Here is a 115,343-nt window from a genome sequence, read left to right on the forward strand (position 1 = left end):
GCGCTACTCTCATTGAAATGTTTAAGAATTTCGCCTTTGAAGACGATGAAATTTCATATCTCTCGTCTATTGAAGCGCCTGGCGGAGGAAAACTTTTCTGTAAAGAATTTCTTGATTACCTAAAAAATATGAGAATGAGCCTTGATATGTATGCACCAAAAGAGGGTTCTCTTGTTTTTCCATATGAGCCAATTGTGCGTGTTGAAGGTCCAATTCTCCAATGCCAAATTGTAGAAACTGCGCTTCTTAACTGCATTAATTTTCAAACACTGGCTGCGACAAAAGCCACTAGAATCACTGCTGCCGCAGATGGTCGTGACGTTGCTGAATTCGGACTGAGACGTGCGCAGGGGACAGGCTCAATGTGGGGTGCTCGCGCATCATATGTGGGAGGTTTTTCTTCAACGTCTAATGTTTTGGCAGGGAAAGAATATGACATTCCTGTCTCAGGAACGCATGCTCATTCTTGGGTTATGTCTTTTGATAGCGAACTTGAATCATTTAGAGAGTATGCGCGTTTATTCCCTACGAACTCGACTTTGCTAATTGACACCTATTCTGTTGACGAGGGTGCGAAAAACGCAATTATTGTTGCCAAAGAAATGGAAGCTCGTGGTGAGAAAATGGCTGCTGTGCGCATTGACTCTGGCGACTTAACATGGGAAAGTCGGCGAGTTCGCAAAATGCTTGATGAAGCAGGTCTTGATTATGTAGGAATTGTTCTTTCTAACGATTTGGATGAATATAAAATTGAGTCAATTTTGCATGAGGGCGCTTGCGTAAACGCTTTTGGCGTTGGAACGAAGTATGCGTGCTGCTATGATCAACCAACTCTCGGTGGAGTCTATAAGCTTAATGCTCTTGAAGAGAACGGCCAGTGGGTTCCAAAGATGAAAATCAGTGAGTCGCCAGAGAAAACAACATTTCCTGGGATTCTTAACATCAAGAGGTTTATTGATGATAACGGTCAGCTTGCAGGGGATATGGTTTATGACGAAAATGAAACATCGCTTGATTGCACGATAGTTGATCCTCTGAATAGAATTAAAAACAAAAAGCTTTGTGGCCTTAAAGGTGCGACGTTGCTTAAACCTATCATGATAAACGGCGAGCAAGTTGATTTTTGGACGATTCATGAAGCTCGCGATTTCGCCAAAAAATCGTTTGATAATCTTGATTATTCGAGGAAGAGAAACATTTATCCTCACATTTATCCAGTTGGTCTTGAGCTGAATTTATCAAGTGCTCGCGATAAGATGATTTCCGAAGCTTTGCATTATTCAAAATAGATTAAGGATGTGAATTTTGATTCGCATAATGTGCGACTCTGTTGCAACTTCTGATTATTCGGAGTTGCACGATTTAAAAGTTGACATTGTCTCTCTTTCGGTTCATTATGATGGGGTCGATTGCCTTGATGTGAACATGGACTTTGACGATTTCAATGAGCATCTAGCTGAGAGAGCTCTAAATTTGCCAACTTCAAGCCAACCTTCGATTGCAAGCTTCGAGAATTATTTTGAGGACGCTGCAAAAAAAGGCGATTTAGTTGTTGGAATTTTTATGTCGAGTGTTCTTTCTTCAACCATTGAGGGTGCCATCATGGCCGCTAACTCTGTGAAGAAAAGATTCGCCAATTTTGAGTGCCGCTTGATCGATTCTTTTGCAGCTTGCGGGCCTCAGATGTGTGCAATTCTAGACGCAGTTGAGATCCGCAATGAAGGAGGCTCAATTGATGAAATTGCAGAAGCCGCAAAGCGTGCAACGTTGCGCTCAAGGATAATGTTTACCCCCGATGACCTTCGCTTTTTAGTTCTGGGAGGAAGGCTTAATGCTGTCACAGCCAAGGTTGCTTCAAGGCTTAAAATTTTTCCAATAATAACAACAGTTGATGGTCGCGCCGATGCATTGGTTAAAGTTAGGACAAAGCAGAAGGCAGACGACAAGATGCTTGACGTCTTTACTAGAGATGTTCGCGAGCATGGATTAAAGCATGTTGTGATTCATTATGCAGGGAAGAAAACGGATGAGCTAAAAGCATTTTCAGATCGAGTCAATCAGCTGGTTGGGATAAAAGTTAAAGAGGTGTCGGTGTCTCCTGTGATTTCGGTTCATGCTGGCCCAGCAATTGGAATTGCCTATCAATGTGAAGAAGAGATTGCAGGTCGTTTCACTAAGCCAAATCCGCAAATTATCTATGCAATTTAAATAGTTTAAGACAGCAACCCCTCTTAATTATCAGACATAAGATGCCGTTGTTTTTTTGGCATTTTTTTATTTTTTTATAAGCAGCTACTATCAAGTAGTACCTTCTATCAAGTAGTGCCAGGCATAAGTCGCATCAACACAATGGTGCCAGCCATAATGGTGCCAATCAGAAATTTTTCGCGCACAATGGTGCCAGCCATAAATTTTTAACTGGTGTCATTTTTAACTGGTGCCAGCCATAAGTTTTTACCACCTATAAAACTGTGCCAACCATTACTGAGAGTTCGTTTTTGACCATTTATTGGTGCCAACCATAGGACACTTCTGCACAGAGGTGCCAACCTTAAATGACTGCAAATAGCTTCAGACCGTGTGCAATGTTGTCGAGCACAATGGTGTCAGCCATATTTATACCTTCTATACAGTCGTGCCAGCCATAAATGAGAGTTTTTGACTGTTAACTGGTGCCAACCATAGGTAGCTACAGGTTGTGAGCAATGGTGCCAGGCATAAAATTCAAGTGGTGCCAACCATAAATTTAAGGGCTGGCGCGAGAAGCTATGCTGGAAAATGTGTGAGAAAATTTAAATGCGTCATGTTTGATAGGAGATTATTTATGAGAAAGTGCAATTTGATTATTGATACTGCGTGCGACCTTCCACAGGAATATATTAAGGCTGATGGCGTGACCCTTTTGCGTTTGTCTTATGCAATTGAGGGCGTATCTTTTGAGGATGACATGTTTTGTGAGCAAACTCCTCATGACTTTTACGAAAAAATTCGCAAGGGAAAAACACCGACAACTTCTCAAGTTTCCTTCGAGTCGTTCATTAACATATTCAAGAAGGCTGTGGAGTCTGGCGTTCCGACTGTTTATTTGGGATTTACCTCTGCACTTTCTGGAACTTTCAATACAGCGAGTTTGGTGCGAGATCAAATTGTCGAGCAGAACCCGGGCGTGGAGCTCTATGTTGTTGACACGAAGTTGCCTTCAATCGCCGAGGGCCTCTTTGTCATTGAAGCAATCAATCAAATGAATGCAGGGCTCACTGCAACTGAAATGGTTAAATGGGCGAATGAGGCAAAGTATTTTATAGATGCCCAGTTCATGGTAGACGATTTGGAATCGCTAAAGCGTGGTGGGAGGATTCCTGCTTCTGTTGCAATAGCAGGTTCAAAGCTAGACGTCAAGCCAATTCTAACTATAAATTCAGATGGTGGCTTAAAACTTGTTGGAGTAGCACGAGGGCGGAAAAAGGGAGTGCGCCAGCTCGCCGATTATTTCGAGAAACGCATTCCAGATTTAACTAGTGCTGGAGCAGTTGTGATTGGCGATGCCGATTGTCCTAAGGAATCAGACAAGCTTCGAGATTTGTTGTTGAAGCAGAACAATTCCCTGCTTATTGTGCAAACTAATGTTGGCCCTGTGATTGGCTCGCACGTCGGGCCAGGCATGATTGCAGTTGCTTTTTGGGGAAGAGACAGACGCGAAAGCATGTCTATTACCGACAGGATTGCAAAAAAAGTTAAATCTGAGAATTAGTAAACCTTTTTTGTTACTGGCTGATTTGTAATGTGGCTTAAGTACTTCCGAGTGATAACGGTAGCTGCGTTTTAGTGTTGTTTTCTTCATTTAAAACAAGTCAAATTGGAGGTTTGAGATGGAGCAATATAAAAAAGATTTTATAGAATTTATGGTCAATTCAAACGCGCTGAAGTTCGGTGAGTTTACGCTTAAAAGCGGTCGTAAATCGCCGTATTTTATGAATGCTGGTGCATACACGACTGGAAGGCAGCTAAAACAGCTAGGAGAGTTTTATGCTCATGCGATAAATGACACTTTCGGTCTAGACTTTGATGTTGTCTTTGGCCCTGCATATAAAGGTATTCCGCTGTCGGTTGTCACAGCAATTGCAATTCATGAACTCTATGGCAAAGAGGTTAGATACTGCTCCAATAGAAAAGAGGTTAAAGATCACGGTGACACAGGCATTTTGCTTGGTTCGAATTTGAAAGATGGCGATCGAGTTCTCATTGTTGAGGACGTCACAACTTCCGGTAAATCTATCGAGGAGACATATCCAATCGTTAAAGCCGCTGCTGATGTTGACGTTATTGGCCTCGAGGTTTCGCTCAATCGTTGTGAGGTCGGAAAAGATACGACGGAAACGGCACTCACCCAGGTTTCTTCTTTATACAGCATGAAAACTTCGGCAATTGTAACTATCCATGAGGTTGCACAATATTTGCATAATCGCGAAATTAATGGTGAAGTCCTAATCGATGACGCGACATCTGCACGCATGCAGTCCTATTTAGAAGAATACGGCGCCAAATAGGTTGCTTGTTGAACTTTCGCGATTAACTATTATGGAGAGAGAAGAAGGAGCATTAAGTGCTTGTGGTAAAGACGACAGTTGTTTAGTCTTTTATGGAAGTGAATCATGTTCCTGCCATTATTTTAATGTGTTTCGATAGTCTGAGCTTATTGCAGTTAAAGCGCTGTTTTAGCGGTTTACTTCATCTCTTTTGAGATTTCTGCTCAGATATCAGTCGACTTTTTGTGAGTATTTATTTTTTTAAAATTTACGCGAAAAAATGACTGAAATGTTCTAAAATTTTAATTCCTGTGTGTTTCGCAGGTTGGTGGATGCCAGCGTGGCTCAACGGTAGAGCAACTGATTTGTAATCAGTGGGTTGCGGGTTCGATTCCTGTCGCTGGCTCCAGACTTTCCCCAGTTCAAAGAATACTTTTTAGTTACCACATGGTAAAAATGAGATTTTTAGAAGTGCTAAAAAGTGCTTAATAATTAAGACTTCCATAATTTTTGTACTCTTTGTTTGCTTTTCGTTGATTGTTGAAGGTAAAACTGTTCAGTTGTGCGAGTGGTAGTGTGTCCTTAAATTACTCCCATGAGTGTTGTGCGCGCATTTTGACGTTTTCGAAAAGTGTGCAAGGCCACTTTTTGGGTTGCTAATACCCAGTAATACCTTGTTAGTTCGGTGTGTTCTCTCTTCTTCCTTTTAATAGCTTGCTTTTTCACTCCAGACTTGCGGTGGAACAATGGTGCAGGAACAACGATGCCAGGAACAACGGTGCCAACCATAAGTTTTGATTTTTTGATTGAGACGCGCTTTGTTTTCATAGATCCCAGACATTCAGAAGAGCTTAGAAGCACTTTTATTGAGTTTTCATGCATTTTTGGAATACTTTTATTTGATGTTTGTTCGCTGGTGTCAGCCTTGATTGTTGGTAGAGCATTGGTGCCAACCCTGGTTGAAACAGGATGCTTTTTTCACTTAATCGGGCGAGCCAATTGACACTGGTGTCAACCATAATCGATAACTGTTCACGAGTGTCTGTTCACGAGTGCCAGCCATATTTGGAATTAGAAGAGCTTAGAAGCACTTTTATTGAGTTTTCATGCATTTTTAAAATACTTTTATTTAATGTTTGTTCGCTGGTGTCAGCCATGATTGTTGGTAGAGCATTGGTGCCAACCCTGGTTGAAACATGATGCTTTTTTCACTTAATCGGCCGAGCCAATAGACACTGGTGTCAACCATAATCGATAACTGTTCACGAGTGTCTGTTCACGAGTGCCAGCCATATTTGGAATTTGATGCTCTTTTCATTGAGCTGGCGGAAAGATTGACAATGGTGCCAGCCATGATTGTTAATGATGCAAGTGTGCCAGCGCAATGGTGCCAACCATAAATTTCTGTCGAAAGATTATTCAAAATCTTTCGTTTATAGAAAGTTTTTAACTTAAATCAAATTTTTGCTTGAATTTTTCTGCATTTGTTCAAAAAATAAGTTTTCCTATTAATAGACCTTTTTACTTAAGAGTGCTTCCCGTGATGACCCCTAGCAGAAAGGTTAACCCCCCTAAAAGCCCTTGAGTATTAAGGAGATGTCGAAAGGGTGAACTAAGGAGGATAGATGAATAGTTACAACACCACAAGAAAAAGTGTTTTTTCGCTTCTGCTCGCGGCGTTTGCATGCTTGCTTGTAGTCTTTACTCTGTCTGGTTGTCAGCAGACTGCGCCTGAAGAGAGTACTTCTGAAGAAAATGCTAGCATGGCAGGAAAACCACTTGCTAATCCAACTCCGCCAGCTGAGTATTCAAAGGCTGTTTGGAAAGTCGATTATGTTAATGAAGAAATAACTGACGACTTTGTTCATGATAATTGGAGAACATCTAAAGATGAGTTCCCTGAGGAAAAGGTCGCACGACTTGGGGAGCTTGGTCTCAACACCGAGGTGAGCCGCGCTGGAATGGATACTCTGCAGACAATTGGTGGTGCTGACTTTACAAGCAACCAGTTCGATTGGATTCTTGAGCAGGTCGAAGGCATGGGTGTGACGCCTGATAAATTGACAGTTCTTGACTTGCGCGGAGAGAGCCATGGTTTGATTAACGGCGACGTGTTTATGTATTGGATTTCTAACAATTACGTTAATGAAAGCACTCCTACTGAGGAAGTGACAAAGATTGAAGAAGACCTTCTTGATGGTTTGAAGAAAGAGGGAACTCTTGAATTCTTCCAGACTGTTAATTGGGGTGCAGCAACTGATTTGCCAAAACTTAAGTATGAGAACCCCACCATTATGACAGAGCAGGAGCTTGTCGAGAGCAAGGGTGTGAAATATGTTCGTTTTGCTGACACAAATCATTTCCGCCCTGATGATCACGAAGTTGACTTGTTTGTTGATTTCATGGCTGGAGTTGCCGATGACGAGTGGCTGTTTATGCATTGCTATGCAGGTGAAGGCCGCACGACTAACTTCATGGTGATGACTGACATTTACAAGAACTACAAGGTAGCGAGCTTTGATGATATTGCTGCTCGCCAGGGACTCATCGGCCCTGTTGATGTTCGTACAGAAATCATCGAAACTGGCAAAACCCACTATAAGATGAAGGCTTCGACTGAGCGTCGCATATTCTTGCAGCAGTTCTACAACTATGCAAAAGACACTAATTTCAAGGGAAAAACCTGGACTGAGTGGTGTTCTGAAAAAGATTTGACTTTGCAGTACATCCCACCAGCAAAATAACCCCCCTCAAGGGCTGCCGTTTTTTTGGTAGCGCGGGTGCGGATTGAAAATCCGCATCCGCATTTTTTTGCTCTTTTTTGTCGAGATTGTAAGGATAACTATGCTTGCAAATGGTGCCAGCCATAAATTATTGGGATCAAAGATATCTGTTCAATGGCGTTCGTTTAACGGTGCCAGCCATAATTCTTTCAATTCAGCTGTTCTTTTTCTTCTTGCGCAATTAAACAATCAAGGAAGACTCAGTGATAAGTGCTCTAAATAGTGCCTGCCGTAATAGGTGCCAGCCATAATTCTTTCAATTTAGCTGTTTTTTCTTCTTGCGCAATTAAACAATCAAGGCAGACTCAGTGATAAGTGATGTAAATAGTGCCTGCCGTAATTGGTGCCAGCCATACATTGGTGCCAGCCATAAATTATTGGGAGAAACGGCGCCTGTTCAATGGTGCCAGCCATAATTTAACAGCAAATTAAAAGTGTTAAATTTGTGCCTTCTAGTCTCCTTTTTTGATATGGCTCTTGCTAAAGACTCTTCGCGCTATATACACATTTGCCACCTAAATATGTCGCAAGAACTTTGTTTGATTGAATTTTCTCAGCCTTGATAGTTAAAAGATCATTTTGAAGGACAACGAAATCCGCAAATTTCCCTGGTTCTAGGCTACCTAGGTTTCTTTCATTTGCTGCGGCGATTGCACTTCCTAATGTGTAATATTGCAAAGCTTTTGCAATTGAGATGTTTTGCTCAGGGTGCCAACCCTTTTCTGGGAGATGTGTTGAGGGGTCCTTCCTTGTGACTGCTGTGTAGAGAATGTCCATTGGTGACACTTTCGTAATCGGGGAATCGCTTCCGAACGCTTGAGTGATGCCCTCTTTTTCAAAAGTTTTGAAAGGCCACATTAGTTTGCACCGCATTTCACCAAGATCCCTCTCAGGACCGCCTGGATCTAGTGTTATGTGGCAAGGTTGAGAAGAGACTACGACCTCACATTCCTTCAAACGAGAAATGTCTTCTTCAAGGATGTTTTCTACATGCTCTAGTGTGTTTTTGCCTGTTTCTGGCGGACCATATTTCTCTATTGCTTCTTCGAATATGTCAAGAGCAAAGTGGATTGCGCAATCTCCAATCGTGTGAATCCGTACTCCCTGTTTGTCTGATGCCGCAGAAAGAACGAGGTCGCGCATTTCTTTGTGGGGAATAGTAAGCTCGCCGCAATCCTCTTTGAAACGTGCGTTAGTGTAGGGCTCAGTTAAGTATGCAGTGTGTTCTGAAGACACCCCATCAAAAAACTGTTTAAATCCAGGCGCATATAAGAAATCGCATTCTTTGATTTTTTTTTGCAATTGTGCCAACCTTGATTTATTCTTGAGCAGCGTTGGGAACATGTGAACGCGAAGGCACATTTTATCTTCTCTGTTTAGTCTCTCGAAAATGTCGTCACGGACGAAGTCGCTTCCTTCATGCGGCATTAGTGACATGTCGCACACGGATGTGATTCCGAGTGAGGACATCCTTTTCATTTCATTCTCGTAGGCCTCAGCGATTCTTTCTTCCCCTAACCATTCAAGGCAGAATGGAAGGAGTTTCATTGCTTTCTTTTCATGGAATATGCCGGTTTGGAGCTCTTTTTTAGTCGGTTGAACATTTATGGCTGGCACCGTTTTGCACAGAGAAAAATTATCGTTGGCACCGTTATGCGACCTTGAGATTGTCTTTATCTCTTTATGGCTGGCACCGTTTTGCAAGAGGCCTAGTTGATTCATGGCGCACGTATTTAGCCACAATGTGTGTCCGTCTCCTGAATACATTACGCAAGGTCTGTCTGGAAAAGCTTTGTCAATAGAATCTTTCGATGGGTATTTAGCAGGAGTCCATCTGTAATAACGCCACCCTTGAGTGACAACCCAGGCATCAGGTGGAAGATTTTTTGCAAATTCCTTAGTTTTTTCTACAAGGTCAGCCTCCGACTTCCCCAAACAACGAAGCATGTATGGCGAATTTCCAATTGCTGTGTGGAAGAAATGTAGATGCGCGTCGTGGAAGCCTGGGCACAAAAAACTATCGCCAAAGTCAACTGTTCCATTTTTTGATGAGAATTGTGTGCAAACAATCTCAGGTTTATCGACGGCTAGTATTCGCGCGTTCCTAACGGCAATTGCCAGATCTTGCGGCTTCAATGGTTTTTTAGAAGTAAAGACTTTTTTAGATCGGAAGATGAAATCACAATTCTGCATGTGGTGCTCCTTTCGGTCTGCTTCTACATTAAACCAAAACATATATACTTTTAGTTGGCGTTTGATTTTTAAAGGAAAACCAAATGGCAAGCAGACGAATCCTTAACTATGGTGGTGGGACTCGTTGCGGGAAAATGTCCGCCTTATCCTATCGTGCTCTTTTTAAACATTGGCATTCCTTGTCAGTTTTAGAAATCATCCCCAACATTTATGTCAATTCGTCCTTCTTTGATTTTTGTTTTGGCAAAGTATTGACTTTGTTCAATGGTGCCAGCCATAAAGTTCGTCGCGTGTTCAATGGTGCCAGCCATGATTTTCGACGCATGTTCAATGGTGCCATCCATAAAATTCGACGCATGTTCAACCGCAGCAGACACATGATAAGTGGTGCCAACCATAAAAATCAATGCATGTTCAATGGTGCCAGCCATAAATATACGCATCCGTTCCTTTTTCCGCTTTCGCTTTTTGGAGGTAGTTTATGAAGCTAGCAATCGCAACTCAACGGAAAGGCAAATCGGCTCTCACTGGAGAAGTTCTTAGTGAGGCGATGCCCTGGATCAAAGAAATCACAGGAAAAACTGTCGTAATAAAATATGGCGGTGCTGCCCTTGTCGACAGCGAACTCAGAAGATCTGTTCTTTCCGACATTCTCATGCTCAAAATGCTTGGTGTTAAACCAGTGATTGTTCACGGTGGTGGCAGTGCAATGAATGATCAACTTCGAAAGAGGAATTTTCCTGTTGAGTTTATTGATGGGCAACGCGTTACGCATGAGGAGAGCCTTGATTTTGTTCGCGAGGTGATGACAGGAGAGATTAATCAGCAACTCGTTTGGGAGATGAATCAACACGGAAACATTGCAGTTGGCATTAGCGGAATTGACGGTGGTGTTATCGTGGCTGAGCCTGGCGACCCGCGCCTTAAAAAAACTGGGAGAATTACTCGGATCAACGAGGGTCTCATTTCTGGCTTAGTTGAGGATAACTACATCCCTGTAGTTGCAGCGATTGCTATTGGCGAGGACAATGGTGTTTTTAATGTAAATGCGAGCTTGGCGGCTGGGCACATTGCCTCGGCAATTGGTGCTCACAAACTGGTGTTTATTTCCGATGTGGATGGTCTTTACAAGAATAAGGATAACTCCGACAGTCGCATTGCGAACATGAACAAGCAAGAGGCAATTAATTTGCTTGCTGATAAATGCAATACGACTGGTGGCTCTATTCCAAAGTTGCAGAGTTGCATTCATGCTCTTGACAAGGGGGTTTATTCAGTTCACGTTTTAAATGGGAAGATTCCGCACGTAATGCTTGTTGAGTTTTTAACAGACGAGGGAATTGGGACATCCATTTCAAATTTAGGAGACCCAGAAACTGGAGGCAGAGCGCTAGTTAATGACTTTGCGTCCCGTTTAATTGAGAACCGTTGCAGATAGGCGGATTGCAAGCGTTCACGAGCATTACCCCTAGCACAACTGAACAATTAGCTCAATTGAACAAAGGTGCCAACCCTGCATAGACGGGTGCCAACCATAACTTATAGACGGGTGCCAACCATAACTTGCACGAGCGACATGCGGTGCCAGCCATTATGCCTTCGCTTTTATAGAGGAGAATTCAGTTTCGTTTGTGCTTCCGAATTAGGTTGTTGCCAAATGAAATCGCTCGGGAGTGTTGCAATTTCTTAATTGAGCACAACTACCGAAAAAAATTTATTTCTTCTGTAATACGACTATATGCAATATTTATACGCGTTTAGAAAATGATGCGATGAGATCTAATCGAAATTTATTAAATAGCGAGGAAAAATTTAGACTTTCTAGGGTAATATATTTATCAGGTGGTGGATTTTAATATTCATTTTTACGCGGAGGGTCACAATGCCTCGAGTGAATGTAAAATCCGAAGTAAGGCCACTGTCGCAGGTCATCTTGCACAGGCCTGGAAACGAACTCTTAAACCTAACCCCAAACACATTAGAAGAATTGTTGTTTGACGACATTCCTTTTTTGCGAGTCGCGCAAGAGGAACACGATGCGTTTGCAAAAGCACTCGAAGACAACGGTGTCGAGGTGCTCTATCTCGAGAAACTGGTAGCAGATGTCTTTGACGAGAATCCGGATTTGCGCTCAAATTTTTTGGAGACGTGGGTTTTAGAAGCTGGAGTTCATTCCGATTATTACAAAAATGCAATCTTTGAATACATGAATTCAGAGTTCAAGGACACCCTTGAGTTTGTGTTAAAAACTATGGAAGGTGTCAATATCGATGAGCTTGACGTCGATTTGTCGCATTCTTTGAGAGCTTACGTTATTGAGAAGTCGACGTTGATTGTTCCACCGATGCCAAATCTTTACTTTACGCGCGACAATTTTGCGATGATTGGAAATGGCGTTTCAATTAATCACATGTATTCAGCCACCCGCAATCGCGAAACTATTTATGGTGACTACATTTTCTCGCATCATCCAACCTACAAGGACGTTCCTCGTTACTACGACAGGAAATATCCTTTCAGCATCGAGGGCGGCGACATTTTAAACATTAGTGAAACCTGTCTTGCTGTCGGCATTTCACAGAGGACCGAGGCTGACGGAATTCAGTTGCTTGCTGAAAATATTTTCGCGTCAGATTCGCCAATAGATACGATTCTTGCTTTTGAAATCCCAAACAATCGATCGATGATGCATCTCGACACTGTCTTTACTCAGATTGACTATGACAAATTTGTAGTTCATCCTGGCATTTTGGCACCTTTGACAGTTTATGAATTATCTAAGAAGGGTAAAGGTATTCGTGTCACTGAAGAGACAATGTCGCTAAAAAAGATTCTGAAAAAGCACGTTGGTTGCAAAGTTGAGCTCATCAAGTGTGGAGGTGGCAACAGAATTGTCGCCGAGCGAGAGCAGTGGAACGACGGTTCAAACACACTCTGTATTTCCCCTGGAAAAGTTGTTGTTTACGAACGAAACGATGTTACAAACGCGATTTTGGAGGAAAAGGGAATTGAAGTAGTGCAGATTCCATCCGCGGAGCTTTCTCGTGGCAGAGGAGGTCCTCGTTGCATGTCGATGCCGGCATGGCGTGAAGATTAGCCTCCATTATTTTATGGTTGGCACCATTGCACAAAAGTCAGAAATTTAAGGTTGGCACTTTTGTGCGATGGGTTAGTGGGCAGCTCTTGCGGGGGAAGGCACCTTTCCACTCATGGTTGGTACCTTTTACACGGCACCGCTAAAGAACTGTTACACGTTATGGTTGGCACCATTTTGAGTGCCACATGATTTTGGAAATCAGGCCAGTTGCATGCAGGTCTTAATGGTTTTAGTTGTTGATATTAGAGAAAGGATTTATGTATGCCAGTATCACTAAGCGGACGTCATTTTTTGAAGTTACTCGACTTTACTACTGACGAAATCAATTATTTACTCGATTTATCTCGCGAGCTAAAGAATTTGAAGCTAACCGGCACGCCTCATCGTTATCTTGAAGGAAAAAATATTGTTCTTCTTTTTCAGAAGACTTCTACCAGAACACGTTGCTCATTTGAGGTAGGCGCAATGGATTTGGGAATGGGCGTGACCTATCTCGATCCAGGTTCATCTCAAATGGGTAAAAAGGAATCGATTGAAGACACTGCACGCGTTCTTGGTCGTTTTTATGACGGCATTGAATTCAGAGGTTTTGCTCAAACCGATGTAGAAGAACTTGCCGAGAATGCAGGTGTTCCAGTTTGGAATGGTCTCACAACAGAGTGGCACCCAACACAAATGCTTGCAGACATCATGACTATGCAGGAAGCATTTAACTATGACATCAAAGGCAAGACACTTGTGTTCATGGGCGATGCTGCTAATAACGTTGCCCGTTCATTGATGGTGATTTGTTCTAAGCTTGGTCTAAATTTTGTAGCATGTTGCCCAGAGGCAAATGCACCAGGACAAGATGTGATTGATGCCTGCACTCCGATTGCTGAGGAAAATGGATGCACAATCACTGTCACCTCTGATGTAGAGAAGGCTGTCACTGGTGCTCACTGCATTTACACCGACGTTTGGGTCTCAATGGGTGAGCCAGATGAAGTTTGGGAGACCCGCATCAAAGACCTTGAGCCTTTCCGCGTAACGAAAGAGGTTATGGAAATGGCCGACAAAGACGCAATTTTCTTGCATTGCTTGCCATCGTTCCACGACACAAACACAACAATTGGTGCTGACATTGCTGAGAAATTTGGCGTAACTGAAATGGAAGTAACTGACGAAGTGTTCGAATCTCCTCAGTCAAAAGTGTTTGAGGAGGCGGAAAATCGCATGCACACCATCAAAGCTGTGATGTATGCAACTTTGAAATAGCCTAAAGGGGGAGCTGCGTTATGGCTTACGAAAAGCAAACAAACTGTAAAACAGTAGTAATCGCCCTTGGCGGGAATGCGCTTGGAAACACCCCGGCTGAACAGCTTGAGCTAGTGAAAAACACAGCGACGCACATTGTGGACATGGTTGCTGATGATGTCGATATCGTCGTTTCTCACGGCAATGGCCCACAAGTCGGAATGATCAACAACGCATTTGCCTATGCAAGCGCCAACGATGGCAAAACTCCTGAGATTCCTTTTCCTGAGTGCGGAGCAATGAGCCAGGGCTACATTGGTTATCACTTGTCGCAAGCAATCTTAAATGAATTGCGCGAGAGAGACATCAAACGCTCTTCTGCTTGTGTGGTCACACAAACGCTTGTTGATAAAGAAGATCCTGCATTCAACGATCCTACAAAACCTGTTGGCGCTTTCATGACAGAAGAAGACGCAAAAGCGAAAGCGGAAGAGACTGGTCTCACTTTTAAGGAAGACGCAGGACGCGGATGGAGACAGGTTGTCGCTAGCCCTGTCCCCATTAGGATTGTCGAGCTTGATGCAGTGAAAGACCTGGTAGACGATGGTTACATTGTTGTTGCTGGTGGCGGCGGCGGTGTCCCAGTCATTGAACAGGATGGTGGTTATCACGGGGTTCCTGCTGTTATCGACAAAGATCGCTCAAGTGCTTGCATGGCGGCAGAGTTTAAAGCTGACATGCTGGTGATTCTTACTGCTGTTGAGAAGGTCTGCATTAATTTTGGAACACCGGAGCAAGAAGAAATTTCTGAAATGACAATTTCTGAAGCTCGTGAGTTTATAAAGCAGGGGCATTTTGCACCTGGAAGCATGTTGCCAAAAGTGGAAGCATGTATTGACTACCTAGAGAAATTCGAGGGTGGTCGCGCTCTCATCACTTCGCTTGAGTGCGCTGCGGCCGGAATCAAAGGGGAGACCGGCACGGTTATTACGGTGTAGCTTTTTTGCCAGTTTAAGCGCGCGAACTGGCAGAAATCTATAGACTTTGCAAAATTTATAAATTTTTTGAAAGGAGGAAACATGGCAAAAATCGTCAATTCCTGGAACGATTGGGACCCTCTGAAACGAGTCATTGTTGGCCGTTGTGACAACTCTGTTATTCCGCCAGAGGAGCCAGCAACTTCAGAGAAAGTGCCAATCGACTCTGCCATGAGAGGCATGTGGGGTCTTCGCCCACTTGACACAGTAGAAAGAGGTAATGAGTGCCTCGAGAACCTGGTAAAGATTTTGGAGGATCGCGGCGTTATCGTTGATCGTCCAACTCCTTTGCAATGGAACCAGGCAATCGGTACTCCTGACTTCCGCAACGACTCAATGTTTACCTGCATGCCTCCTCGTGACATTTTGTTGACAGTTGGCAACGAGATTATCGCTTCTGCAAACTCATTTAGATGCCGCTATTTTGAGTATCTCGCCTATTGGCCACTCATGAAGCAGTATTTTGATGAGGACCCAGAGTTCCTATGGTCTCAAGCACCTCGCCCTCGTTTGACCGACAAGTCCTATAAGCACAATTATTATGATGAGAAGATTACTCTTGAAGAGCGTCTTGAAAGAACGGCTGCAAAGGACTTTGTCACAACTGAAATCGAGCCAATGTGGGACGCAGCTGACGTCATGAGAATGGGTAAGGACTTTTTCATTCAGCATGGTTTGACAACCAATCGCGCTGCTATGGACTGGTTCCAGAGATATTATCCAGACATCCGCATCCATGCGGTTAACTTCCCTGGAGACCCATATCCAATTCACATCGACGCTACGTTTGTTCCACTTCGTCCAGGTCTCATTATTAATAACCCTGTGCGTCCGCTTCCAGAAGAGCAGCGTGCAATCTTTGAGGCCAACGACTGGCAAATTGTCGACGCAGCACAGCCAGCACACACCGAGCCACCACCACTGTGCTACTCGAGTGTATGGCTGTCAATGAACTGCCTCGTTCTTGATCCTAAGACTGTAATTGTTGAGGCATCTGAAGTGCATCAGCTTGAGCAGATGGACAAGCTTGGCATGAATGTAATTCCTTGCGATCTTCGCGACGCATATCCATTCGGTGGAGGCCTGCACTGCAGCACTGCTGACGTTTATCGTGAGGGTGGTTGTGAGGATTACTTCCCTAACAGAGTCAAAGATTCTACTTTGGTTCGACCTGAGATGTGGGACTAGATCCCGCTTGATTTGTGGGGTGTGCACCTTTTGAACCGTGGGGACAGCCATAGCGTTGTAACCTGCATAAGGGGACAGCCATAGTGTTGTAACCTGCATCGTCGTGAGTAGCGTTGCGTGTTGTTATAGGACGCTGGTGGTCAACGGTGCAATGGTGTGGCAGTGCCAACCATGTACTCGTGACTGCAAAGCATTCGTATATGGGGACAGGCATGTCTCTATAATGATATTTTTGCAGGCAGTTGGTGGACGACGGAAGGACTGTAACTGCTTGTCGGAGTTGTGCCAACCATGGATTTCAGTAGGGTAAAACTGGCCTTACGAGGCTGGTACGGCGGGCTTTCGCTGACTCATGAGAGCCCGCCAGCTTCGAACTTTGAAAGGGCATTATTGTTTGTGGAATTGCAAATGGTGCCAACCATAAAGTTTGAAGCCGTGAGCTTTATTCTTGTTAAGCTCACTTGTAAAGTGTGCAACTTAAATTAACCAGGGAGGTTTTATAATGAGCGAGCACATTGTTATTACCGAAGAACAAAAACAGACGATGCTCAAGAAAGTTGTTGTTTCTTCGTTTTTAGGTAACTTCATTGAATGGTTTGACTACGCGAGCTATTCTTACTTTGCTGTTACTATCGGACTTGTATTTTTCCCGGAAGGCGATCCGATAGTAACAACAATGTCCGCTTTCGCCGTTTTTGCGCTCTCCTATTTGGTCCGCCCGATTGGCGGTCTGTTCTGGGGAAACATGGGCGATAAAAAGGGTCGACGGTGGACACTTTCAATTTCGATTCTTGTAATGACCACGGCAACGTTCTTGATTGGCTGCTTGCCAGGGTATGCAATGATTGGTTTGGCGGCTCCATTTTTGTTGCTTCTGTGCCGTATGACTCAGTCATTCTCCGCTTCTGGTGAATATGCAGGCGCTTCAACGTTTATTGCTGAGTATGCACCTGTAAAGAAACGCGGTCTTTATGTTTCTGCTGTTCCGGCATCAACCGCAACTGGCCTTCTTGTTGGTTCGTTTTTTGCAACCACCATGTTTGCAATTTGCGGTGGCGCTGACGCCCCGTTTGTTACTGAGTGGGGATGGAGATTCCCATTCTTGATTGCTCTTCCACTTGGTTGGATTACTAACTACATCCGAACCCACCTAGCTGACTCTCCAGTTTATGAACAAATGATGGAAGAAGCCGAAGCTGGTGGAAAAGAGGTTGGATCTAAGACTCCAGTTCGCGATGTTATTCGTAAATATCCAAGAACCACGATTATCTGCTTTGGATCTGCAATTTTGAACGCTATTGGTTTTTATGCAGTGCTTACGTTTATGCCTGCATATCTCGAATCTGTTCTCGAGTATGACGCAGCTTCAGCTGGCACAATTACAACGATTGTTCTGTTTGCCTACATCGCGTTCATTTTCATCTCCGGATGGTTGTCTGACCACTTCGGCAGAAAGAAGATGTTGTTGATTGCTGCGATAGGCTTTGTTGTTTGCACGATTCCTTGCTACATGCTGTTGGCAACGCTCGAGTTCTATGTCATTCTTGCAGCTGAGTTGTTCATGGCTCTTTTGCTCTGCATTAATGACGGTACACTGGCGAGTTATTTGTCAGAGCAGTTCCCAACGGAGGTTCGCTTCACTGGTTTTGCGTTTACGTTTAACCTTGCGAATGGTCTGTTTGGTGGCTCTTGCTCAGCCATTTGCTTGTGGCTCGTAAGCATTACGGGTAATCAATTGGCTCCTGGTTTCTACTTCGTCTCAATTGCTGTACTTGCTCTCATTGCGATTATTTTCTCTCGCGAGCAGTCGGGTACAGAGCTTTCGGAAGTCAAGATCAAGAACTAGGTTTATCTTGAGCGTCATCATGCAACGGTGCCAGCCATAACTGCCGACGAGGTTTGTATCGTTGCTTAACATAGGTGCCAGCCATAGATGAAACCCCTCCATTGTGCATCGTGTTTGCTGGTGCCAGCCATAAAGAAAAGGCGAGTTATGCTCGCCTTTTCTCTTTTTATCTAGTTAAAAGGTGCCAGCCATAAAATTAACAGCTAAAGCGCCAATCAGCAGAATAAAATCATTCACTGTTGCTTCATCATTTTGTTCATTTTTTATTCAGTTATCAGGCATTTTATATTCAGTTTTCATTCAGTTTTCATTAAGTTTTCATGCATGCTTTCTTTCTTATTTTTTTGGAATGTTCAAACTAACCTTTAATTCAATGAAAAACCCTTTGGGGAATCCCCAGCAATTGAGAATCCCCAACAATTGAAAGGAAGTAATTATGGGAAGAAAACCAAGAGTTGAATCGAGCATTCTCGTTCATAACATTGGACTTAAGGGGCATAACAGCCAGGTTGTGTTTTACGATGACGAGGACCGGCTAAAATTCATTGAATGTCTTAAGGAAAGCTGCTCGCGCTTTCATGTTTTGCTGCTTGGCTATGTTTTGATGAACAATCATGTTCATGCTTTTGTTTATGCTCCAATTGGGAACTGTGCAAGTGTGTTTGAGTCGGTGGGAGCCACGTTTGTCCGCTGGTTTAATCGCAAATATGGCAGGTCGGGCACCATCTGGAACGGACGTTTCTGCTCCAAGCCAATAAATTGCCGTCAACAATTGATAGATACTGCGGCGTAGATTTTCAATAATCCAGTTAAGGCTAAAGTTGTGCATGATGCTCGCGATTATCGCTGGTCAAGTTTTCGTGAACTAGATGATCCAAAGATCAACCCCGAGGCCTACAACTTTTTGGACTCTGTAGTGTCTGTCGAGTTTCTTAAAAAATACACTTGCGAACGAGCAAAAATGGATGTCGAACCTGAAATTTTTAAACAATGCGAGACTATTCCTAAAGATCCTGTTTCTGAGCTTCATTTAATTGAGATTGTGACAAGGTTCGTAAAAAAGCATAATGTTGGGAGGATTCCTTCTCTTCCAGAGAATTTGCTTAGGGCCCTTGTGAAAAAACTTCTCAGTCTTGGTTCTAATGTCACTCAAATTTCCCGAATTACGGGTATTAATCGGAGGCGCGTTGTTATTCTGAGTTCCTAACCTCCAGTTCATTCCCCGATATTCCCGCATTGTGTGACGACAAAGACTATGGTGACAGCCATGCAGATGGAATTACCGTGCAGATGAGACACCACATGGATGGGGGCAGCCATTCGGATGAAATAGACATGCAGAAGTGACAGCCATTCGGAGGGAACAACCTTTCAGTTGTGACAACCCATGCAGACGGCATAGTGCAAATTGGGTTTTTGTTGACGCTTGTTTGGCGATTCTAGTTTTGTTGTTTGACACTCGTTGCTATAATCTCAGCGGCATTGATAAGGTGGCGAATTGACTTACACTATGGTGTCCACACTGTGGTGCCAACCCTTGTTTGGTGAGTTTTGTTGTTTGGTTTTGGTTTTGTTGTTTGCACTCGTCGCTATGATCTCTGTGGCATTGATCAGGTAGCGAAGTTAGTTACACCATGGTGTCCACACTGTGGTGCCAACCCTTATTTGGTGAGTTTTGTTGTTTGCACTCGTTGCTATGATCTCTGCGGCAATGATAAGGTGGCGAATTGACTTACAATATGGTGTCCGCACTGTGGTGCCAACCCTAATGAAAATTGTCGATGGAAATGCACTACAATATGTTGAATGAATCAGCACAAAAAATATCGCGAACTTCCAGAAATTCCTTCGGGGAAAGCGAGTGGGACGATTACTCCTGGTTGCGCGGTTATTGAAGGGGGCGCTTTGCGAGGTGTCTACTCGCAGGGTGTTCTTGATGCGCTCATGGAAAATGACATAAATATGCAGACAGTCGTTGGTGTGTCTGCTGGTGCTTTGGCTGGAATGTGTTACGTCGCTGGGGACATCGGGCGTGGAATTCGTATAAATCTCAATTATCGGAAAGATCCACGCTATGTTGGGTTTGTCCCTTTGGTGACTGATTCCGGGATTTTTGGCATAGATTTCATTCTGAATGAAACCCCTAAAGAGTACACGTTTGATTACGAGCGATTTTTTTCTCCAGAGCGCCGATTTGCGGCCGTTGCTACTGATTGCGAAACCGGTGAGCCTGTTGTTTTTGAGCGCGGAAGATGCTCAAACATTTTTCAAGCAGTACGTGCGTCGGCATCAATGCCATTTATATCTAAGCCTGTCACCATTGACGGGAAGCCCTATCTCGACGGAGGATGTTCGAGAAGTAACCCTTGGGAGTGGGCTTTGAACGAAGGTTTTGAGAAGATTTTGTTGATTCGGAACCGTCCATTGGGTTTCAGATGTCCAGACAAATTGAATCACATGGCGCATTTTTATGACAAAAAATTTCCCAATCTAGCCAGCGTGTTAGAGCGTGACAACCTTGAGTATTCTCGCGAAAGCAAGGATGGAGAGCAAGCAGCAAAAGATGGCAAGGTGTTTCTCCTTTGCCCTGGCACCAATGAAACTGTGGGGCGCTTAGAGAAAGATACCGAGCGTTTAAAGCTCTTTTATTGGTTGGGTTACTACGAAACACTAGAAAAAATTGATGACATTAAAAAATATCTAGAGGTCTAGAAAGGTAGTTTTAATGAATGATTTGAAGTGGAGAATTTTGAGTGCAATCAATTTCGTAGCTTTTTTGGCGGCGTTTCTTTTTGCCTTGCGTATGGGCGGTTGCACTGGCGAAGTCGAGCTCGCATCAGGTGCTACAGCGCCGATGAAATGCCACTGGACATTTGTCGCGGTTACTCTCGTCTCTTTGATTGGCATTACTTTGGTCGTTTGCTCAACATACATTAATGAGCGCATGGCGCGCATGTGTTGCATGGTGGGCCTGTTTGTCACCATTTTCGTAATATGTGTTCTCATGACCTCGTTCGGCATTGGCGTTTGCTCTAGCGCGATGCATTGCCACAACACAAGGCTGGCTGTTCTAATTTGCATGGGGGTTTCGCTTGTAGTTTCGATAATTTCGTTCGTTAAGGCAAATAAATTCAACGAACTTGAAGTCCCAAAGCAAACGGTCTAGATCGAAACTTGACTATTCAAGAAACAATTTCAAGATTAATGAGAGGAGAAGCTGTTTCCCAGAGGGAGATAGCTTCTTTGCTTATGGTTGACCCTTTTTCTAGTGATGCTGAGAAAATCAATAAATATGCCTTTGACGTTGGCTATTGCGCTGCTAAGGGGAAAATGCATGTGTTTGGACAAATTGGTGTTGACAATAGTGTTTGTCCTGTGAATTGCAAGTATTGTGCTTTTGCTCTAGATAATTTTAGGCTCCAGGGCGAATTTTCTGAAAGGTTAAAGTTAAGGATTGCAGAGCATAACAAGTGTTCGAAACTGTCGTCAGAAGAGTTTATCTATCATTTGCATTCATTTAATGAAGCAAAGGTTGATGCTGTTAGTCTCATGGGAACGGCTGCGCTTCCTTTCAATGAGTTTCTTGATTTTGTGGTGACTGCAAGAAATATCTTAAATCCTGAAATAGGAGTTATTGTTAATTACCGCGACATGACCCTTGATGACCTCTCGAGATTAAAAGTAGCTGGTGCAACTTGTGTATACCACTCACTTCGAATTCGTGAGGGAGAGATTACGGGTGCCAACCCTAATTTACGGCGCCAAACTATTAAGAACGTAAAATTGATTAGATTCGACTTAATGAATGGCGTTGAGCCCGTGTGGGAGCCTTTTGATGAGGCCCTTGCTATGGATATAGCCGACAGAATCCTTGAGGTGGCAAGTAATAATCCTTGGGCGACTGGTGTTTGTGGATTGTGTGAGGTTGATGGCATTAATTTTGAGGGTAAAACTCCTTCGGTTGAGAGGGTGCAGCTTGTAGCTTCAATTTTGCGATTGGTTTGCGGTTTAAAGGTTCCAATTGGTTGTGTCGGAGGCGTAGCTTGGGTTGATGCTGGACAAGACCCTAGAGAGCGTGGGTATTCTGATTCTAGGGAGCACATCATTCGAGAAACCGAAAAAGCGAGAGCCGCAATGTCCTCTAAGGGCTGGCACCTGTATTAGCTCACTTGTGGTTTAGAAGACAGTCGCTGAATACAAAAGTCGCTTTGACTTCACAGTTCTTTTAATATGGCTGGCACCATTGTGCTGACCCCATTGCATAAATTATGGCATGCATAAGTTATGGCTGGCACCAGTGTGTTAGTGTGTTAGAGCCGCAAAGTCCTCTAAGGGCTGGCACCTGTATTAGCTCACACTGCCTATATGTGGATAATCTCGTCAGCGAGTTTTGCAACCGATTCATCATGTGTTGCATACAGCAGAGCAGCGGTGCCAGCCTTAACTGGCTCAAAAAGTGACTCAATCACCGTCTGCTTATTTTTTTCATCGAGATCGTTTGTTGGCTCGTCTGCAATGATGAGTTCTGGGTTTAAGAAAAGGGCTCTTGCACAGGCAATCCTTCTTTTCTGACCGATTGATAGTTGGTTTGGAAAGTAATATTTTCTCTCATACAGTCCAAATCTTTCAAGCAATGCATCTGCTTGTTTTGAGATCTCTTCTTTGTTCAGTCTTGATTCTGCTTTGTTAAAAAAAGCGGGTAGGCAAACGTTGTCGTTTGCACGAAGTGTTCCACAGAGCTGTGTGTGTTGAAAAAGGAAGCCTATAGTCTCGCTGCGCAACTTGCTCTTTTGGTCGTCGTTTAGAGCAGTTGTTTCAACTCCATTTATATACACATTTCCTGCCGTGGGAGCGAGCAAGAGCCCTGCTATTGAAAGGAGTGTCGACTTACCTTTCCCCGACGGGGCCATAACGCAGAGACTCTTCCCCTTTTCGAGTTCAAATGAAATGTCGTTAAGTATTTGCTCTGAATATTCTTTTGATATGTTTTCTAATTTAAGAACTGGTTCAGCCATTTTTACTCTTTCTGCTCTATCTGCTTTGTTCTCATTATGAAATGGTGCCAACCATGGGTTGACTGCTTTTTATTACAGTGCCAACTCTTGTTTTTGTTTTTTTAACTCCTAGAAAAGGTGACAACCCTTTTCTTTATTCAGAATTTCTTACTTTCTATCCAACACATAGGTGCCAACCATAATGTTCAACCATAATGTTCAATCTGCTTTAAAGCTTTTGTTTCTTTATTCCTCAATTTGTCCTGTAGGTTTTGCTTGCTTTTTGTACGTTAAAACCATTAGTCACGCGGTGCCAACCATAATATTAGGCGCTAAGCCAATTACCCGCATTCCGTGAAGACATCGCCTTTAACCTATGTCAACCTGATTCATTGCTGATGCGGGGTCGATGTTTGAAGACTGCCTTAGTGGCGGAATTATAGCAAGTAAAGTCACAATGAAGAAAACCAAAACTATAACAAGAATCCCAATTGTCATTTGTGCAGGATCTAGCGGGGAGAATGGGAAAGCAGTGTTTTTCTGCATGGTTTGCAGCATGGCGTAATAGATTGTAAACCCAAGTGCGCCGCCGATAATTGCTCCAACACCAGTTAGGAAAAAAGCTTCCCCGCAAATGAGAGATGCAAGGTTCGATTTTGTTGCACCGAGCGCTCTGAACAGAGCCAGCTCACTTCTTCTGTCCCAAACAAGAGTTGAAAATCTTGCTACGAGCTGAAGCACAGATGCGAAGATTAGCGCAATCGCACAACCAAGCATGACGGCAAATATTACATCGAAGCTTTTTTGTGTCTTTTCAAGTACGGAAGATTGCACTAATGTAACGTAGTTGCCAGGCGCATATCTTTTGATTTTGCCTGCAATTGAAGACGCCTTCTGGGGGTCGGTTTTCACAAGAATCGCACTGCAGAGCGTGTCAGGATCGCCGTATTTTTCCCACAAATGATTGAATTCCTGTGTTTCTTTCGACATTTCACGAACAGCTTTTCTGTTCATGATAATTGAGCTGTCCAGATAGGTTCCTGTGGGCGCAAGCGTAGACTTTACTACCACATCATGACCAAGAATGAGGCCCTTTCCGCGTTTGTAGCCTGAAACATTTGCTCCAACTATCACTTCATCATCGGCTAAGTCACCGCTAAATTGAGTTTCGCAAAAAGGCTTAATAACCCAGTCAGTTGTCGCATCGTATCCAATGATTTTTGTTGCCTCGTCAGGCGAACAGCATGCTTGCCCGAGTGTTTGTCCATAAAATTGCGTTGTTACTGCATCGACGCCATCAACTTGGCGAATTTGATCAGCAATCGACTCGTCGATGTATGCACTGACAGGTGCACCTGTGAAAAGGATGTCTGTGTCTTCGAGCTGGTCCTCCGCGTCGCTGGGGACGCATAAAATTTGAGCACCTGAGCGCTCCTCGCTAAGTTCAATGCCCTGGTAAACTCCTCCTCCGAGGAGCAAAAGTGCTACGAATGCGGCTACGCTAACAGCAATGGTGGCGCAAAGAGCGATGCTCTGAACTTTCCTTTGTTTTACGCTTTGTATTACTAACCTGAACATTAAATAAATCTTTCTCTATTGATTTAAAAATGAAATAAAACAGAAGGGCTGATGCCTTTTTAAATGTTTCTACCATTTTGCAGAAGATGAGCAGTTCCCAAATTATAGCTTTAGGAAACTTTTTTGCATCGCAAACCTTCATAAATAACGATTGAGCAGTGGTGCCAACCATATTTGAAACAGCGTTCTTGTTTAAAAGGTGCCTGCCATAATTCTTCTTTGCTTGAAGTCCTCATATTGCAACTGTAGCAATGGTGCAAGCATAACAATGGTGCCAACCCTATATGTGCAGAGTGGCTTTCCGCAAATTTGTTCAATGTGATTTTCAATCGATGAAAAAATATCAACGGTGCCAACCATATTTGACACAGTGTTCTAACAGTGTTCTAAGGCGCTTCTTTAAAAGGTATCAAAAGGTGCCAGCCATAAATATATCCGTTCTTGAAGTCCTCATGCTGCAAGTGTAGCAATGGTGCAAGCATAACAATGGTGCCAACCATGTATCCATGCCTACTTTTGAATGCAGTTGTAAAAAAGTGACTTCTTAATTGAATACAACTTTGGATTTCTATTGCACGCTAAATAATTTCGAGCGTCACCGATATGGTTGTTTTGTTTCTAATTCGATCACCTCAAGCTTAATGATCTCGCAGTTTTTTTCTTAATCTTGGGTGGCTGCCACAATTCTAGGAGCCATATCAATGGTGCCAACCATATATGAAACAGTGTTCTAACAGTGTTTTTAGTTGCTTCTTTAAAAGGTATCAAAAGGTGCCAGCCATAATTTTTTTGTTTGAAGTATGCTTATCGCAAGCGTAGCAATGGTGCCAACCATGAATAAAACTGCACTCGCAAGCAACGTAACGAAAGTGTGACAACGGTGCCAGCCATGTGCTCAGTCGGAACGCTTTTCTCTTTTTAGCTAAAACCACATGCAAAGCTACAAAAAAAGAATTATGCGCCGAAGTATTGATAGCCCTTTTCTACAAGTTTTGCGACGTAATCTTTGTACTCTTGAGTATCGGTTCCATTTGTTGGAGCATCGGTCATAACGTCGGTACCATAGTAAAGAATATCCCAGTTCTTTGTTGCGCTTTTTTCAAACATTTCTTTGTCGCCATTGCACCATGTGTAACTCTTGAGCAGGCGTTCGTGGATGTTCTCCGAAGTGTCCTTGATTCCATAAGCTTCGAGGATAGTGCTTGATTCTGCGACATATCCGCTGTCTTGAATGATTTTCGCAGCTTCTGCAGGATTGTTTTTGATGAAGTCGGCTGCTTTTTGCATTGCCTCGCAAACTTTTTTGCAGGTGTCAGGGCTTTCGTCCACGATGTGCTGAGTTGCCGCGAGGAAGCAGCAAGTGTAGTCTTTGTATGCGGGCTCTGTTGCGTTGTTGAAGAATTTTACAAAACCTGCCAGCTCTCCAATTTCGCCATACGGATCGAACCAGGTTAATCCATCAATTTCCCCATTCTGAAGCGCTTTAAATGCCATTGCGGCACCACCGTCGCTGTATGCGGTCCACTCTGTTTTTGAATAATCGATGCCGTCTTGTTTCATTAGAGCCTGGATAAATAGCTGAGCCATGTCGCCCTCGGAGAACATTCCAATTTTTTTGCCCTCGAGATCTTTGTAACTCTTGATGGCAGATTCTTTGCTTGCCACGCCTTGGATGCATCCTGTGTGGACATTGTCGATGAGCTTAATTTTGAGCCCTTGATAAATTCCAGGTAAGAAATTTGGTGTAGCCTCAAAGAAGTCAATTTCGTTGTTAGCAATCAGCTCATTTGTGCCGCTTGTGATTTTGAAAACGTTGGCATCTATGCCGCATTCTTTGTAGTAACCGTTTGCTTCGGCAATCATTATTTCTGCTTCACAAGTTCCGCCCCAGTAGCCAATTTTTGCAGGAAGAAGACCTGCTGTTTCTTTGGCATCTTCCTTCTTTTCATTTGAGCCAGAAGAACAGCCCACGAGTCCAGTTGTTGCAAAAGCAAGACCAGCTGCTCCGCTAACTTTCAGAAAATCTCTTCTCGATAATTCCATTTTTCCTCCTTAAGACTTTAGTTAGCTTATGTTAACATACCACGCGATTTAAGCCAGGTTTAGCGAGGTTTGGCATCGTTTGAACTTGCAGTTTCATCTATGGCTGGCCCCGTATACGCAAACGCGATTTTATGCCTGTCACCGTTTTGTATCTGCACTTTTATTTATGGCTGGCACCATTTAAACTCGGGACTTTGTAGTGTTTAACTGCAATTACATCTATTCCTGGCACCGTTTGAACCTGCAGTTTCATCTATGGCTGGCCCCTTATATGCAAGTGCGATTTTATGGCCGGCACCGTTCGAGCCCGGAGTTTTATTTATGCCTGGCACCATTTAAACTCGGGATTTTGTAGTGTGTGACTGCAATTACATCTATGCCTGGCACCGTTTGTACTTGCAGCTTCATCTATGGCTGGCACCGTTTACGCAAGCGCGATTTTATGCCTGTCACCGTTTTGTATCTGCACTTTTATTTATGGCTGGCACCATTGTCCCTGTGGATTTCATGCCCTGTTAAGCTACTGCTTTCCGCGTTTTCATTTATGGCTGGCACTGTTTACACAAATGCGATTTTATGCCTGGCACCATTTTGAACATGCATTTTTATTTATGGCTGGCACCATTGTTACAGTTGTAATTCCTTCGGAAACAGGCTCAAAATGCGCTTTCGGTGCTCGATAAACTCTTCGCTCGTGCGATTTCGTGGATGCTCGAGATCTATGCGAACTTCGCCTACATTTCGGCCGGGACGTTCTGTCATTACGACAACACGATCGCACAAAAATACTGCTTCTTCTAAATCGTGGGTTACCAGAATTAAAGTCGATTTAGTTCGGTGATGAATATTAAGAAGTTCTTTTTGTATTGTCATTCTGGTGAAGGCATCAAGTGCAGATAGCGGTTCATCAAGCAAAACTAGTTCTGGTTCCTGAATGAAAGTTCTTGCGAATGAAGTGCGAGCAGCCATTCCGCCCGACACCTGATGTGGGTACGATTTTTCAAATCCAGCTAGGCCCATTAAGTCTATGTATTCCTGAACCTTGTGTTTGTTCTCTTTGAAAACACCACGAGCTTTTAGTCCAAAAGCGATGTTGTCATAAATGTTTAACCAATCAAAAAGAGTCGCACTTTGAAAAATAAAACCGCGATTGTAATTTGGCCCTTCTATTGGCTCTCCGTTGTAGGTAAGCTCGCCCGAAGTCGGCTTGTCAAGCCCTGCGACAAGCCTTAAAAATGTAGATTTTCCGCACCCTGAGAAACCAACAATCCCAACGATTTCAGGTTCGTGAGTCTCAAAATTAAAATCTCGCAGAGCGCAAACGTCCTCACGATTCTCATTTTTAAAAATTTGAATGATGTTTCTTGCAATCAAATCAACTGCCATAATCTACCACCTAACAAGTCCCGTTTGCCATTTGAGTGCTTTTTTACGCACCCAGAAAAGAAGTTGGATGAGCAGAAAGAAAACAATGATAAAAATGCCAGTTGTTGAAAAGACTCGACCATAGTCGCTCCACGATTTCGACCAGGTTAGATACCATCCAAGCCCTTCTTTTACTCCGAGCATTTCTGCTACGACCAGGGCGCCAAAACTCGAGGAAAGACCCATAAAAAGGCCATCAAAAATGGCCGGCATCGCATTTGGGAGCGCAACATGAAAAAGAATATATCTCTCGCTTGCGCCCATCACTCGTGCTGCTTCGACTAGTTTTACGTTTGTGGAGCGAATTGCCGATGAGAGCATCAAAGTGAGAGGAAACCAAACCGAAAGAGCAATTAAAAAGAGGCCCGCAGCATGATTTGTTGGCATGATAACAACAGCGATTGGTAACCATGCCGCCGAAGGAACTGGCCCAATTAGTTTGAGAATTGGAGATATCCAATAGTTGCAAATGCGAGACCAACCCATTAGGATTCCGCTGATAAAACCAGTGATTGCGCCGATTGCAAACCCCGTCAATAAAAGATTCATCGATGCAAAAAAGCTAGGGATTACTTTGTCGGGGTAGAGGGTAAAACAGCTTAGTGTTTTGTCGGGGCTTGGTATGAACGGCAATTCTAAAATTCCTGTCTTTAGTGTCATTACATCTATAATTTCTAATGCCAGAAATGCGACAAATAATATTCCCGAAAGATACACGAGCTTCTTTCGCAAATAGGGAACAAACGAAGCGACACCCACAAGAATTGCATAAAGCGCAAGACAGCCCACCAAAAATCCAAAGTATGTTTGAGGAACGTAGTTTTCAGGATAGACATTTGGCAAAATCATGTGACAGCCCATTGCAAGGAGCATTGCTGAGATTGGCATAAGCATGAGCAACAACTCTTTAAAGGTTGTAATTCTGCCAGTTGGCTCTTTTAAAAATTGCATAAAAAGTGTCCTGTTCTTGGGAATTTTGAATTGAAGCGTGCAGTATTTAGTAAGCAGAAACTAAGTATAATTAGCAATATTACACTTAATGCTGTAATCTGCAAAAAATATCTGCAAAATAATCAATTAGAGAACATGGTGGGAGTATGTACATAAAACCGACTGATACGGAAAAAATGCGCGTTATTGAAATCGTGGAAAAAGGATTAACTGGCGAAGGTCTTGCGGAGGACGAAATCTTAGATTTGTATAAGATTAATCCTGAGAGCCCACTTGCTGCCTATGTTTGCTGGGCAGGCCGTCAATTGCAAATGGAGCTCTGTAATGGAAAAGCGGAAGTTCATGCTCAGATTGGGCTCAATTCAACAACGTGCCCTCACAACTGCTTGTTTTGTTCCTTTGCGGCTTGCAACACAGTGCGCGAGAAGGGCAAATATGAAATGCCTGTTGAGGACGTGATTGAAAGTGCGAAAATCCTCTGTGACGCAGGTGCCAACCTTATGCTTTTGTTGGCAACCGGCACCTATCCGATGGGGAAGGCATATGAAATGGTCGCTGCAGTTCGCGAGGTGATTGATGACGACATGCCGCTTCTCGTAAATTTCGATGACATGACGAAGGAAAACGTTCGTGAGCTTCACAAAGCTGGGGCAAATGGCGCCTATCATGCGATTCGCATGCGTGAGGGGGTTGATACTAATTTGAGCATCGATTCTCGATGGGAGACGATTCACAATCTTGTCGACGAGGGTATGAGCATATCGACTTGTGTTGAGCCTATTGGTCCCGAAAACACTCCAGAGGAGTTGACGGAGGCTACGCTTCGCTGCATGAGCTATCCAAACAACTCGGCTGGATGCGGTAGAAGAATTACTGTGCCTGGCACTTTGCTCGCTGACAGAGGTGAACTTTCCGACTTTGCAAATGCGAAAAATGTGGCCATTTATCGTTTGGCCGCGGGGAGAAAACCAATGCTTAATTGTGCTGCGTCTACTGCCGTGAGCGCGGCTGCTGGTGCCAACCTTGCTTGGGCAGAAATGGGCTCAAACCCTCGCGACACCGTAAAAAAGACAGAAGATGGGGGACGAGGAGTTAGCGTTGCCACCTATCAGCGTGTTCTTCGTGCTGCTGGATATGAGATTTTGGATGGTTATTCGAAGGGATGGATGCTGTAATGGGAAAGACTTCTTGTTGCTGTGCAGGAACAAGCCGAGACGAGGTGCAAAAAGAGTATGCAGAAGTCGCCAAGCGTGTGGTGACCGGAGAGACTTTAGGTTGCGCTGAAACTAATCACGTAGGAGCAAGCGATGAGCGCTGCATCTATGATGACGAACTGACAGAGGCTGTCCCTGAAAAGTCATTATGCTGTTGTCGAGGCTGTGCTAACCCATTCAATCGTGCAGAACTAACTCCCGGAATGAAGATTCTAGATCTTGGTTCTGGTGGCGGCACAGACGCTTTTATTGCTGCTAAAAAAGTTGGAGAAACTGGTTTTGTTTATGGCCTTGACATGACTCAGGAAATGATTGATCTTGCAAATGAGAGCAAGTCAGAAGCTGGGGTTGAAAATGTCGAATTTGTAAAAGGATTTTTGGAGGAACTTCCTTTTGAAGATGAGACTTTTGATTATGTTCTGTCAAACTGCGTAATTAATTTGTGCACTGACAAGACTCAAGTTATCAGAGAAGCATTTCGCGTATTGAAGCCTGGTGGCAAGATGGTGGCGACTGATTTTGTTATCGAAAATACGAGCATGACTTCATCAGAATTACTTGGAGTCGGAGCGGTTCTTGGGGCCACATCTGGAGTCCTTCGTAAGGATGATTACGAAAACACGCTCTCTGAAATTGGGTTTAAAACAATAGACATTGAGGAGTTTGAAGTCTATTCATCATGCTCTCTAAAAGGTACTGCAAAGGATAAAGGTCTCGAAGAAAATCTTGCAGGATTTTCAGATGACGACATTAATAACGTCTTTGCAAGCTGTTATGTAAAAGCTAGTAAATAAACCATCTGAGTGTTAGGACTTGAATCGGCAAGAAGTCTTTGTTTGTAACAAGACTCCAAGAAGACTTCGTTCAAGAATATGTTTTAAGGGAAGAACGCGGTTACTCTGTAGCTGCGTTCTTTTTTGACTTTCAGCTTTCAATTGGCTTTCAATTATGGCTGGTTTTCGTTTATGGCTGGCACCATTTGCACTCTGAGGATTTGCTGTGTGTTTGTGCAGTTTCATTTATGGCTGGCACTCTTTTCATATGCTTTTGCATTTAAGGCTGGCACCAGTAATTTACAAGATTTTCAATGTTTGGAACTCTTCCCAGTTGGGACTCTTTGGGACTCTTTCCAGTTTCATTTAAGGCTGGCACTCTTTTCACATGCTTTTGCATTTATGGCTGGCACCATTGTGACATAGTTTCATTTATGGCTGGCACTCTTTTCACATGCTTTTGCATTTATGGCTGGCATCATTTGCACTCTGGGGTTTTGCTGTGTGTTTGTGCAGTTTCATTTATGGCAGACACTCTTTTCACATGCTTTTGCATTTATGGCTGGCACCATTGTGACATGAGCAGTATACTTGCGAGTGGTAGCGAAGTTTGTTGCTTTGATTTTTTGACTTTAACTGGAAGGAATTGTTTTGCTGGTAACTAACATTTCACACGCAGAGGGTAATGACTATTTAAGCTCCCGTTTTAGGAAGGCCTATGATTTTCTTTCTCGCGGTGACCTTTTGTCTCTGCCGGTCGGACGTGTTGATATTGATGGAGACGAAGTTTTTGCAAACGTGCAGGAATATGAAACAGTGCCTTCGTCTGAAAAGCACTTTGAAGCTCATCGGAGATACTACGATGTTCAATTTGTAGTTTGCGGAGAAGAGCTAATGCAATATGCTCCACTTGAGAATGCGGTCGAGGTACAGAGTTTTGATGCAAAAAATGACTTTGGTCTTTATGAAGCGTCTGGTGCTGTTACAGATGTTGCCATGCATTCCGGAGATCTTTCTGTGTTAGCTCCTGAAGATGCTCATAAGCCGGGCTGTTCTTTAGGTGAAACACCGTCGAAGGTCCGAAAGATTGTCGTAAAGGTTAAAGCCTAATTACTTAAGTCGATAGTTTATTCCCTGGTGTTGAACAAATTTTTGTGACTTGAGTTTATGCCTGGCACCAGTTTAATTTATGTCTGGCACCAGTGTACAAGGCGGCATCTCCTTGGTTTACATTTATGCCTGGCACCTTTGTAAATGCGACACCTTTGTAAATGGGACCTTTTAATGTTGGGTCTATTTATGCCTGGCACCTTTGTAAATGCGACACCTTTGTAAATGGGACCTTTTAATGTTGTGTCTATTTATGCCTGGCACCTGTGTTCACAACATATCTAACTTATGGTTGGCACTGTTGTGCATGTATCGTTGCGATGCTTCTCTGTCTACAGTGCAAGACCCTGGGCGTTCGTGTATAATTTCCCTACGTTCCTATGGGGCCGATATGGTTTCGACATGGCAAGTTATCGCATGAGGAGCAGGCCGTGTTCTCCTAAACACGCTAATAATGGGTAAAGTCAAATTAATTGGCAAAGCTAAAACTTCTAGCGCAGGATTCGCTCCTGTCGCTATGGCTGCTTAATTTAGTGCAGCCTCGCCTCTCTCGATATCCCCGCTTCGAGATGAAGGTGTCATTTTCAGGGGTGCCTTCTAATTGAGATTTTCGACTGCTTGACTAGAAGAAAGATAAAGTTCGAATCGAATGCGACGTTTGTGCAATTGACCGAAGCATTTTAAAGCCTGACGAATTGTACTAAGCTTGTAGAGCCTAATGCGAGGTTTGGTGTGGATCGGGGTTCGATTCCCCGCGGCTCCACCACTTCTACGTTTCCTCATCTATCATTGTTGATAACGCTGCAATCGGATTTGAATAGCATCTTTGCTCTACAAAATTTCGAGCAATGCAGATGCACTGTGCCACAGCTTTTCGCACTAATAATTTAAAGGAGTTTTGTTTTCACTCTCATTCCCTAATCAGCCTATTGTTCAAATTTCAATGAAGCCATAAAGGAATCTTCGTCGAATGCACATGGGTGCCAATGCACATGGGTGCCAACCATATAGTTTCGATTGTTTCTCATTCGTGCATGCTCATTGGTGCCATCCCTGTTTGCATGCACAGGTGCAACCATAAAAGTTAAGTTGAAACTGTTGCACATCGGAGCCAACCCTGTTTGCATGTGCAGGTGCCAACCATAAAAGTTAAGTTGAAACTGTTGTACATGGGGTGCCAACCCTGTTTAATTACCCAGGCGCAAACGTAAAAGATTCGATTGTTTCTCATTCGTGCATGCTCATGGGTGCCAACTATAAAGTTTCGATTGTTTCTCATTCATGCATGCTCAGTGGTGCCAACCATAAGGTTTCGATCTTTGCTCATTCGTGCATGCTCATTGGTGCCAACCCAGTTTGCATGGAGTAATGCAGATGCACTGTGCCACAGCTTTTCGCACTAATAATTTAAAGGAGTTTTGTTTTCACTCTCATTCCCTAATCAGCCTATTGTTCAAATTTCAATGAAACCATAAAGGAATCTTCGTCGAATGCACATGGGTGCCAACCATAAAGTTTCGATGTTTGCTCATTCGTGCATGCTCATTGGTGCCAACCCTGTTTCAAATTGTTTCTCAGGCAGTGTCCTCGCTGTTTTCTTTTAAGAACGAAATTACCTCTTCCGCTCGTCAGATTTAACATTTGTAACATTTTGGAATTTATGTTTTGTGATTACAGAACACACATTCAAAAACAAGTCCTTATGCTGGTCTTATGGGTGAACATCTGTTCAATTATTGCCATTTAAGAAATGCTTTTAGCTGTTTCTTTCAGTTCACGCTTCCCGAAACGCAATTGTAAACATGTTTTTTGCCTGCATTTCATTTGTAGACTTTACATACCCTGATTAAATTTTAGAAAAGAAAGGAGGGGTTAGTCATGAAAGGCTATGCAATGCTAAAGATTGGCGAGTCGGGCTGGATTGAGAAAGAAAAACCAGAGTGCGGCCCACTTGATGCAATCTGCAAACCGTTGGCCGTCGCGATTTGCACGTCCGACATTCACACACTTTGGGAGGGTGCAATTGGCGAGCGCCACAACATGATTCTTGGACATGAGTGTTCTGCTGAAGTTGTGGAAGTAGGTGAGTTGGTCAAGGATTTCAAACCGGGCGATCGCGTTCTGGTCCCAGCCATCACGCCTGACTGGAATTCTCTCGAAGCTCAGGCAGGCTATTCTATGCATTCTGGTGGTATGCTTGCAGGTTGGAAGTTCTCGAACTTCAAAGACGGAGTGTTCTCTGAGTTCTTCCACGTAAACGACGCCGATGGCAACTTGGCACACCTGCCTGAAGAAATTGAACCAGCAGACGCCTGCATTCTGTCAGACATGGTGCCAACCGGTTTCCATGCAGTTGAGCTTGCTGACGTTCAATTTGGAGACGAAGTGCTTGTTATTGGCATTGGTCCAGTTGGATTGATGGCAGTTGCGGGTGCTGCACTTCGCGGTGCTTCCAGAATCATTGCTGTTGGAACTCGTCCAGTTTGCGTAGAGGCTGCAAAAGGCTATGGTGCCTCTGAGTTTATTTCCTACAAAGACGGGCCAATTCACGAGCAGGTGCTCGAACGCACTGGTGGGAAAGGTGTTGATCGCGTTTGCATCGCTGGTGGCAATGTTGACACATTCGCGGAGGCAGTTAAGTGTCTCAAACCTGGCGGAAAGATTGGCAATGTGAATTATCTCGGCAAAGGTGACTTCGTCCAAATTCCTCGTGTTGAGTGGGGCGTTGGAATGGGCCACAAAGATGTTCGTGGCGGTCTCATGCCTGGTGGGCGCTTGCGCATGGAAAAGCTTGCGCGTCTCGTTTCGAGCGGAAAACTGGACCTCCATCCAGAGGTCACGCATGTGTTCCATGGTTGGGATCACGTCGAGGAAGCACTTTTCCTCATGAGAGACAAGCCATCTGACCTCATTAAACCTGTGGTTGTCATCGACTAACAAATTTAAAAGCAATTGCCCGGGCAGTCATTGAGCGAAAAGTTTGTCCGGGCAAGCTCTCTCGTTTGTTTAAAGATTGAGCATCTAATTTATAGCAGATTAGATTTGCTTTGTAGGTCGTTGCGCTTCGCCAACAGTTAACTTATTTTGTCTATTAAAGCGGAAATCTAGGAATTGAGGTGACGATGGAAGTTTTAATCGTGTCTGGCTTTCTTGGTGCGGGGAAAACTACATTTATAAAGGAGCTAGCGCGGAAGTCGGGCCGTGATTTCGTCGTTTATGAAAATGAGTATGGTCAAGCCGACATCGATGCCAAGGAATTATCTCAAGTTGATGAACTCACTGTTTGGGAAAGCACCGAAAACTGCATTTGTTGCTCGGGTAGGCAGGATTTCGCCTCCTCTGTCCTCACGATTTCAAACACTTTTGACCCTGATTATCTTGTGGTTGAGCCGACTGGTGTGGCTAAACTCTCAAGCGTTGTGGAAAATGTAAATCTCGTCTGTTATGAACATATTTCTCTTTTAGAACCGCTGACAATAATTGATGGGGGAGCATGGAAGTCCTCTCGAGACAAGTTTCCGGAAATCTTTCTCGATCAAGTTGTCTCCTCCAACACACTTGTTGTTTCAAAGACTGATCAACTCATTTCAGAAGAGCTTACCCTTCTTATTGAATGGCTAAATAATCAGAATCCCAGCGCTAATATCGTTGCTGACTCCTGGTGCAACATCGACCCTGCCTGGTTTCTTTCTCTATTACACAATGGTTCCAGCCATAAAAGTGACTCTTGCACAATGGTGCCAGGCATAAATGAACTAGCCACAAATGAATCATCAACAAGTGAATCAACCATAAAAGAAGCAAGCTGCGAAAGTGACTATCACGCTGGAAACTCTTTCATTTCAGACAGAGGAAAGAAGTCGTTGCGCAACGGTGCCAGCCATAATCATTTTCAACATTCTCACAGTCACTCGCATCATAGCCAGCACCATCATAATCACAATGACGATTCAGGTTTTACAAGCATTTCGATTAAAAATGCGTCTTTACCGACAGAGAATCACTTGCTTTGGTTTCTTGATGCTCTTGTGGCAGGAACTTTTGGTGAGATTGTCCGCGCCAAAGGATTTTTGCCATGCGGAGGTCAGCTGCTTCGGTTCGATGTGGTTGATCGCGCCTGGCAAGTCAGCGGCGCCGAAGCCTATAAAGACGAAGAGCCAACTTGTGTCTTTATTGGCACAAACTTTAAGGCTTCCTGGCTTAACGAAGTTTTTCTGCAATCTGCTCACTGGTGCCAGCCATAAATTCGAGAACAACGGTGCAGAGAACAATGGTGTCAGTCATAGCGTGAACAGGTGCCAGCCATAAATTCGTGTAAATTCGTGGAAAACGGTGCCAACCCTGTAATAAAACGGTGTCAGCCATAGCGTGAACAGGTGCCAGCCATAAATTCGTGAGTCATAGCGTGAATAACGGTGCCAACCCTGTAATAAAACGGTGCCAGCCATGAAGCAAATTGGAATCTATTGCTGACTTTTATGCATTAAAGAGCGTGTTGTTTCAAGCTAGAAGCGAAGTTAGTCATTAGAAGCAAGCTTGTAATTAAACTTAATTTAATTGCTAAAACCAAACTCAGTTATTAAGCCGAGTTTGGTTATTTGAAGAGAATTTAGTTAGTTGTTCTCGTGCTAGACGCGAATGTTGATATTGCAGTGTTAAACGCGAATTTGACCGCAGCCGTGGATTATGTATTTCCACGTGGTCAACTCACGCAGGCCAAAAGGGCCGCGGGCGTGCATCTTTTGTGTCGCGATTCCCATTTCACAACCCATGCCAAATTCCCCGCCGTCGGTAAAGCGTGTTGATGCATTCACATAGACTGCAGCGCTGTCCACGTTTTTGACGAAATAATCGGCTGCTGCATCGTCTGATGTGACAATAGCATCGCTATGATGAGTCGAATGTTTAGCAATGTGTTTTACTGCTGCTTTGACATCATTAACTACTGCAATCGCCATTATGTAGTCAAGAAATTCAGTGTCGAAGTCTTGTTCTGAACACACATTTTCACCAAGAATTTTGGCGGAAGTGTCATCACATCGCAGTTCTACTTTGTGGGGAGCATCTTCTCCGCAAAGCCTTTGTTTTATTAAAGGCAAAAACTTTTCTGCAATGTTTTTGTTAACGAGCAAAACCTCCATCGCATTGCAGACTGAAGGTCGGCTTGTCTTCGCGTTTTCTACAATGTTTAGCGCCATTTCCTGATCTGCGCTCTCATCAACATAGACGTGACAAATCCCTGTGCCTGTTTCAATGCAGGGCACTTTCGCATTCTCAATAACAGCATTAATTAGCCCTGCTCCACCTCGTGGCACAAGCAAATCCACATATCCTCGCGCCTCCATGAGTTCGGTTGCGCTAGCACGAGTTGTGTCTTCGATGAGATTAATTGCGCTTTGATTTATTCCTAAATCTTTGAGCACGCCTTTTGCGACATCGACTATGGCTTTAGATGTCTCGAATGCTTCTTTCCCACCGCGTAAAATGCAGACATTTCCCGACTTTAGAGCAAGAGCAAGAGCGTCAGATGTTACATTTGGCCTGCTTTCGTAAATGATTGCAACAACACCAAGTGGAACAGTCACTTTTTCAATCAGAAGCCCACTTTTGGGCTTTATGGTGTCGAGAACAATTCCGCACGGGTCATCGAGTTTGGAGACCTCGACGATGCCGTCACGCATCCCCTCTATTCTGTCATGATTTAGCGTCAAGCGATCAATCATTGAGTCGCTGATTACGCCGCGGGAAGCCTCCACATCTCTTGCATTTGCAGAAAGGATTGTCGCTTCGTTTTTTAAAAGCGCTTCGGCAATCTTTAAAAGCGCTTCATTCTTTTTTGCAGAAGAAAGATTGGAAACTTCTGCAACAGCGTTTTTTGCGTTCTCGAGAATTTCGTGTGTGGAAATCATGTTTAAACCTCCAATGGGAGCTCGTTGTTAGGTCTCAGCTTGAAAACCGCGCACGAATTAATGTGCAAGTTTATTTTGCTAAAAACCTTGTTCCTTTTGTGTGTCCTTCAACTGTGCAGTAAAGGTTGTCTGGGTCGTGACCATTTGTGATCACCATCTCGGTTCCAGCTTCTGTTGCTATCTTTGCAGCTTTAATTTTTGTGTACATTCCGCCAGTTCCAAACTTCGTTCCCGCTCCGCCAGCAATCTTTTCAATCTCTGGTGTAATTTCTTCTACCAGTGGGATAAACACAGCGTTTGGATCCACATTTGGAGCTGCAGTGAAGAGTCCATCGATGTCGGTGAGCATTATTAGCATGTCCGCTTCGATTGTGCGCGCGACATAGGCCGCAAGTTGGTCATTATCTCCAATAACAATCTCTTCAGTACCAATAGTGTCATTTTCGTTGATGATTGGTATTGTCTTCATCTCAAGAAGTTTGAACAGCGTGTTATGAAAGTTTTCTCTGCGTTCTCCGTTACGAAGGTCGGCGCCAGTTATCAAAATCTGTCCAATGACGTGATTGTGTTCTGTAAATAGTTTGTCGTAAACATACATCAGTGCGCATTGCCCGATTGCTGAAACAGCCTGGTAGGTTGGGATGTCATTTGGCCTTTCAATGAGACCTAGTTTTGAAATCCCCATTGCAATTGCACCAGAGGAAACTATGACAAGTTCATGTCCTGCATTGCTAATGTCACTCAGAACTTTACACAACTCTTCCACACGCCTTATGTTTAGGTGGCCTCCCTTGTGGGTTAGTGTAGAAGTTCCAATTTTTACTACGAGGCGCAACTTTAAAACCTTTCATGTGAGCTGTAAACTTGCAAACATTTTACCAGTGATACAGCTGGTTTAACTTATTCGTCTGTTAGCGTTGCTATTGTCAAATAAAGTAAAATTGGAGAAAACGCGAATTAACGAAAGTTGTGATATGGCATTTGAAAAATTTACAGATAAGGCACGAAAAGTTACAGTGTTAGCGCAGCGCGCAGCGCGAGACCTCGACGCTTCATATGTTGGAACTGAACATATGTTACTCGGTCTCATTGATGAGAAGGAAGGCTTTGGCGCAATGGCGTTAAAGCAACTTGGCGTCGAACGTGAAAAAGTGGTTGATGCTATCCGAGAACTCACTGTGCAGCCAGCTGATCCAACAATTCGAAACATTTCATACACTCCACGTGTGAAGCATGTTTTTGAACATGCCTATCGCGAGGCACTACAAATGAGTCAGGCCTACATTGGAACAGAACATCTTCTGCTTGGAATTATTCGCGAGGAAGATTGCACTGCCATTAAAGTTTTGAAAAAGCTGAACATTGACATTGATGATGTTCGCCAGACAACGCTAGAAATTATTGGAAAATCGCCGGTTCTTGCAGGTGGTCCACGCTCTCGTAGGTCAGAAAAAGAGAGAAGCGTTTTAGAAGAATATGGAACTGATCTCACCAAGAAGGCTAAAAAGGGTCAACTTGACCCTGTCATCGGACGCGCTGCCGAAATCGAACGAGTTGCACAGATTCTCTGCCGACGCCAGAAGAACAATCCTTTGATTCTTGGCGAGCCAGGGGTTGGCAAAACTGCAATTGTCGAGGGTTTGGCACAGCTCATAGTTGCAAAAATGGTCCCAGAACTTCTTCTTGACAAAACAGTTATCACGCTTGACATTTCGAGCCTGATTGCAGGTTCTAAATATCGCGGTGAATTCGAAGACCGTTTGAAAAAAGTAATCGATGAAGTGAAGCATAAGAAAAATGTGCTTTTGTTTATTGACGAAATACACACAATCATTGGAGCTGGGTCAGCGGAAGGCTCTCTAGATGCCGCTTCAATATTAAAACCTCCGCTCTCACGTTGTGAAATTCAGATAATTGGAGCTACAACCTCAGAAGAATATCGCAAACGCATTGAAAAAGATGCCGCACTTGAACGTCGTTTTCAAACAATCACTGTTGAGGAACCAAGCGAAGAACAGGCAATTAGAGTTCTTGAAGGATTGAAGGAACGTTATGAAAAGCATCACGGCGTGACCTATTCTGATGATTCTATTGTTGCTGCTGTTAAGATGTCGAGTCGATATATCCAAGATCGTTATTTACCAGACAAAGCAATCGATGTTCTTGATGAGGCGGGTGCCCGACTCCGCATTAGAAACATGCGTCACAACGAAAACAACGAAAAGATTACAGTTGTTGGAGAAAAGCAAATCGCCGAGGTTATTTCTATGTCAACAGGAATTCCAGTTTCTGATTTGACAGAGGCCGAAACTGCTAAGCTTTTGCGCATGGAAGAAGTTTTGCACGAGCGTGTAATTGGGCAGGATGAGGCAGTCACTGCTGTGTCTAAGGCAATTCGCAGGTCGCGCAGTGGTCTTAAGGACCCAAAACGCCCAGCAGGGTCGTTTATCTTCCTTGGGCCTTCAGGCGTTGGGAAAACGGAGCTTTCAAAAGCGCTTGCAGAATTCTTATTCAATTCTGAGGATGCTCTCATTTCGCTCGACATGAGTGAATACATGGAAAAACACGCAGTGAGTCGCCTAGTCGGCGCTCCTCCAGGATATGTTGGGCATGACGATGGCGGTCAGTTGACTAAAGCTGTTCGGAAGAAGCCCTATTCTGTCGTTCTTTTTGATGAGATTGAAAAAGCTCATCCCGATGTTTTTAACATTCTTCTTCAAATTCTTGAGGAGGGACGCCTCACCGATTCACAAGGAAGAACGGTTGACTTTAGAAACACGGTCATCATCATGACGTCTAATGTTGGTGCGCGTGACATTGCGCAGACTACAACGCTCGGTTTTTCAAAGTCTGGCGAAAGCGGTCTTTCTGACAAGGAAATTAAAACTCGCGTCATGAGCGAACTTAAGAAGCTCTTCCGCCCAGAATTTTTGAACCGTCTTGACGAAATTATTGTGTTTAAGTCGCTCACAAAAGAACAAATTCGTCAAATTGTTGACCTCATGATTGCAGAACTTCGCGACAGACTCATCGAGATTAATCGTTCAATTGAGCTCACCGATGCGGCAAAAGACTACATAGCAGATGTTGGGATGGATCCAACAAACGGTGCACGTCCTTTGCGTCGGGCGATACAACGCAGAATCGAGGATGTTATTTCTGAGCAAATTTTGGAAGGGAAGTGGCCAGAGGGAAGCATTATCGTTGTTGATGTTGCAGATAAACCAGCTGCTGACGAGGATGATAAACGCGAAGCGAAACTCGATTCTTCAATTGTTGGAGACGACAGCGAACTCGTTTTCTCTCTTGGTTGCGGAGACATACCAGAGCCCAGAAAGCATGAGTCAATCGCTCGTGACGCAGAACTTTTACTCACCGACTTTGATCTCGATGACACAGGCAAGTGTCTTGAAAAAAGCAAAACTGTAGAACCAGAACAAGACTCAGATGATTCTGAGGAAGAGGAGGACTAGTGTTCTCGCGAGGCAGGCGTTGCTTGGCCAAAAAGCCCTTGCATGAAGTGCAATGAGCATTGTTAGAATAGCCTAGCTTTTTTATTGCGTAAGGGCTTTTCAAACATAGCCAATTGAAAAAAGCCTGCATGTTGCAGGCTTTTTTGATGCTTCTATATTTTTGATTGCTTCTCAGTTCGATTTGCTTAGTAATTTCTCTCGTTTCTGACAATTTTTAATCTAAAACGGTTCAATAAGTCTCAATTGTCAATAAAAAACACTCGTAAATGTGCCTTCCAATTTAATCTATTACAAACGAATTGCGAGGCGAAAACGTGTGATTTACTTGTAAATTTTCGTCCCCTGAGCGGTGTCTTCCATCGTCCATCCTGCGCTTGCAATCTCATCTCTAATTTTGTCTGCTTTGGACCAGTCTTTGTTTTTTCGAGCTTCTGCCCTAACACTAATGATTTTTTCTAACGTTTTATCAAGAGTGCCAGCCTCTTCGATGCCAATCGTTTTGCAAATTGATGAGATTTCTGCTGGAACACTTTCGTCGTTATTCTCACTATTTTGGTTTAAATCGATGCCAAAAACTCCAAACAATTCAACTAACAAGTCTTTGGCTTTTTCTGCTGCTTTGGAATCGTCTTTCGAAATCGTTTTGTTGGGATCAAAAATTTTGTTTAATTCATTAGAAAACGAGGCGATTTCTCCCACTGCTGCTGGGGCATTGAAGTCGTCGTCCATGTGTGAAATAAATGCATCTTTGCACTTCTTAATCAGCTCTACTAGCTCATCACCATCGATTGTTGGCTCGCCATCTGTTGCATTTTTGATGAGCCACTCAAGATTGCGAATGCAGTTTTCGATGTTACCCAAAGCCTTGCCTGCTTCAGTCAAGCGCTCTTCTGAAAAGTTTAGTGGCGTGCGATAGTGTGTTTGAAGAGTCAACATGCGAAGAACCCTGGCGTCGGTTTGATTTAACACCTCATCAAGCATGAGAAAATTTCCGAGCGACTTGCTCATTTTTTCGTCGTTGATTTTGAGCATTCCAGAATGCATCCAGTAGTTTGCAAATCCTTGTCCCCATGCACACTCTGCCTGAGCGATTTCGTTTTCATGATGCGGAAAAATTAGGTCAGAGCCACCACCATGAATGTCAAAAGGAAGTCCAAGATATTTTTTAGACATGCAAACGCATTCTGTGTGCCATCCAGGGCGACCTTTGCCCCAGGGGCTGTCCCATGAAGGTTCGCCAGGCTTTGACGCTTTCCAAAGAGCAAAGTCTGCTTCAGCGCGTTTGCGCTTTTCTAGCCCCTGGCCGTCTGCAACAAGCGTTCTGTGTCCCGACTCTGCGTCTTCAACATCTCGACCACTCAAAACTCCATAGGTTTTGTCGGATGAGACATCGAAGTAAACATCGCCTTCGACCTCATATGCATGGCCTTTGTCGATGAGAGTCTGAGTGATGTCAATCATCTCGGGAATTTCTTGAGTTGCACGAGGCCGAATTGTTGGGTCGAGAACACCAGCATCATGCATGTCATTTATAAATTTGTTTATAAACTCTTCAGTGACTTCTTCGGGGGAGCGCCCTTCTTCATTTGCTTTATTGATGATTTTGTCATCACAGTCGGTGAGATTTTGCACAAAGGTGACTTCATAACCTCGGTATTCGAAATAGCGACGAATCATGTCGAAAGAGAGAAATGTTCGAGCATTGCCGATGTGAATTTTGTTGTAAACGGTAGGCCCGCAAACATACATCGCAACTTTTCCTTTTTCACGAGGGATAAGTTCTCTTTTTTTTCTGGCTTTTGTGTCATAAATTTGCATTTCTTTTCTCACCTTATTGACCAAAGTTTCCACGTAAACTATTCAATCTCACATTTAATTATTTTAATTGCTTTGACCCATGCCGACCAATCGTTTTGCCTTTAATGGCTTCCGAATTTGTGAATGAGCAAACGCCGGCATCTTTCGGCAATGTTTAATTGTTGGTTAATGCGGCCAATCTTTTAACGAAGATTTGTTTGGCCATGCTCTCAGTTGTGCTCGAGCAAACAGACAGCGCTCGCTGCCATCCCTTCTTTTCTCCCAACGAATCCAAGGCGCTCTGTTGTTGTGGCCTTTACACCGACTTTCTGAATTGGTAATTTAAGCGCCGATGCGATGTTTTGACGCATTTGCTGTTTGTGGGGAGCAATTTTTGGAGCTTGTGCCATTAGCACAGAATCAATGTCAATAATAGTAAAGCCCGACTCTTCAATTTTTTGAGCAACTATTTTTAGCATTTCGATTGAGTCGGCATCTTTCCATTCGGAAGAGGTGTCGGGAAACAAGTCTCCAATATCGCCGATTCGGGCTGCTCCCAGGATTGCATCCATGATGGCGTGAACAAGCACATCTGCATCAGAATGACCCAACAAACCCGATTTGTGTTCAATTTCGACCCCACCTAATATTAGCTTTCTACCTGCTGCTAATGCGTGGACATCAAAACCGTGCCCAATTGAGAGTGTTGGCGTTGAGCTATTCTCCATGAGTTCCTGTTTCGATTTCAATTGAACTTCCAAGCATCGTTCGAATTGACGAGATTAAGAGTTCATAATCCTCTGGAATCGTGAGTTTAATGTTGTTTCTTGTGCCATTGATGGCGGCTATTCGCCCCCCCAGGCGTTCAACTAAAGAAGAGTCGTCGGTCCCAACGAAGCCATCAGCAAGGGCAGCAACGTGTGCCTCTTTATAAATTGCTTTTCTGAAAACCTGTGGAGTGTGTGCTGTCCACAAAACTGAGCGATCGGGTGTGCCTGCAATTAACCCGTCTTCAAGGACTTTAATAGTGTCAATGCAGGGGAAGCCAACGATTGCGCCGTCGATTTCATAATTTCCTTTAAGTTCGTTTATTGCGTGGTCGATGGTTTGTGTTGTAATGTGGGGACGAGCTCCGTCATGAATTGCAACTATTGGCAAGTCATCGGACGTAACTTCAAGACCATGCAGAGCGCTTTCCTGTCGAATCATTCCAGCTTCCGCTAGTTTTACAGGTTTTTTAATGTTGAACGGTTCAACTGCAATGCTCATGTATTCGTCTTGTTTATCTTTTGGACAAACTAGAATGATTTCTGCAATGTTTTCAGAATTATCAAAAGCCTTAAGAGACCATGTGAGCATTGGCTTATCGCCTAGGACTACAGTTTGCTTGCCTCCAGGTTTTTTAAAACGAGTACCTGAGCCACCAGCTAGAATGATTGCAGATGTTAGTGCTTTTGTAGCCATGATTCCTCCTAGTCTCTTTGCTAACATTATAAATAATCATGAATTTATCGCATAACATAACGTCTGAAAACGGCGCTTTATCCTCGCTAGAGTTGCTTGCTCCTGCCGGAGGGTTAGAGCAGTTGATTGCGGCTGTCAATTTTGGAGCCGATGCAGTCTATCTTGGTCTCGATCAGTTTTCTATGCGCGCTAAGGCGAAAAACTTTTCGTTTGATGAATTGTCTGAAGGGGTAAAAATTGCACACAGCGCTGGTGTTAAGGTGCATGTCACTCTAAATATTCAAATGCACGAAGACGATTTAAAAGTGTTGCCTTCCTATTTTGAAAAGATTCAGGCGGCAGGTGTCGATGCAGCAATCATTGGAGACATCGGGGCAATGCAGCTCTTATTAAAACATGCACCCGGAGTTGAACTTCATGTTTCCACTCAAGCTGCTGTTGCAAATTCAGAAAGCGCAAAAGCGTTCTATCAAATGGGTGCAAGCCGAGTTGTTCTCGCTCGTGAAATGACAATGTCAGAAATATCTGAATTTAGGTTAAACATTCCACCTGAACTTGAGGTTGAGGCGTTTGTTCACGGAGCGCAATGTATGGCACAGAGTGGACGTTGCTTGATTTCTAGTTATCTTTGTGATCGAAGTGCGAACCGTGGTGCATGCACTCAGCCTTGTCGCTGGGGCTATCACGTCGTTGAAGAAAAACGTCCTGGTCTTGAGTTTGATCTGGAAGAAGTTTCCCTTTATCAAACAGCAAATCCTGAGTTGTTATCATCGATTGATTCTTTGCCAGCAGAGACAGGCATGTGCTCTAAAAGAGAAACTGTTTCTGGCGCCGATGAAGATTCTGGCGTCAGAAGTTTGACCTATTTGTTCAACGCCCAAGATCTTTGCATGATAGATCATTTGCAAGAGTTAGCTGATGTTGGAGTAAATTCAATAAAAATAGAGGGAAGAAACAAGAAAGCTTTTTATGTTGCTTCTGTTGTTGGAGCTTATCGTCGAGTTCTAGATGGGGCCGCTCCAGAATCGGTTCATGAAGAACTCGAATGCGTGTCTCATCGGCCCTACTCGTGCGGTTTTTATTACGCAAACCCTCGCCAGTCTCTTGACTTCGATGGCTACACTCAACAAACTTTGCATGTTGCAGATGTTCTTGACTGCACGCGAATGCGTGACAGCGATGAATTTGAGCTCACTATTAGATGCAGGAATAAAATCTGTCAAGATGAGCAAATTGAGGCGCTTATTCCAAAGACTGGAGTGAAAACTTTTTCGATTAACAATTTTGTGTGGCTCGACAAGCTTGGTGTTGAGCGAGAGCAAGAAGAGGTAAACAGGCCTGGCGAACTTTACCACGCAACTTCAAAAGTCGAAATTCCAAAAGGTTCATTTTTACGCAAAAGGGAAGAGAGAATTACCTCGAGAGCAATCGCATAGTCGCCTATTTTATTTCTGAAAAGCTTTCTAGATTTACTTGAAGGCATTTAAATTTAATGGCTTTCTAATTTCAATTTTTTTTAAAACCCTTCAGTAAAAATAGCTGCATTCTCTCCTAAAAGTCTGTAGAATCATGACTTTTTGCCGTCTTGAGAAAGTTTGTTAATATATCCATCTTGATAGGGCTTTTTCGCATGAGTAATTATATTGGGTGCATTAGATGAATGGGAATTCAAAATTTTTACTAGGTTTTCTTTCTGCCGTCACAGGTGCTGCGTTGTGGGGTTTTTCAGGATCTTGTGCGCAATACTTGACGCAGCATTGTGGAGTGCATCCAATTTTCTTGACTGCTTTTCGCTCAAGCATTGCCATCTTGTTTTTCTTTTTGGCAATGACCTGGCGTCGCAGAAAAGTTGTTCGAGCAGGAAAGGTTTTTGTTGGGCCTTTCCACACTATTTTTAAAAACAAACGCACTATTCGAGGCTTCTTTCTTTTTGCTGTTTCTCTAGGCGTCGATCAGTTTGCCTATTCGGCAGCAGTCGCCTACACAAATGCAGGCACAGCAACTGTTTTACAAATGCTTTCAGCTGTTATTGTTATGGTAATCACCTGCTTTATTTTGAAAAAATTACCCGCAACACGGGAAGTCTCTGCACTGTTTTTGGCCATAATTGCTACTGTGGTAATTAGCACTCAGGGCGACTTGGGATCAGTTGTTTTGCCAGCTTTAGGGCTTTTCTGGGGCATTCTAAACGCTTTTGCTTGCGCGGGCTACATTATGTTTCCGAAATACACAGGGCTCTTTGATGCAATTGGGAGTTTTGCTTCGGTCGCATGTGGGACATTAATTTGTGCAATTGGCGGATGGATCGTTCTTGCCTGCTTGCAAATGGCCGGAATAGATTGTTTGGGTGCAGTTTCTAATCTGGAAGTTCAAGACTGGTTAATCGCAGTATTTGGACTTGCTTTTACAGGAACCTTTCTGGCGTTTGCACTATATGTGCGTGGTGTTTCAATGGTTGGTCCTGTGGTTGGCAGTTTGCTTGGAGCAGTTGAACCAGTCAGCGCAGCTGTGCTTTCCTTTCTTTGGCTTGGCACCGATTTTACAATGTGGGATTCCTGTGGGCTCGTTCTCATGGTGATCATGCTTGTGCTCACTTCTGTGAAAAAACAGAACTCTTCGTGCTAGTTAGCGAAAATGCTTCAAAACGACACCACGGCTTAAAGTTCCCAATGATGATTCACCTCCAATAGAACGATAGTTCCTTGTTGTAATATGAATTCAATGAACTGATAAGGAGTTATCATGGCTGAAGATCAAAATAATCAAACACCTGAGGGATGCACGCATGACTGTTCAACGTGCACTTTTGGAAGCTGTGGTCAGCGCACCGCTCCACAAAAATATTCTCCACTCCCTTCTTCGAAAATAGAAAAAATTGTCGCCGTTGTTTCTGGAAAAGGAGGTGTTGGAAAAAGCGCAGTCACATGCATGCTTGCTTCTGAACTTCAAAAACAAGGCAAAAAGGTTGGAATCCTGGATGCCGACATCACCGGACCTTCGATTCCAAAAGCGTTTGGCGTAAACCGTCGTCCCGGAGCGTCAATTGCTGGCATAGAGCCAATTCTCACCGAAAGTGGCATCAAAATTATGTCATTGAATCTGCTTCTCGATAATGAAGAGGCTCCTGTTGCTTGGCGAGGGCCTTTGATTGGCGGCGTTATCAAGCAATTTTACGAAGAAGTGATGTGGGGTGAGCTCGACTATTTGTTGTTCGACATGCCTCCAGGAACAAGCGATGTTTTCTTGACTATCATGCAAATGATTCCAGTTGACGCGATTGTTTCGGTTTCAGCTCCTCAAGAGCTTGTTCAGATGATTGTCGGAAAAGCTGTAAATCTCGCGAAAGAAATGAAAGTTCCTGTTGTGGGGTTAGTTGAGAACATGAGTTATTTTGTTTGCGATGAGTGCAACAAAAAACACTACATTTTTGGTGAAACACAAGCTGAAGATGTTGCTAAAAAATATAGCATTCCTTCATATGCGACACTTCCTTTGGATCCTGGTTTTGCCAAACTCGTTGACAGTGGCAAAGTTGAGGATTATGACGTCAAAGGCGCACTCGATGATGTGATTAAGGTTTTGGAATAAGCCTTCTCTGTGTTATCATATCTATCGCCGTGGGGCATTAGCTCAGCTGGGAGAGCGCATGGCTGGCAGCCATGAGGTCAGGGGTTCGATCCCCCTATGCTCCACCATTCTTTAAGGTTTGTGTAACAAATCTCTCACTTGGCGTCGGAGATCAATTCGTTCTGCATTTTCACTAAAAGCGAACTGTCAACAGAAGTATTCTTTGACACTTGCATCTCATGCAATATACTAAAACTCGTCTTAATTTGGGAATATTTTGCTTACTTAATTGAATAGGGTAGCTCTTTTATGGAAAAACAGCGCATTGTGTATTTTGATGCATTAAACATTGCTGCGTGCTTGGCAGTAGTTTTTATGCATTGCAACGTTCTTGTTCATGCCTATCAACCGGGCATCAATTGGCTTTGTTCTCTTGTTATCGAAGTTGTGTTTTGGTGGGCTGTGCCAATTTTTTTGATGCTTTCAGGCGCGAATCTCATGCGCTATCGCGATCGTTATGACACAAAGACATTTTTCAAAAAGCGCATGTTGAGAACTTTTGTTCCTTTTATTTTTTGGAGCATAGCGATTTACTTTTTAAGATTCGGAATGCTCGCAACCTCCCCAACTTTTGGTTTAACAGAGTTTGTCTCACTTTTTATGAATAATGGAATTGAGACTGTTTACTGGTTTTTCTTTCCACTGTTTGCGCTTTATTTGGCATATCCTGTTTTGTCTTGTTTGGCCGACAGACGCCGTGTTCTTTGGTATCTAGCTGGAACATTTTTTGTTCTTCAATCTGTTATTCCGCCCCTTGCCACCCTCTTTGGAGTTCCTTGGAATACTGAAATTCAACAACCAGTCGCCACGGCATTTGTTTTTTACGCCGTGCTCGGCTATCTTGTGTCCACTCAAGACATTTCGAAGAAGCATCGATTGATAATTTATGCACTTGGAATTGCAGCTCTTATCATTAGGTTTGTTGAGATGGCCAATTTATCGGCGTCTCTGGGTGCTAAAACAAGCTATTTGAGCACTTCGTATGCATCTTTTGTTGGCGTTTTGCCTGCTTTAGCAGTGTTTGTTTTTTTTAAATATCTAGATTTTTCAAAGCTAAAACCCAAGATGACTTCTTTTGTTGGGAAGGTCTCTTCTTGCAGCTTGGGCGTTTATTTAATCCACTGCATCTTAATTAAAGATGTGATTTTTGGGATTCTTCATGTGCCACTGACATCGATTGGTTTGCGCGTGATTGCGCCATTTGTGGTGTATGCCCTTTGCGTTATGATTGTGCTGTTAATTAAGAAAGTCCCGGTGCTTAATAGAGTTGTGCCTTAATCCTCATTTGCATTAGAGCGCTGGTTATGAGATGAGGTCAACTGGGCTAGCATTTTTAGGAGATGTGCACAATTTGACGAGAAAAACACTTTATGTAGTTCCCCATCAAGATGATGAGCTTTTTACTTTTGGTCTTGATGTAGTGAAGACTCTCTCACGTGGGGACAGTGTTTATGTCCTTTTAGTGACAGATGGCTCGGAGTGCTGGGTAAAAGACATGCTTGCCGACGGCAAAAAATGCACTGATGGTGGCAAGGACTTTCATGACTGTCATAAATATGCATTGTCAACTGAAGATTTTGTCGCAAGTCGAGATAAAGAATTCTTTGAATGTTGTTCTAGGTTAGGGATAAATAAAGACAACGTACACCTCTCTAACCCGCGTTTTGTTGACATGAATTTTTCGGTTGAAGAAGTTAAGGCTGCCATTAAGTCAGTCGTTGAAATGATTAACCCTGACAGAGTGTGTGTTCATGCACCAAGGTGGGAGTCATCTTTTAACCCTTGTGAGAGAAATGTCTCAATGCCTCCTCACATAGATCACTGCTTTTGCGGCCAGGCGGTTTATCTATTGCTCAGACAAAAGATCATTAAAGATGCTGAATTTTTTATAGAGTTCTATGATTTGGAACGTTTCGAGTCTTTGCACAGTGACATAACTGTTAGAAGAATTGAAGCTAATTCTGACGAGGCAGAGCTAATTCAAAGGGCAGGGCTTGCCTACAAGGTTTGGAATCCTGATGAAGGAAGATATGCTATTGGATGGCATTGTGATAAAGAAATGCATTCAAATGCTTTGAAAAGGCCCGTTTCACTGAGCTATAAAATTCCTGTCACAAGGCTTTTTGCCTCAAGAGTCAAACACAAACTATTTGTTAAATAGCTTTTTCAATCTACACGGAATAAACATCAGTGCCCTACCGACTTTATATGTAGTAGAGTTTTTAACAAGACTGAGTTCATTCAAGCTGGAGTTTTCCCGACTGTTTATTTCTGCAAGTTTAGTTCTAATTGTTTCATAGTCTGAGAACTGCTTAATTGCAAAATCTTCGGTTTCATTCGATATCAAAGTTAGCTCAATGTCTTTGCAAGCATCTGCATTTAATGTAACCACATCACTGTTGGGGATGCAGATTGATGTGGTGTGTTCTAATCTAATTTCTGTTTCTAGAGCTTCTCTGGACTCAAACCCTATTTGCTTGAGAGTTTGTGTCATAACGGCATTTCTGTCTGTTTTCCTTCCAATGAAGGTAACTTTTTCGCAATTATTATTGATGGCTAAATCGCACAGCCAGTTGCAAATAGCGTTTTCTACATATTTGCCCATTACTCGACACGACATTGCAAATTCGCGAACTTCTAAAGTAGCTCCGTTTTTAAAAAGAGAAATAAAGCCAATTTGACCATAGTCTCCAAATTTATCATTGCAAAAGAAACAAACTGACGAGTTTCTGTAGCTATTGTTAATTAAATAATTAAAGGAATCCTCGCTATATTTGATCCCAGATAGGTTTAATTGGTTTGTCCTCTGCAAAAGCTCATAAGAGCGTTTCTTCTTTTCGTTTGAGTCTGGGCTTTCTGCAGTCACCACCATTTGACAGGATTTAACAAAGTCGGTGTTTGTTCCACTAAAGCTGCTTTTGATTTGGACTCGCTTTGCTTCTGTTTGATACATCTCGCGTCTCTTTTTTGAGTCGTTCGTGATGGGTGTGTCAAACTCAGGCAAATCAAGAATTGTGGTTGCTTCTGTTTCGTTGTACGTTCTTATGCAGGGGATAGCGTTCAAAACTTCTGTTCGTTCAAACACTTGATCATCAATAAACGCGAACGAGTTGAGGTTGAGATTCAGTGCATCTGCAATCTTTTTAATATTTTGACTTTTCGGACTCCAGTTGATCATTTTGTAAACAAAAAAATCATCTATTCCAAGTCGTTTAAGTTCAAAAACCGCGTCATCTTCTTGGTTTTTTGATACAACCATTTGGACGATGCCTTTTTTGTCGAGTTGCTCGATAGTTTCTTTTATTCCATTGCGAATTTTAAGCGAATTTTTTGGGGTTTCAACGAGTGTCCCATCCCAAATGGTGTTGTCAAGGTCCCAACAGACAACCTTGACTTTTTTTGCTGGAGCAGAAGGAACGACTATCCCAATTTCTTCCTGTGTGCTGTCTGAATTGCTTTTTGCGATGTCCATCCACTTTGTTTTAGACTCTTCTTTCGGGTTGACAAAATCGGCTGAAAGAATAACAATGTGCGCGTTGTAGTCGTTTACAGGAATCAATCTCGCCATCAAAACATCAGGTGTATACATAAACGTTTTGCTTTTTGGTGTGGCAAGTTCTGTGTGTATGAGAAATTGATTGAATCCCTTGTTGACAGGAAACACACTTCTGTGCATTAACCTCTTAAGTGATGTCAACTCAAATGCCAGATCCCATTTTTCTTCGTTAAATGAATAAACTTGCAGAAGGAAGTAGTCGCTTGTAGCTCCCAACTCGTCGTCGTCTAGGATGTCGGCCCCTTGTATGTTGCCTTCTTCATAAATCTCGTTGAATTTATTGAGCAAAACTGAACCGTGATTATCTTCTTCTTGTTTGGCTAGTGTTACTGATTTTGAGATGAGTGGATTATTTTTGTTTTCAACTTTTTCTAAAGTTGTCATTCCTGGGAAAATTACAGTTTCGAGTTTTCCCCATTCCTTAAATGAAATTTCGGCGCTTGAAATGAAATCTTTGAATAATTGGCTTTCGTTGCAGATAATGCCATTTTTAAACCTTCGGCATTTGCCATCGCAACGTTTTTCGTAATGATTGCATGTTGTAAAACAAAGAGGCTCAGAGCATTCAACACAATGTTCACCCCACCATGTTGGTCGAATTGTTTGAATTTCTTCTTTTTTGATGAAATCAGAAGGGGTTTGAATGTCTGATGAAATTAAAGTTTGTTTTGATGGTTTAGAGAATTGAAACTCAAACATTAATCTATCCCTTCATCTTCTTTGAGGAGCCGTGCTAAAAACCGTTTGCTTCTAGTCTGGCATCGCGATAGCTTCATCAAATTTTGGCTTAATAATTTATGCCCCTAGGTTTCTGTAGGCCTCGCAAACTTCTTTCGCGTCGCCTTTCATGCGCATGTGCCCTTTTTCAATCCAAATGGCTTTTCTGCAGAGTTGTTCTACCTGGTCGATGCTGTGTGAAACAAACAGAAGTGTGGTCCCGTAGTTGTCTACAAGGTCGTTGATTCTTCTCATGCATTTTTCTTGGAAGAGGAAGTCGCCAACTGACAATGCCTCATCAACAATCAAAATGTCGGGGACTGTGGCTGTTGCAATTGCAAATGCAATTCTTGCAACCATGCCCGATGAATAGTTCTTCATGGGCATGTCAACAAAGTCGTGGATTTCGGCAAAGTCAACAATTTTGTCGAAATTCTCATCTATAAACTCTTTGCTATAGCCAAGCAGGGAGCCGTTGAGATAGGTGTTTTCTCTGGCTGTTAGCTCATAGTCAAAACCGGCGCCGAGCTCAATTAAAGGAGCAATTGTGCCATTGATTTTGCATGTTCCTTTTGATGGTTCAAGCACGCCTGCAACAATTTTTAGAAGCGTTGATTTGCCAGAGCCGTTTGTTCCAACGATGCCATAAACATCGCCTCGGTTGACAGTGAAATTGATGTTCTCAAGTGCCTTGAATTCCCTAAACATCAATTCACGACGAATCATTTTTATGAAATATTCTTTTAGGTTTGTTAGTTTTTCGTTAGCAATGTTGAACACCATGTCAACATCTTTAACTTCAATCATTACCTCAGAAGTGTCGATTTTATTATTCACTGTGCGCCCTGTCTTTATACGTAAAGAATGAATTTATGTTCTGTTTTTCTAAAAACTAATATTCCAAGAGCCAATGAAATCGCTGCCATTGCGATGCAAATTAAATTCTGCTCTAGTGTTGGTGTGATTCCATACATCATGATGTCGCGGAAATAGGTGATGTATTGATACATTGGATTGAACTGAATGAGAAATTGCAGTGTGTCAGGCAGAAGTTCTAGTGGGTAAAAAAGTGGTGTTGCATAGGTCCAGGCGGTCAGAACTACACTCCACAAATGAATAACATCTCTGAAAAACACTGCAAGTGACGACAAAATCAATCCTAAACCTGCAGAAAAAGCAACAACATAAACGATGCAAAGAGGCAGAAAGAGAATGTCCCACGTTGGCATGATTCTGAAATAAATCATTACAGCCACTGCAGCAATTGCCGAGAACAAAAAGTTCACCAGCGAAAAGATGACTTTTTCAAGCGGAAACACCATTTTTTCGATTCTAATTTTTTGAATGAGTGAGGCTGCGCCAATGATTGACTGCATTGCTCCACTTGTTGCGTCGCTCATTAGGTTGAACATAATCTGCCCAAGAATCAAATAAAGAGGGAAGTTTTCAATGTTAAATCGGAACATATATGAAAAAACGGCAGACATGACTATCATCATGAGAAGCGGGTTTAGGACCGACCACACGACACCGAGAACACTTCTTCTGTATTTGACTTTGAAATCTTTTCCTACAAGTGTTTTTAGAATAAACAGGTTTTTCTTCCATGTGCGAGTTTCAATTGCGTTAGTTGCAATTTCAGACTCTCGAGTTAATGCCTGAGTGTTATTATCGCTATTACTCATCGGTATCCTGACTGCTCAATCGTGTTTTAGTTCTGTTTAGGGCTGATGACCAACCTGAATATTTTACTTCTTTAGCAAACGCCTTTGCCAAGTGCGCTGCTCTTCTTGCTTTTGATGGTTTTTTGTTGTCAAACATTTTTTTGTATGCTTTTAGCGCAACCGTCTCATCATCTGGGCTCTCTCCCAAAAAAAGCTTCGCTTTTAGTTTCTCTTTGGAACTTTGGTTTTTTAGTGACGCCAAAAATGCTCTCTCCACGCCGTCGAAATAGTAGGTTGCCGCTGGTTTGTCGAGTTCAAACTGTGGCACATATTTCTCTCTGCAATCCTGCATGAATGCTAAATTGTAGGGAAGTGTTAGCGTTGTTTCTTTCCAATAGAGCATGTGCAAAACATAGTTTTGATAGTTTTGTCTGTTGCTGTTCATGAGGCCATATTCTTCAAGCTGATTTTTCATTACGACAAGTGCGTCAATCATGAACTGATATTCGTTGCTTGTGGTGTCGCTCAAACTTCCTTCACGAGACCTTCTGTAGTGATATAAGTTTTTATTTAGGTAATAAATCTTGTTTGCCGCCGTTAGTGCAACATATGTAAAAGGCATGTCTTCATGTGCTCCTACAGCTGGGAACCGCAAGTGAAGGCTTTCCAACATTGATCGTTTGTAGAGTTTGTTAACAGTAAAACCAATTAAATATTTGTAAAAGTGATCAATGTCAGAAGCTTTAAATGCTTTTTTCGCAGGAATTCTGCTTTTGTCGACTGCTGTCTTGTGTGGAGTAAATTTTTTTGTCTCTTCATCAAATAAATCGATGTCAAACACAACAGCATCGGCATCATTTTCGACTGATGCGCAGAGAGCTTGCTCAATGAGCTCTGGCTCTACGAAATCATCGGAGTCTACAAAACAAATGTAGTCTCCTTTTGCTTCATCAAGTCCAGCATTTCTTGTTTTTCCTGCTCCGGAATTTTCTTTATCAATCACTTTGAGTCGAGAATCTTTGTTCTCCCAGCTTCTCAACACTTCTAGGCTGTTGTCGCTTGAGCCGTCATTTACACAAATTATTTCGATGTTCTTGTGAGTTTGATTCGTTAGCGACTCTAACATTTCGTCAAGATATTCTTCTGCGTTATACACTGGGATAACAACAGAAACAAGAAGCGATGAAATATCGTTTTTAGATTGCATAAAAATCCTGGGTCGATTTATTTAAACAGTTTGTTTGTTGCCAGCACAAAAGCTTTCTTAACCGAAGAAATCTTGTGCGGTACAACTGTGAAGTTTTGTTCTGTTTTCCATTCTTTGTCGTTAATTAACTTTTGCACTTCTTCCCATTCTGCAACAGCAAAGAAGTTTTTATCAAGTCTGTCCTCGTCTTCATAGACTTTAAATTCTTTTCGCATTTGCTTTAAGAAGTCGTCTCTAAGAGCGATGTCTAGTCTGTTATAGTTCCAAAGATATGTCTCCCATTTTTTAGCAGGGACAATTTTTTTGAAAGCATCGAGTTTTGTGGGATGTTTAGCTAAAAGCTCCTCAAAAGACTTGTATTCATCGCAGACGCAAAACACTTTCGCTCCCGATTTGACAGAAGAGTTTTCATTGTCAATTCGATAGTGCAAAAATGCGCGTCGAGTGATTGCGGCTCTGTTTGCGAGCGTCAATGCTTTTAGCATGAAACCTGTGTCTTGGTAGGATGCCCCTGGTGTTTCAAGGAAATCAATTCCGTTATCAGCAATGAATTCCCTTTTGTAAAGCCCTGTCCAGATGGCTGGACTTCCTCGCAAAATGTCGGTGAAATCAGCTGGATTGAACGATTTTTCATAGGGTGCACCAGAAAGATCTGTAACGTTGATGACGTTGGTTAGTTCGCCACCTTTCATCGTCCAATAATTTGACCTCACAACATCTGCATTGGTTTTTGTTGCAAGTTCCCAGAGCTGTTGAAACATGTTTACACTTGCGATGTCATCTGATTCAACGATGCCAATGTAGTCACCTGTTGCATTTTTGAAGCCCATGTTCATTGAGTGACCATAGCCTGCATTTGGCTTTGTAAACACTTTAAAGCGGAAATCTGCTTTTTCATATTTTCTAGCAATCTCTAGAGAGCTGTCTGTGGAGCCATCGTCAATTACGAGAATTTCTATGTCTTTTAGTGTTTGGTCTTTAAGGGAGCTTAAACACTCATTTAAATATTTTTCAACATTGTAAACTGGAACAACGATTGAGACTTTTGGGGTCATTAATCCTGCCTTTTTTCTCTTTTATCGACACTACATTATAAAATAACAGTGTATTCGTTGTAAAACTTATGCGAGCAAGTCGATTAACCCGCAGGTGGTTTTTTTATTGCGTTTTAAATTTAGAAAAGGAGAATTTGTGAATAATCACCATGATGTTTTGATTGTTGGCGCTGGCCTTTTTGGTTCAATTGTGGCCTTGGAGGCAAATAAGCGCGGCAAATCAGTCCTAGTCATTGAGAAACGCGATCACATTGGGGGCAATTGTTACACGCGCGATTGGTCAGGCATTAATGTTCACATGTATGGTGCTCACATTTTTAGGACTGCCGACAAAAATGTTTGGAATTATTTGCAGCAGTTTGCTGAATTTAACAATTTTATAAATTCTCCAGTTGCAAATTTTAACGGCGAACTATTTAATCTTCCTTTTAACATGAATACTTTCTATGAGCTTTGGGGCGTTGTAACGCCCAGGGAAGCTAAAGACAAAATTGCCTCGCAATGTATTGCTTGTGAGAATCCAACAAACTTGGAAGAACACATTCTCTCTCTTGCTGGTAAAGACATTTACGAAAAGCTTGTAAAGGGATACACCGAGAAACAGTGGGGCAGAAAGTGCACGGAATTGCCTCCGTCAATAATGCGTCGAATTCCGTTCAGATTCCGTTTTGACAACAACTATTTTGTGGACCCCTACCAAGGAATACCAAAGGGCGGCTACACACCAATTTTTGAAAAGATGTTAAAGGGTTGTGATGTGCGCCTCAACTGTGATTTTTTCAACTGCAAAGATGAGGTCATGGCTGCTTGTGACAAAGTAATTTTTACTGGAACTGTAGATTCTTTTTATGATTATAAATTTGGAGAACTTGAATATCGCAGCTTGCGTTTTGAGCATAAAGAGCTTGAATGTGACAATTATCAAGGTGTGGCCGTCATGAATTTTACCGATGCCGAAACTCCCTACACACGAATTATTGAGCATAAACATTTTGAGTTTGGGACTCAGCCGACGACAATCATTTCAAAAGAATACCCTCAGGATTGGAAACGCGGCATTGAGCCTTATTATCCAATGGAAGATGCTGAAAATGTCAACAAGTTTAAGCGCTATAAAGAGCTCGCTGACAACGAAGAGAAAGTGATGTTTGGTGGACGCCTTGGTGAGTATAAATATTACGACATGCAAGACACGATTAAATCGGCGCTATCCTTTGTGGAAAAGCATTTTTAGTTTAAATTTCCATGGACGCATGTTGTGTCTTCGTTTTTTGTGCACAACTGCATTTCTTTATTTAAGCTGTTAGTGACTGGTGCGTTTGGGAATGATGATGTTCATGAAGTTCCTGGGAGAAATTGGCGTTGCTATGCACAAAAAGCTTCGCTGCTTAACTATCGATGGTAGGTTCTAATGAAAAGGTGCCTTCGAAAGTGAAGGTTTTATCCTATTCAGGCGATGATATGTTCCAAACTGCCTCGATGGAAGCTAAAGATGCATTTCCTGATGGATCAATTTCAGCGATTATTGCAGCGTCGTGGCTTTCTCGATCTTGGCAAAACTCCATTCATCCCAATTTGGTAAAAGGAACGGGGCTTGCCGACCTTGGGAAGAGGAAGCAAGAAGTCACAATCCTGAGAGGTTATTTGCCATCAACTCTTCTTGAAGTATGCTTTATAAATAACAGTTATGAAATGAACCAATATCAAAACAGGAAGGATTTTATTGCAAAACAGATTGCTTTTGGTATTGTTTCTCGATAGAAAAGGCGGAAAAACTATATGAAAAAAAGATTTCTCAGCGGTGTTTCTTTAGTTTTGTCACTCTCTTTAATTTCTCTCATGCTTCCTTGTGTTTCTTACGCGCAAGATTCAACTGAAGAGAGTTACGTTTCAGGAATAACTGATGCTGAAATTGATGAGGTGGTTGGGGAACTTGGCATCTCTGATGAAGTCAGTCTAATGAACAACGATGTTGATAAACTGGTGTCATTTTCAGGACAGGATATGTTTGAAACTGCTGCTTTAGAAGCTGCATATGCCTATCCAGAGGGATCGAGTTCTGCAATCATTGCTGGTTCTGGCGACGCGTGGGTAGACTCACTTGCTGTGTCTAGCTTGGCTTCAAAAAAAGGTCCAATCTTATTTTCATATAGAGATTCTCTTCCAGATAAAACTCTTTCCGCTTTAAAATCACTTGGCGTCAGCAGCGTAATAGTAGTTGGCGGATCTGCTGTAATTTCCGATAGTGTTTTAAACACACTAAAAGCAAATGGAATATCTGTTGAGGAAAGGCTCTGGGGTGATGATTGTTATGGAACGCAACTTGCGATTTATAACTATGGAGACAGGCACAACATCTGGAGCGGTGACATTGCGTTTGTTGCATCGTCCCTGGGTTTTGGTGACGCTCTTTCTGCTTCCCCTGTTGCCTATGACCTAAACGCTCCAATTTTCATTGCTAAAGGCGATGGTCTTCTCACAGAAGAGGCTCAAAAAACACTCATAAATGCTGCAAAAGATGGCAAATACAAAGAGGTTGTTGCTCTTGGTGGAAGTTCGGTTATCTCCGAAAGAACAATGGGTTTTCTAGACGCTGTAGCTGCCCTGTCTGGTGGTGTGGAGCCTCAGAGGTTATGGGGCCAAGATCAATATAAGACGTCGGTTGCAATCGCCAATTGGGCTGTTTCTGAAAAAGGGTTTTCAAATGTTTCACCTGGATATGCAACGGGTCGAGCACCATATGATGCTTTAGCAGGTTCTGTAGTCCAAGGAATTAGCAAGTCTCCGCTGCTGTTGGTCGATGACAACTATCGTGATGCCATTAGCTACACCACTCAAAATTCAAGTCAGATTGGACAAGTAAAATTCTTCGGCGGCGAAGCAGTTGTTTCAAATAATGTTCGCTCTTCGATTATCTCAGTGTGTTTTGGAGTGCTAATGCAGGAAAACACTGGTATATCCTTAGATAGAATGGTTGATCTTGAATATGCCTCCATCCAAAATTTTGACAGCTCATGCACAAGGGACGAGTTGACTAGATATATCGGTGCAGAGTGTAATTTCAGCTCATCAGATTGTTATCAATTTGCAAAACTAAATGACGGCTATTCAGGATCTATGTCTGCAGTTGATTTGAATAATTTTATTAGCTCCAACAGCAAAGGTGCTAATGGCATTCTTGCAGGTCAAGGGCAAGCTTTTATAGATGCTTCTAAACAATATGGTGTCAATGAAGTTTATCTTTTGTGCCATGCTATCCTTGAAACTGGATGGGGGACATCGCAGTTGTCGACAGGTTGGACCTACAACGACGAAATTCCTTCGGGCCACGCTCCTGTGAATGCCGCGCCTGATGGCAAGACCTATTACAATTTCTTTGGAATTGGAGCAGTTGACAATGATCCTTTGTGGGGAGGAAGAATAACGGCTATCAAAAATGGCTGGGACACTCCAGAAAAGGCGATTATTGGTGGTGCAAAATGGATTGCATCTTCAACGAACTATCTCAACAATCAATGGAGTCAAAACACTCTTTACAAAATGCGTTGGAACTATTTTCAGGCGGCTAAAGATGGGTCAGTGTGGCATCAATATGCAACAGCGAAACACTGGGCAACAGGAATTGCGAAAATTATCAATCAGTGCTACTCTAGTGCAGGAATTACTCCAGCAAATTCGGGGCTAATCTTCCTCATTCCTGTTTATAACTAAAGAAAAGAGACTTCGTGAATAAAGATGTTGCTTCGCGCCGCCTGGCCGTTGTTGTCCCCACCTACCCAAGTGAAGACAACATGTATCTCTGCGCCTTCGTTCATTCACGAGTTAAAGCCTATTTGCAAGCTGGCATTGACGTTGAAGTCTTGTGTGTGTGGGATTATTACGAAGACCACACTGAATATGAAATAGAAGGTGTGCACGTCACCAGGCTAATCCCCGGATCGCTTGAGCCCCATCTTTTTGAAAACAAGTTTGATGTTTGTTTTCTGCATTTCTTTGATTTAAATTTTGTTGATGCTGTCATGTCGCAACGTCTAAATGGTTTGAAGTTTTTTCTTTGGTCCCACAATCCCGAAACCCGCTACTGGGACTGGCCACTTTTTACAACGCCCTATTTCACCAATCCAGCAAAGTTAACACATGAGCAGACCGAAGAATTCACTAAAAGAGATTCTGTTATTAGGCAATTGAATAATCAATCAAATGTTTCATGGGTCTTTGTTTCTGAAACTTTAAAAAAGCGCAGCGAAGAATTGATTGGAATTCATTTTAATCGTGCACATGTTATCTCTAATCTTGTCGACGAAAAGGTATATCAATTTTCAAAAAGGAACAAAGACACCCGGCATAAGGTAATAGTTGTCAGAAAGTTTGACAATGTTAACACCTATGCAATAGACATAGATGTGCAAACGATTGTTGAGCTCAGCAAGCGCCGAATTTTTAAAGACCTAACGTTTGACATCTATGGGTCTGGCCCAATGTTTGAAAACTTGACTGAACCGATTAAAGATTTTGAAAATGTCAATTTGCATGAGCATTTTCTTTCGCAAAAAGAACTGAAAGAAGCCTATGACAATCATGGCATTGGTTTGTTTGCTACGCGTTTTGATTCGCAAGGAGTTTCAATGTGTGAAGCCGCAATGAGTGGGATGCCTGTTGTGTCTTCGAACATCGATGCTGCTAATTATTTCCTTCCTAACGACATTGGACTTTTGTGTGATGTTGAGAATCCATGTGAATATGCTGATGTAGTTGAAAAACTAGCTCGCAATCGTTGGTACTACAATAAATGCGCAAAAGCATGTCGTCAAAAAATTGAGAAGAGGTGCTCTAGGGCGCAAACTGTAGAAAAAGAAATTGACCTCTTTTGGAGGTCAATTTAGGTTGAACGTTTAATATTTCATTAATGTCCTTGCAATTTTTCGTGTGACCCTGTTTCTTGGAATCAACTTTAGCGGTCCTTTGTTCGCAAGCTCTTTCGCCGCCTCTTTGCGCCTTGTGCCTCTAGGGTCGTCATACAACGTTCCTGCAATTCCATATGCGCTATTTTTAAACCCACTCTGTCGCACTTCACTCAGCACCCTGTATTCTTTGTTAGTTGCCTCGTACAAATCAGGAGCTGATGTCTTTAGGAATTCGTCAAAGTCTTTTGCGCGTTCAAGTCCACGTTCTTGATTTGGATCCCAAAGCAAACTCAGCGTGTAGTGCGAATTCAGAAGGTTATAGACAAATCTTGTTTTCATATATTTTATTTGGTTAGCATTAGCAACTTTTTTGTGGTCGCAGTAATATTTGACCATTCTTCTAATGACTCTGTCATGGTGGTCATATCTTTTAACGAAATTGTCTCTGTTTATGCTCTGGTCTGCATTTCCCACTGCATATTTGTAAACATATTCAGGCGTAAACATGACAGTTTCTACATAGGGAATTGGGAACAGAATATATTCAACATCGACATAAAATGTGTGTTCCTGAAGTTTGAAATTAGCTTTCTTGAGCACTTCAGTTTTGAACATGCTTGAAGCCATTGTGAAATATTCCATCGACATGTCAGTCTTCGAAAATGAATAACACCTGTAGTTTTCTAGAGAGCTGAATTTCATCCATGGGACTGTGTGGCCGTCTTGCACATAGACTTGATGGTAGTTAGTTGAAACAAGGTCAGGGAGCTTGTCAACTTTTATTAGTTTGTTAATCATCTCGTCGAGAGATTTGCTGTCAACCCAATCGTCTCCGTCAATCACTCTGAAATATGTTCCTGTTGCTTTTTCTAGAGCTGCATTTATTGTTGAGCCGTGTCCTCCGTTTTGTTTGTCGATGATTTTTACAATGTTTGGGTAATGCTCTTGGAATGCCTTTGCAACTTTAATTGTGTTGTCTTTTGAACCATCGTTTACAACAATTATTTCAAGCAGGTTTGAAACACTGCTGCTCAATAAAGAAAACAAGCATCTGTCGAGATATTGTTCTACGTTGTAGGAAGGCACACAAATGCTCAATATCTTCTCTGCGCCCTCAGCGCTATTTTTAACGGCAGGCCAGTTCGTTCTGGCATTGTCTAATTCTTTTGCATCAAGTGCTTTTTCTATAATTTCGTCATATCGTTTTGCTACGTTTTCTGACTTGTAGAGAGTCCTGTATTCTTTGTTGATTGCAGGTTTAAGTTTGTGATTTGCAATGTTTCTCAATATTTCAGAAAGCTCTTCTATGTTTTGATTTTCGCAGCAAACACCGCCGGCATCTTTAACCATTGAGTATGCTGGTGAATAGTTGCCTGTGATAGCAAGTATTGGCTTGTCGGTGCCAAAATAGTCTGCAAGTTTTCCTGCAAAGAAAACTGATCCTCCTGGATTGTCAAGGAAATCAAACTTTGCGTCTACGTGAATGAGCCAGTCGGTCTCTTTCATGATTTGTAGGCTGGTTAGATAGTCAACGCTGTCCTCAATAGAAATTGTGTCATAGAGATAGTAGTTATAGACAAGCGTCCTCACTTCATCAGGAACATTGCCTATGAATCTTAATTTCAAATTTGAGATGACATCTGACTCTTTGTCTTTGAGGAGCTTGATTGCCCTCACTATTGGCACTAAAGACCTCACTGTATCGGAGTGGCCCAGGAACGTGAGTTCAACAACATTATCGTCCTCTTTTTTGTGACTATTGGGTTCTGGGTAGATGCTTTCGTCATATGAATGAGGGACAGAGAAAGTGTTGTTTCTCCTTCTTCCGTCTAACACATAATTCTTTAGTGTGTCTAGCGGAAAGAGTAAAACGTCTGAATTGTGAATTGCATAGTCCTCAGTTTCTTTCTGTTCACAAAGGTGACGTATTTTGTCCGACGGGTGATTTTTCCATCCATCGCACCCTGCCCACAGTGCTACTTGAAAATCAATTTTTTCCTGAGGTGACAACTCCTCGTTTTCCAACACGAAGGCTTTTAGGTCATAGGGAGATTTTGATATAGGATCAGCTAAAGAAGCTATCCATTTAGCTTCAGGGCACGCCTCTTTAATTTTTTTGGCAACAGAAATGCTCTCTGGTGGCATGCTTCTAGTCATAAATGCATCGTAGTGCTCTGTTTTGTTTCTTTCTATAAACAATTCAGCACATTTGTCGACCCATTCGTCAAGCTTGTCAGTTTTTATTGGGAACACATTTATGTTGTCAGAAGTGAGGTTTAGCTTGTGTTTGTAGCTCCACAAGTCGCAATCGGCGGAGCAAACATCATATGTGTGTTTTGATTTGCTCAGTAGTTTGTAGGTGACTATTCCTTCAGAAGAAGTGGCTGGAGGAAAAAACCAGCTTGCAACGAAAATTTTCAAAATTTCTCCTTTAATTCTTAAGAAAGGTTCTCCAGGAATTTGACTATTCTTTTTGAAGCGTTCCCATCGCCATATGGGTTAATCGCCTTGCTCATTTGTGAATATTTTTCTTCACATGTGAGCAAATCAGTGACAATTTTTACAATGCTCGCTTTATCAACGCCGGCAACCACAGCTGTGCCTGCCATCACGGCTTCTGGTCTTTCTGTTTCAGTTCTCAAGACCACAACAGGTTTGCCGAGATGTGGGGCTTCTTCTTGAAGGCCACCAGAATCGGTCATGACTAACTTGCATTTGTTCATTGCGTTGTGCAAATCCTCTACGTCCACAGGGTCCGTGAGTGTTACATGTTTGTTTTGTCCCAACACATCGAACACGGTTTCCCGAACAGCAGGGTTTAGATGCACTGGATAAATCACACGAAGGTCGTCAAAATTTTTTGTTAATTCGTTTACAGCTTCGCAAATGTTTTTTAGAGGCTCTCCGAGGTTTTCACGTCTGTGCGCAGTTAGCACTATGGTTGGTTTTGAGAAGTCGTGTTTTTGCAAATCCTCATTTTTAAATTTATATGCATCTTTTGTAGTGTATTGGAACGCGTCGATTACGGTGTTCCCTGTGACCACAACACCCTGTTCAATTCCTTCTTTCTCGAGCGCAAGCTTGTTGTTTTCTGTTGGGGCGAAATGATATGTTGCGATAGCCGAAATGATTTTTCTGTTCATTTCTTCGGGAAAAGGTGAATAGATGTTTCCTGTGCGCAAGCCTGCTTCAACATGTCCAACTGTTATTTTTTCGTAAAAAGAGGCAAGCGCAGCCGCCATGCTGGTGGTTGTGTCGCCGTGCACCAAAACAATGTCAGGTTTAGATTTCTCAAGGATGGGCTTCATAGAATTCAGCACATCTGTCGTGATTGAAGTGATTGTCTGACGGGGTTTCATTATTTCAAGATCAAAGTCGGGCTTGATGTTGAAAATGTCTAGCACCTGGTCAAGCATGGTTCTGTGCTGGCCAGTGACGCAAACTTGACCATCGAGTTTGTTTGATTTATTGATCTCGAGGACCAGCGGGCACATCTTAATGGCTTCTGGTCTTGTCCCAAACACAGTGAGTACTCTAAGCAACTTATTCCAATCTATCTATATTTTTCTACTGTCTAATTCTATTTTATTGACCAGTGTAAAAATTGTTTTTCCGAAAAGATTGACTTTCCTTGTATTATCGATTTATGAAAAAAATGGGCAAAAAAACGCTGAGTGTTGCTTTTTCGCTTTTTATGGCAACAGTTTTGTGCGCGTCGCAAATTCTTGTATTCAACACCCTGGCATATGCCGACGACCTTGATAAGCAGGCTGTATTGCAGGAAATAGGCACGTCGGGCTATTCGGAAGATGCGGTAGTTGTTAAGTTTAAGGACAGTGTTGAGAGTCCATCGTCGCAGTCTGTAATTGATGGCTCAAATGCTGTTAAAGACACAGAAGAGGCAGCACCAAAAAAAATAGCAGACAACACAGCTGTTGTTGAGCTTCAAGATGGCGCTTCAGTTGTTGAGGCAATTGTCGATTTAAAAGAAGATCCAAGAGTTGAATATGTGGAGCCCGACTATACCATCGAGTTGGCAGATGAGACAACGCTTGCAAATGACGTGAACCGTCTCGGCGGGCAAACATATTCGGACGCCGATTCTTCGATTGCTGGCAATTCGCTTTCTGATTCTGCGTCTGTTGCTTCTAAAGTTGAAGTCAACGACCCAAACGTTGGGCAACAATGGTACATTTCCGATGAGAACTCTAAGGTTAAAGATGCCTGGGATGTCGCTAAATGCAATAATCAGGTGACTGTTGCAATTGTTGACACAGGTGTCGATGCTGACAATCCTGAGCTAGTAAACAACATCGTAGGTGGCAGGTCTTTTGCTACCGACGATGCGAGTGATTGGAATGATACGCACGGACATGGGACAGCAGTAGCTGGTGTTATTTCGGCACAAACTAACAATGCACTTGACATTTCTGGTGCGAGCTACAACGCTAACCTTTTGATTTGCAGGGCTTTTACTGGGAAAACTGCACCTTCTAGCGACATTGCAGCGGGGATAAGATGGATTATTGGCGTTGCAGACCAATACAACGTAAAAGTTATCAACATGAGTTTTGGCATTTCAAAATCTCAACCAAAAGCAATAGAAGAAGCAATCAACGATGCAGAGTCAGCTGGCATTCTTTGTGTTTGTGCAAGCGGCAATGAAAGCAACATAACTGATCTTGCAAGCGTCGATTTCCCTGCTAATTTAGACAACACAGTTGGAGTTGGGGCAATCACATCCAGGCACACAAGAAGCTATTTTTCAAACGTTGGGGAGTCTCTTGATGTTGTGGCACCAGGCTCAAACATTCGAACACTAAGCATTAATTCAGGAGAAGAAGTCTATGAAGATGGAACTTCCTTTTCCACTCCGTTTGTCTCAGCTGCCGCCGCTTTGTGCTATTCGACTAACCATCATGCGAAGCCATCTGTAATAAAGGGCTGTTTAACATCTACTGCAATTGATTTGGGCACAAGCGGGAAAGATGATTATTACGGCTATGGTCAAGTGGATGTTTATAGTGCGGTTATATCTGCCAAGTCTACTAAGGCTAACAACTACAAGATTTTTAATCCAAAAGATGATTCAAAGATTGATCAGTTTAAATCTAGAGTTTTTAATGGCTTGTTGAACAAAAATTCTTCTGTCGATGTGTCTGACATTGGAATTAATGTCTCAGACATAACTTTTCAAAACACTTCAGGTCAAGTGCTCACGGGGGCTACTGCTTTAACTGAAATAATTCGCAGTCACCCTCTCTTTTCAACTCTTTGTGTGGGCTGGAATTCGCTCAGCTTGGTGACTGACGGCGACATTGTTTCGTCTGTTTCTGTAGATAGCTATATGACCACATGGAAAGACGATTTGATCAGTGCTTTTGTTGACAAGTATGAGTCATTTCTGGAAAACGCTCCATTGAATGGAAGCGATGTTAAGAAGGCCGCATTTGTTCACGATTGGATTTGTGGCAACACAACCTATTCTTTACAAACTATAAATTTGCCAGAATTTGCAATAGGTTGCATTGCTAACGGCAAGGCGCTTTGCGCAGGCTATTCCTATGCCTATCAGTTCCTTTGTGAACAAATTGGGATTGACTGCAATTATGTTGCGGGAACAACGAATGCTGGATCTCACGCATGGAATAAAGTAAAAATAGATGGACAGTGGTTCTTGGTTGACTCAACCTGGGATGGTTCATTCACTTCTGCATCAAATCCAAATAACTTTGGGCATGCCTATTTTTTGCTAAATGACGAGGAGTTTAAAGAGGCAGGAGATGGTTCACATGCAAACGATTGTGATGTCACTGGGAATGAACCTATTAACAATGATTGGTATTTTGCTAATAAATATTGGCAGGATGTGAGAGGTCCTCTGAGTGTTGAACAACTCAACCAAGATCCAAAACTCACAAAGAAAGATGATTCCAATCCTGGGGGAAATCCATCTTCATCATCTCTCATCCGAATTTTCGGGCAAGATTGCTATGGAACTAATGCCGCCACCATTTCAAATGACATTAAAGAAAACGGATTGCCAAATGGAGTGATTGTTTGCGGAACGAGTCACTACCTTGATTCTCTCAGTGCAGCTGCACTTTCAGGTTTGCTTGATTATCCAATTCTGCTTGTCAATGGCACCGATGATTCTATGAATGAAACTTCTCTGGGAGCTCTTCAAGAACTCACTAACTCTTCAACAAACTCGCTTGAAATAATCGTTTTAGGTGGAAAGTTTGCAATATCTGAGGGCATCGAGAATGAACTTTCTTCATATGACAGCGATGGAGTTTGTAAGCGCATCTATGGTGATGACGGTTATGCGACTAACCGCGCTGTCTATGACTTTGGCACCACACGTGGATCTTGGGACGCTAACGAAGTTCTTGTAGCTTCAGGCGCTGGTTATCATGACGCGCTCGGTGCAGGCAGCTATGCAATGTCAAAACGAGCATTCATTTTGCTTGTTAACCCAAATGGCGACAATGCGCCAATGATTGACAAGGCCAAAGGTCATGGTCAGGCAACAATTTTGGGTGGCCTTGCCGCTGTTCCTTTCCAGGTCAAATCTGATTTAGAGGACGCTGGAGTGACAACTATTCGTCTCGCTGGCGAAGATGCATATCAAACAAACACTACATTTGTGAAGTATGCAGTTGCTCAAGGAATGTCTCTTGATGGAGCAGGCTTCTCATCTGGTCTTGGTTATTATGATGCTTTGGGTTCTTCTCACATTCTTGGTAAATCCAACAGTGTCATGTTCCTTGTGTCACTTGATTATTCTTTGAATCAACCAGTTTATGACATGCTAAAAGAATCTGGGGTTTCTTTCACTAGCGGTCGTGTCTTTGGTGGCGAAGTTGTTGTTTCAAGCACCACAAAAGAGGCATTTGAAAACTGCATTAATTAGTTAAGTAACAAGCAGTTTTTTACGGGGGCTTCTCGAGGGATTATGAATTCCGCATGAGAAGCCTCCTCTTCTTTTTCATTCAATTTTCACTATTTTGACACACTGAATTATGGATATATAAAAGCGTCCGTGTGATAACATGTTTTTGGGCAAGAGATTCCATTATCTCTGCTGTTTCTGTGCATAAAGTTCTGCTGCCTCTGCATCGATTTCTTCTAGTAGGTGGAGAGTGAAGAATTTTGATACCCAGCAATCGCTAGGTTACATTTCCCAGTGTTTTCTTGTTTGTTTTTATTGATGGGTGTTAAGCACAAAAATCGAAAACAATTCAATTCTTATGCGGGATTTAGAGGTTTTTATTGTTCCACCTTTTAATTGTTTTGTTTTCAAAACGGTAAGTATTTTTTTGAAGGAGGTGTTTATGAAAAAAACCGAATTATCAGATTCGACATTAGGGAAGGGAGGTGTTTTGGTGTCTAAGAAAAACACTATTCAAGGTTCGCTTTTGAGAGTTGTTCTTGCATTTGCGCTTGTTTTAGGCTTAATGCCTTCGTTGGCTACAACTAAAGCTTTTGCTGATGAATCAGCAAATCTCTCTGGATATCCCCAAGCTCCAGACATGACGGTGACATTCGATAGTGATGGGGGAACACCTGCTTCCTCAAATTCAGTTATCAAATTTGATGGAAGTGGCTACTACGTTTCTGCTCCTAGCCCAGCTCCTTCGAAAGCTGGCTTTAAGCTCACCGGTTGGACTATCCAATCTCCTGACAATGAAGAAACCTTTGAATCTAACTTTAGTGATGAAGACTTCTTTGGTTTTGACACTAATGGTGACAGCTCTGTTGTTCTAAAGGCACAATGGACCGAAGATGCGTCTAACCCAGGCACCACTGTTCCAGCGGAAAATGTTGTTGCAAAGATTGGTGATGTTCAATACTCATCTCTTTCAGAGGCTTTTTCTTCTGCCAAAACTGGTGAAATCATTACCATGACAGCTGATGTTGACGATGTCTATGGCATATTCGTAAAAGATAAAGCTGTGACTCTCGACATGGCTGGTCACAAAATCACTTCTGACAATCTTGATGCTGACGGTCAGCAAATCTACGTGAGGAAATCTGACGATAAGAGCAAGACATGGCCAGCTGTTTTCAATGTAGAAAACGAAGGTTCGTCACTCACTATTACTGGGAATGGCACTATTGCTGGCCCAGAAGGTGAGCAGGCTAAAGCCCTCGATTCAACTTGCATAATTACTGTCGATTCGGGATCTAGCTTCACAATGACCGATGGCGCTATCACATGTGGTGGCATTGGGTCAGATGGCATGTATGGTGTTTATGCTCTTGGCGGTGGATCTATCACTTTAGGCGAAGAGGCGGGCAATGGGCCTTCCATTACCTCTCATTTCGCTGCGGTTGGAGAGAACAACACAACAAGCCCAGCTAATGTCACAATTTATGGTGGCAATTACAAGTCAATGGCTACACCAGGAGATAGTGACTGGTGGTATTACTTCTGCACTCCTGTTTATGCTGCTGCTTCTGGCAACATCAACATTTCAGGCGGCACTTTTGAAGGCACATATGGACTTGTTTCTCGTTACGCCAATGTCGATCAAAATCTGCGCATTTCAGGCGGCACTTTTAATGGTGCCAAACAAGCTATTTTAAAGGAAGATAAACAAGGCACAGAAGGTGCAACTGGCACTCGTTCAATTGCAGTGGCGGGCGGTTCTTTCTCAACAGCTGTTCCAGCTGACATGTGTGCAGAAGGCTTTGAACCAAAAGAGAATGGCGATGGCACATTTGGTGTCCAAAATGAGAAGACCGACCCTGTTTCTGGTCCTTACGACCTAAAAGCCCTTGTCGTTGATTCTGAAGGCAATCCTGTTAGCGGAATGAACTTTAATCTCTACAAGACAGGTTCATCTGCAGGTGCTACTGAGCCAGGTTCACCAGTTTTTGGTTCGAGCTTAAAAACCTACACCACTGATGCAGATGGTGTTCTTTCTGTCAACGCACAAGAATCGTTTGACAAGTTACAGTATTTTGTCTCTAATGCTAAGTATGCGGCTATTAAGTCGGCAGACAAAAACAATGTGGTTAGCAGCATTGACATTTCAAACGCAATCGGGCAAAAGCACACTCAAACAGGCGATGGTCTTTTGTATCTTGGTTATAAAGAGAAATTAACTACCCCAAGAACCGACTTCTTCTATAGATTTGCATTTGATGATTTCCAATATGTGAACCTTGATTCTAATGGCAACAATAACAATGCTGCACCTGAGCAAATTGATGCAACAGTAAAAATTGTTGTTGAAAAGAGAACAGGCGTTTATAAAGACGATCTTCAAACCGCAATATCAAAAGCTTCTGCTCTAGAAGAAACCGATTATTTCTCAGGGTGGGACGCTCTTAAGACTTCTCTAGATGCGGCTAAAAGTGTGGATGCTGACTCATCAGCCACACAAGATGCAGTCGATGAGGCTACGGAGAATCTCAATGCAGCTGTTGAAGGTCTTGTTCAATATCCTGGCTCTACAGACTCAAAAATTCAAATTCTCGTGCTTGGTGAAGATGGAACACCATACAACGGAGATATCAAGTTTGTAGCCTATGGACTTGGCGATGATGGGAATGTAACTGAAACTGTGGTTGCAGACGACATTATGGCTTCAGGCGGAATTCTTTCTTTAGAGCTCACAACTGTAAATCAAAAAAATGTTGTTGTTAAGGTAAAACCTGGACAATCTTTGACCTCAGACGATGAATTCAAAATCAAAGTCTCACCATCTTTAAATCAATGGGTGCCAGGCTACTTTATTAGCGTTAACGGCACAGATCTGCCTTATGATGGGTCTCAGGTGCGTGGTCTAAAGTGCCAGTTAAAAGCAGACCAATCTTGGAATGCTAACGATTTTACCTATGATGGAGCTACTGTTACAGGCCTCAGCGACTCTGGTAAAGCTAAGATGGCTACCGATCCTAATGTTGTTGTGCCATCAACTTCTCCTGACGGAACAGCAATTACTGCAATTGGAAAAGGCGCTGCAAACACTGGCATTTTCAGTGTTGGGTCAGGAACGTCTCAGGTTAATCCTTCTAATGTGACACTTCCTGAAGGAATCACATCAATTGGCGATTTTGCTTTTACGAATTATGCAGGTGTAGCGATTTCTTTCCCTTCAACTCTCAAGAGCATTGGAGTTAATTCATTTGCATCTTCAAAGTTAGAGTCACTAGATCTTCCTGACAGTGTTACAACGTTGGGAAATGCTGCTTTCAGAGCCTCGAAGAATCTCACTACTCTCAAAATCGGCAAAGGCATCACTGAGCTCCCACAGGCGTCTTTTTCAATGACGGGCATTACAAATCTCTCTATTCCAGAGAACGTCAAAACAATCGGAAGAATGGCGTTTGATGGTACCCCTGTTAGCTCTTTGACCTTTGAGGGGAAAGCAACAGTTGAGACTATTGGTGATACCGCTTTCGGAAACAACAGTTTAAAAGAGCTAGAAATACCAGCTTCAGTCAAGACGATTGAGAGATATGCTTTCAGAATTAAACAAGGCGCAACTCTTGAAAAACTCACCCTTCATGAGGGACTGGAGTCTATTGGTAAACAGGCATTCAAAGGCACCTTGCTAACTGAGCTTAACCTTCCAAGCACTGTAACAACTCTTGATAAGAGCGCATTTGAAGCTAATAAAGCTTCTGATGGCAAAGTGGTTTTGTGGGTGACTAACGATGCTCAACTTGAGGACCATGGTGCATTTATTGCAAACAGCGATTTCCACAAGACGCAAAAGGTTTCAAGCGAAGTTACTGTTACATTCAATGCCAACGGTGGAAAGTTTGGCGATAACGATTCACAAGAAGTGAAAGTCGAAAAAGGTCAAGTTGTAGTTGCACCGTCAACTAATCCAACATGGGATAAACATGATTTCATCCGCTGGACTACTGATCCTGAGGGCCAAAATAGATATGACTTCTCAACATCAGTAACTGGTGACATTACCCTTTATGCCTCATGGTATGAGTGGGAGCAATTCACGGTCAAATTTGACCTAAATGGTCATGGTGGACCTCAACCAGAAGATCAAATTGTCTACATTGAGGATCAAGAGCATGCATATGCCACCAAGCCAGCAGACCCTTCGGCAGAAGGTTATTATTTCTGCTGCTGGAATGAAAAGGACCCTGTTTATGGGACGCTCCATAAATGGGATTTCGACGACCATGATTTCTATCATGTAGATGATTCGGCTGATCCTGACACGGGAACGCTAACACTTTACGCTCGCTGGATTCCTGTAAAGTATTCTATTTCCTACAAAAACGTTGACGGTGCTGTTAATCCAAACACCACTTCTCAATACACAATAGAGTCTGAAGACATCGCCTTGCAGCCAGCAAGCAAAGAGGGATATTCTTTTGTGGGCTGGTTTGACAAAGATGGCAGCGAGTCTGGCGACTGGGGCAATCCTGTAGAAAAGATTTCAAAGGGGAGCACAGGTAACGTAGAGCTCTATGCTCGCTGGATTAAAGAACTAAACGTAAAGTTTAGTGTAACCGGAATTGATGCTGACGGAAAAGCACAATCATGGGTTGACGAGTCTGACTTTAAAGTAGCTGAAGGTGACTTGGCCTCTCATTTAACTGAACAGGCATTGTCTGCTAAAGGAGTTAGCTTTGATGCAACTAAGACCTCCGATAACTGGTGGCTTAACAGCATCACGTCTCCTTTTGACAGCTCCATGAAACTTGGCACTCAAAAAATTGGCAAGGATTGGGCATACTGGTCACTTCTCGTTAATGGTGAATATTCTGATAAAGGCGCTGGGCAACTTGAACTCAAAGAAGGCGATGTGATTTCTTGGGTATATGAGATGCCAGCTGCTCCTGAGAAGGTTTACAGAATGGCAGGCGATGACTGCTATGGCACAAACCTTGAAACCATTAAACAAGATGTTGCAGAAAATGGCACACCAAATGGTGTTATTGTTTGCGGAACAGGACATTATCTTGATTCGCTTAGTGCAGCAGCACTTTCAGGCCTTCTGAACTATCCAATTTTGCTTGTAAACGGTTCTGACGATTCAATCAACAGCAATTCACTTGAAGCTTTGTCTCAACTTTCAAATAATGGAGCAAACAAGCTTGACGTCATTGTTCTGGGTGGAAAATTCGCAGTATCTGACGCAATTGAAAGCCAGCTTAATGGCTATGATGTTGACGGAAAATGCGAACGCATCTATGGTGATGACGGTTATGCGACTAACCGCGCTGTCTATGACTTTGGCACCACACGTGGATCTTGGGACGCTAACGAAGTTCTTGTAGCTTCAGCCGCTGGTTATCATGACGCGCTCGGTGCAGGCAGCTATGCGATGTCAAAACGTGCATTCATTTTGCTTGTGAACCCAAATGGCGACAATGCGCCAATGATTGACAAGGCCAAAGGGCATGGTCAGGCAACAATTTTGGGTGGCCTTGCCGCTGTTCCATTCCAGGTGCAGTCTGAATTGGAGGATGCTGGTGTGGCAACAACTCGTCTCGCAGGCGAAGATGCATACCAAACAAACACTACATTTGTGAAGTATGCGGTTGCTCAAGGAATGTCTCTTGATGGAGCAGGCTTCTCTTCTGGTCTTGGTTATTATGACGCACTGGGTTCTTCTCACATTTTGGGCAAATCCAACAGTGTTATGTTCCTTGTGTCTCTTGATGATTCATTGAATCAACCAGTTTATGACATGCTGAAAGAATCTGGGGTTTCTTTCACTAGCGGTCGTGTCTTTGGTGGAAGTGCTGTAATCTCCGATGAAGTTAAACAAGCATTCGAAGAAAGCATCAAATAATTTAGTAGTTAAGTAGAAATATCTACTGTTTTTTTACAAAGGAGGCTTCATGGCGGATCTAAAAAAATCCATTTGCTTGAGGCCTCCTCTCATTTTGTTTTGTTGTTTGTTGTTCCTTCTGGCTTTTCCTGTTTGTGCTTTTGCACAAGATGGTGCTGTGAGCGCCGATGATGCAGATGTACTCAATGACGGTTTCTCACTTTCGTGGGTCGAAAGTGACGGGGAGCACGTCAAGGAAAAAGATTTGTTTGAAAACGAACGCTTTAATTATGTGATGCCCGTCAAAGATGTAGATGGAAACGCAGTAGACGGAGTCAAATTCCAAATTTGGAACGCCACAACGCAAACAAATGAGACGGAGGTCATTTCAGCTGATGGAAAGATTAACCTGTCACTATTAAAAAATCACAACTACATTTTTTTCCCAATGGATAAAGCATGGCAGGGTAAAACCTATGTCTGGGTTAAAGATGGAAAACTTGTGAGCACTAAAACTCTAACAAAAGAATCTTTGAGTTCTCCAACAGTTTGGAGTTATCCAGAGGTTACCCAAGTAACATTGAGCAAACGCTCACAAGCACTAGACAACGAAAACGATGCGAGGCGACACACTTTTTCTTGGTATTTAAAAAGGGATGGCAATGATATCGCTTTGTTTAACCCAAAAGTGGAGTTCGTCAGCACTCTTGAGACTGTGGAAGGAAGGGTTGTAACCTATTCAAGCGGAAGCACCACAATTTATGCTTCTTTGCTTGAAGATGTTGACTACATGGTAATCTACAAGAGCCCTTCTGGCGTAACTTTAGGTGTAGAGCCTTTTCCTGTTGTCTATAAAGACAAAAGCGAATATCCAGAACAATTTAGTGAATATTGGCCTGTTGCTTCGACATATGACCACAGATGTTGTCAACAAGTTCTTTACTTTAATGTAATTCCTTTGTCTGAACTAGGAAGCACTTGCGATAGCATTTCTACAGATGATGGAAACACAACTGTCGAGGGAATGGACTTTACCGATGAGCAATCGGGAAGAAGGCCATCTCTTCACACTTTGGATGTTACTTCGCAATATAAAAATCTAAATGGGTTTGTTGACTATGGGGTTTATTCGATTAAAGCTGAGAATACTGCGCGAAGCGAAGCTTTTAAAGTCGCGGGACTCGATTTTAAAATCACCCAAAAACTACCAAGCGGAAAAACTGTTAAAGCAGTTTATGAAATGAATGATGATGGATCGCTTTTAAAATTAAATTCATTTACTCAAAATGGAGATGCGGTCAAGTTCACAACGAGCACTCTTTCTGCTAAACCAGTTGTTTTTGAATACACCTCTGATGCGCCAGCTAAAAGCAAGATTTTGAATTTGAAGGTTGTGGATGAAGACGGCAACGCTGTGCGTGGTGTTGGAGTTGAGCTCACTGCACAAGGCGAGTTACAAAAGCCAGTCATTTCTCTTCCAACGACCGATGCCTATGGCGAGACAGCGCGCGAGTGTGACGACACAGAAATTGTGGACGTTGCCTATCAAATTTCAATTAAGAACAATGCACGAGAGTTAGTTTCTGAAACTACGGTTCAGTTTGCACGCAACGACACTAGTGGCGTTTATGTAGACAAAATCAATGGGCAAGATTATTCTGGTGAAGCAACTGTTGTTGTTAAAAATGTTGTTAATCGTTCAATTCTGAAATTGAAAGTTACCGATGGTGCAGGCAACCCAGTTGAAGGCGTGTCGTTAAAGCTAGTTCCTGACGCAGACAATGTTCAACACAACAAAGATTCGATTATTCTCACAACAAGAACCGACAAAAATGGAGTTTTGAGCAAGGACATTTCTGAGCTCATCAATGGATCAGGAGAGACAGAATATTGGACTATCTCAACAACTGACAGCAGCCTTGGAGAACCAGAGAGCAGCGCAAAGCTAAAAGCTGATTCAGTAATTTCAATTGGCATGGGTGAAGATGGAGATAATCCTGGTGTGCTTGAATATGACATCGTTGCAGCTCACGATGGTATCCCATACTCTTCGAAGGAATATGCAGGTCTTGTTGATTTGCGTGTCGTCAAAACTTCACTTGTGCAAATACAAAACTATCAGGATCACGCCCAAAGACTTGATAGGCCATTTTTAATTGTTGAGAATGGCTCTAAGATTGAGGCTCCTGAGCTGGTGACTGATGGAACGCCAATTGCTGGTTGGTATACTGACCCCAATTTCACAAATAAATGGAATTTTGATAACGATGTCGTGAGCGAAAACATGTCATTGTATCCAAAGTGGAAAACAAGTCTTGGTCTTAGAGTGACGCGTCTTGCTGGCGATGACTGCTATGGGACAAATTTTGACACGTTGTGTCAGGATGTTGACAATAATGGAAGACCAAATGGAGTAATTGTTTGTGGAACAAGCCACTATCTTGACTCATTGAGTGCCGCGGCACTTTCTGGACTTCTTGATTATCCCGTTTTGCTTGTCAATGGTTCAGACTCAGTTTTGAATGAAACTTCGTTATCGGCAATCAAAATGCTCACTAATGATGGCGCAAATAAAATTGAGTTAATTGTTCTTGGTGGCAAGTTTGCCATTTCTGAAGAGATGGAATCTCAGTTGAGCGCTTTTGACAGCGACGGAAGTTGTGAGAGAATTTTCGGCGATGATGGGTATTCAACCAATCGTGCTGTCTATGACTTTGGATTGACCCGTGGTTCTTGGAACTCAGATGAAGTTTTGATCGCATCTGGTGCGGGTTATCATGATGCTTTGGGGGCTGGCGGCTATGCAGCAGCCAAGAATACTTTCATTTTTCTTGCAAACCCACACAGTGACAACTCTTCAATGATTGCGAAGGCTAAAAATCACTCTAGAGCCACAATCCTTGGTGGTGTTTTTGCGGTTTCTAACGAAACTCAAGCCGGACTAGAATCGGCTGGTCTAACAACAGCCAGGCTTGCAGGGGATGATGCCTACAAAACAAATGTTGAGTTTGTTAAATATGCTTTGGCAAATGGAATGAGCCTCAACGCTGCTGGTTTCTCCTCTGGTCTTGGCTATTACGATGCTCTTGGCTCTTCTCACATCCTTGGAAAGTCTAGGAGTGTGATTTTTTTGATTTCTCTAGACAGTTCGCTAAATCGTCCTGCAATAGACATGCTTTACAACAGCACTGAGGAATTGACTGATGGAACTGTTTTTGGTGGTGAAGCAGTAATCACACAAGACTTTGTAAACAGCATTCTGTAGTTTTAAGTCTCAGCATTTCTTCTTTGTTTAAGGACCTGATTAGTCGGGTCCTTAATTATTTTTTAGCTTTATTTTCTTTGATAAAATTTAAAAGTCTAATTTTTGAACATTTGCGCCTTTGAGGGAACTCGTTTATCTGCAAAACGAATTGCACATGTTCTCTAACGTCTGCTTGTCAAATAATTCTGTTATGGCAAGACATTTCTGCAACTTTTCAATGTTGATATTTTATGGAAAGGGTTTCTAGATGCTAAAAAAATTTACATCGAGTCTTTTAGCATTATGTTTGGCTTTGATGGCTCTGCCGGCCAATCTAGCTTTTGCTGAGGACTCAACTAGTCAGGTGTTGACAACACCTCTTGAGTTTAAAGCTCAGGTTGTTGACACATCTGGCACCCCAGTTGTTGGTGCGAAATTTGCAGCATATAAAACTGGTAGCGCGCAAGGTGCTGTTTCTCCTGGCGCATCAACAAGCGGTTCTAAGGTGGAAGAATATGTGACTGACAGTGATGGAGTTCTGACTGTTGAATCAAAGTCACTTGGAGATCTTGTTTACACCTATTACTTCGATTCATTGTCTTCAAGGTATGTTGCACTCAAGTCATCTGATGCAAACAACCAAATTCAATCGATTGAAATGAAAAATGAACTTAAGCAAGCAACTGGCACAGGCGATGTTCCTCTTTATTTAGGATTGCGTGAAAAAGCGACATCTCCTGTTCTTCGTTATTTTAACGATGTTGCTATTGACACTGAGAACTTTGTTACTCTCGATTCAACACCAACAGCAACAACAAGCACTCCAACTTCTATTGAAACAGAGGTCAAAATTGTTATGGCTCCAAGAACAGGGGTTTATAAAGACGCCCTGAAAGAGCTCATTGATTCTGCTTCAACACTGAATTCATCTGACTACTGCTATGGATTTGATGATATGTCAGCCGTTCTTTCTGTTGCAAAAGGCGTTTATGACAATGGCGCCGCAACCCAACAAGACGTAAATAAAGCAAGCGCTGATCTTCAATCGGCAATTGATGCCATGATTAAATATCCTCCAACCACTGAAGATGAATTCCAAGCTATCGTTCTTGGGCCAGATGGAAAAACTTTTTCAGATGAAGTTAAGTTTGCAGCATATGAATTGAATTCGGACGGCTCGACTAGTGAAAATGTGCTCGCAGATGACATCACTCCAACGAACGGCATTATTCGTTTAACGGCTGCTGATCTTTCCAACAAAAGTGCTGTTGTTAAATTAAAGGAAAATGAAAATTACGAGACTGAAGACACCATCAAACTCGATGTTGCAGTTGAATATGGTGCAGGATATTTCGAGAAAGTAAACGGAGAAGCTATTGGTTATGGCAACACCGTTTATAAATATGCCTTCAAGCTTGCAAGCAAAGAAGTTAAGGTTGATGTTCCAGTTTCTGGACCGCTCACACTAAATGCAAAAGTTGTTGATGAAAATGGCAAGCCAGTGTCCAACATGAGATTTGGACTTTATAAATCTGGTTCCGCCAAGGGCGCAAAACAACCAGGTGCTAATGCATATGGCGCTGCTCTTAAGGACTACTACACTGACAAAGAAGGTGTTCTCAAAATTAGTGCTGCTGAGGCGGCAGAACTCACTGATTATTGGTATACAACCAAGTTGTATTCACTCATTAAAGCCAAAGATGCAAATTACAATGTAAAAAACATTAGCATTTCGAATGAACAGCGTCAGTTTTCAAGAGACGGGAATTTACCTCTCTATCTTGGACAAGACGAGAAAATGACGACTCCGCGTTTGAAGTACTTTAACGATTTTGCTTTTACTGACATTGAATTTGTAAACCTTGATGCGAACAGCACAAAGCCATCTGAGGCGCCAATTCCGTTCGACACGGAAGTAAAAATTGTTGTAGAAACCAGAACTGGTGTTTACAAGGACTCCCTAAGTGAGCTTGTCAACAGCGTTTCATCCTACAAAGCCTCTGATTATGCTCAAGGATTTGAGAGTTTTAGCTCTAATCTAGCTACGGCAAAAGATGTGGTTGCAAACAACGAAGCTACTCAAGACGCGGTTGACAAGGCAGAGTCTGATTTGCAAGCTGCTATTTCAGGTTTAATAAAATATCCTCCAACAGATTGCAATTCATTTAACGCGTGTGTTATTGATGAGAGTGGAAAATATTTCTCTGGTTCACAGACTTTTGTTGCCTATGAGCTCGACGACAATGATCAGCCAACCGATACAATCGCTGCCGACAACATTTCAGTTAGCAATGGAATTTTGAGCGCCACTCCACAATCCTTAAACTATAAAAATGTTCTTTTAAAACTGAAGGATAACAACAAATACACGACTTCTGATGAGTTCAAAATTAAAGTTCAACCTCGTCAGAGTTCTTTCTTTGATGATTCTTGCATCCTGAGCGTTAATGGGAAAGATGTTTCCGCTTACGGCACCACTTTAAAAGAATTCTCCGTGAAACTTTCATTAAAGCCTGGCTGGGAAGACCACGCTGGTGGTGTTCCAAAAGGACAGACAGTGAAAGTTGCAGACATTCCAGTTGAATATACCGATGGTGAGGTGGTTGAAGACGGCTTTACTATCGACTTCAACATCCCAAATTCGATAACTTCAAAGCTAGAACACAAGGTTTTTGAGGTTAAAGACGGAAAAATTGCTGGATTTGAAACCGTTTCTGGTTATGAGACTCAAGCCACAATTCTCTACACTAACCAAAAGTATGGAGCCTTTGCTGTTGTTGGTAATGAGGGGACGCTTTCGATGTTTGGCCGTTATGAAGGCAAACTTCCTCTTTTGTGGAGCGCAGAAGATGGTGCTGATGGAGAAGAACAAACACTCGAGAAGATTCTGATTAAAAAGGCACCAACACGCGACGAGAGCACTAACGCAAACAGTGGAAAATCTCAAGGAGAGGGTGTTGACAATCGCTACGACGATGGCGAGCGTCCAGATGCATTCGACACGACCTACAACACACTCGATGTTGTTTTACAAACTCTTCCTATTAGAGACGAAGACGGAAGTGGCGTGAGCAAATCTCTCAAATTTAATTTCTTCGATGCGACAACACAGGAGTTTGAACAGGTAGTTGAGTCTCTGCCAGGACTCCTTCCTCAAGTAACCCTCAAAAAGGATCATCACTACATCGTTTATTTGCAAGATGATGAATATGAGATGAAGAATATGTATTTCACGCTCAATAACAGCAGCGTCGAAACATATCCTATTGACGACAAAACTGACCAGCGAATTCAGCAAGTCACTGTAAAAAAGAAAGCAACAGTTGGGGAGAGCCCCGATGTTCGCAGACATGAGGCTTTCTTTGCTATTGGCTACAAGGACGCAGAAGGCAATGTCGACTATTCGAAATACTTCAGTGATTTAACATTTAAATTTGTTAGTGAAGACGACACACAAACAGGTGAGTGGATTTATGACGAGAATGGGCGTCTTGAAAATCAAATAAAAGTAAACCTTATTGAAGACATTCAATATATGGTGACTGTCGAATCTAGCGATTACACTATTGACTCATTCCCTGTCACAATTAAAAATCACGAGGAAAACCCACTAATTCGTCCATATTTCCCATACAATCATTTCATTTGCGGGAATGTTTTAGAGCTTGATGTTATTGACAAAAGCGAGGCTCATAAAAATGACAGCCCGATAACGAGCATCTCAGGAAAAACAACTGTTAGTGGTTTGAACTTTATGACAAACATCAGCAGCGGAAATTATCTGCTGAACGATCGCATTTTGGGTGATGTAAAGGTTGATGAGTTGGAGGGCCAGGACTATGAGGTGCTCGACCTTGACATGGTTAACATGTACAGAAATGGCGAACTCAGCAAGCTTGCGATTGGTGACTTCACAGTTGAGACTCAAATTCAGTCTGGCAAAAAAGTTAAAGCGGTCTATGAACTTAAGAAAGACGGAAGCCTAAACCTTTTGTCTCACACACAAGATGGAGACAAACTAACTTTCAAAACAACGTCGATGACTATCAACAACTATGTGATTGTTTATGACAAGCCACCAAAGAACATTGAGAATGTCGTGAGATTGTCAGGTGATGACTGCTATGGCACAAACCTTCAGACAATCAAAGAAGACATTGCACAAAATGGCGCACCAAGTGGCGTGATTGTTTGTGGCACTGGTCACTATCTTGATTCTTTGAGTGCAGCAGCTCTCTCTGGTCTTCTCAACTATCCAATTTTGCTTGTAAATGGAACAGATGATTCCATTAATGCCTCCTCACTTCAGGCATTGACTGAGATTACTGCAGGTGGCACAGGCAAACTTGATGTCATTTTGCTTGGTGGTAAATTTGCTGTTTCTGAAGGAATCGAGTCTCAGCTAAATGGCTATGACAATGACGGCAAATGCGAGAGAATTTTTGGAGACGATGGTTATTCAACAAATCGCGCAGTTTATGACTTCGGAGCAACTCGCGGTTCTTGGAACAATGATGAAGTTCTCATCGCGTCTGGAGCTGGCTATCATGACGCTTTGGGTGCCGGCAGCTATGCTGCTTCCAAAAACACTTTCATTCTTCTTGCTAACCCTGCTGGAGACAATTCTGAAATGGTGAAGAAGGCTGCAGCTCATGCTAAAGCTACAATCCTTGGCGGAAAGTTTGCGGTTTCAGATGAAACTCAGCAAGCCATTGAAGCAGCAGGTGTTGCGACTAGCCGAATTGCTGGAGACGATGCCTATAAAACAAATGTTGAGTTTGTTAAGTATGCAATAGCTAACGGAATGAAGCTTGACAAGGCAGGATTCAGCTCAGGTCTTGGATATTACGATGCTCTTGGTTCTTCCCACATTTTGGGCAAGTCAAACAGCGTCATGTTCTTGATTTCTAAAGATGACTCTCTGAATCAGCCTGCATATGAAGTTATTAAGAATAGCGATGAAACCATTGGTTCATCGAGAATCTTCGGTGGAGAAGCGGTCATGACAAAATCGTTCGAAGACGCTTTGAAATCTTTGTAATTTATTGTTTGGATAAAAACTAGATTTAAGTAGAAAGGCAGTTTTGTGGATAAAGCGATGAAATACATTAGCTTTTTGGTTGTCGGATTGTTGGGGGCACTTGCGGCGTCCTATGCGATGTATTCGACAACCAACCACAAAGCTGGCCTTTTGTTCATTCCAATTGTCGTTTTATTGTTTGCTATTTTTGCTTTTGCAATGAGAGGAAGTGAGAGGGGCATTGGCTGGAAAGGAACGTGTTTTGCTGCAATGGTGCTCGTTTCTTGCGCTGTCGCATGGATGGGGCCAACACTTGGGCTTTTCACTCGTCCTGCCGTTGCTTTGCAAGAGGCTTTTGGATTTTCTGAGGCGCTTGTTCCTTTTGTCACTCAAGTGTTGTTTTCTATTGCAGGCATTGGAGTTGTCGCGGTTTGCGCATGGAATTTTATTTCTCCTGCTCCAGAACAAAAGTTCGATGATGAAGATGAACGCAAAAGAGTTAGGTATGCCCAAACAGTAAAGATGATAACATTTATCGTTCTCTTTGCGGGCATCCTAATTTGTTCTTGCGTGCCTTCCATCAGAGAAGAACTAACAAAACTTGCTTCCTATGCTTCAGGCGATTTTGGTGGCCTCACAGAATACATCAGAAGCTATGGGGCATATGCTGTTGTTGTTACATTCCTGTTGATGATTTTTCAAAGTCTTGCAGCGCCAATACCTGCTTTTCTCATTACATTTGCAAATGCAGCTGTGTTCGGATGGGTGTGGGGCGCACTCATTTCCTGGTCGAGCGCAATGGTTGCTTCTGTTATTTGTTTTTACATCGCAAGATTTCTCGGGCGAGACGCCGTTATGAATTTTATGAGCAAAGGAATGCTTGCTTCAATCGACAAATTCTTTGAGAAATATGGCAAAAATGCGATTCTAGTTTGCCGTCTTCTTCCTTTTGTTTCCTTTGATTTCGTTAGCTATGCAGCCGGACTCACAGGAATGAATTTTTGGGGCTTCTTTTTGGCGACTGGAATTGGTCAGTTGCCTGCAACGCTTGTTTATTCCTACCTTGGCGACATGCTCACATCAGGCGTTGTTTATGCAATGTATGCAATTCTCACAACCTGTGCTTTATTCGTTGCAATCATGCTTGGAAGAAAGGTCTACAAAGACCGCCACAAGGGCATGATTGTTGATGAGTAATCATTTCGTTTAGTTTTTAATCTTCCACCCAGACCTGAGTGTATTCAGCAGGTATCACGACTTGATCATAGATTGGCGTGTACTGCTTATGTAGGCCATTTCAAGGTTGTGGCCGGTGCGCTTGCCAGGCAGCTTCATTTGGAAATTGAGCGCCACACATGCAAACCACGGCTACTAGATTGTTTACCACTCTTTCTGGAGTCACTAGCACTTGCTCCCAGTGTCCCGATGGGGGTTTTGCGGTGCTGCCGCCACTTGGGTTGCCACTGTTCGTGTTTGTACTGCTTGTTGCTGGGTTATTATTCTTAGTTGAACTATTCTTGCTTTGAGTGCCGTCTCTAGAATCGTCTTCTGAGTCGGCCTTTTCATCTTCGGAGTCTTCCTCTTCTTCTGCTTCAATCTCTTCCTTAGCTGGTTCTGGAACAGCATCAGCTTCTTCTTCAATTAAGTCAAGCAAGTCTGATTGTCCCAACAGTGCTTTTTTTGAAATAGTTTCTATGTTTGCGTTGTTCTTTTTTTCTGGATTTTTTCCGAATGCTTGGACGTTGATTTGCACAATTGGCAATGAGAATGCGAGAACGAGCGTGACAAACAGTGTCACTTTATCAAGCTGTGTTTTTGCCGTAGTTTTTATAATTGCGTTTTTGCGCAAAATTCTCCTTAAGAAAATGATTATATAGTGGTGTTATTGGGAAGCAGAACCATGCTCTGTGCAGGCAGACACGGTGATGTGTTATGATATTTCGACTACAGTGGACCACTGCAACCGTCTGTATATCTTACTGCATAATCACAAAAGTGCTTCATTTTTTCTGCCTGATTCATAGTTTTTCTACAATTTGGTGCATTCGTTCATTAAGGAGAAGTATGTTGACAACTAATAAATTAAAGGTGTCAGTTGCCTTCGTCGTCGCAATGTTTGTTCTTGGATTTGTTGCATTGTTTCCTTCTTGCGCAATTGCAGAAGAATCAAACGTGGCTGATGGTGTTTCTGTTTCTGGCACTGCGTGGACTTCAGATGATTTTACCTATGCAGATGTACAAACAGTAACGAGTTCAACTGGGGGCGAACCACTATACCCAGAGGGAGTAAAGCTCTATGGATGCGACTATTCTAGGCAATTCTACTTAAAAGGAATAGTCGTTAGTGGTTTTTCTGAGTCAGGCGCTCAAAAGTTAGCCGATGGCAACACCGACATTGTCATTCCACGAACCGACACAGAAGGAAACGTTTTGATTGGGGTTGGACCTTCAGCTTTTAGAGAAAAAGGTCTCACATCTGTTGAGTTCCCAACTGGAATGAAGACTGATTATGTTGATGAGACAACTAAATATGTTTCAAGGCGTGGCAATTTTGTAATTCTAGAAGGGGCTTTTTCAAAAAACAATTTAACTGAAGTGAATTTGCCAGAAGGTGTCATCGCTTGCATGCCAAATTCTTTTTTCATGAATAAGTTGGAGACTGTAAAGCTCCCTCGCACAATTTGGTGGATAGAAAATCAGGCTTTTGCGAGAAACCAGATCTCTGAGGTCGTGTTCCCTACAACCACAGATTTTCAACTTGAAATCCATGGAAGTGCGTTCGGTTCGAACAACATTAAAAGTTTGAGACTTCCTGATTTCACCGCTGTTGTGAATAAGACCGCATTTGTTTTAAACCCAGGACTAGAGGCAATTTCAGATGCTTGCACTAATTCCAGCATTAAAAATGGCGGCGGCGTTGTCTACATGTACACCGACAATTTGAATTTGCAAAACCTAGACAGAATCCACACCACCGACAGAGCAACAGAAAGCCAACACTCATGGTGTCAAAAGCTGATTTCTGAAATTGGAGCCTACAAATCTGACGTTCAGTGGCTCTCGCAAGATTTCACCTATGAAGACACAGAGAACTATCGTGTCAAAATCACTGGTTTAAGCGAAAGTGGAATTGCAAAAAGAAAGGTTAATCCTGACCTTGCATTCCCCGACGTTGACTCGCGTGGAAGATTTGTTGTAGAAATTGCTGGAACAACTAATAATTCAGAATTTGAAGGTGGAGTTTTTGCAACTGCTGATGAAAAACTAAGGTCAGTCACTTTTCCATCACTTTGCAAAACTATTGGTGAAAACGCCTTTAGATGCGCTGGGTTAATAGATGCTGTGATTAGCAACGACGTTGAGACGATTGGACTTGCTGCTTTTCAGCAGAACAATCTCTCAAGCATAATCTTGCCTGATTCAGTTAAATCAATTGGCGCAGGTTGTTTTGCTACTAACCCGACTCTTGAGAAAATCGATTTGTCAAATAGTTTGACAGAAATCCCAGGTGGGGCTTTTGGCTGTAGTGACGGTGTTAATTACATGACGAACCTGACAAGCATAAAAATCCCTGAGTCAATTACATCTATTGGGCAAAATGCTTTTGCTGGGAATAACTTTCATGAAATCAACATTCCGAAAAGTGTTAAATCAATTGGCAAGTATGCTTTTTCCACTAAGAACTATTTAAGCGATGAGTGCAAGTTGACTCTTGAAGAGGGACTTGTGTCGATTGGTGATTATGCGTTCAGAAACAAAGTCATCAAAGAAGTTCATCTCCCAACGACAGTTGAAGAGTTAAAAGCTAAAACTTTCATTAAGCAATATTCAGATAGCACACATGCTGTTGTAACTAAAGTCTATGTGTCTAAAGAGGTTCAGGCGACAGATAAAACGAAATTCCCGACGTCTGAATATCACGAAATTATTTTAGACACGAACAACTTGTGGGTTGCAAGCGACTTTACCTATGACAACGTTGTTTCTTCTGGCGGAGATTCAATTCGTGTGGTTACTGGCTTGAGCGAATCAGGACAAACTAAAGCAAGCTCTCATAAAAATCTAGTCATTCCTTCTTCTGACACAACAGGTGCAACAGTGCAGGGAATTGGCGCAGCTGCATTTAAAGGACAAGAGTTTACGTCAGTTTCATTTGGAAGGGGAACTGGAAAAATCGAGATTGGAGATGAGGCTTTTGCAGGTTGCAGACTTGATAGCATGGTGTTGCCAGACGAGCTTGTTTCGATTGGCAAATCTTCTTTTGCTGACAACAACTTAACAACCCTAAACATCCCTTCTACTTTGAGCACAATTCCTGAAAGCGCATTTGAGAACAATGCTTTTAAAGAACTCGTTATTCCTGGAAATGTGCACGTTATTGAAAGGAATGCTTTTTACAATCCAAGCCCAGCAAGCGATTACATTAGCTCGCTTTCTTTAAACGAAGGATTGATGACAGTTGCTGACAATGCTTTTGGTGGACTCATGGCCACAAAGGCTGAGTTGCCATCCACCGTCTCAGAATTGTCAGAACTTGCTTTTGGAGACACAACCTCAAATCCTGTTGCCCTTCACACCAACTGCAAGGAAATTGTTGATGGTCTAACTAACCTCCCTGCTAAAGGCAAAAATTTTGAAACAGTTTACGATAAATTAACCCTCACAGGCTGGTCATCTGAAGACTTCACCTATGTCGGATCTGCCATTACTGGTTTCTCTGAGACAGGAAAAGTTAAACGTGAATCTAACCTAAATCTTGTTTTACCAGACGTTTCCCCTGATGGAACAGTCATAACGGAAATATCAGGTTACGTTGCGCCGACTAAGCTAAGCGACGTTAATCAAACAGTCGTTGATGTGGGAAATCCTGTTTTCGGGGTTCCTGAAAGCGAGATTTCATTTGGTTCATCTGACAAAGGAAATGTAATTAGTCCTAATGGCTTGAAGTCGGTTATTTTGCCAGCAAGCTTGCAAACAATTGGCGAGAACGCTTTTAGATACAACAATCTTGAGATAGTTCAATTCCCAGAAACGCTAACCTCCATTGGAACAACTGCTTTTAAGGGGAACAAGCTCACTAACATCTATCTTCCCGATTCTGTCACAAGTTGTGGCGATGGATGTTTTTCTAACAACAACATTACGAAGGCTCGTCTCTCCGAGCAAATGCCAATTATTCCTGACGGCTTCCTTTCGATGAACATTCGCATGGAAAACATCACTTTGCCTGAGTGCATTACCGACATTGGGCAAACTGCCTTTGCTGGTGCTCGTTTAACAGAACTTACTATCCCATCAAATGTCACACACATCGGAAGAAAAGCGTTTCATTTGCATCACTTGTCGGAGCTGACGATTCCGGGAAATGTCAAAACTATCGATGACAATGCTTTTGAAGGCACATTCAAAGGACAAACATTAAAGAGCCTAACCATCGAAGAAGGTGTTGAGTCTATTGGAAATGGCTGTTTTAAAGAGGGTCTTTTGGCAGAAGTCACTCTTCCTGCAAGCGTTAAATCTTTTGGATATAAAGTCTTTGAGAACAATGTCGGCATTGACCCAGAAAAGGGTGATCACAGAGTAAAAGTTCTTTATTCTGATGCTTCACAGGGGTCTCTCTTCACTGAAGGTGACAACACGGTTTTGATTGAAAAAGTTGACGAACCAATTGGAAATCCTATTAATGTCACAAGACTTTCAGGTGATGATTGTTATGGGACAAATCTCGACACTATCAAAAACGACATCGAAACCAACGGTTTGCCAACCGGTGTCATAGTTTGTGGCACAAGCCATTATCTTGACTCATTGAGCGCTGCTGCTCTTTCGGGAATGTTGGACTATCCTGTTTTGCTTGTAAATGGTTCCGACGATGCTATTAATTCGACATCTTTAGAGGCTCTAAATGAGCTAACTGGCGGTGGCTCTAGAACTCTTGACATCATAGTGCTTGGGGGCAAATTTGCTATCTCTGATGGCATCGAAAGTGAACTTTGCGCCTATGACAGAGATGGTGCATGCGATCGAATCTTTGGTGATGATGGATATGCAACCAACCGAGCGGTTTATGATTTTGGAAACACACGTGGATCTTGGAACGCAAACGAAGTTCTCGTTGCTTCAGGTGCGGGCTATCATGACGCACTCGGGGCTGGAAGCTATGCAATGGCAAATGATTCTTTCATCTTGTTAGTCAATCCCTATGGTGATAATGCACCGATGGCAGAAAAGGCTTCGCATCATGCAAAAGCCACAGTGCTTGGCGGCTTCTTTGCTGTCCCCCAAGATGTTGAAAATTCGTTGACATCATCTGGAATTGCTACTTCAAGAATTGCTGGCGATGACGCATATCAAACAAACATTGCTTTCGTAACCTATGCAGTTGCTCAAGGAATGTCGCTAGAAGGTGCAGGTTTTAGTTCTGGACTTGGTTACTATGACGCCCTTGGCTCTTCACACAATCTTGGCAAAACTAAAAGCGTCATGTTCCTTGCTTCGCTGGATGAGAGTCTCAATCAAGGAGCCTATGATTTAATGAAGAGCTCTGGCGCTAGCATCAAAAACGCTAAAGTTTTTGGCGGTTTGGCTGTCATTTCATCTACAACCGAAAATGCTATTAGGACTGTCCTGCAATAAATTTCATCTGGCGCATGCATTTAAGGATCTTTAGTTAAAGGTTAGTGGGTGTATAAGGGCCGAAAAATTGGTTAGTCATTATTTGCATTGCGAAGTTTAAAGAGCATCAGTCACCCTTGGCACCCTTCGGGGTGCTTTTTTTTCTGTGCAAGTCGCAACCATTTCATGGATTAAACATCATCTTGATGCTGGGGTTTGCGCCGACAGCTAAGTGTGCAAATTAACGACCATTTCCAGATTAAAATGCAACTTTGTTTTGTGGCTAATTCTATTTTTTTCTATTCTTCTTTGTTGATTTTTGTGGTTCAGCCCATCAGTTAGATGGATTTAAGCTGACTCGCTTTGCGGCGCTATCTTAAAGTCTGAGGTCCTTATTTGACTGCCTTTGCGGTCTTTATGGGCAAAATTGAGATGATTTTCCTGTGAGCTCAAACCAAGATTCTAGTTAGTGAGATTTATTTGTGAAAACTAGAAAAAACAGTGGAATTGAGATTACGAGTGGATATATGTATCTAAACAAACACACTGGTGATAAAAAGTAGGTCACAATCAAACCTAAAGTCAAGAGAATCGGAAGCGTTAGGTCTCCTCTTTTCCTACAGATTGCCGCCATCATGCAAGTGACAAAAAGCATGAAATAAAACCCGCTTTTAACTCCAATTGAGAGGATTGGGATGTCATTCCAGCTAGTCGATTTGAACCATTCTGCAATTTTGTTGTCAATGGCAGGGATCAGACTAGTGCGAGGAATGTCAATGTAGTTGGGGTTAATGTTTGTTCCTGTTGATGTTTGATATTCAACATAGGGATGATACATTCGAGGGTCGGGGTAGTTTTTGGCTGGATACCAAAAGCCAAGTGAATTCATCAGAAACGCATCAACATATGATTTCGGGCATTTTAGGCCAATCGACACATAAAGCTTGAGATATTTTCCCAAATCGTTTTTGACATAGTTTTGGTTCAGCCTATCCTTTGCAACATCAGAGATCTCACTTTGCCCCCAATACCATGAGCAATCAGTTGGTGCATAGCCATATGCTTCGGTGTTGTAGGCCTGTATATAGATTAAAATTTCGTCATCATTAAAGCGCTCAGGGTGTTCTTCAAGAGCCCTGGCCATTTGCTGAGACGGGATTGATGACATCTCACGAATCGTCACTTTTGAGCCTGAAACCCCAAGTGCTGAGAAGAATGGCCCTGATATCGCATAGAAGGCCGCAATTGAAATTAACCCTGCAGCAAGCAGTTTTTTCTGTTTGTGCCTCACAAGATAGGGAATTGCCAACACAATCATGACCAGAAATGCATATGCTCCGTTGTTTCGCATCAGCATCATGAGTACGCACCAGACACAAAGTGGAAGCATGTTTTTGGCAGTTATAGTCTCATTATTGGTGATTTTGCTCCCAAGCTTGGTTAGCTCAATTAGTGCTAGCAAAAAGAAAGTGCCAAAGAGCACATCTTGACAAGTTGAAATGCGTGTGATTAATGCAAAGGGGAACAACGCAGAGAACAAAAGTGTTGCAACGAAAAAGACAAAACTTTTTGATCTGTCCAGAACGAAAATGCACAACTTATACAGTGCATAAATGCTGAAAGACGCTTGAATTATCATTGCAATTGAAAGTCCAAGACCAGTTGAGGCAACGGATTTTCCAATGTTTATGCAAGTGCCAAGCAACGCGGAATACAGAACTGAATATTGTGTTCTCAAAGGCACGATGGAATTCAAGAACTGTAACACGTGGTTCCCGCCGTCGTAGGCATAAAGTCCAGGAAACATGATTAAGAACATCATGAATTGAGGAACTGCAAGAATAAAAACTGTGATTATCTTCAATCTTCTGGTTGGTTTCAAGCATCCGTTTTTGCCTTTTGCAATCTCTTTTGTTGACTTGTAATTGCTTGAGTGTCTTCCCTTTACAGTTTCGCTTGGAGCGAAATGCTCGCTATTTGCTTTGCGCTCTGTACTTTCATTGTCCTTAAAAGCGTGTTTGACATTTGAGTTTTCTGCCCATCCTTCAATAACATGCTTTTTTGGTTTTAGGACAAACAAACAAATTGGAGAAACTAAAATCATGGCGGAAATGATTTTAGCAACGGTTAAAAGTCGCCACTCAACTGCTGAATTTGTGTCTAGTTGATAACCAAGCACAAAAACTATTGAGACATATGCCGACAAAGCTAACGTGCAAATAATTAACCTTAGAGTGAAGCAACGCTTGCAGGTTGCAACCTCGTGAGAATAACGACTTGTGTTTTTAGCTGAGTATAATTCTGCTGAATTTTTTTCCGCTGGATAGTCGTTTAGGCTTCCCTGTTGGTTCTCACATTCGTTCTTTCTGAGAGATTTGATTAGTGCGCTTGAAACAACACCAAGTAATATCGAGACGACCAGGGTTAAAAACCAGAGCTCCAAACGAGGCGATGTAATTAAAGACTGGGCGCATTCGCTTGCAGTTGCAATGCTTCTTCCCATGCATGCCATGACCCAGTCCCTAACGGCGAGATGAATGACATATGCAATCATTATTGGTTGGTTTCCAATTTTTGCAGCAGCTGCAAAAAGTTTTTGCGCTGATGGGTTGTCGGTTTGAGACGCTGGATATTTTATTGCAAGCACGAACAAACAAAACACAAGGACATATGTCGACGCATAGATTTCCTGCCAGCCAAACAGCAGACATTCTCCGTAAGATAGAAGCGCGGCAACGAGCGAGCCGATTGTTAAACCTGGCGTTTTCTTCTTTTTAAACTTTTCCTCGTTTTCCCGAACAAAAAGACCTAGTGAGAAACAGGGGATTCCCATGAAGAGCCATGTTCTGAAATAGGGGACATCTGGTTCAAACAATCCAAGAAGTTCTTTTGTGATAAACATGAATGCAAAAAGCAAAATTGAAATCGCATAAAACGCCTTGTTCGAAATCTTGAGTTTCTTCGTCACAAGAACTATTGCATAAACATAGACGAGTGCTGGCAAAAACCACAAGTGGCCAACAGCTCCAGTTTGATTGAAAAGAATGAAATTAATGTAGGTGCTTTTACTATTTAAGTTTGCGAAGAATGCATCGGATCCGCCCCAAATGTTGAGGATTGAGATGAGCAAATAAAAACAAAGAGAGACTGCAAACAGTACTAATATTTTTTTCAGTCTTTTTAAGATTTTCTTCGCGTTTGAATTGTAGGAAAAGAACCCCGAGACCGCAAAAAAGATGGGAACTCCAATTCTTGACAAGCAATTAAACAGCCACTCGATGCTCGTTGTTGGCGTTGCCATGTGAAGATAGACTACGCCTGCAAAAGATACAATTTTTAGTATGTCGAGAGTTTTGTTGCGACCCATCAACAACATTATATTTTGTTTCGCACGAACAAAACTCAGCAAAGTAGCGACAGAATTATGAAGCAATCATACAACAAGGAATGAGTGCCACGCCACACGTCTATTATCCCGCGCGAGCTTGCGCCTTATTTGATTGCACCTGCTACTGGAAACACAATTGCCAAGCTCGCTTGTGGTATGGCCGATGATGCAGTTTGCGCATGTGCTATTCGTTTGGAATACACCTCGTCCGTTTGCCGGAAAGTTTGACCGCATTTCTTAACAGTCATAAAATATATATGAACAAGGTTAAACTGCAAAATTTGTTCTGCACTTGCAGTATATTCCTGCAAAAGAGATGTGGGCGCTTGCCCTGAAGTTGTTTCTTTTTTAGCTCTGCGCATTTTAATAGGAGTAAATTGCCCAAAGAGATTCTGTGTATTGGGCAGAAAGAAGCATATATGAATTCCGATTCGAAGAAACCGTCTAATCCGACGGTCGACTTGGTGGGCATTCACAAGTCTTTTAATCACGTTAGAGCTCTTGTAGACGCAAATTTGCAAGCGTTCCCTGGAGAGGTGCTTGCGATTGTTGGGGATAACGGTGCGGGGAAGTCTACACTCATAAAGATTCTATCGGGAGTTTTAAAGCCCGATTCTGGTTTGATAAAAGTCAATGGCAAGGAATATGATTCACTCACGGTAACCGAGTCATTGAATGCGGGAATTTCGACTGTTTATCAAGATTTATCTCTTGGAAACTCACTGGATGTTGCCTCAAACATTTTTATTGGAACTGAACTCACTAAATTCGGGTTTCTTGATTCAAAAAAAATGCACGAACAATCCAAAAAGCTTCTTAAAGAACTCGAAGTTGACATTCCTGACACTCATGCAATTGTTGGAGATTTGAGCGGCGGTCAACGCCAAGGGGTGGCTGTTGCACGTTTGGTCCATCACGGTGGAAACATACTTATTTTTGATGAACCAACAGCTGCAATGGGTGTTGTTGAGTCTGACCACACATTGAAATTCATAAAGTCTCTTGCGAAAAAAGGAATGACTGTTGTTCTGATTTGCCACAATTTGTCACAGGTTTTTGAATTTGCTGACAGACTTGCTGTTATGAGACACGGAAGCGTTCTTGTTGAGAAAAGTATTTATGACATCTCAATGAAGAATGTGCTTGAGATCTTAACAACTGCAGATGGCGCTAAAAGAATTGAGCAGGAGCTATAAACATGGAAATGCTTAAAAACTATTGGGCTAGCGTAAAAAGGTCACGTCAAACATATAACCTCTTTTTGCTCCTTGTCATGGTTGCAATCATAGTAATCTTCTCGTTTTTGTCGCCATATTTCTTGACAGGGGCTACCTTTAAAAATGTGCTCAACCAAAGTTCACTCTACATTTTCTTAACCATTGGCATGGCTTTTGTTATTGCGGCTGGCGAGATTGATCTTTCGGTCGGCGTTGTTATTGGTTTTGTTGGCATGGTCATGTCGGAAATGCTTGCAGCAGGCATTGGCGCTCCAATTTGCTTGGTAGTTGGAATTATTACAGGTGCTTTGATTGGTCTGTTTAATGGATGGCTTGTCTCACGTTTCAAAATCAATTCTTTTATAGTCACTTTGTGTACGACAACTTCTTTACGTGGGGTAATTTTGTTAATTATGAACGGCAAGTCTAATTATGGTTTTGGCTCGTTGTTCTCATTTATCGGCGCAGGCGATGTTGGTTATAGCGGACTTTTAAACATGCCAATCTTGCTCGCTATTATTGCGGCTGTTGTCTCTGATGTTGTAATGAGAAAAACTAAATTTGGTGTCTACACAATGTTTCTTGGTGCCAATGAAGTTGCTTTGAACAGGTCTGGAGTAAAATCTTCGCGCCACAAGATTGCTGTTTTTGTTTTATCTGGTGTGCTTTCTGCGATTGCGGGCATTATTGTTATGGCTCGTCTTGATTCAGCGCAACCGCTAGCAGGACAAGGCTACGAAATGGACGCGATCGCTGCGGTAATCTTGGGTGGTATTGGTCTCGATGGAGGTCGAGGAACAATCGCTGGCCCTTGCATTGCATGTCTCATTTTGACAATCATTAAAGTTGGACTTACATTGATGGGAGTTTCAACTCACTATCAAGAAATTATTACAGGCATCATCATTTTAGCCTCAGTGCTTGTGTCAAATAAAGAGATTAGAAAGAGGAGCGAAGTTTAAATTATGAAAATGCTCACATCAGGTTCGATTGCGATTGATGTTTTATTCCAGGCCTCAGGATTGCCTGCGCCCGATGGATTTGCGTTGATATATAACGAAACTCGTAAGCCAGGTGGAAGCTCCGCTAATGTCACTGTTTCTGCATGTGGCTATGGCGTTTGTGGCTATCAAGTTGGCATTGTGGGAGACGATCAAATGGGTAAAGACTTTATTCAGTCTTTGCATGATGACGGTGTAAATGCCGACTATATGCAGGTAAAGCCCGGTGGTGTTACAATGCACACATTTGTTATTACGACTGATAACGGCGAACACACGATTTTTGCAAATTTTGGCACGTGCAAAGAGGGTTTTAAAATTTCGCAAATTCCAGCAGACATTCTTAATGATAAAGATGTTTATTTCACCGACATGTTCTCAAGCTTTATTTCGCTTCCTTTGGCCATCAAAGCGCATGAAATTGGCAAAAAAGTTGTGCTTAACATACAGTCGACGCTTGATTTTTTGGAGCTTTGTAAAACTACCAGGGAAGAGATGGAAGAGGCTCTCTCAATTGCCGATGTAATCATAGGCGGTAATGCACATTTGCGATCCATCTTAAAAGAGGATGAACATGTTGTAACAGAAGATGTCGTAAGGCACATATATGAGAAATACCAGCCAAGCGATGGAGTGATTTGCACGCTCGGCTCGAAAGGTGCAATGTGGGCTTGCGATGAGGGAGTTTTGCGTGCTCCTGCCTATAAATTAGATAATGTCGTCGACACTACTGGTGCGGGCGATGCCTTCCTCGGAGGGCTCATATATTCCTTTTATTCGGCAAACATGTCAAAGCAAGACTGCCTTGCGTTTGGCAATGGATCTGCAGCCATCTGTTGCGCGAAACTAGGTGCCCGTTCTGCCCCATCTGTTGATGATGTTTTGAAATTTCAAGAATCACATTAGCTTTTTCACTTGTGGTATGCAGTTGAGCGGAAAAACATATTCTGAATTTTTGAAGAATTATCCAAAATGCGCGTTTTGTTTTGATTAGGGAGGAAGTAAAAGTGAGTTTAACAAAGAAAACATCTATAGTGGCAATTCTTGCAGCATTGCTTTTATGCTGCTCATTGTTCATGGCAGGCTGTTCAAGCAGCAGTTCAGACACTAAAGCTAGTGGAAACCAGGCAAAAGAAAACACAACAGAACAGACTGAATTTAATAAAGCAAGAGCAAATCTTGATGAAAAGATGAAGGCTTCTGACGTTAAGGGCAACAGTTCCGACACATATGGCCTCATACTTTCTTCTCTTGGAAATGAATTCTGGCAGACAGAAAAAGATGGTGCAGTGGACGCAGCTAAAGAATTTGGTGTAACTCTTGACGTTCAGGCTACCGATAAAGACACCGACTACACTGGTCAGCTCGACATTATGCAAACCATGGTTTCAAAGAAATACAAAGCTCTTGCTGTGTCTCCACTTTCAGAGAACAACCTTGTAAACGGAATTGCTGATGCCAACAAAGCTGGTGTGAAAGTTATTCTTAATGGCACACTTCAAAACGAAGATGCTATGAAGGCTGCTAATGCTTCTGTTGATGGCACCATGCAGATGGACTTCATGAAACAAGGAACAATGGCTGGCGAATTTGCTGCAAAGAAATGTAATAACAAGGGCAACGCTGCAATTATCGCAGGCACAGAAGGTGCAACTAACAGTGATGGACGTCGTGATGGTGCTAAAAACGCAATGGAAAAAGCAGGCATGAAAGTTGTTGCTGTTCAGCAGTGCGACTTTGATCAACAAAAGGCATATGATGCAACAAAATCAATCATGCAGGCAAACCCTGACATTGTTGCCATCACATGCGGCAATGACGACATGGCCATGGGTGTTATCAAGGCACTTGATGAGCTTGGGAAGAAAGACAACGTTGTTGTGGTTGGCAACGACTTCACCTCTGAAGCAAAAGAGTCTATTAAAGCAGGCAAACTTGATGCAACTGTAGCAATGTCTCCATATCTTGGTGGCAGAGCTTGCACCATTGCTATGATTCGTGCTTCACAAGGCGAGAATGTTGGAACAGTCACTGACTACATTCCTATGAATCTTGTTAGCGCCGACAATGTTGCCGACATGGAAGACTGGAAATAGTCTTGTTGTATGTTTTTGACAACAATCAACTGATTGAGGTTTAAAACTTAGAAGGGAGGCTAGTCTCGCTTGAGTGAGTCTATCTCCCTTCTTCTTTTAAACGTGTTTATTGACATTGCACATAAAGAGAAGGTAATGATTTTATGAACGAAAAATTGTATGACAAGATTCTTGGGGGTCTTGTTGGGGGTGCAGCAGGAGATGCTATGGGTGCTGCCACCGAAGGCCGGTCTCGAAAAAACATTTTGGAATTATTCGGCCATAAGGTCACTTGTTTAGAAAAACCGCCGACGGACACGTTTGGGGCAGGCAATGAGCCAGGAGGTTTTACTGATGACTTTTCTTCTGCCTATTTCGTTGCGCGTGCTGTCATTGACAACGGGGGAATAGTTGAGGAAGAGTGCGTTAAAAAAGCACTTGTAGAGTGGTCCACGCATCATGAATTCTTCGACAGATTTGCAGGTCCAACAACACGTTTGGCAATTCGCAGGTTTGCTGGTGAGTCAATTCCAGAGAGCAATTCAATCAAGAACCTTAATCGTCAGGCGACAAATGGTTCCGCGATGAGAATTGCTCCAATCGGACTCATTAATGCAGGAAATGTTGACAAAGCGATAACAGATGCTGTTATTGTTGCTGAAGTAACACACAAAAATTCTCTTGCCTTGTCTGGGGCATGTGCGATTAGCGCAGCTGTGTCAAAGGCGTGCGAGGAAACTTCCGATTTAGTAGATGTCGTTAATTCTGGTCTTTATGGTGCAAAAAAAGGCGAAGAAATTGGCATTGATAAATATGGCGAATCGGCTGGTCCTAGCGTTTATAAACGCATTGAACTAGCAATTGAACTTGCCTATTCAAACAAGCCATTAGACGATGTCATCATTGACATTGCCGACACTATTGGAACAGGTCTTCACATCAGCGAAGCTGTGCCTTCGGCGTTTGGCTTTTTCATTGCTTGCCGTGGCCTTGGTTTGCCGACCATTGTAGAAACTATTAATGCTGGATATGACACAGACACTGTTGGCACTATAGCTGGTGCGTTGGCTGGAACATACAGTGGTGTGAGCACTTTTACTACTGAAATGATTGACACGATGGAAAACGTAAACGGTCTAGACATAGTTGGGTTAGCAAAAGATATAACTCAAACTGTTGAGAAAAATTTTGAACAGGCCTAGAGATTAGCGTTGACTTGGAGCAATAACATGGGAAAAATAAATAACAAAAACAACAATGACACTTCTGCCATTGAAAAAATAATTTTTGATATTGTCTCTGGCTCTGCTATTGGCGACGCCTTAGCCGCAGCCACTGACGGGCTTTCAGAAAGCGCAATTGTTCAAGCATATGGACATGACGTTACAGATTTTGAAATTCCGTCTGACAAGTGTTTTTCAGCAGGAAGAAGAATTGGTCAGGTAACAGATGCTTTTTCCATTCCTTACTTTTTGATGAGTTCAATAATCGAAAACGATGAATTGTCAAAAGAGGTTGCCCTGCAATCTCTTTCAGAATGGGCTGACACCGATTATTCCAAATTTGCTGGCATGACAACTCGCCCAGTAATTGAGCAGATAAAAGATAAAAACAACACTGATCCATGGGCATTTGCTGGAAAACTGGGCTCAAAAATCTACAAAGGCCACTATTATGCATTGTCTTCAAACGGATCTATAAAAGCTTGGGTCGCCGGCCTTGGTGAGCTTGAGAACATGAGCGTTAGTCAGATTGTTGCCGACGCTGTTGAAATTGCACTTTCTTCACACGATGATAATTTAAGCATTTCGGCTGTGGTTTCTGTTGCTTTGTCAATGAGCGCCGCTTTGAGAAATAATAGCATTGAGCAATGTTTCGACAGTGCTATTGATGGCGCTTTAATTGGAGAAAAGCGCGCAGAATTACTCAACGACATCTGGGATTACCCTGGTCCATCAATGCACAAACGCTTGTGTCTTGCAAGAAAAACAGTTTATTCTTGTCGCGAATCGCTAAAAAGAGACAGATTAATAGCAAGAAAAGAGTTGCGAGACATCATTGGTTGTGGACCAGAAGTTACAGAAACTGTTCCTTTAGCGCTTGGGCTTTTGCTTGCACATAAAGATGACCCAATGGCTGCTTTGGTGGACGCAGTGAACGTAGGTGACGAAACGTGTGCTTGCGCTTCATTGGTTGGAGCCTACATCGGTGCACTTTATGGCGATAGCATTTGGAAAGACAATTGGGTAAATTTGGTAGAGCAGGAAAACGGCTTTGCATTCTCAAGATTAGCTAGAGATTATGCAGCTTTTTTGATTGCTAGGTAGCCCGATTCTGGTTTGGTGAAGCAATGAGTGAAAGAAGAGAAATTTTGCTGGGAGTTTGTGGCTCGGCGTCAGCCCACAGCGCTTGTGAGATTGTCACGCTCCTTAAAAACAAAGGTTTCAGCGTAAAAGTAGCGTCCACCCCAGCAGCACTAAAGTTTATTAATGTTGCAAGTTTGAGATGCAGGTCAGGAAAAGACGTGCTCATAGACATTTTTGATGACAGCACAAGTCCCACGCCACACGTCTATTATCCCGCGCGAGCTTGCGCATATTTGATTGCACCTGCTACTGCAAACACAATTGCCAAGCTCGCTTGTGGTATGGCCGATGATGCAGTTTGCGCATGTGCACTTGCTGCTGATTGCAAAAAAATTATTGCACCGGCGATGAATACTCACATGTATTTAAACGAAGCCACACAACACAATCTTGAAACTTTGAAAAACCGAGGGTATGAAATCATTGAGCCAGTTGTAGCTAGACTTGCGTGTGGAGTCACAGGAATTGGTCATCTGGCGCCAGTCGATGAAATAGTCAGAAGAGTATTAGAAATTATTTAAAGAAATTTAACTGAGATGCCAAATTGCGCATAACGACTCACTATTTAGTCATTCGGTTTTTTTTAATTCCCCTGCAAAACTATTGCGCGAACAATTACTAATGCTAGAATAAAGGACATGATTTTAACTGCTAAATATGTGTTTCCAATCTCTCAAAAACCAATCGAGGATGCAGGCGTTCTGGTCCGTGGTGACAAAATTGTTGAGGTTGACTACACCACTAATCTCATCAAGCATTATCCAAACGAAGAAGTGAAAGACTTGGGCCAGGCTGCAATCATGCCTGGTTTTGTGAACCTTCACACACGTCTTGAGCGCACACTTCTCAGAGGCACAGTTGCCGATGAACCATATACTTCATGGCTGTTGAAATACATGAACTATTCCTCTAAGATGTCAAAGCGCGATAAATATGATTCAGCGCACATTGGATGCCTTGAGGCTATTCGTTCAGGCACAACAACAGTTGCTGACATGGCTTCCACAGATGGCACAATTAATGCCGTTAACGATTCAGGCCTTCGTGCAGTTGTTTATCGTGACGTTTGCTCTCCTGACAAAGATCGCGTTGATTCTGTCATGGAACACGTTACTCGTGACATTCACGCTTGGCAAGACAAAGCGAATTCCGACCTTGTGCAGGTTGGAATCACTCCTGCTACTGTTTTTGAAACGCACCCTCTTGTTTACGCGAAGGCTTCAGAACTTGCTGCTAAAGAAAACTTGCCTTTGCAGCTTCGTCTTGGGGGTTCTGTAGAGGAGCTTGAGTTCGTTGAGCGTGGAACTTCAATCTTTAAATCGTCGGAAAAACATTATGTTCGTTTAGGCTATGTCGAGACGCCACCATGGCTTCCTTTTGGTGTTCGTCCTGTAGAATATGTTAAAAATTGGCGAGCATTCGACGCTGACAATGTGAGTGTCGTGCATGCAATTCATGTCAACGATGATGATGTTCGCACACTCAAATCGCACGGTGTTGGCATTGCATCATGTCCTGGAAGTGAAGCTCAACTTGGAATGGGCCATGCGCCTGTTTCCGAATTTTTGCAACTTGGTATTCCGGTGGGATTTGGATCTGACACTCCTGCTGCGTCTGAGGCAAGTGGAATGCTTCGTGAAATGAGAATTGCCCTTCTTCTTCACAGAGCAAACGATGTTCACAACTTCTTAAGATCTTCGACTGTTCTTAGAATGGGAACTCTTGGCGGTGCTAAAGTTTTGCACATGGATGACAAAATTGGCACTTTAGAGCCAGGTAAATTGGCAGACATTACAGCTGTAGACTTGACCCAATCGCTTCAGATTATTGAGCTTAATCCAATATCAGCGGTCATAAATTCTTGTTCGGCTTCCGACATCATGCTCACGATGGTTGGGGGAAAAATCCTCTATGAGAACGGAGAATTTACGCAGGACGTTGACTATGATGATTTGTTCGATAAAGTGCGTTCTACGCGAGCAAAGCTCACTGAGCCAGTCTAGTTTTTCGTTGAGTTTTGTTTTTTCTAGGAACCTTTAAGGCGGTTATATCATCATGGCAAACAGAAAAGCAAAGAAACAAAATGTTGGTCAGCGAAAGCTGTCAAAAGCTCAAATTGAAGCTAAAGAAAAAGCTGCTCGAGAGGCCGAGGAGCGTGAAGAAATTGCAAAAGCAAAAAGCGAGCGAACAAAAAAGATTTTTACAGTTGTTATTTGTGTAATTCTAATCCTTGCTCTCGGAGTTCCTGCCGTGGCATTGTCGGTTTTGGGAATGGGTTAAGCTTTTAGGCTGGTAGCTCTTGTTTGGAATTGGCTTTACAGAGTTTTTAATAATCTTAATTTTTGGTTTTCTTATCTTTGGACCTGACAAATTGCCAAAGATAGCTAAAACTATTGGCCATGCCATTGGCAAATTCCGTGCTATTCAAAAACAAACTGCTGAAACTGTGTCGTGGAAAGATTTCCTGGACCCTGAAAATGAAGACCCATTCAAGAGCTCTTTAGAAGCTGCCGAAAAAATGAAAGACGTTGTCGTTAGCAACGCAAAAGACATCAAAGACGATGTCAAGGATGTGGCTTCTGAAACTTCTTCTTCTTTAAAGGAACGCAAAGACGAGCTCAGCGACAAAAAGGCAGCATATGAAGCATTGAGGGCGGCTCGCGACAAGCAAAAAGCTGAACTAGCCGACGAAAATTCTAACGCTTCAAAGCGTGCTAGATATGATGAAAAAAGAAAAGTGCGCGAAGCCCTCAAAACGTCTGAGAAAAAAGAAGCAGCTGAGTCTGTAGTGTCTAGACAGGCTGATTCTTCTCATCCAGAAAAAGTCGAGCCCTCATCTAAAGCTGGGGAAGGGGATGAATAAATAATGCCTATCGGTCCAGCTAAAATGTCATTATTTGACCACTTAAGCGAGCTTCGTGCGAGGCTTGTGAGAATAGTTGTTGCATTGTTGGTTGCGATTTGTTTTTTCTACATCGCTTCTCCTACGATGGGACAGATTCTACTTTGGCCAGTTAGAGATTTTTTGCCGACAAGCGATTCGGGTGCGGTAATGTTAAACGCCCTTGATCCTTTCGAGGCTTTTACAACGCGTTTGACAATCACACTTTTCTTCTCAGTCATTGGAACATCGCCTGTAACAATTTGGCAAATTCTGGCTTTCTTTTTGCCTGCCTTAAAGCCTAATGAGCGCAAATGGTTTATGCCAACTTTTATTGCTGCATGCGCCTTGTTCATTTTTGGAGTTGTGTTTTGCTATTGTGTTATCTTGAATGCAGCATTCGGCTGGCTGACCGACCAATCGTGGGGACTTGGAACGATTGAGCCAAGGATGTCTACCTACATCTCAATAATCATCAAGTTTCTTCTTTCTTTTGGTGTTGCTTTTGAAATTCCACTCGTGGTTTTCTATCTAGTCATTTTCAACATTGTGCCTTACAAAAAAATACGCAGTTCATGGCGCTACATTTATGTAACTCTTCTTGTGATTTGCGCAATGGTCACACCCGACTCTTCTCCAATAACAATGCTTTTGATGTTTGGCGCTTTAGTCGTCCTTTATGAAGCAAGTTTGCTTTTAGCGAGAATTGTCTTGAAAAAGAGAATCGAAAAGGAGCAAGAAGAGCTTGATGAGCTTGACGAAGCAGAGATGAGCATTGCTAGGTGATGTGAGGTTGCGCTAGCTCATGCACGAACTTTCTATTGTTACAAACGTTTTAGACACTGCAGTTAGCCACGCTAAACAACAGCATGCCTCAAGGCTTCTTGGCGTTAATTTGCGAATTGGCGAATATAAAGAAGTCGTTGATGATGCACTACAGTTCTCTTTTAGAATTCTTGCCGACGATAATGAATTCACCAATGGTGCAAAGCTGAATGTTGAATATGTGAAGCCTTCTTCGATTTGTCCTGATTGTGGGCATGAATGGGAGCATGACATGTTTCATCGCAAGTGTCCAGAATGCGGATGCGATTGGACAATTCTGGTTCACGGAAGCGAATTGGAAATCTCTTCTATTGAGATTGAAGAAGAATAATTAGAAGTATAATTCTAGTTTCTATAAATCATCATGAATTTTTTTCGAATTCCAACATGCAATCCTAATTTATCCTTTTTTTATGGTTGTGGAATTCAAAGCAGCAACATGAACTTTTTGTTTTTTTAAATGCCCAAATGAACAAAGTGATTTGTTCTTAATTACATCTCTTCCAAAAAGGCAACAAAGATTTTCATAAAAAAGCCCATTTCTGGGCTTTTGTTTTTATATCTTAAAAATCACTAAATCAGATGTTGCGCTATTTTAACTGCGTTTGTTGCAGCGCCAATTCGAATTTGGTCTCCTGTGCACCAAAGCGCAAGTGATTTGTTTGGTTCAAATGCAGAAATGTCTTCGCGAATTCTGCCAACAAAAACGAGATCTTGGTCTGAAGTGTATAGTGGCATTGGGTAGCGTTTCTTTGGGTCATCGTTTCTGACATCGTCAATCAACTTAACACCTTTTGCGTCTGCAAGAATGTCGCGTGCCATGTCAGGTGTCATCTCGTTTTCAAATTCAACGGTGATTGATTCTGAATGAGAACGAGCTATTGGAACACGCACGCAGGTGCAATTAACACGAAGGTTTTCGTGGTGCAAAATTTTTCTTCCTTCGTTTTGCATTTTCATTTCTTCTGACGTGTAGAAGTTATCACCAATGCCACCAATGTCGGGGATGAGGTTCATTGCTAGTTGATCAACAAAAGCTTTTGGTTCAGGGACGTCACTTCCTTGCGCGATTGCTTTTTGTTGTGTCAGAAGTTCGGTGATTCCCGGCATGCCTGCACCAGAAGCGGCTTGGTAGGTGCTAACAATCATCCTTTTGATTGTTGCTTGCTTGTGCAGTGGGGCAACCGCCAAAAGTGCGATGATTGTTGCGCAATTCGGGTTGGCAATGATGCCATTGTTTTGTTCAATATCTTGTGGGTTTACTTCAGCCACAACAAGCGGTACATCTTTGTCAAGGCGATATGCTGAAGAGTTGTCAACGACAACCGCTCCTGCTTTCACAGCTTTTGGAATCCAAATTTTTGCGATGTTGTTTTCAACTGCGCTCAATACGATGTCAACATCATCAAAGCATCCGTCTTTTGCTTCTTGCAGAGCAATGTCTTCTCCCAAAAATTTTGCAGTTTTTCCAACTGAGCTTTTACTTGCGATAAGTTTCAGGCTTGCAATGGGAAAACTTGCCTCTTCAAGGCATTGAATCATTTGTTGGCCAACTGCGCCAGTTGCTCCAAGAACACAAACGTTTTTAGCAGTCATTTTTTACTCCGAACTAGTTTCGTTTACAAATGCATCATAGATAACTTGAACGCATCTCTCGAAGTCTCTATTTTCAACTCCGATCACAATCGTTCGTTCCTGCGAGGACTGAGAAATCATGCGAACGTTGATTTTTGCATCGCCAACGACACCCAACAACTTGCCTGATGTGCCTATTTTCGATGGCATGTTTCTTCCTACGACAGAAATTAGAGCTAGATTCTCGTTGATTTCAATCTTGTCAGGTTCAAGTTCCTTTTTAATGTCTGCAACGATTGAATAAATGCTGTCTTTAACATCTTTTGCATTTACGACAACAGAGAAACTGTCGATGCCAGTTGGTATGTGTTCGATGCTTACTCCATATTTTTCAAAAGTTGAAAGCACTGAGCGAAGGAAACCAACTGAATTTGCGAGTTTTGTTTTCGTGATGTAGACACTCAAGAAGTCTTTTTTCCCAGCAATGCCGGTTACAAGAGGGTCAGTGGGGTCTGGTTCCCACAATTCTCTGATGATTGTTCCTTCTGCCTCGGGTTCATTCGTGTTTTTAATTTGAATTGGGATATTTTTTTCGCGAACAGGGAAGATTGCTTCTTCATGTAATACACTAGCCCCCATGTAGGAAAGCTCTTGCATTTCGTCAAAAGTAATCTTTTTGATTGTTCTGGGGTTTTCTACAATGCTTGGATCGGCACTCAAAAAACCCGAAACATCGGTCCAGTTTTCATAAAGGTCGGCATCAAGTGCGCTTGCCATCAAAGAACCAGTGATGTCACCGCCACCACGGTCGAGCAGCTTAATGTGTCCATCGGTTGTTCCGCCATAAAAACCAGGCATCACGAAGTGGTCATATTTCTTAACAACCTCGCGAATTGCTTCGTTGGTTGCTTCTAGATTCAGCGTCCCATCATGGTGAAAGATGATAGCTTCTGCTGCGTCGAGATATTCAAATCCCAAATATTCTGCCATGAGATGAGCGGTTAGCCATTCTCCGCGGGAAATGATGTAGGGCGCAGAATCTGTTGGAATCGTCTGACGAAGTAGGTAAAACTTTTCCTCGACTGGATATTTGAGTCCAAGATTGTTTTTAATCTCAAGATAGCGACTTTCAATGTCGTCTAACAATGCAGAATAGTCAACATGATAGTCGCGATGTGCAACAACTAGGCACAACAAATCTGTAACTTTGTTGTCGCCCTTAAAACGGCGGCCTGAAGCACTCACGCAAACGAATTTGCGTCCTTCATCAGATTCGATGATTTTCTTGATTTTTTTAAACTGTTCGGAGTTTGCTGTGGAACTTCCTCCGAATTTTGTAATTTTCAGCATTTTTTTGTTCGTCCTTTTGGGCAGTCTTTTTGCAAAAATTATACTGTCTTCTGAATGCTGGCCATAAAGCTATTTGGGTCTTCTACCAGCAAATTCTCGGCGATTTGGTGTGCTTCTGCAGGGTACTTCCCACCAATCTCAAAATAGCCAGGACGAATCATGATTGTTTGGCGTGGAAGAGAGTGCTCTGCTTTTGTCCTGAACAGATATGTCGATGGCATGATGGTTTCATCAAATTCAAGCTCACGCGACAGGTCATAAACTGGGCGCTTGCCGTCTGCGCAGTCTATGATGTCTTGCACAATTGCATTTGCAGTTGGTAAAGCACCAGCGCCGGCGCCAAAGAACTTGAGCTCACCGATTGTCTCTCCTGTGAGAGAGACGGTGTTGAAATAGCCAGGAGTGTTTGCCTCTAGTGTGTTTTCTTCACAAAGCTGTGGTTCGACTGTCACGAAATATTTATCACCCTTAATTTGGCCTCTAGTTAGCATGCGAACGCGAAGTCCCAGCTCCTTGAAAACCTCAATGTCTTCAGCTGTCAAATTTCTAATGCCTGATGTTGGGATTTTATCGGTGCAAAGCGTGCTGAAAGCGATGCTTGCACTAATCATTGATTTTGCTTTAACGTCGTCACCATCGATGTCGGCAGAAGGGTTTGCTTCTGCATATCCTTTTTCTTGCGCAAGTTTGAGGGTTTCACTAAAATCGGCGTTCTCTTTTTCCATTTTGTCGATGATGAAGTTGGAAGTGCCGTTGATGATTCCAGAAAATTGCGTAATTTGATCGATTCTCTTCACGCGCATGAGGTTGTGAATCCAAGGCACACCGCCGCCAGCTGTAGCTTCGAGAAAAAGCCCAACATTGTTGTCATTTGCAGCGTCAACAAACTCTTTCATATATTTTGAAACTACTGCTTTATTTGAAGTGACAACATGCTTTCCAGCATTTAGCGCATCAAGAATGAAAGTGTGAGCAGGCTCTATTCCGCCCATTGACTCAACAACAAGATTGATTGTGTCGTCTTCTGTGATGTCTTCTATTTTGTCAGTAAAGCGATCGTCGCCTTCGCGAAAAATTTTATCGAGAATTCGAGTGACTTTTAAATTTGAGCCTTTATCCATTCGATTGTCGATAATCTCCACTACGCCACCACCGACGGTGCCGCATCCCATCACAGCAATGTTCATTATTTTTTCTCTTTCCACTACGTTTTGAAAGGCTAATAATCCTAATAAATTTTACAGGTTATGCGAGGCTTCCGCCTGCTAATGCGTGTATGTAATATACTTTAATAGCTTCATGAAACAAAGATTTGACATAAAACGCATGGACGTTGACGGGATTGACGTTGCCTACACTGCAATCGGAAGTGGCGACAAGTTCGCGGTCGTTTGCCAAGGGTGGGGAACCAGCTTTGGAGTTTATGAAATAATTGCCAATGCGATAACTGATGAATACACAACCATCCTTTTTGACTTTCCTGGTTTTGGGAACACGAAAGAGCCAAATGAAAGTTGGGATGTTTCGCAATATTCAAGTTTTTTTATTGATTTTCTTGAGGCGCTCGACATTAAAAAAGCTACGCTGATTGGCCATTCCTATGGTGGTCGCGTGATTTTAGAAATTGCAAGCAACGATGCCTACAAGCATCTCATACAAAAAATTGTTCTAATCGATTCGGCTGGCGTTATGCCAGAAAGATCTTCTCAATCGCAATTTAAAGTTAAATGGTTTAAAGCTTTTAAGAGCTTTGTCACGTGGGCGCCTGTGCACGCGCTTTTCCCTGATGTTATTGATTATTGGATTTCAAAACAGGGAAGTGAAGATTACCGCAACGCAAGTGATGTAATGAAAGGTGCCCTTGTTAAGGCTGTTAACTATGATCAGCAACATTTGATGCACAAGATTGATGCTGAAACGCTTCTGGTTTGGGGCGATGCCGACGATGCAACGCCTTTGCATGACGGCGAAATTATGGAGAAGAAAATCAAGAATTCAAGCCTTGTCGTGTTTGAAGGTTGTGGGCATTTTTCCTATGCCGAGCAACCGCAACGCTTTTCTTTAGTCCTTCACTCATTTTTGTGTGAGAAAGGAGAATAGATGACCGATTTTATCCTCCTTGGCATCACGATTGCTCTTTCTGTTGCTCCTTTGGCGCTAGCAGCACGTTTTAATTTGCACATGTTACAGCTAAATGGCTATGTTAATTCTGAGCACTTCACCTGGCTTAACGAGAATTTCAAAAAACAGTGGTTATTGCTCGCTATTTGTGCAGCAGGAATTATGCAGATTGTTTTTATTTCTGTGTGGTTGTTAATTGTCTCGTGGCTGTTTTTACTGCTCACTTTTGTGATTTATCGTCTCATGAAAGAGATGTATGACAAAAAACCCCTCCACTACACAACTCGTGCAAAACGCATGTTGGTAACCGACTCGATTTTTTGCTTAATCATTTCTGGCCTAACATACTGGATTTTAGGTCCGCTTGCCACTAGTGGCGCAATTTGTTTGTGTGTCGGACTACAGTTTGTTCTGGTTCCTTTTTCAAACACCGTTAATAGACCTGTCGAACATCTCGTTCGTGATTTCTACATCAATCAGGCAAAAAAGCGCCTTCGCAGCTGTGAGAATCTAACGATTATTGGTGTCACCGGTTCCTATGGAAAAACGTCAATGAAGTTTTATTTACAAGAACTTCTATCTTCAAAATTCAATGTTTTGGTGACTCCCGAAAGCTACAACACGCCGATGGGAATCGTAAAAACGATTCGCGAAAGCCTCACTCCTGCTCATGACATTTTCATTTGCGAGATGGGTGCTCGTTATGTTGGCGAAATCAAAGAGATTTGCGACATCGTTCATCCTCATCATGGCGTGATAACAGCTGTTGGACCAGCCCATTTAATGACCTTTGGCAGTCTTGACAACATTGCTAAAACAAAATTTGAGCTTGCCGATGCCCTGCCAGAAGACGGAAAGTTGTTCTTAAACTTTGATTCTGAGCTGGTTGCAAAACAATTGTTCAAAAGAATTGATGAGAAAAAGCTAAATAATGTAGTAGCCTATTCTGCCGCTAACGGCAGTGAAGTTGATTATGTATCCTCAATTGAAAGCGTCACATGCGATGGCACCGATTTTTCTGTAACACAGGGGGGCAAAACGCTTGATTTTCACACACGCCTTGTTGGTTCTCACAATGTGATAAACATCACTGGGGCAATTGCAGTGGCAACCGAAATGGGAGTTGATCCTCAAGAGCTTTGCTCGCAGGTCAGAAGGATTAAGAGTGTTCCTCACAGGATGGAACTCAAGCGCCAAGGCCGCATTACAATTCTTGACGATGCCTTCAATTCAAACCCAGTCGGGTCTAAAGCGGCAGTTGAGACGCTTGCACTGTTTGATGGCATGAGGATTCTCATCACGCCTGGCATGGTTGAACTTGGCGACAAGGAAGATGATTACAATTTTGCTTTCGGAGGTTATGCGGCTAAGTGTTGTGATTGGATTGTTCTTGTCGGCGAAGAACACACGCGCCCGATTAAGAATGGCGCTTTACGCGAAGGTTTCGACGAAAACAAAATTAGAGTTTACAATACATTTACCGAGGCAATAAATTTTGCCTATAAAATTGATTGCGATGGTAAACAAGCTTTCATTCTTCTTGAAAACGATTTGCCCGACAATTATTCTTAAATTACGTTTTCGCATAAACGGTTAAAGGAGCATTTTTGAAACGTCAAATTGCTTTTGTGTTCGGCGGCCCAAGTGTCGAACATGAGATTTCTATCATTACAGGTCTTCAAGCCTATCTCGCTTTTAACAATTCTGAGTTTGAGGCTTTTCCTTTATACATTTCAAAGGATAGTGAAATGTATGTGGGAGAGGGTCTCGACAAAATTGAGAATTACAAGAACTTAAAGAGTGTTGTTGCTAATGCACAGCAGGTTATTCTAGTTAAAGATGGAAAGAAATCAAAACTTGTTGGATATCCCCAAAAGAAGTTCGGCAAAAATTTTGAGCGCGAAATTGACATGGCGTTTTTGTGTGTTCATGGCACAAATGTAGAAGATGGTAATTTGCAAGGTTATTTCCACACTTTGGATGTTCCAATTGTTGGGTGTGACGTGGAAAGCGCCGCCCTTGGAATGGATAAGTTCACGCAAAAAGCAGTTCTTGCAGAAGCCGGAGTTCCTGTTTTGCCTGCTAGGCGCTACACTTCTAAGGACTACCAAAACCTTGATGCATTAATCGAAAACATAAAAAAGAACTTCGAATTTCCTGTCATTGTTAAGCCTGTTAATTTGGGGAGCAGTGTTGGAATTTCTGTTGCAAAAGACGAGACTGAGCTCGTTCGCAGCCTTGATGATGCGTTTCTTTATGCTTCTGTGGTCCTGGTTGAGCGCGCAATTTCTCATCTTCGAGAGATTAATTGTTCGGTGTTAGGCGACATTGAGGAGGCTCGCGCATCAGAAATTGAAGAGCCAGTTGGAGCCGATGAAATTCTTTCCTATCAAGACAAATATATGAACAACCAAAAGGGTGGGTCTAAAGGGATGGCCAGCGTTTCGCGAAAAATTCCTGCAGAAGTGTCACCGGAGAAACGCGAAGAAATTCGCGATTTGGCTGTTCGTGCATTTAAGGCGCTTGGTTGCAATGGTGTTGCCCGCATTGACTTTATGATTGATGTTGACACTGACGAACTCGTGTTTAACGAGATTAACACAATTCCTGGGTCGCTTAGTTTTTATTTGTGGGAACCACTCGGTGTTTCTTATGCAGAATTATTAAACATGATGGTTGATTTGGCTAACAAGCGCGAGCGCATCAAAAATTCGCTCACTTTCTCTTTTGACACTAATGTTCTAGACAGTGCATCTCTTGCAGGCGCAAAAGGAAAATAGTGGGCGTGTGCTTGACCCCATGATGACTTGGCAGGATAACATATTCGCAACAGTGCCTGTTAAAACTGATTCTGCATCATATGATGTTGTCATTGGTCGCAGTTTTGTTTGCAAACTTGATGATATTTTGCAAGACACAATTGCTAAACTAAATCTTAAACCAGTCGATAGGGTGTTTTTTGTTAGTGATTCCAACGTCTGGGAGATTTATGCTGACAAAGTTGTGGCTGGCTTTAGTTATGACTTTGATTCATATGTGTTTCCCGCTGGTGAACAGTCGAAAAATCCTAAAACCCTTGTTGAGTGCCTCGAGAAGATGGCGCAATCTGGCTGCACGCGTGACTCTGTTGTAATCACTCTTGGTGGCGGCGTAGCTTGTGATCTTGGTGGTTTTGCTGCCGCAACCTACATGCGAGGAATTCGCGTTTTGCAAGTTCCAACAAGTCTGCTTGCAATGGTCGATGCATCGGTTGGGGGAAAAACAGCTGTCGATTTGAAAGCTGGCAAAAATCTTTTTGGGGCCTTTCACCAACCCATTGGCGTTGTTATAGATTTGAACGTTTTGTCTACTTTAAGCGATGATCAATTTAAAGACTCAGTTGGAGAGATTGTCAAGCATGCTATTCTAGCTGACCCAGAGCTATTTGAATTTTTGAACAACAACAAACTTGTTAAAAGCATGATTTCAACTGATGATTTCGCACAAGTTGTTATGCGTAACGTGGAAATTAAGCGCGACGTTGTGAGCGCCGATGAGCATGAAGCAGGCATTCGTCAAACTCTGAACCTTGGCCACACGATTGGGCATGCAATTGAAGCTTCGAGCAATTTTTCCGTTGGGCATGGAACCTGCGTTGCGGCCGGGTTGTGTGTGCTCGTGCGTGCTTGTGCAAAAAATGGACTCACTTCGTCAGATGTTGCCGAAAAGATAATTTCTTCATTTAATACTCAGGACCTCCCGACAACCACTGAAATCGACAAACAGACTCTTCTTAAATTTATAAAGAATGATAAAAAGCGTCATAGCAACGCGGTTAATTTTGTTCTTGTCAACAACATTGGAAGTTGCTCAGTTAAGAAATTTACATTTGAGGAAATTGACGAATTGCTGAGCTAAGAAGCGAATTTAGAATCCTTCGGTCTTTTTTGTGTTTGTTTAATTTCGTTGATTTATTCTTTGTGTTATGCATAAAAAGATTATTGGCATCTAGAGCATATAATCGCTCTTTGCAAAAACTATATTGCCCTGGGCGAAAATAGCGGATGTATCTCAATGGGTAAATGGTGGCGCGTCTCTTTTCTCTTTTGATTTAGTTTTTCTGCATTTCCGTTTTCCCCTCGATTTTCTAAAGTGGGCATCCCGTGATGCTATAATCGAGATTGACAGGGGAGCTTGCCGAGACGCAGGCTGAGAGTTGACTGTAGAGTCTTGACCCTTTACCTGATTTGGATAATGCCAACGTAGGGATGTGCGCTCATATTTTGAATGAATGCGGATGTGTCTATTTGGCGCATCCGTTTTTTTTGTTTGGAAAGGAGCGCTAAATGCTAAAAGAACGTTTTGATAACGTGCGTGAGATGAAACCTTTAGTTCACAACATCACAAACTATGTGACAGTAAACGATGTCGCTAATGTGATTCTTGCCTGTGGAGCTAGCCCGATTATGTCTGACGAGCCAGATGATGTGGCTGACATCACATCTATTTGCGGGGGGCTCAACATCAACATCGGCACTCTCCACAAATCGAGCATTGAAGCGATGAACATAGCTGGCAAAGTTGCAAATGAGCAAGGTCATCCCATTCTTCTGGATCCTGTTGGCGCAGGGGCATCGACTCTTCGCACAAACACTGCCGTTTCGCTAATGGAAGAACTTGACTTGTCGGTAATCCGCGGAAATATTTCAGAGATCAAGACATTGGCTCTTGGTAGCGGAACCACAAAGGGAGTTGATGCTGACATAGCTGATAAAGTGAGTGAAGATTCACTTGATGAAGCAGTAAAATTCGTTAAAGATTTTTCCAAGAACTCTGACGCGATTGTTGCTGTAACTGGCGAAATTGATTTAGTTAGCGATGGCAATCGCTGTTTTGTTATCAGAAACGGTAAGGCTGAGATGGGTCTAATCACAGGCACAGGTTGCCAACTTTCAGGAATGATGACCGCGTTTGTTGTTGCAAATCCTGATGCAAAACTTGAAGCAGCAGCTGCCGCTGTTTGCGCTATGGGATTGGCTGGGGAAATTGCCTGGAATCGCATGGAAGAAGGCGATGGCAATTCAACCTATCGCAACAGAATCATCGATGCTATTTGCAACATGAATGGTGACACTCTTGAAAATGGAGCAAAGTTTGAAATTAGATAAAAAAGATCTTCTTCTTTACGCTGTAACAGACCGTCACTGGCTTGGTGAAAACACATTGTGTGATGTTGTTAAACAAAGCCTTCTTGGCGGAGCGACTTTTGTGCAGCTTCGTGAGAAGGAGCTTGACTACGAAAACTTTTTAGCCGAAGCAAAGTCATTAAAAGAACTTTGTTTGCAGTGTGGTGTTCCTTTTGTGATTAACGACAATGTAGATTTGGCAATCGAGATTGATGCCGATGGCGTGCATGTTGGACAAGACGACATGGAAGCAGGGGCTGTGCGTGAAAAGTTGGGCTCAGACAAGATTATCGGTGTTTCGGCACAAACTGTAAAAGAAGCTCTGCTTGCAGAAAAGCGAGGTGCTGACTATCTTGGAGTTGGTGCAGTGTTTCCCACAAATTCAAAAGACGATGCGCTTGAGGTTCCGTTCTCAGAGTTAAAGGCAATTTGTGATGCAGTGTCGATTCCCGTCGTCGCAATTGGTGGGATCACCCAAGATAACGTGTGTGAACTTGCAGGCTCCGGAATTGATGGGATAGCTGTCATTAGCGCTATCTTTGGACAAGAAGACATCAGGGCAGCAACCGAAAAACTGAAATCTTCTGTAATTGATTTGGTGGAAAATAATAATGGTTAAAGGTGTAATCTTTGATCTTGACGGAGTGCTTTTAGACTCAATTTCTCATTGGATGAGTCTTGGCGAGAATTACGTTAAATTCTTAGGTTTTGACGCAGTTCCTAACACTCGAGAAATTCTGTTTTCCATGAGCATGGAGCAAGGAGCGCAATGGTTTAGAGACACCTATCATTTGAATAAATCTCCCGAGTGCATTAAGCAGGAGATGGAAGATTTCTTGCAAGATGCCTATTTTAATGAAATATTGCTTAAACCTGGCGCATATGATTTGCTCACTGAATTGCATCATCGCCAAATTCATTTTGTTGCGGCAACATCTAGCCCTCGCAAACATGTGACAAAAGCGCTTGAACGAAATGGCGTTCTTGACATGTTTGATGCTGTTTTCACGAATGGTGAAATTGGGGAGAGCAAGCATTCTCCGTTGATTTATCAAATTTCAGCTGAACGCTTGAAAGCAGCGCCAAAAGATTTATTTGTATTCGAGGATTCTCTTTATGCTTTAAAAACTGCAAAAAATGCAGGATTTATTACAGTTGGAATTTATGACGAGGCAGGAGAGTGCAACCAGACTGAATTAGAGGATGAGGCGCAATACTATTTTGATAGCCCGCTTTCTTTTTTGAGCAGTTTGCGAGAAGGCAAAATTTCCGAATTTATGAGTTAAGGTCATGGTTTAAATCATAGAAAATCTCTTAGTTTTAAGGGCAAAAATTATTTTGATTATGAAGGAACTTTTACATCACTTTTTTAAAAAATGAATAATTGATTCTTTTCGCAGGAAAGGCCTGCGTGGAATAAGCGGCTCGTTGGGGGCACCACTTCGCGTCGCTATATAAAACGTAACAGAAAGGACAGTTCATGAAAACTGCAGTAACGATCGCTGGTAGTGATTCCAGCGGAGGCGCCGGCATTCAAGCGGACATCAAAACGATGATTGCAAATGGCGTTTATGCCATGAGCGCTATCACGGCTTTGACGGCGCAAAACACTACCGGCGTAACATCGATTCAAAATGCGACAGCTGAGTTTGTTGGAGAAGAGCTTGATGCTATTTTTACCGACATCTTTCCAGATGCTGTGAAAATCGGAATGGTTTCTGAAAGTGAAATCGTCAAGGTAATAGCCTCGAAGTTAAAACAATATGAGGCTAAAAACATTGTTGTCGACCCCGTTATGGTTGCTACTAGCGGAGCGCGCTTGATTAGCGATGATGCTATTGCCGCACTTAAAAGCGAGTTATTCCCACTTGCAGACGTTCTTACTCCAAACATTCCAGAGGCAGAAGTTTTGTCAGGCATGTCAATTTCTTCAGAAGACGACATGGTTGAGGCTGCAAGAATTATTTCTGAAAGTTTTGACTGTGCGATTCTTTGTAAAGGCGGCCACAACGTCAACGACGCCAATGACTTGCTTTTTGCTGATGGTGAGGCAAAGTGGTTTAGGGGTAAGCGAATAAACAATCCAAACACTCACGGCACCGGTTGCACACTATCTTCTGCTATAGCTTCTAATCTAGCAAAAGGATTAGATTTGGAGCACTCTGTCGCGCGCGCAAAAGAATACATATCTGGCGCACTTGAGGCAATGCTTGATTTGGGTTCAGGAAGTGGGCCCATCGATCATGGGTTTGCTTTTAAGAATGAATTTAGTGTTTTAGCAGGGGAATAAAGTGAATAAGAAAACAAGTCTTTTTGAAAACGGATTAATTTGGTTCGGAGCTGGTGTTTCTATTGCAGAAATTATCACT

General features: G+C 42.6%; 86 protein-coding genes, 2 tRNA genes, 1 other RNA gene and 1 riboswitch (2 of these 90 running past the window's edge). Of the genes, 63 read left to right on the plus strand and 26 right to left on the minus strand.

From position 1 onward, the window contains the following. The 5 genes from FXZ76_RS02515 to FXZ76_RS02535 all read left to right on the plus strand — a co-directional run. A protein-coding gene (locus FXZ76_RS02515) for a nicotinate phosphoribosyltransferase (RefSeq protein ID WP_079535620.1) crosses the window boundary here: on the plus strand, positions 1 to 1,289 show its 3' portion. Its footprint begins 145 nt before the window's first position; the window shows 1,289 of its 1,434 coding nt (coding positions 146–1,434); its start codon lies off the left edge, out of view; the stop codon is at positions 1,287 to 1,289. Positions 1,290 to 1,305: 16 nt separating this feature from the next. After that, positions 1,306 to 2,208, plus strand: a complete 903-nt coding sequence (locus FXZ76_RS02520) for a DegV family protein (RefSeq protein WP_079535621.1) — start codon at positions 1,306 to 1,308, stop codon at positions 2,206 to 2,208. 616 nt (positions 2,209 to 2,824) lie between these two features. Next, positions 2,825 to 3,751 carry a DegV family protein gene (locus FXZ76_RS02525; protein WP_079535622.1) on the plus strand — a complete coding sequence of 309 codons (927 nt, stop codon included), beginning with the start codon at positions 2,825 to 2,827 and terminating at the stop codon, positions 3,749 to 3,751. A gap of 118 nt (positions 3,752 to 3,869) precedes the next feature. After that, the gene (gene pyrE, locus FXZ76_RS02530; RefSeq protein ID WP_079535623.1) at positions 3,870 to 4,547 is read left to right on the plus strand and encodes an orotate phosphoribosyltransferase; all 678 of its coding nucleotides are present in this window, start codon (positions 3,870 to 3,872) and stop codon (positions 4,545 to 4,547) included. A gap of 313 nt (positions 4,548 to 4,860) precedes the next feature. Then, positions 4,861 to 4,935, plus strand: a tRNA-Thr gene (locus FXZ76_RS02535). Between the two features lie 173 nt (positions 4,936 to 5,108). On the opposite strand, the gene FXZ76_RS02540 is transcribed toward FXZ76_RS02535, so the two are convergent. Then, positions 5,109 to 5,354: a hypothetical protein gene (locus FXZ76_RS02540; RefSeq protein WP_147571517.1), complete on the minus strand. Its 246-nt coding sequence runs from the start codon at positions 5,352 to 5,354 to the stop codon at positions 5,109 to 5,111. Between the two features lie 797 nt (positions 5,355 to 6,151). Between FXZ76_RS02540 and FXZ76_RS02545 the strand changes: the two genes are divergently transcribed. Next, the gene (locus FXZ76_RS02545) at positions 6,152 to 7,270 is read left to right on the plus strand and encodes a protein-tyrosine phosphatase family protein (protein WP_079535625.1); all 1,119 of its coding nucleotides are present in this window, start codon (positions 6,152 to 6,154) and stop codon (positions 7,268 to 7,270) included. A 519-nt stretch (positions 7,271 to 7,789) separates the two neighbouring features. Here FXZ76_RS02545 and FXZ76_RS02550 read toward each other — a convergent pair. Both FXZ76_RS02550 and FXZ76_RS02555 read right to left on the minus strand, forming a co-directional pair. Further along, the gene (locus FXZ76_RS02550; RefSeq protein ID WP_079535626.1) at positions 7,790 to 9,502 is read right to left on the minus strand and encodes an amidohydrolase; all 1,713 of its coding nucleotides are present in this window, start codon (positions 9,500 to 9,502) and stop codon (positions 7,790 to 7,792) included. Positions 9,503 to 9,690: 188 nt separating this feature from the next. Further along, positions 9,691 to 9,933, minus strand: a complete 243-nt coding sequence (locus tag FXZ76_RS02555) for a hypothetical protein (protein ID WP_079535627.1) — start codon at positions 9,931 to 9,933, stop codon at positions 9,691 to 9,693. 50 nt (positions 9,934 to 9,983) lie between these two features. Between FXZ76_RS02555 and argB the strand changes: the two genes are divergently transcribed. The 11 genes from argB to FXZ76_RS02610 all read left to right on the plus strand — a co-directional run bounded on the left by argB (position 9,984) and on the right by FXZ76_RS02610 (position 22,070). Continuing rightward, complete coding sequence (argB, locus tag FXZ76_RS02560) at positions 9,984 to 10,940, plus strand: acetylglutamate kinase (RefSeq protein WP_079535628.1); 957 nt, start codon at positions 9,984 to 9,986, stop codon at positions 10,938 to 10,940. A gap of 444 nt (positions 10,941 to 11,384) precedes the next feature. Then, positions 11,385 to 12,599 (plus strand): arginine deiminase, encoded by a 1,215-nt coding sequence (locus tag FXZ76_RS02565; protein WP_079535629.1) that lies wholly within the window; start codon positions 11,385 to 11,387, stop codon positions 12,597 to 12,599. A gap of 261 nt (positions 12,600 to 12,860) precedes the next feature. Next, on the plus strand, positions 12,861 to 13,856 hold the full coding sequence (gene argF, locus FXZ76_RS02570) for an ornithine carbamoyltransferase (protein WP_079535630.1): 996 nt from the start codon (positions 12,861 to 12,863) through the stop codon (positions 13,854 to 13,856). Between the two features lie 20 nt (positions 13,857 to 13,876). After that, complete coding sequence (gene arcC, locus FXZ76_RS02575; RefSeq protein WP_079535631.1) at positions 13,877 to 14,833, plus strand: carbamate kinase; 957 nt, start codon at positions 13,877 to 13,879, stop codon at positions 14,831 to 14,833. 81 nt (positions 14,834 to 14,914) lie between these two features. Next, positions 14,915 to 16,060 (plus strand): serine/threonine protein kinase, encoded by a 1,146-nt coding sequence (locus FXZ76_RS02580; protein ID WP_079535632.1) that lies wholly within the window; start codon positions 14,915 to 14,917, stop codon positions 16,058 to 16,060. 502 nt (positions 16,061 to 16,562) lie between these two features. Beyond that, positions 16,563 to 17,906 carry an MFS transporter gene (locus tag FXZ76_RS02585; protein WP_079535633.1) on the plus strand — a complete coding sequence of 448 codons (1,344 nt, stop codon included), beginning with the start codon at positions 16,563 to 16,565 and terminating at the stop codon, positions 17,904 to 17,906. Between the two features lie 436 nt (positions 17,907 to 18,342). Beyond that, positions 18,343 to 18,699, plus strand: a complete 357-nt coding sequence (locus FXZ76_RS02590) for a transposase (protein ID WP_079535634.1) — start codon at positions 18,343 to 18,345, stop codon at positions 18,697 to 18,699. A 30-nt stretch (positions 18,700 to 18,729) separates the two neighbouring features. Continuing rightward, positions 18,730 to 19,113, plus strand: a complete 384-nt coding sequence (locus FXZ76_RS02595) for a hypothetical protein (RefSeq protein WP_079535635.1) — start codon at positions 18,730 to 18,732, stop codon at positions 19,111 to 19,113. A gap of 599 nt (positions 19,114 to 19,712) precedes the next feature. Then, entirely contained in the window at positions 19,713 to 20,618 is a 906-nt protein-coding gene (locus FXZ76_RS02600; protein ID WP_079535636.1) for a patatin-like phospholipase family protein, read from the plus strand. Positions 20,619 to 20,631: 13 nt separating this feature from the next. After that, on the plus strand, positions 20,632 to 21,072 hold the full coding sequence (locus tag FXZ76_RS02605; RefSeq protein WP_079535637.1) for a DUF4418 family protein: 441 nt from the start codon (positions 20,632 to 20,634) through the stop codon (positions 21,070 to 21,072). A 38-nt stretch (positions 21,073 to 21,110) separates the two neighbouring features. Further along, positions 21,111 to 22,070, plus strand: a complete 960-nt coding sequence (locus FXZ76_RS02610; protein WP_147571519.1) for a radical SAM family protein — start codon at positions 21,111 to 21,113, stop codon at positions 22,068 to 22,070. Positions 22,071 to 22,267: 197 nt separating this feature from the next. Here the strand turns inward: FXZ76_RS02610 and FXZ76_RS02615 are convergent, their stop codons facing one another. The 6 genes from FXZ76_RS02615 to FXZ76_RS02635 all read right to left on the minus strand — a co-directional run bounded on the left by FXZ76_RS02615 (position 22,268) and on the right by FXZ76_RS02635 (position 28,897). Further along, on the minus strand, positions 22,268 to 22,921 hold the full coding sequence (locus tag FXZ76_RS02615; RefSeq protein ID WP_079535639.1) for an ABC transporter ATP-binding protein: 654 nt from the start codon (positions 22,919 to 22,921) through the stop codon (positions 22,268 to 22,270). Positions 22,922 to 23,269: 348 nt separating this feature from the next. After that, entirely contained in the window at positions 23,270 to 24,478 is a 1,209-nt protein-coding gene (locus FXZ76_RS02620) for an ABC transporter permease (protein ID WP_079535640.1), read from the minus strand. Positions 24,479 to 24,670: 192 nt separating this feature from the next. After that, positions 24,671 to 24,847, minus strand: a complete 177-nt coding sequence (locus FXZ76_RS06305) for a hypothetical protein (RefSeq protein ID WP_157887276.1) — start codon at positions 24,845 to 24,847, stop codon at positions 24,671 to 24,673. Between the two features lie 585 nt (positions 24,848 to 25,432). After that, positions 25,433 to 26,521 carry an ABC transporter substrate-binding protein gene (locus FXZ76_RS02625; protein ID WP_079535641.1) on the minus strand — a complete coding sequence of 363 codons (1,089 nt, stop codon included), beginning with the start codon at positions 26,519 to 26,521 and terminating at the stop codon, positions 25,433 to 25,435. A 627-nt stretch (positions 26,522 to 27,148) separates the two neighbouring features. Further along, positions 27,149 to 27,907 (minus strand): ABC transporter ATP-binding protein, encoded by a 759-nt coding sequence (locus FXZ76_RS02630; protein ID WP_079535642.1) that lies wholly within the window; start codon positions 27,905 to 27,907, stop codon positions 27,149 to 27,151. A 3-nt stretch (positions 27,908 to 27,910) separates the two neighbouring features. Next, on the minus strand, positions 27,911 to 28,897 hold the full coding sequence (locus FXZ76_RS02635; RefSeq protein ID WP_147571521.1) for an ABC transporter permease: 987 nt from the start codon (positions 28,895 to 28,897) through the stop codon (positions 27,911 to 27,913). 146 nt (positions 28,898 to 29,043) lie between these two features. On the opposite strand from FXZ76_RS02635, the gene FXZ76_RS02640 reads away from it, so the two are divergent. The 7 genes from FXZ76_RS02640 to FXZ76_RS02670 all read left to right on the plus strand — a co-directional run bounded on the left by FXZ76_RS02640 (position 29,044) and on the right by FXZ76_RS02670 (position 36,238). Beyond that, on the plus strand, positions 29,044 to 30,072 hold the full coding sequence (locus FXZ76_RS02640; RefSeq protein ID WP_079535643.1) for a biotin synthase BioB: 1,029 nt from the start codon (positions 29,044 to 29,046) through the stop codon (positions 30,070 to 30,072). Beyond that, positions 30,072 to 30,905: a methyltransferase domain-containing protein gene (locus tag FXZ76_RS02645; protein ID WP_157887277.1), complete on the plus strand. Its 834-nt coding sequence runs from the start codon at positions 30,072 to 30,074 to the stop codon at positions 30,903 to 30,905. Before FXZ76_RS02640 ends, FXZ76_RS02645 begins: the two co-directional genes overlap by 1 nt. Before the next feature lie 630 nt (positions 30,906 to 31,535). Continuing rightward, on the plus strand, positions 31,536 to 31,994 hold the full coding sequence (locus FXZ76_RS02650) for a NanQ anomerase/TabA/YiaL family protein (RefSeq protein WP_079535647.1): 459 nt from the start codon (positions 31,536 to 31,538) through the stop codon (positions 31,992 to 31,994). A 382-nt stretch (positions 31,995 to 32,376) separates the two neighbouring features. After that, positions 32,377 to 32,760, plus strand: a transfer-messenger RNA (tmRNA) gene (gene ssrA, locus FXZ76_RS02655). Between the two features lie 408 nt (positions 32,761 to 33,168). Next, entirely contained in the window at positions 33,169 to 33,363 is a 195-nt protein-coding gene (locus FXZ76_RS06415; RefSeq protein WP_079535649.1) for a hypothetical protein, read from the plus strand. 509 nt (positions 33,364 to 33,872) lie between these two features. After that, complete coding sequence (locus FXZ76_RS02665) at positions 33,873 to 34,931, plus strand: NAD(P)-dependent alcohol dehydrogenase (RefSeq protein ID WP_079535650.1); 1,059 nt, start codon at positions 33,873 to 33,875, stop codon at positions 34,929 to 34,931. Positions 34,932 to 35,116: 185 nt separating this feature from the next. Continuing rightward, the gene (locus FXZ76_RS02670; protein WP_079535651.1) at positions 35,117 to 36,238 is read left to right on the plus strand and encodes a GTP-binding protein; all 1,122 of its coding nucleotides are present in this window, start codon (positions 35,117 to 35,119) and stop codon (positions 36,236 to 36,238) included. Between the two features lie 411 nt (positions 36,239 to 36,649). Here the strand turns inward: FXZ76_RS02670 and FXZ76_RS02675 are convergent, their stop codons facing one another. Together FXZ76_RS02675 and proB are read right to left on the minus strand one after the other, a co-directional pair. Beyond that, the gene (locus tag FXZ76_RS02675) at positions 36,650 to 37,903 is read right to left on the minus strand and encodes a glutamate-5-semialdehyde dehydrogenase (protein ID WP_079535652.1); all 1,254 of its coding nucleotides are present in this window, start codon (positions 37,901 to 37,903) and stop codon (positions 36,650 to 36,652) included. A 70-nt stretch (positions 37,904 to 37,973) separates the two neighbouring features. Continuing rightward, positions 37,974 to 38,738 carry a glutamate 5-kinase gene (gene proB, locus FXZ76_RS02680; RefSeq protein ID WP_079535653.1) on the minus strand — a complete coding sequence of 255 codons (765 nt, stop codon included), beginning with the start codon at positions 38,736 to 38,738 and terminating at the stop codon, positions 37,974 to 37,976. Between the two features lie 139 nt (positions 38,739 to 38,877). On the opposite strand from proB, the gene FXZ76_RS02685 reads away from it, so the two are divergent. Further along, on the plus strand, positions 38,878 to 41,376 hold the full coding sequence (locus FXZ76_RS02685) for an ATP-dependent Clp protease ATP-binding subunit (RefSeq protein ID WP_079535654.1): 2,499 nt from the start codon (positions 38,878 to 38,880) through the stop codon (positions 41,374 to 41,376). Positions 41,377 to 41,697: 321 nt separating this feature from the next. On the opposite strand, the gene cysS is transcribed toward FXZ76_RS02685, so the two are convergent. From cysS to ispD, 3 genes are all read right to left on the minus strand, one after another. Further along, a complete protein-coding gene (gene cysS, locus FXZ76_RS02690; RefSeq protein ID WP_079535655.1) occupies positions 41,698 to 43,194 on the minus strand; it encodes a cysteine--tRNA ligase in 1,497 nt (498 codons plus the stop codon). A gap of 209 nt (positions 43,195 to 43,403) precedes the next feature. Then, on the minus strand, positions 43,404 to 43,901 hold the full coding sequence (gene ispF, locus FXZ76_RS02695) for a 2-C-methyl-D-erythritol 2,4-cyclodiphosphate synthase (protein WP_079535656.1): 498 nt from the start codon (positions 43,899 to 43,901) through the stop codon (positions 43,404 to 43,406). After that, a complete protein-coding gene (gene ispD, locus FXZ76_RS02700; protein WP_157887278.1) occupies positions 43,891 to 44,637 on the minus strand; it encodes a 2-C-methyl-D-erythritol 4-phosphate cytidylyltransferase in 747 nt (248 codons plus the stop codon). Before ispD ends, ispF begins: the two co-directional genes overlap by 11 nt. 38 nt (positions 44,638 to 44,675) lie before the next feature. Between ispD and FXZ76_RS02705 the strand changes: the two genes are divergently transcribed. From FXZ76_RS02705 to FXZ76_RS02730, 6 genes are all read left to right on the plus strand, one after another. Further along, the gene (locus FXZ76_RS02705; protein WP_079535658.1) at positions 44,676 to 46,073 is read left to right on the plus strand and encodes a U32 family peptidase; all 1,398 of its coding nucleotides are present in this window, start codon (positions 44,676 to 44,678) and stop codon (positions 46,071 to 46,073) included. A gap of 220 nt (positions 46,074 to 46,293) precedes the next feature. After that, positions 46,294 to 47,262 (plus strand): DMT family transporter, encoded by a 969-nt coding sequence (locus tag FXZ76_RS02710; protein WP_079535659.1) that lies wholly within the window; start codon positions 46,294 to 46,296, stop codon positions 47,260 to 47,262. 117 nt (positions 47,263 to 47,379) lie between these two features. Further along, on the plus strand, positions 47,380 to 48,225 hold the full coding sequence (locus tag FXZ76_RS02715; RefSeq protein WP_079535660.1) for an Mrp/NBP35 family ATP-binding protein: 846 nt from the start codon (positions 47,380 to 47,382) through the stop codon (positions 48,223 to 48,225). A 31-nt stretch (positions 48,226 to 48,256) separates the two neighbouring features. Beyond that, a tRNA-Ala gene (locus FXZ76_RS02720) sits at positions 48,257 to 48,332 on the plus strand. 181 nt (positions 48,333 to 48,513) lie between these two features. Beyond that, positions 48,514 to 49,542 carry an acyltransferase gene (locus tag FXZ76_RS02725; protein WP_079535661.1) on the plus strand — a complete coding sequence of 343 codons (1,029 nt, stop codon included), beginning with the start codon at positions 48,514 to 48,516 and terminating at the stop codon, positions 49,540 to 49,542. A 73-nt stretch (positions 49,543 to 49,615) separates the two neighbouring features. Next, on the plus strand, positions 49,616 to 50,425 hold the full coding sequence (locus FXZ76_RS02730; protein WP_157887279.1) for a PIG-L family deacetylase: 810 nt from the start codon (positions 49,616 to 49,618) through the stop codon (positions 50,423 to 50,425). On the opposite strand, the gene FXZ76_RS02735 is transcribed toward FXZ76_RS02730, so the two are convergent. The 5 genes from FXZ76_RS02735 to FXZ76_RS02755 all read right to left on the minus strand — a co-directional run bounded on the left by FXZ76_RS02735 (position 50,411) and on the right by FXZ76_RS02755 (position 56,463). Beyond that, positions 50,411 to 52,519, minus strand: a complete 2,109-nt coding sequence (locus FXZ76_RS02735) for an HAD-IIIC family phosphatase (RefSeq protein ID WP_079535663.1) — start codon at positions 52,517 to 52,519, stop codon at positions 50,411 to 50,413. The genes FXZ76_RS02730 and FXZ76_RS02735 overlap by 15 nt on opposite strands. 96 nt (positions 52,520 to 52,615) lie before the next feature. Further along, positions 52,616 to 53,374: an ABC transporter ATP-binding protein gene (locus tag FXZ76_RS02740; RefSeq protein WP_079535664.1), complete on the minus strand. Its 759-nt coding sequence runs from the start codon at positions 53,372 to 53,374 to the stop codon at positions 52,616 to 52,618. A gap of 14 nt (positions 53,375 to 53,388) precedes the next feature. Continuing rightward, positions 53,389 to 54,222 (minus strand): ABC transporter permease, encoded by an 834-nt coding sequence (locus FXZ76_RS02745; protein ID WP_079535665.1) that lies wholly within the window; start codon positions 54,220 to 54,222, stop codon positions 53,389 to 53,391. Then, positions 54,215 to 55,408 carry a glycosyltransferase family 2 protein gene (locus FXZ76_RS02750; RefSeq protein WP_079535666.1) on the minus strand — a complete coding sequence of 398 codons (1,194 nt, stop codon included), beginning with the start codon at positions 55,406 to 55,408 and terminating at the stop codon, positions 54,215 to 54,217. The genes FXZ76_RS02745 and FXZ76_RS02750 overlap by 8 nt, the downstream gene beginning before the upstream one ends. Positions 55,409 to 55,425: 17 nt before the next feature. Then, complete coding sequence (locus FXZ76_RS02755) at positions 55,426 to 56,463, minus strand: glycosyltransferase (protein ID WP_079535667.1); 1,038 nt, start codon at positions 56,461 to 56,463, stop codon at positions 55,426 to 55,428. A 136-nt stretch (positions 56,464 to 56,599) separates the two neighbouring features. Between FXZ76_RS02755 and glf the strand changes: the two genes are divergently transcribed. The 4 genes from glf (at position 56,600) to FXZ76_RS02775 (ending at position 61,346) form a co-directional block, all read left to right on the plus strand. Continuing rightward, positions 56,600 to 57,697 (plus strand): UDP-galactopyranose mutase, encoded by a 1,098-nt coding sequence (gene glf, locus FXZ76_RS02760; protein ID WP_079535668.1) that lies wholly within the window; start codon positions 56,600 to 56,602, stop codon positions 57,695 to 57,697. 164 nt (positions 57,698 to 57,861) lie between these two features. Next, positions 57,862 to 58,224, plus strand: coding sequence for an N-acetylmuramoyl-L-alanine amidase (locus FXZ76_RS02765; RefSeq protein WP_147571522.1), 363 nt, complete (start codon positions 57,862 to 57,864; stop codon positions 58,222 to 58,224). A gap of 18 nt (positions 58,225 to 58,242) precedes the next feature. Beyond that, a complete protein-coding gene (locus FXZ76_RS06470; protein ID WP_079535670.1) occupies positions 58,243 to 60,174 on the plus strand; it encodes a cell wall-binding repeat-containing protein in 1,932 nt (643 codons plus the stop codon). A 14-nt stretch (positions 60,175 to 60,188) separates the two neighbouring features. Beyond that, positions 60,189 to 61,346 carry a glycosyltransferase family 4 protein gene (locus tag FXZ76_RS02775; protein WP_079535671.1) on the plus strand — a complete coding sequence of 386 codons (1,158 nt, stop codon included), beginning with the start codon at positions 60,189 to 60,191 and terminating at the stop codon, positions 61,344 to 61,346. A gap of 9 nt (positions 61,347 to 61,355) precedes the next feature. Here FXZ76_RS02775 and FXZ76_RS02780 read toward each other — a convergent pair whose 3' ends face one another. Beyond that, positions 61,356 to 63,788 carry a glycosyltransferase gene (locus FXZ76_RS02780; protein ID WP_079535672.1) on the minus strand — a complete coding sequence of 811 codons (2,433 nt, stop codon included), beginning with the start codon at positions 63,786 to 63,788 and terminating at the stop codon, positions 61,356 to 61,358. Between the two features lie 17 nt (positions 63,789 to 63,805). After that, entirely contained in the window at positions 63,806 to 64,909 is a 1,104-nt protein-coding gene (gene wecB / locus FXZ76_RS02785) for a non-hydrolyzing UDP-N-acetylglucosamine 2-epimerase (RefSeq protein WP_172618927.1), read from the minus strand. A gap of 113 nt (positions 64,910 to 65,022) precedes the next feature. On the opposite strand from wecB, the gene FXZ76_RS02790 reads away from it, so the two are divergent. From FXZ76_RS02790 to FXZ76_RS06365, 5 genes are all read left to right on the plus strand, one after another. Continuing rightward, the gene (locus FXZ76_RS02790) at positions 65,023 to 68,283 is read left to right on the plus strand and encodes a S8 family serine peptidase (RefSeq protein WP_162273040.1); all 3,261 of its coding nucleotides are present in this window, start codon (positions 65,023 to 65,025) and stop codon (positions 68,281 to 68,283) included. 421 nt (positions 68,284 to 68,704) lie between these two features. After that, positions 68,705 to 74,152 (plus strand): leucine-rich repeat protein, encoded by a 5,448-nt coding sequence (locus tag FXZ76_RS02795; protein ID WP_162273041.1) that lies wholly within the window; start codon positions 68,705 to 68,707, stop codon positions 74,150 to 74,152. 49 nt (positions 74,153 to 74,201) lie between these two features. Next, entirely contained in the window at positions 74,202 to 77,396 is a 3,195-nt protein-coding gene (locus FXZ76_RS02800; RefSeq protein ID WP_079535675.1) for a cell wall-binding repeat-containing protein, read from the plus strand. 247 nt (positions 77,397 to 77,643) lie between these two features. Then, the gene (locus FXZ76_RS02805) at positions 77,644 to 82,416 is read left to right on the plus strand and encodes a cell wall-binding repeat-containing protein (protein WP_079535676.1); all 4,773 of its coding nucleotides are present in this window, start codon (positions 77,644 to 77,646) and stop codon (positions 82,414 to 82,416) included. 45 nt (positions 82,417 to 82,461) lie between these two features. Then, positions 82,462 to 83,592 (plus strand): TVP38/TMEM64 family protein, encoded by a 1,131-nt coding sequence (locus FXZ76_RS06365; RefSeq protein ID WP_197682088.1) that lies wholly within the window; start codon positions 82,462 to 82,464, stop codon positions 83,590 to 83,592. A gap of 100 nt (positions 83,593 to 83,692) precedes the next feature. On the opposite strand, the gene FXZ76_RS02815 is transcribed toward FXZ76_RS06365, so the two are convergent. Further along, positions 83,693 to 84,244, minus strand: a complete 552-nt coding sequence (locus FXZ76_RS02815) for a hypothetical protein (protein WP_079535677.1) — start codon at positions 84,242 to 84,244, stop codon at positions 83,693 to 83,695. A 215-nt stretch (positions 84,245 to 84,459) separates the two neighbouring features. Here FXZ76_RS02815 and FXZ76_RS02820 point away from each other — a divergent pair, with 215 nt between their 5' ends. Continuing rightward, positions 84,460 to 89,031, plus strand: coding sequence for a leucine-rich repeat protein (locus tag FXZ76_RS02820; protein WP_162273042.1), 4,572 nt, complete (start codon positions 84,460 to 84,462; stop codon positions 89,029 to 89,031). A 445-nt stretch (positions 89,032 to 89,476) separates the two neighbouring features. Here FXZ76_RS02820 and FXZ76_RS02825 read toward each other — a convergent pair whose 3' ends face one another. Then, entirely contained in the window at positions 89,477 to 92,377 is a 2,901-nt protein-coding gene (locus tag FXZ76_RS02825) for a DUF6020 family protein (protein ID WP_157887280.1), read from the minus strand. A gap of 84 nt (positions 92,378 to 92,461) precedes the next feature. Here FXZ76_RS02825 and FXZ76_RS02830 point away from each other — a divergent pair, with 84 nt between their 5' ends. The 13 genes from FXZ76_RS02830 to hypA all read left to right on the plus strand — a co-directional run bounded on the left by FXZ76_RS02830 (position 92,462) and on the right by hypA (position 103,094). Further along, positions 92,462 to 92,626, plus strand: coding sequence for a flavoprotein (locus FXZ76_RS02830; protein ID WP_079535680.1), 165 nt, complete (start codon positions 92,462 to 92,464; stop codon positions 92,624 to 92,626). A 149-nt stretch (positions 92,627 to 92,775) separates the two neighbouring features. After that, the gene (locus FXZ76_RS02835; protein ID WP_197682089.1) at positions 92,776 to 93,594 is read left to right on the plus strand and encodes an ATP-binding cassette domain-containing protein; all 819 of its coding nucleotides are present in this window, start codon (positions 92,776 to 92,778) and stop codon (positions 93,592 to 93,594) included. Positions 93,595 to 93,596: 2 nt separating this feature from the next. Further along, the gene (locus tag FXZ76_RS02840; protein ID WP_197682090.1) at positions 93,597 to 94,577 is read left to right on the plus strand and encodes an ABC transporter permease; all 981 of its coding nucleotides are present in this window, start codon (positions 93,597 to 93,599) and stop codon (positions 94,575 to 94,577) included. A 3-nt stretch (positions 94,578 to 94,580) separates the two neighbouring features. Beyond that, positions 94,581 to 95,522 carry a carbohydrate kinase family protein gene (locus FXZ76_RS02845; RefSeq protein WP_079535681.1) on the plus strand — a complete coding sequence of 314 codons (942 nt, stop codon included), beginning with the start codon at positions 94,581 to 94,583 and terminating at the stop codon, positions 95,520 to 95,522. 101 nt (positions 95,523 to 95,623) lie between these two features. Continuing rightward, positions 95,624 to 96,712 carry a substrate-binding domain-containing protein gene (locus FXZ76_RS02850; protein WP_197682091.1) on the plus strand — a complete coding sequence of 363 codons (1,089 nt, stop codon included), beginning with the start codon at positions 95,624 to 95,626 and terminating at the stop codon, positions 96,710 to 96,712. Positions 96,713 to 96,855: 143 nt separating this feature from the next. Further along, positions 96,856 to 97,893, plus strand: coding sequence for an ADP-ribosylglycohydrolase family protein (locus FXZ76_RS02855; RefSeq protein ID WP_197682092.1), 1,038 nt, complete (start codon positions 96,856 to 96,858; stop codon positions 97,891 to 97,893). A 27-nt stretch (positions 97,894 to 97,920) separates the two neighbouring features. Continuing rightward, the gene (locus FXZ76_RS02860) at positions 97,921 to 99,018 is read left to right on the plus strand and encodes an ADP-ribosylglycohydrolase family protein (protein ID WP_079535682.1); all 1,098 of its coding nucleotides are present in this window, start codon (positions 97,921 to 97,923) and stop codon (positions 99,016 to 99,018) included. Between the two features lie 23 nt (positions 99,019 to 99,041). Then, positions 99,042 to 99,578 (plus strand): flavoprotein, encoded by a 537-nt coding sequence (locus FXZ76_RS02865; RefSeq protein ID WP_079535683.1) that lies wholly within the window; start codon positions 99,042 to 99,044, stop codon positions 99,576 to 99,578. 117 nt (positions 99,579 to 99,695) lie between these two features. Then, entirely contained in the window at positions 99,696 to 101,060 is a 1,365-nt protein-coding gene (locus FXZ76_RS02870) for an amidohydrolase family protein (protein WP_079535684.1), read from the plus strand. A 52-nt stretch (positions 101,061 to 101,112) separates the two neighbouring features. Beyond that, positions 101,113 to 101,337: a hypothetical protein gene (locus FXZ76_RS02875; RefSeq protein ID WP_079535685.1), complete on the plus strand. Its 225-nt coding sequence runs from the start codon at positions 101,113 to 101,115 to the stop codon at positions 101,335 to 101,337. 19 nt (positions 101,338 to 101,356) lie between these two features. Then, positions 101,357 to 101,920, plus strand: coding sequence for a Sec-independent protein translocase subunit TatA/TatB (locus FXZ76_RS02880; RefSeq protein WP_079535686.1), 564 nt, complete (start codon positions 101,357 to 101,359; stop codon positions 101,918 to 101,920). 3 nt (positions 101,921 to 101,923) lie between these two features. Then, complete coding sequence (tatC, locus tag FXZ76_RS02885) at positions 101,924 to 102,724, plus strand: twin-arginine translocase subunit TatC (protein ID WP_079535687.1); 801 nt, start codon at positions 101,924 to 101,926, stop codon at positions 102,722 to 102,724. Positions 102,725 to 102,743: 19 nt separating this feature from the next. After that, positions 102,744 to 103,094 (plus strand): hydrogenase maturation nickel metallochaperone HypA, encoded by a 351-nt coding sequence (gene hypA, locus FXZ76_RS02890; RefSeq protein ID WP_079535688.1) that lies wholly within the window; start codon positions 102,744 to 102,746, stop codon positions 103,092 to 103,094. A gap of 242 nt (positions 103,095 to 103,336) precedes the next feature. Here the strand turns inward: hypA and FXZ76_RS02895 are convergent, their stop codons facing one another. Genes FXZ76_RS02895 through FXZ76_RS02905 form a run of 3 tightly spaced genes read right to left on the minus strand, consistent with a single transcriptional unit; the run spans position 103,337 to position 106,893 of the window. After that, a complete protein-coding gene (locus FXZ76_RS02895; RefSeq protein WP_079535689.1) occupies positions 103,337 to 104,359 on the minus strand; it encodes an aspartate-semialdehyde dehydrogenase in 1,023 nt (340 codons plus the stop codon). 3 nt (positions 104,360 to 104,362) lie between these two features. Further along, positions 104,363 to 105,688, minus strand: a complete 1,326-nt coding sequence (locus tag FXZ76_RS02900; protein ID WP_079535690.1) for an aspartate kinase — start codon at positions 105,686 to 105,688, stop codon at positions 104,363 to 104,365. 38 nt (positions 105,689 to 105,726) lie between these two features. After that, positions 105,727 to 106,893, minus strand: a complete 1,167-nt coding sequence (locus FXZ76_RS02905; protein ID WP_162273043.1) for a homoserine dehydrogenase — start codon at positions 106,891 to 106,893, stop codon at positions 105,727 to 105,729. A gap of 94 nt (positions 106,894 to 106,987) precedes the next feature. On the opposite strand from FXZ76_RS02905, the gene FXZ76_RS02910 reads away from it, so the two are divergent. The 9 genes from FXZ76_RS02910 to cytX form a co-directional block, all read left to right on the plus strand. Continuing rightward, the gene (locus tag FXZ76_RS02910; protein WP_079535692.1) at positions 106,988 to 107,788 is read left to right on the plus strand and encodes an alpha/beta fold hydrolase; all 801 of its coding nucleotides are present in this window, start codon (positions 106,988 to 106,990) and stop codon (positions 107,786 to 107,788) included. Beyond that, on the plus strand, positions 107,789 to 109,381 hold the full coding sequence (locus tag FXZ76_RS02915; protein WP_079535693.1) for a Mur ligase family protein: 1,593 nt from the start codon (positions 107,789 to 107,791) through the stop codon (positions 109,379 to 109,381). Between the two features lie 35 nt (positions 109,382 to 109,416). Next, complete coding sequence (locus tag FXZ76_RS02920) at positions 109,417 to 110,589, plus strand: D-alanine--D-alanine ligase family protein (protein ID WP_079535694.1); 1,173 nt, start codon at positions 109,417 to 109,419, stop codon at positions 110,587 to 110,589. Positions 110,590 to 110,641: 52 nt separating this feature from the next. Continuing rightward, the gene (aroB, locus tag FXZ76_RS02925) at positions 110,642 to 111,706 is read left to right on the plus strand and encodes a 3-dehydroquinate synthase (protein WP_157887281.1); all 1,065 of its coding nucleotides are present in this window, start codon (positions 110,642 to 110,644) and stop codon (positions 111,704 to 111,706) included. Between the two features lie 258 nt (positions 111,707 to 111,964). Then, a riboswitch (TPP riboswitch) is annotated at positions 111,965 to 112,075 on the plus strand. 59 nt (positions 112,076 to 112,134) lie between these two features. Then, complete coding sequence (gene thiM, locus FXZ76_RS02930) at positions 112,135 to 112,956, plus strand: hydroxyethylthiazole kinase (RefSeq protein ID WP_079535696.1); 822 nt, start codon at positions 112,135 to 112,137, stop codon at positions 112,954 to 112,956. Further along, on the plus strand, positions 112,943 to 113,593 hold the full coding sequence (gene thiE, locus FXZ76_RS02935) for a thiamine phosphate synthase (protein WP_079535697.1): 651 nt from the start codon (positions 112,943 to 112,945) through the stop codon (positions 113,591 to 113,593). Before thiM ends, thiE begins: the two co-directional genes overlap by 14 nt. Then, positions 113,586 to 114,260 carry an HAD family hydrolase gene (locus FXZ76_RS02940; protein WP_079535698.1) on the plus strand — a complete coding sequence of 225 codons (675 nt, stop codon included), beginning with the start codon at positions 113,586 to 113,588 and terminating at the stop codon, positions 114,258 to 114,260. Before thiE ends, FXZ76_RS02940 begins: the two co-directional genes overlap by 8 nt. 194 nt (positions 114,261 to 114,454) lie before the next feature. Further along, complete coding sequence (thiD, locus tag FXZ76_RS02945; protein ID WP_079535699.1) at positions 114,455 to 115,264, plus strand: bifunctional hydroxymethylpyrimidine kinase/phosphomethylpyrimidine kinase; 810 nt, start codon at positions 114,455 to 114,457, stop codon at positions 115,262 to 115,264. Position 115,265: 1 nt separating this feature from the next. Then, positions 115,266 to 115,343, plus strand: the start of a protein-coding gene (cytX, locus tag FXZ76_RS02950) for a putative hydroxymethylpyrimidine transporter CytX (protein WP_079535700.1). 1,104 nt of this gene lie beyond the right edge of the window; 78 of the gene's 1,182 nt are visible here — the first part of the coding sequence; its start codon is at positions 115,266 to 115,268; its stop codon lies beyond the right edge, outside the window.

Source organism: Phoenicibacter congonensis (assembly GCF_902386915.1).
GTDB lineage: Bacteria > Actinomycetota > Coriobacteriia > Coriobacteriales > Eggerthellaceae > Phoenicibacter > Phoenicibacter congonensis.

Coding starts and splice junctions, on each gene's coding strand:
- FXZ76_RS02525 (WP_079535622.1), top strand. CDS start 2,825: ATGAGAAAGTGCAATTTGATTATTGATACTGCGTGCGACCTTCCACAG.
- pyrE (WP_079535623.1), top strand. CDS start 3,870: ATGGAGCAATATAAAAAAGATTTTATAGAATTTATGGTCAATTCAAAC.
- FXZ76_RS02540 (WP_147571517.1), bottom strand. CDS start 5,354: ATGAAAACAAAGCGCGTCTCAATCAAAAAATCAAAACTTATGGTTGGC.
- FXZ76_RS02545 (WP_079535625.1), top strand. CDS start 6,152: ATGAATAGTTACAACACCACAAGAAAAAGTGTTTTTTCGCTTCTGCTC.
- FXZ76_RS02550 (WP_079535626.1), bottom strand. CDS start 9,502: ATGCAGAATTGTGATTTCATCTTCCGATCTAAAAAAGTCTTTACTTCT.
- FXZ76_RS02555 (WP_079535627.1), bottom strand. CDS start 9,933: ATGGCTGGCACCATTGAACATGCATTGATTTTTATGGTTGGCACCACT.
- argB (WP_079535628.1), top strand. CDS start 9,984: ATGAAGCTAGCAATCGCAACTCAACGGAAAGGCAAATCGGCTCTCACT.
- FXZ76_RS02565 (WP_079535629.1), top strand. CDS start 11,385: ATGCCTCGAGTGAATGTAAAATCCGAAGTAAGGCCACTGTCGCAGGTC.
- argF (WP_079535630.1), top strand. CDS start 12,861: ATGCCAGTATCACTAAGCGGACGTCATTTTTTGAAGTTACTCGACTTT.
- arcC (WP_079535631.1), top strand. CDS start 13,877: ATGGCTTACGAAAAGCAAACAAACTGTAAAACAGTAGTAATCGCCCTT.
- FXZ76_RS02580 (WP_079535632.1), top strand. CDS start 14,915: ATGGCAAAAATCGTCAATTCCTGGAACGATTGGGACCCTCTGAAACGA.
- FXZ76_RS02585 (WP_079535633.1), top strand. CDS start 16,563: ATGAGCGAGCACATTGTTATTACCGAAGAACAAAAACAGACGATGCTC.
- FXZ76_RS02590 (WP_079535634.1), top strand. CDS start 18,343: ATGGGAAGAAAACCAAGAGTTGAATCGAGCATTCTCGTTCATAACATT.
- FXZ76_RS02600 (WP_079535636.1), top strand. CDS start 19,713: ATGAATCAGCACAAAAAATATCGCGAACTTCCAGAAATTCCTTCGGGG.
- FXZ76_RS02605 (WP_079535637.1), top strand. CDS start 20,632: ATGAATGATTTGAAGTGGAGAATTTTGAGTGCAATCAATTTCGTAGCT.
- FXZ76_RS02610 (WP_147571519.1), top strand. CDS start 21,111: ATGAGAGGAGAAGCTGTTTCCCAGAGGGAGATAGCTTCTTTGCTTATG.
- FXZ76_RS02615 (WP_079535639.1), bottom strand. CDS start 22,921: ATGGCTGAACCAGTTCTTAAATTAGAAAACATATCAAAAGAATATTCA.
- FXZ76_RS02620 (WP_079535640.1), bottom strand. CDS start 24,478: ATGTTCAGGTTAGTAATACAAAGCGTAAAACAAAGGAAAGTTCAGAGC.
- FXZ76_RS02625 (WP_079535641.1), bottom strand. CDS start 26,521: ATGGAATTATCGAGAAGAGATTTTCTGAAAGTTAGCGGAGCAGCTGGT.
- FXZ76_RS02630 (WP_079535642.1), bottom strand. CDS start 27,907: ATGGCAGTTGATTTGATTGCAAGAAACATCATTCAAATTTTTAAAAAT.
- FXZ76_RS02635 (WP_147571521.1), bottom strand. CDS start 28,897: ATGCAATTTTTAAAAGAGCCAACTGGCAGAATTACAACCTTTAAAGAG.
- FXZ76_RS02640 (WP_079535643.1), top strand. CDS start 29,044: ATGTACATAAAACCGACTGATACGGAAAAAATGCGCGTTATTGAAATC.
- FXZ76_RS02645 (WP_157887277.1), top strand. CDS start 30,072: ATGGGAAAGACTTCTTGTTGCTGTGCAGGAACAAGCCGAGACGAGGTG.
- FXZ76_RS02665 (WP_079535650.1), top strand. CDS start 33,873: ATGAAAGGCTATGCAATGCTAAAGATTGGCGAGTCGGGCTGGATTGAG.
- FXZ76_RS02670 (WP_079535651.1), top strand. CDS start 35,117: ATGGAAGTTTTAATCGTGTCTGGCTTTCTTGGTGCGGGGAAAACTACA.
- FXZ76_RS02675 (WP_079535652.1), bottom strand. CDS start 37,903: ATGATTTCCACACACGAAATTCTCGAGAACGCAAAAAACGCTGTTGCA.
- FXZ76_RS02685 (WP_079535654.1), top strand. CDS start 38,878: ATGGCATTTGAAAAATTTACAGATAAGGCACGAAAAGTTACAGTGTTA.
- cysS (WP_079535655.1), bottom strand. CDS start 43,194: ATGCAAATTTATGACACAAAAGCCAGAAAAAAAAGAGAACTTATCCCT.
- ispF (WP_079535656.1), bottom strand. CDS start 43,901: ATGGAGAATAGCTCAACGCCAACACTCTCAATTGGGCACGGTTTTGAT.
- ispD (WP_157887278.1), bottom strand. CDS start 44,637: ATGGCTACAAAAGCACTAACATCTGCAATCATTCTAGCTGGTGGCTCA.
- FXZ76_RS02705 (WP_079535658.1), top strand. CDS start 44,676: ATGAATTTATCGCATAACATAACGTCTGAAAACGGCGCTTTATCCTCG.
- FXZ76_RS02710 (WP_079535659.1), top strand. CDS start 46,294: ATGAATGGGAATTCAAAATTTTTACTAGGTTTTCTTTCTGCCGTCACA.
- FXZ76_RS02715 (WP_079535660.1), top strand. CDS start 47,380: ATGGCTGAAGATCAAAATAATCAAACACCTGAGGGATGCACGCATGAC.
- FXZ76_RS02725 (WP_079535661.1), top strand. CDS start 48,514: ATGGAAAAACAGCGCATTGTGTATTTTGATGCATTAAACATTGCTGCG.
- FXZ76_RS02735 (WP_079535663.1), bottom strand. CDS start 52,519: ATGTTTGAGTTTCAATTCTCTAAACCATCAAAACAAACTTTAATTTCA.
- FXZ76_RS02745 (WP_079535665.1), bottom strand. CDS start 54,222: ATGAGTAATAGCGATAATAACACTCAGGCATTAACTCGAGAGTCTGAA.
- FXZ76_RS02750 (WP_079535666.1), bottom strand. CDS start 55,408: ATGCAATCTAAAAACGATATTTCATCGCTTCTTGTTTCTGTTGTTATC.
- FXZ76_RS02755 (WP_079535667.1), bottom strand. CDS start 56,463: ATGACCCCAAAAGTCTCAATCGTTGTTCCAGTTTACAATGTTGAAAAA.
- FXZ76_RS02765 (WP_147571522.1), top strand. CDS start 57,862: ATGGTAGGTTCTAATGAAAAGGTGCCTTCGAAAGTGAAGGTTTTATCC.
- FXZ76_RS06470 (WP_079535670.1), top strand. CDS start 58,243: ATGAAAAAAAGATTTCTCAGCGGTGTTTCTTTAGTTTTGTCACTCTCT.
- FXZ76_RS02790 (WP_162273040.1), top strand. CDS start 65,023: ATGGGCAAAAAAACGCTGAGTGTTGCTTTTTCGCTTTTTATGGCAACA.
- FXZ76_RS02795 (WP_162273041.1), top strand. CDS start 68,705: ATGAAAAAAACCGAATTATCAGATTCGACATTAGGGAAGGGAGGTGTT.
- FXZ76_RS02800 (WP_079535675.1), top strand. CDS start 74,202: ATGGCGGATCTAAAAAAATCCATTTGCTTGAGGCCTCCTCTCATTTTG.
- FXZ76_RS02805 (WP_079535676.1), top strand. CDS start 77,644: ATGCTAAAAAAATTTACATCGAGTCTTTTAGCATTATGTTTGGCTTTG.
- FXZ76_RS02820 (WP_162273042.1), top strand. CDS start 84,460: ATGTTGACAACTAATAAATTAAAGGTGTCAGTTGCCTTCGTCGTCGCA.
- FXZ76_RS02825 (WP_157887280.1), bottom strand. CDS start 92,377: ATGGGTCGCAACAAAACTCTCGACATACTAAAAATTGTATCTTTTGCA.
- FXZ76_RS02840 (WP_197682090.1), top strand. CDS start 93,597: ATGGAAATGCTTAAAAACTATTGGGCTAGCGTAAAAAGGTCACGTCAA.
- FXZ76_RS02845 (WP_079535681.1), top strand. CDS start 94,581: ATGAAAATGCTCACATCAGGTTCGATTGCGATTGATGTTTTATTCCAG.
- FXZ76_RS02855 (WP_197682092.1), top strand. CDS start 96,856: ATGAACGAAAAATTGTATGACAAGATTCTTGGGGGTCTTGTTGGGGGT.
- FXZ76_RS02860 (WP_079535682.1), top strand. CDS start 97,921: ATGGGAAAAATAAATAACAAAAACAACAATGACACTTCTGCCATTGAA.
- FXZ76_RS02865 (WP_079535683.1), top strand. CDS start 99,042: ATGAGTGAAAGAAGAGAAATTTTGCTGGGAGTTTGTGGCTCGGCGTCA.
- FXZ76_RS02870 (WP_079535684.1), top strand. CDS start 99,696: ATGATTTTAACTGCTAAATATGTGTTTCCAATCTCTCAAAAACCAATC.
- FXZ76_RS02875 (WP_079535685.1), top strand. CDS start 101,113: ATGGCAAACAGAAAAGCAAAGAAACAAAATGTTGGTCAGCGAAAGCTG.
- tatC (WP_079535687.1), top strand. CDS start 101,924: ATGCCTATCGGTCCAGCTAAAATGTCATTATTTGACCACTTAAGCGAG.
- hypA (WP_079535688.1), top strand. CDS start 102,744: ATGCACGAACTTTCTATTGTTACAAACGTTTTAGACACTGCAGTTAGC.
- FXZ76_RS02895 (WP_079535689.1), bottom strand. CDS start 104,359: ATGACTGCTAAAAACGTTTGTGTTCTTGGAGCAACTGGCGCAGTTGGC.
- FXZ76_RS02900 (WP_079535690.1), bottom strand. CDS start 105,688: ATGCTGAAAATTACAAAATTCGGAGGAAGTTCCACAGCAAACTCCGAA.
- FXZ76_RS02910 (WP_079535692.1), top strand. CDS start 106,988: ATGAAACAAAGATTTGACATAAAACGCATGGACGTTGACGGGATTGAC.
- FXZ76_RS02915 (WP_079535693.1), top strand. CDS start 107,789: ATGACCGATTTTATCCTCCTTGGCATCACGATTGCTCTTTCTGTTGCT.
- thiM (WP_079535696.1), top strand. CDS start 112,135: ATGCTAAAAGAACGTTTTGATAACGTGCGTGAGATGAAACCTTTAGTT.
- FXZ76_RS02940 (WP_079535698.1), top strand. CDS start 113,586: ATGGTTAAAGGTGTAATCTTTGATCTTGACGGAGTGCTTTTAGACTCA.
- thiD (WP_079535699.1), top strand. CDS start 114,455: ATGAAAACTGCAGTAACGATCGCTGGTAGTGATTCCAGCGGAGGCGCC.